Source organism: Selenobaculum gibii, assembly GCF_030273445.1.
Taxonomy (GTDB): Bacteria; Bacillota; Negativicutes; order ICN-92133; family ICN-92133; genus Selenobaculum; species Selenobaculum gibii.
Window position 1 is genome coordinate 2,442,986 of sequence record NZ_CP120678.1, and the last position, 115,343, is coordinate 2,558,328.

A 115,343-nucleotide genomic window follows, 5' to 3' on the forward strand; every position below is an offset into this window, starting at 1 on the left:
CAGCAAAAGATGCCCCAATCCCCGCCAACGGATGTTTACCAGAGGCATAAAACATATAGGCAGCAATTGGAATGATAATCATATAGCCAGAATCCGGCGCCAAATGACTAAGCATACCTACCAAAATAACAATTGGCGTAATTAGTATTTTCGGTGTAACTGATAAGATTTTTTTCAATGCTGTATTAATATAACCAGAGCCATCTGCAATCCCAATCCCTAAAGTCGCTACAATTACCATAGCAAGCGGAGGGAATCCAGAGTAATTCGTAACCATTTTCGTCATTAACGTCACTAGCTCTTCTGCACTAAGCATATTTGTCACAGTAATTGCTTCACCTGTCGCTGGATGCACATACCCAAAAGTCATTTGCGATAAAAATGCTGAAATAATACAGGTAATAAAAAATGCTGTAATAAATAGCATGGTGATATCAGGAATTTTGTTCCCAACCTTCTCAACCCATCCTAAAAACCCGCCTACTCCATGACTTGAAGTAGAAATACTTTGTGTTGTTTCCTTCTCTTTTCCCATTTGAGGTCTCCTTTGGAATAAATGTTAATTATTATTTTATTATTTAAATTAATGTAAAATGGTAATAAAAAATAGACCTTTGCAAATAGAAGTTTTTTATCCGATGACCAATGGTGTATTTTACCTAATTAAAGTTATTCATACGAGAGTCCTTATTCTGCATAATAGCTTCCACTAGATAACACCGTCAGCCATCGGATAAGTCGTCTATTACAAGTGAATCATTTAGATAATTGTTGTTAAGTTCATTTTAATTTCATCTAAACGCGCCGCTGGCACTCCACCATCTAGCGCGGAAATTAAGCTTAGATAGAAATCATCTACCTGCGCATACATTTGCGCAATAAGCTTTTCAAATGCACTGTTCATTACATTATCATAAAATAACTGTATACGCGCTTGTTCTTTTTGCAAATAGTCGTCCGCTACAATATTTAGCACACGGTATATTTCATCACCCATTAATTTACTTTCATTATTTTCAAAAAACGCTTTTGGATTTTTAAAGTATCCCATTGCTTTCGCAAACAAGTCTTTTGAAAGCTCTTGGAAAGCTACATCAAAATCAATTTCTGCTTTGTATTCAAATTCAAAGACTGAAAAAGATACATCTTGGTTTACCTCAGCAGTCGTTTCCATTAGCACGATTTGATAATCAGCCATGATCTTTTCAGCAAAGCGATCTAGTCTTACCGTCGTTGCCCGCATTTCCTGTGCAAAGTCAAAGCCGATTTGCTCTAGCAATTCACTAAGCGAGTTTTGTAAAACCTTTTTTAAATTGCGTCCATCGTCACGTAAGACCGTCGGATTAAACGACTCTTTGAAGAAATCGTTAAAACGTAAAAACACTCTTTGCTTTGTATAATAAATCAATTCTTCTACTTCTTGATGAAGACGATGTCTTAAATTTTCTGCTGTTTGCTGGGCAAAAATATCATGAATCGCTAATTTCTCCGCTTTCATATTTTCGCGTTTCTGCTGCTTTACTCCAGCATCCTCTTTGGTGCTATCTATCAGCTTTTCCACTAAATGATACACGCGTTTCAATTCATTTTCAGATGCTTTCACTGCCATATTGGCTAAATCATTCGTAATAAAGCGATAAAACGCTTCTTCAAAATGCTGCATTCCTGAAACAGGCAGGTTGCTTTGCGTTTGTTTTTCCTTCAGCGCAATCAAACTCGACAATGCATACAAATGAGGCTTCCTAACCCCATATTTCATCAACTGTTCATATACATAACAAGTAACCGCATCTTTTTCTTCATCATTTTCTGCCAAGTCAATCGCATTAATCATAAAGAACATTTTATCAAGCTGGAAAGAATCTTTTACACGACCAAGCTGAATCAAAAACTCGCGGTCTGCTTTTGAAAATGCATGATTATAATACGTCACAAATAAGATTGCATCAGAATTTTTGATAAAATCAAAGGCTACGCCGGTATGACGGGCATTAATAGAATCCGCCCCCGGGGTATCAACCAACGTGATATTTTTTCGCGTCAATGGACAATCATAGTAAAGGTCAATCCATTCCACAAAACAGGATTTTTCTTCTTTCGCAACATAATCGCCAAAATCCGCAATGACCGTTTCAATTACCTTCCCCAATTGTCCACAAAACGTATGATAGCCATGTTTAAACGCTTGTAAAAAAATATAATTTGTCTTTTCAACCGCCCCTTGTGCCGTTAAATCACCACTAAGTTTTTCAACCAGTTCTACTGCATCCGCAAGCGTTTGTGCATGACAATCGAATAAGTGCAGTGCATGATTTACATCTTCTAACATAACACTTTCTGCTTTTACTTGAATGACGACTGTCCCATGCGAATGCTCTTTACTTACCGGTTTAATTTTATTAATCGCCGCCGTCATCGGATTTGGCGAAACAGGCAATACACTTTCGCCGATAAGCGCATTGGCAAACGAAGATTTCCCGGCACTAAATGCACCAAATAATGCAACAGTAAAGCCTTTGTTTTCTAGCCTTGCCGCTTTTTCACCAAGCTGGTCGGCAAGTTTTTTAAACCCAGGTAAATCCTGCACCAATTCTACTGTTTTCTTTAGCTTTTGTGCCATCTCTTTCATTCGATCAGCAGATGGATTTGCCAAAACTACTGGCTTTTCTTCAAGCATCTGCTTTGTTGGTAAACTCACTTTTTCTTGTATTTCTTCCAGCTTACCAGTTTGCCCATCAATGACTTCAACATCTTCTAGCAATATCTGAAATAAACTGCAATTTGTATCATGCATCGCTTCGGCTTGATCTATTAATCTTTCAAGCATTTCGCCTTTGTTCTTACTCATCTGCTTAGCATTCTCTACCGCTTCAAAGGCAGTAATATATCGCTGAAAACCTTCTAACTTCTTAGCGATTCTCGCTTCTAACTCGGTATTTCTTTCTTGAATCGCCGTAAGAATCTCTGCTTTTTGTACTGCTAAACAGCTTTTCGCCAATCGTTTAATTTGATTGGCTACGTCAGCAGTATAATTGATAACCATCGTATCAGATAAACGTGCACCTGGTTTTACTGCCGCCGTTAATAGCTCTGGCTGAAAATTCACCGTAAAGCTCTGACTTTGTGAAAGCAATTCTTTATTTTCAACTTTGTTTTCCTTTAAGAAAGTTACTAAAAAATTCCGCAGATGCCATTCTAATTGCGATTTTGCTTTTTCAGTAATTGCTTCATAAAAAATATCTAGTCTTTTTTGTCTTTCGGCTAAAGTTTTTTGTTTGGTAAATAAAAATCCGACTTTAAATTCACTTTGACACGATTCAAGATAAGTTTCTGCCAAAGCTCTCGTTTCAAATGGCATTAAATAAGCATTATCAAGAATTCTTTTCACTTCTGCTTCAAATGCTTTATCGGCTTTTTCTACCCCACCGCACAAAGCACCCTTTTCTTCAGATAAATCGTGATAACTCTCTGATAACTTTTCATATTCTTCAGTTGATAATTCACTTAAAACATCCTTATATGGTTGAAGATCTTGGTCATCTTTTTTCTCTGTGAAATCAACGTGATCTTTGAGAATTTTCTGTAAGGAATAAAGGATGGATTGCAGAAGCAACGTATCTTTTTTCCCTAAGCGATCTGCTAGAAAGCTTTGCAATGCGGGGAATTCATTATGTGCATGTTCGTCTTCCTTTAAAGACGTATAGAAAATACGTGCTGGTTTTACACCCCAAGAAGCAAAGGATTCCACAACACTTGATTGAAAGTTCGCAAAGGAAAGTTCGTTTTCCGAATGTTTATCTATTTGGTTAATCACAAGATAAACTTCTTTTCCAGCTTCCGCTAGCTCTTTGGTGAACATAAAATTCAATTCTGATTGCACATGGTTATAATCCATGACATAAAAGATTAAATCAGCAAGATGAATTGCCGATTCCGTCGCTATGCGATGTGCATCATCCGCTGAATCAATCCCCGGCGTATCCATTATCACCGTCTTTAAAGGCAAATCAATATCTGCATGACTGATTTCAATCTCTTGAATTTGATCGCCATCTTTGCAGTAGTTTTTCACCATTTTATAATCATAAGGCGCACGGTATAGCCGAGGTTTTTCATTTTTAAAAAATACCTTTGCATATTCTTCACCCGCTTTTACTTTTACGAGATTGGCACTCGTGGGAATCGGACTTGATGGCAGTAAGTTCTCGCCCACCAACCGATTAATCATTCGCGATTTTCCCGCTGAAAAATGTCCACAAAACGCAATCGCAAATTCTTCATTGACTAATTTTTTTGCTAATTGTTTCACTTTTTCGGCACTTTCGAGGTCTCCATGGTTCAATAAATATTCATAAGCAGCAAACAGCTTGCCTTTTAATCGTTGAATTGTCTTTTGACGATCCGTCGTTTGAAGCATAAACTAAATTCCCCTTACAACAAACTTATTTATCCGATGGCTAACAGGGTCTAATACCCCCGCCTCTTCAGGCGGAAGTAAAGACACTGTAAGCCCCTGGATTACTTGTCTATTTTCAGCAGGAGTTAAAACTCCTACTGAAACAGCCGCGTTTTATATAAAAATACAACCCTGTATTTACATTCTAGTTCTCTTTAGTATCACCTAAAAAATGAAATCTTTCGACACGATCAGTCATTAGGCAATATGTTTATTGTATACTAAACAGTTATAATGGGCAATATTTGAGAACAGTAAGATAATCCCTAAAAATACAAAAGCGAAAGTCTTCATCCTGACTTTCGCTATCCGTCTATATCGGTTTCACCCAAACAGATACAACATTTTCCTCCTCTCTAATCCCAGATTTTCGTTTTACAGGCCAATGATAAATAATCTCATTTTTTAATCGTTTGAAACCAGTTCCTTCTCTTAGCCCATTTTTATAATGATATCCCTCGGGTCTATCAGGATCATCTAAACTTCGCTCAACTGTAATGACCAAGGCATATTTATAATCTTTCTTTATTGTATCAACTAACATCTTTTCTAACTGCTTCCCTATTCCTCGGTTTCTGTATTTCTCAATTAATATTACTTCACCAATATAATATATCTCATCCATCGCAATTCCCATTGTTGCAAGCTCAGCTTCAACTTCAGCAGATTTTCCTTGATTCCATTGATAAGGATAGCCTGAAATTACCCCTATATCCTCTCCAGCCACACTACAAGTAATCAGAATGGCTCCTGGAACTTGATATTCCTTCGCATATTCTTTTTCCTCTGCCATTGAACCTTGATAAAGATACGGAAATTTTACAAACTCTTCTAGCCGTATTTGCGCTAGAAATTGAAACTTTTCAATCGTATTTTCATCTCTATACACTTTATATTCCATAACATACAACTTCCCCTCTATCTTGCTTAAACTTTGCAATAATTACTCCATCATAATCCTAATAATTTTGTGAATTTCCCTAAGATAAATTTTAACTGTTCAAAGGAAAACCTTCAAGAACAAGTGCCCCCTCGGCAACAGTCAAATTAAAAGGCTCTATACCAATTCATAAAGACCACCTGAACGTTTTAATAAAAAATCAAATAAATTGCATAATCTATATGTTTTACTTATAAAATAAATTTATTGTATTTCTTCCATTCATAAACCAATCGTTATATTATTTGTATAAAACAATTTTTAAAATAACAAGTCATACTCCACCAGAATTAGATATAGCATTAGAAAAATCTAGGTATACTTTAGTGAAAACAGTCAATCTTATGACATGCAAAATCAACGATACAGGATTTCAGATTTCAAAGGATATAAAATTGTCCTATACAATGGATGATGAGTGGCTAAATAGTTCTTTGCAGCTAAGTGGCATTAGTGACAAGAAACTGCAAGAAATTCAATATAATATATTTAAAAATATTTCTTTGCAAACCGTATATATTAAAGCGAAAAGAAGCGATAAAGTAGTCGGCTGTGGATTAGGCGTTATTGATGATGGATTTGTCGGTCTCTATGATATTCACGTAGATGAAAATTTTAGATGCCAAGGAATAGGTTCAGAAATCTGTCAAGCGATTCTACAAACCGGTCTAAATAAAGATGTAACACATGCATATTTACAAGTACATAGCTTAAATGAAAAAGCAATACGCTTATATAAAAAACCAGGGTTTTCCAGCTTGTATACCTATTGGTTCAGAGAAAAAACTGCCCCAAATTGTAGATCTATTATAGATTAGAAAGTAAAAAAACACCTAATGCAATCACTTCATTTCATTAGGTGTTTTTTTGCGTATATTATTTTTCTGTAACCGCTAACCAAACTTCACAATATGTACTGCCTGATTCATCCATATAATAAACCTCTTGTTGGTAATCCCCATGTTCGTATTTTGATGTAGGTAACCACTCTGTATAAATCTGTTTATTAATTTTTTGAATTGCACCAGCAATCTCTTCCATTGAAACAGATTCAGAGGTAAATACCGCCCAAAGTCCTGCTTTTACTTCTAGCTGATTGTATTGTTCCAAAGCTTTATTCCCCTGCAGAGACGAAACTCCAATAATATAACGAAATTTTGTTCCATCACCTGTCATCATGCTACATGCCCTGACCGGATAAGCATTTCCCTTATGACATTCCACATCTGCTAGACTAATCATTTTTTCAAATTCGCCACTATTACACAAATGTGACCAAAGTTTTGGTATCTCTTGATAACATTCTTCTTCGTGTGCTAAATCAAATTCACGATCTACCCCTTGAATAACAAAAGCATTACCTTTTTCAATACGATAATTCATCTCTACGTCCCCTTTAATTGAAATTTGAAAAGAGATACGCGGATATGCTTTCAATTTTGTTCCCGAAATCCGTGCCATTGTAGGTGTAACACTATGCATAGACTGAAACGTTCTTGAAAAAGCTTCTGGTGATTCATATCCATATTTCAAGGCGATATCAATCACTTTCATTTCACTGTTTTGTAAATCAAACGCTGCTAAAGTCATGCGTCTACGCCTGATGTATTCAGACATTGGCATATCGACAACAAAAGAAAATATTCTCTGAAATTGATACAGACTTGAACAAGCTTTCTTTGCAATTACGCTATAATCAATTTCTCCGCTGAGATTTTCTTCAATGTAGTTAACTGCTGCATTCATTTTATCTAACCAGTTCATCCGCAATCCCCCCTCATTGTTAATCTTATCTTAATTCCAAAAAAAGCACCTTGCATTTATTGCCCGATTCTGCAAGCATAGAGGATTCAACGATCTTTCCAGTTCCACCATTTCAATAAATCTTTATTACACTCTTCAGTGGATGCATAATAAACTGCACATCTAAATACATAGAGCATACACAGATCAACTCTACACTCTTGATACTTACATAGGTCTTCATATAATCTTTCGGGCTTCCTCCCTTTTAAATCTGAAATTTTCCGAATTTCTAAATTCCACAAATCGTTAGCAATCGTTTTCCCCACCCTAGGAATCTGTTGTAATTCTTTTAATGCCAACAGCTTCTCACTTTGCATTTATATCACCTATTTTAAATTATCCATAATACATATATTACTTCTAAATCTATCATCTACTTTTCTATGATTAGCATAAAAATCCTGCACTTTTATAGCGCAGGATTTTCTCATATTATTATATATTTTTACATCCAAGATGCTTTTGTTTCTACGATTATTCCATCTTTCAGCGTTGCTTGTTCAAGGCTATTTGCCTGTGCTTGAATACAGATAAAGTAAAGATCTTGTTCACCAGCCTTTAAAGCACGCTGCCCATTTGGTGAAACTCGAATTAAGCTCCCTTCTTGTACAGGAAATTCTTCACCGTCAATAAAGAAAGTTCCACTTCCGCTTGTAATCATATAGAGTTCTTCATTTTTCTTATGCGCATGAACGAAAGGGACGCTTTGCTCTGCAGGTAAACAATTGATAGAAACTTCACATCCAGTAAGACCAATATCTTGCCCAATAAAATATTTTCCCTTACCCACATTAAAATCTTTTTCAAGTAAATCTTTAAAATCTCCCATATTTACAGCTTGAAAATTTTTCTTTTCCATTCATAAATCCCCCAGAGTTTATTTTCAGACTTGTCTTCCGCTGTCTGTATCTTTATAATAAGTTTATAAGTTTCCTATGTAAAGTAAGCACTTTAGAGTGCTATAGTTACCCAAAAGATACTATTGTGATATATGGAGGAATCATGACAATTAAGAATCTACCCCCTTGCCCCGTAGAAGTGACGCTAAGTTTAATCGGCAACCGCTGGAAGTGTCTAATTTTGCGAGATTTATTATCAGGAACAAAAAGATTTGGCGAATTAAAAAAATCGGTGGAAGGCATTACGCAAAAAGTTCTGACAAGCAACCTGCGCGAAATGGAAGCCAATAATCTTTTAGTACGCAGAGTCTATGCCGAGGTTCCGCCCCGTGTTGAGTATACCTTAACGAAAACCGGTATGAGTCTTAGGCCAATTCTGGAAGCAATGTTCGTCTGGGGAAGTGAATACAAAGAAAAAAATCAAGCATAGATAAAGACTTAAACTATCTTTAGATTTAATCTAATTAAATATCTTTTCGCTCTATTTTTAATAGGTGATAGCTCCACTTATCTTTGTACAAATCATCTTTTGTAAACTTTGACAGAATCTATCTCTTCAATTTTTACAAAAGATGATTTTTTAAGGGGATTTTTTCTCATTATCGGGTAAAAATCCCCTTAAACACAGATAAATAAAAAACTCTTTACTGCGATAAATACTAGTTATTATTGTGATTTCTAAGTTGGCATGATTTTTGCATTGTTAAATAAGTAATACAATTTAAATCTTTGCAAACAGATTAGACCGCGATAAAAAATCGACTTACTCTAGTAAAAGGGGAATTGGATTAACTGGTTATTTCGTCCACTAGAGACGAATGCATTCATCAAATATTTTTTAGCATGTATATGTTCATTAACCGTTTGTTATTTTGCTTGCAAATATATTGTATTGAAAATTCCACCATTTAAAGTAGCACGAAAACAATAAATAAAAAAGGCTGCGTATATTCAGATGAAGCCCATCCAGTATTCGCATCCTTTTTTTATCCCACTTTCAACTTTCCCTTCTAAAACAGGAGTTAAAAGCTATTAACTTTATCAATAGTATTTCTCTAAAAACATACCTTAGCCATCAAAAAACCTACACTGCCACCAATTAATGGTCCAACAATTGGAACCCATGCATAACTCCAATCAGATGTTCCCTTTCCCTTGATAGGAAGCAAAGCATGTGCTAACCTTGGGCCAAAATCACGTGCTGGATTTAAAGCATAGCAGGTAGTGCCACCTAAGCTTAATCCAATAGCCCAAATTAAAAATCCGACAATACACGGAAGTAAGTACGCTGGAATCGACCATATTTTCCCTGATGTTAATGCAAAAAACGGAAAAACTAGCATCGCCGTACCAATAATCTCCGAAATTAAGTTTGTCCAAACGTTACGAATCGCCGGCCCAGTTGTAAATACAGCTAAAATTAACTCACTCTCTTCAGTTTCCTTCCAATGCGGATAAAAATGTATCCATACAATGCACGCGCCAACAAAAGCACCTAAAATTTGACTAACAATAACCCCAATCATTTCAAGTAGTGTATATCCGCCCATAAAACCTCTGATAATCGTTAAGACTGGATTAATATCTGCATACCAAGCTCCCGCTGCTATAGCGCAATAAACACCAAATACAACAGCCAATGCCCAACCTACTGTAATTACCAGCCAGCCTGCCCCTTCAGCTTTGCTACGCCACAAAATAACATTGGCAAGAACGCCATTTCCTAAAATAATCAATATCATTGTTCCAATAAATTCACCTATATAAAGACTCATACTCTAGCCTCCCGTTCAAAATTAATGCCATATTTCTGCGCTTTTGCTGCTACTGTTTTATGCGTAATACCAAGGGCTTTACCAGCAGCCGTATAACTGCCAAATCTATCTAACGCCGCTGTTATAATCTGCTTTTCATACTCTTCTAACGTTAATAACTCCCCTTGTACAATGCTTTGATAGATAGGATTTGGTTTACTTTTTTCAATCCGATTATAAGAATCAAATTCCAAATCAGATGCTTCTATACGGGAATGATCTGTCAAGACAACTGCACGCTCTACAATATTTTGCAACTCCCTTACATTTCCCGGCCAATTGTATTGCAATAAAAGGCGCATTGCTTCCTCACTAAATCCACTAAAGCTTTTATTAAAAACTTTTGCATATTTATGTAAAAAATGTTCAGCAAGCAAAAGAATATCTGTTTTGCGCTGCACTAAACTAGGTAAATAAATGGGAATTACATTGAGTCTATAATACAAATCAGCTCTAAACTCACCTTTGGCAATAAGACTGACCATATCCTGATTCGTAGCCGCAATAATTCGGACATCAACACAGATACTGTTTTCTCCTCCAACCCTATCAAAGGTCTTGTTCTGCAAAACCCTCAATAATTTACACTGCATACGAATATCCATTTCCCCAATTTCATCAAGAAAAATTGTCCCTTTATCCGCCAGCTCAAATTTACCTAATTTATTTTTTATGGCTCCGGTAAATGCACCTTTTTCATGCCCAAATAATTCGCTTTCTAATAAAGTTTCTGGAATTGCTGAGCAATTCACTTTGATCATAGGACCTAATGCGCGTTCACCCGCCAAGTGAATTCCTTCAGCAATCACCTCTTTCCCAGTTCCACTTTCCCCACAAATCAACACTGTTGACTGTACTTGCGCCGCTTTTTCTGCTAGATTTAACACTCTTAAAATTTCAGGACTTTTGCCAATAAAACCTGTAAAAGCTGCATTGCTATATTCCTCACGCAAACGCCTGGTTTCCGATGATTCAATTTTCAGTTGAGATGCACTCCAACTATTCCCATAACCATTTCTTAGCATATTAACCCCTACTCACCTTTGAATTTATAAACAAGGCCTCTTCAATAAGAGCTTTAACTTCACTGAAAGCAGACACATTAAACCCCGAATAAAACCCATAAAATTTTACCGATATTTTGGATAATTACACATAACTTTCTTTTCATCCATATTCGTCATAAAAATATCAAATCCTGTATGAAGCTATGCAAAATAAATAAGAGGACAACCCTGTATCGATTATCCCCTTGAGCAGATATACGCTTAAAAATAGATTTATTTTTCTTTTAAAACTCAACTTCATCTGGATTTAAGCCTGAACCACCACAATACTTCATATCATTTATAATTTCCATATCTTCTGCAGAAAGGACAAAGTCAAACACCTCTGTATTTTCTTTTATTCTAGATGGCGTCACAGATTTAGGAAGCGGAAGGACCTCATTTTGTAGGCACCAACGAATGCAAAGCTGCGCTACAGATTTTTGATATTTTTCTGCGATTGCCATTAATGTAGAATTATTTAGCATTCGCCCTGTCCCTAATGGACTCCACGCTTCAACTAAAATCTGATTTCGTTTGCAAAACTCTACAGTATCTAATTGCATTTGCCCCGGATGAAATTCAATCTGATTTATCATCGGTTCAATCTTCGCTGCCGCCAATAACGGCTCTAAATGATGCACAAGAAAATTGCTTACACCGATAGATTTAATTTTCCCCTCTAGATAAAGTGTTTCCATTGCTCGCCAAGTATCTTTGTTAATTTCTTGCCAATTTTCGAACTGCTTTTCATTTGCCGGCCAATGTATTAAATATAAATTTAAATACTCTAGCCCTAAATCAGCCAAAGTTTTATCAAATGCAGCTAAGGTCTTTTCATATCCACGCTCTGTATTCCATACTTTGCTTGTAACAAACAAATCTTCCCGGCAAACACCGCTTTTTCGAATACCTTCCCCGACACTTTTCTCATTCCCATAAATCGCTGCAGTATCAATATGGCGATATCCACATTGCAATGCAGCTTTTACAGCCTGCGTTGCGGTTTCTCCATTGGGAGTCTGCCAAGTACCAAACCCAACTTGAGGGATTTCATAACCATTTGATAATTTAAAACACTTTGCAAGTTCTTTCATTTCACGACCTCCGGCAGATTAAAATTTTTCATAATGTACTTTCATCTCATTATATCGATCAATAAAATAGTTTGACTTTTCATCTAATGGATATCCTATACTAATTAAACAATAAGGTTGAATATGCTCTGACAACTCAAATAGCCTCCATCCCAAATCCCCCTTAGATATTATTTTACTATCTATACTTTTATATTAATCCTTCCAGTTAACTCTAGGTCAAGATTTTTTTATTTACTATTGACTTTACGTTAGCTCAAAGTTATAAAATAAGGTAAAAAGAAATCCAAGGATGTGAAAAAATGACATATACAATTACCCAAGTCGCCGCAAAAATGGGTCTTACAACATACACGGTTCGATATTATGATAAAGAAGGACTGTTGCCATTCGTTGATCGCACAAAGTCAGGAACCCGTATTTTTAAAGAAAGTGATTTTGAATGGCTAAGCTTAATCATTTGTTTAAAACATAGCGGAATGGCAATAAAAGACATCAAAATATTTATCAACTGGTGTTTAGAAGGAGATTCTACATTAGAAAAACGTCTTAATATGTTCAATGAGCATAAAAAAAATGTTGCAGAAAAAATGGTTGAACTAAAAAAACATATGAATAAACTCGATGATAAAATTCAATATTATCAAATAGCAGTTGAAGCGGGAACTGAATCCATTCATGGCAAATGCGCCTGTATTCAATCGAAAATTCAACAAAAATTTTTCCAAGGATAACTTTTTTTATTCCTGCAAACACTATATGCAGGCTTCCTAAAATTATCATTGGAGGTGGCTTTTTATGGGCAAAGTAATGTCTGAGCAAATGAAAAAACAATTGGCACATGATCTTGGCTTCGGAGCAAAAGTTGAAGATGGTGATTGGAGCGATGTAACCACAGGTGAAATCGGCTCTATGATACGCGAAGCGATTAAACGTGGTGAGCAAGCAATGGCGGAAGAAGCAAGCTTAAATGGAAGCATTCATCAAAACGCCGAATAATAGTAAAAGCGATTACAAGAAATTTCTTGTAATCGCTTTTTATATATTTATCCAATAGCTCATCCGCTTAAACTTCAGATATAGTAAAAACTCTGTCTAAATCACGTTTTTATTTTATCCGATGACTAACGGGTTCTGCTTTCAGTGGGAGTTAAAACGCCTACTGAAACAGCGTACTTATCGATAAGATTCTGTAAGAATATCTATACAATCTTCCTCAGTTAGATTTACTGGGTCAAGATCAAATAATCCGCCCATCGTTCTACGTGCATTAACTGCATATTTACGTAAATTATCTTTTTCTATACTATAATCACTCATTTTTAAATTGGCAACATGACAATCCTCTTGAAGTTTTGCAAGCGCTGCTACAAAGTCCATTGGAGCTGTTGCCTCACTTTTACCAAGCGCTTTTGCCATAGCAATAAACCGATCTGGACATGCACCTTTGTCAATCAATTTTTTGTAATATGCCAAGCTAATCATAATGAGCCCTGCACCATGTGGTAATTGATGATGATACGCACTTAATGCATGTTCAAGTGAATGTTCAGAAATACAACACGACGTAGATTCTACCATACCTGATAAAGTATTCGCTAAAGCCACATCCGCTCTAGCATTTTCATTTCTCCCATCCGCTACGGCTTTCACTAAACTTTTCCCAATAAGCTCAATCGCTTTTAAAGAATAAAGTTCACTTATTGGATTTGCAACTTTTGCGATATAACCTTCAGTGCTATGAAATAATGCATCAAATCCTTGATATGCAGTTAAAGTCGGCGGAACTGTCAACATTAAATCCGGATCTACAACAGCAATCACAGGAAATAGTGCATCATAACCAAATCCTATTTTTTCACTATTTTCTTCATGTGTAGTTACCGTCCATGGGTCAATTTCCGTTCCTGTCCCTGCGGTTGTCGTAACCGCTATAATTGGCAATGGTTGATTGGGAACTGTCTTTCCTTTAGCAGTACCGCCACTCACATAATCCCAGTAATCACCTTCATTTGTTGCCATAACAGCAATTGCTTTTGCAGCATCAATACTACTTCCACCACCAAGTCCAATAACAAAATCACATTGGTTATCCCGAGCAAAAGAAGCCCCTTCCATTACATGTTTTTTTATCGGATTCGGTAAAATTTTATCAAATACACAATGTTTAATCCCAGCTAAATCAAGTTGTTCTTCTACTCGTGCTAAATACCCATTTTCTCTAGTCGATTTACCAGATGAAATTACAATTAAAGCTTTTTCCCCTGGCAATGATTGTTGATGTAATTCATTCAACTTACCTTTGCCAAATAACAGTCTTGTTGGAATATAGTAATTAAAATTCATTTTTAAAACCCCTTTATCTCAATTCTTCCTTGCTATAGATTTACCTTAGCACTTTGAGTGAACTCTATGTCAAGTTTTATTTTTCTTTTCATCCTAATATTATTGAAAAGCATTACACTAATATCAGTATATTCCCATCAAGTCTGATTGCTATTATTTCACAAAAACAAAGGAGTTTACCTAAAGGTAAACTCCTATTTTATACTTAAGGTCTAATGACATCGGTTCCCATATATGGACGCAACGCTTCTGGAATTACTACAGAACCATCTTCCTGTTGACAATTTTCTAAAATTGCAGCAACAGTACGACCAATTGCAAGACCAGACCCATTTAATGTATGCACAAATTCAGGTTTTGATTTTGCATCACGGCGGAATTTAATATCTGCACGTCTCGCTTGATAATCTTCAAAGTTTGAACAAGAAGATATTTCACGATACATATTAAAGCTTGGCAACCAAACTTCAATATCATAAGTTTTTGCCGAACTAAAGCCCATATCGCCCGTGCAAAGCAAAATCACTCGGTATGGTAATCCTAGTAATTGCAATACACGCTCTGCATCACTCGTTAGTTTTTCTAATTCATTATAAGAATCTTCTGGTTTTACAAATTTGACCAATTCAACTTTGTTGAATTGATGTTGACGAATCAATCCACGAGTATCACGACCTGCTGAACCAGCCTCTGCTCTAAAACATGCACTATACGCACTATAATATTTCGGCAAATCCTTTCCGTCAAGGATTTCCCCTCTATGATAATTTGTCACAGGAACTTCTGCGGTTGGAATTAAATAATAATCTAACCCTTCTAATTTGAACATATCTTCGGAGAATTTCGGCAATTGACCTGTACCAGTCATACTATCTTTATTCGCAACAAAAGGAGGTAACATTTCTGTATAGCCATGCTTTTCTGTATGTAAATTTAACATAAAGTTAATTACAGCACGTTCTAGTCTTGCGCCGAGGCCCTTATAGAAAGTGAATCTTGCGCCTGTTACTTTTGCCGCACGTTCTGCATCAAGGATTCCAAGCCCTTCCCCAATTTCCCAATGAGGCTTTGGCGTAAAATCAAAATTTCTCACTTCACCCCAACGACGAATTTCCGGATTATCATTTTCATCTTTTCCTACGGGAACAGCTTCGTTCGGCACATTGGGAATACTAAGCATAATATCTTTTAATTCAGCTTCAACTTCTTTTAAACGTGCATCCAGTTTAGCAATATCTTCGCCGACCTTGCGCATTTCAAGCACCAAATCATCCGCATTTTCCTTATTTTTTTTCATTATGCTGATTTGTTGTGAAACTTTATTTCTTTCGCTTTTTAAAGCTTCTACTTTTCCTAAAATATCACGACGTTCTTTTTCTAATGCGATAAAACCGTCTAACGTCATAGAATTACCACGATTTTTTAACGCTTCTTGTACTTTTTCCGGATTATCTCTGACAAATTTAATATCAAGCATTTCTTTTCTCAAACCTCCAAATATTCGAAACCTAACCGATATTCTATCGCTTACGATACATCTACAAATTATTTATCTAATTAATTATATATACTATATAAAAACCTGTCAAACATGCCTTTTGTAGCATATTTTTGTTCTTCAATCATAAAAATATGCATAGATTTTAAAAGATTCAGCTTTCCCCTTATACTTCATTATCATCATGTATCGGAGGTATTTATGCCTAAACCAATATCCACTATTTTTAAAACTGCATTTTTATTTGCGGGGACTATGCTTGGTGCAGGATTTGCCTCCGGTCAGGAGCTATTATACTTTTTTATTGCATATGGTAGTATGGGGATTTATGGCATCGTTACCGCTGGCATCTTTTTTTCCTTATTAGGCTATCGCCTGCTAAAAATCAGCAATCAATTTGAAACTACAGATTATACGCTTTTTATCAATAAACTTTGTGGCAAGAGATTTGGATTCATTCTTAATTTACTACTCGGATTTTTCCTTTTTACTATTTTACAATTGATGTTAATTGCTGCGGGAACAATTTGCCGTAATTATTTCTATTTACCCTTTGCTCTTGGGTATACCTCGTTAAGTCTTCTCATCTTAGTCCTTGCACTTTTCGGAGTTCAAGGGATTATGAAAGTAAATCTAATTGCCACACCATTTCTTGCCCTTATCATCTTAATCATCTGTTTTTCTTCGCTGCATTATCATGAGTTTTCTTTCTCACTCTTTGAGCATACGGTCTCACTTTCCAATCAGCCTGCACCACATTGGCTTTTATCGTGTTTATTATATGCCTCCTATAATCTTTCAATCAGCTTACCCTTACTTGTCCCTTTAGGAGCAAAAATCAAATGTAATCAAACGCGACTTCTAGGAAGCATTCTTGGTGCAACATTACTTATGAGTCTGGCTATTTGTATCACTTTTACGATTCTTCTTCATTGTCCTTATATTTTAAATGCTCAAATACCGATGTTAGATATTTCCTGTTCGCAAAGTTTATTACATTCTTTTCTATATCTTATTATTTTTCTTTTGGCTATCTTTACAACCTCTTTATCCTGTTTATATGGCTGTGCATCACAACTAAAAAAGCACACAAATTTACCTTATCCCCTTTGCCTCATTTTTTTATTATGCATTAGTTTTTTCTTTATTAACCTTGAATTTAGCGAAATTATTCAAAGACTTTTCCCTTGGTTTGGTTATCTGGCCTTATTTATCATGATTAAATTGCTTTTGGCTAAAGATGGAGGGCGAAATGAAAAAAACAATTCTCCATATTGACTATAAAGTACCTGCGTTTGTTTTATTTTTCAGCGGCATTTGTTTTGGTGAACTCATCGGCATTATCATTGCAATTTTAGACCGCGACTTTCTTGGTATTGTCACCGGTGCCTGCCTGGGGATTGGCCTAGGATTCGCCGGCGCAGCTTTTACGCTTCTTACACTCTGGATTTTTAATGTGTTTGCAGATAATTTGGGTGGCTGGCAAATAAAAATTAAGGATGAATACGCTAAAGAAACGAAAGAGTAAAAGGTTCATTTCCTCACCTGAGGAAATGAACCTTTTACTTTAGCAATATACTCTTGGTACACGTTTACTTATCATGCAGACAACTTCATAATTGATTGTCCCCAACCAGTTGGCAATTTCGTCCACTGAAAGCTTTCCATCACCAAATAAAATTACAGTGTCCCCTTGCTTCACCCCTGCAATATCCGTAACATCTACCATACATTGATCCATACAAATTTTCCCCACGATTGGAGCAAGTTGATGATGAATCAAAACTTTTGCTTTGCCAGTTAATAAGCGTGACCATCCATCTGCATAACCGATTGGCAGGGTTGCAATTAGACTTTTGCGTTTCGTTCTGAAAATCTGACCATAACTAATTCCATTACCCGTTTCTAATTCCTTTACATAAGCAACTTTTGCAATCAATTTCATTACCGGACGAAGATCCGTAGAATGCTTCACTTCATCTGACGGCCATAATCCATAAAGAATTACCCCTGCGCGGACCATATCAAAATGGGCCTGCGGCATTTCAAGAATTGCTGCACTATTGGCAATATGTTTTAAAGGAATGTTAATTCCCCTTTGTTCAATATCTGCAATTGCTTGATTAAATTTCTCTAATTGTTCACAAGCAAAAGTTTTATCTTCATAATCAGATTTTGCAAAATGAGAAAATACTCCGACGATTTCTACACCTGGAAGTGCAGCTATCGCTTCAGCAAATGCACCCACCTGATTCGGCTGAATTCCAATTCGATGCATTCCCGTATCCACTTTAATATGAACTCTTGCTCTTTTCCCCTGGCGCACTGCCTCTTTAGATAAAGCCTCTGCCGCTTGAAGCGTAAAAACAGCCTGCTCAATATCATATTCAACGAGTTGCTGCGTTTGTCTATCCGGTGTAAACCCTAAAATCAAAATTGGTTCTTTGAATCCTGCGTTTCTAAGTTCTAATGCCTCATCTAGTATTGCAACCGCCAAATAATCCGCACCAGCAGCAACGGCTTCTTTCGCAACCGCAACTGCTCCGTGTCCATAAGCATCTGCTTTCACAACCGCGCACATTTTCGCATTATTTTTTATGCAGCTTTTTATCAGCTTCACATTATGTCTTATTGCTGATAAATCAATTTGTGCATATACATCTCTATTTGGCATTTACTCCATCTCCTAATTAATATATAAGCATATCGTATCATTTTTCTAATGAAATTTTACACCGTGTCTGTTGTACAATCAGATCATCAAGTTCTTCGCTCAAGCCTAAGACAGTATCATCAGTCATAATCCCGCCTTTTTCTGACACAAGCTTATTAAGACTTGCTCTTGTCGACTCAATTTTTTGATTGAGCTGCTCTAATTTTTTTTTCATTGATATCCCCTCATTCTACCCATAATCTAGGTGATCATGATTAGACTTCAGCCACTAATATATTTAATGTTTCGCCATTCTTTTACAGTTCCCTTCTCGTCTAAATAAATATAGGACAAAATGACTCCTTTTATTTTCCAAAGAAAATCTTATTTTTTATGCCACTATTTACATCTTCCTGTTTCGCATAATGCATTTAAAAAATGTAGATAATAGGATTACAACGCGATGAGGAGGTGAGAATATGTCGAGAACAAACAAACCTGTAAACCCTGCAGCTCAAAATTCGCTTGATAAAATGAAATATGAAATTGCAAACGAATTAGGCATTGCTGACGCAGTTCGCCAAAACGGTTGGTCTACAATGACTTCCGCTGATTGCGGCCGTGTAGGTGGTCATATGGTTCGTAAAATGATCGAACAATATGAATCTTCTATGAATAAATCGCAATCCTAAGATACGATTAAAAGGGCGGCCTTTTAGCCGCCCTTTTATTATTTTTAAATTCCTGTAAAATATACAGTTATTTCAGCTCCATTATCGACAAGCGTATTGACTGGAATACTTTGCCTTTGAGCAATTCCACTGCCTTCAGGAAGGACGATAAGACTTAGAGAATCTGCCAATTCTGCAACTTGTCGCATCGTTTTCCCTGTAAAATCAGGCACTAAAACTTTGCCTGGAGGTACTTGAATTGGTTTGGCAGGCTGTTGTAATTGAGCCAATGGCCTTTTCACCGGCGCGCCTTCTAAATCATTATTTAACGGCTTAATATTCAAATAGCGTAAAACCTGTTCAAATATTTCCCCGGCAATCGGTGCAGCAATTTGCCCGCCGTAATAAATACCGTTTGGATCATCAATAATAACAAGCACTGTAATTTGGGGATCTTCAACTGGAGCAAAACCTGCAAATGAAGCGATATAATGACCACTTAAGTATCCGCTTCCATCATCTTTTAATTTTTCAGCAGTTCCTGTCTTTCCAGCTATTCTATAGCCTTTCACCGCCGCTTTCGTCCCCCCACCAGAAGCAACAACTTGCTCTAACATACTAATTAATTTCGTCGCTGTATCTTCTTCAATAACTTGTCTTACTTGTGTAACTTCACTACTCTTACTTATGCTTCCATCGGAGTTTCTAAATTCTTTGATAATTGTAGGTTTTAATAACATTCCTTTATTAGCAATTGCTGAAATAGCAGTTGCTAACTGCACTGGCGTTACCGCAATACTTTGTCCAATCGACATCGTCGCAATATCTGAATCTCGCATATGCTTAGGATCAAATAAAATTCCATACTCCTCACCAGGCAATTCAATTCCCGTCAAAGCTCCAAAGCCAAAAGCATGGGCATAATCATTAAGTTTTTGCGCTCCTACCTGCATACCGACCTGAACGAAACCTGTATTTATAGAGTTTTTAATAATATCCGTAAAGCTTACATTGCCATAACTTTCACCATTCCAGTTTTGAATTCTTCGTCCAGATACCATTACATATCCCGGATCAACAAACCGTTTTTCCGGCGTAACGATACCTTCTTGTAATGCCGATGCCGCAACTATAGCCTTAAATGTAGAACCGGGCTCATATACAAAGGAAACTGCACGATTTCTCCACTCTTCTGGTGAATATTTATAAAACTCATTGGGATTATACGTTGGGCGATTTGCCATCGCCAATATTTCGCCATTCTTCGGATTCATGACGACTGCCGTAACCGCCCGTGGCTTCGTATCTACCATCGCTTTTTCAAGCGTCTGCTCAACGATAAACTGAATATTGCTATCAATCGTTAAATAAAGATCTTTTCCACCTTCATAAGTGTTTTTTGAAAAAACAGAATTGAAAATTGGTCTTCCATAAGTATCTGTCGACAAAAATTGTTCCGATGACTTCGCCTTTAAAACTTCATCTTCTGCCAATTCCATCCCATCAAGTCCAACGTCATCCATTCCTACAAAGCCAAGTACCTGTGAAGCTAACGCGTCATTTGGATAATAGCGTTTACTTTCTTCTACAAAATTCAAACAATTTAGATTATACTTTTCAATCACTGCTTTTACTCGCGCCACCACATCTGGCTCTAACATACGCTTTAACCAAACAAACCTCCCGCCATCGGCAATTCTACCTCTAATGTCTTGCTCTGACATTTTTAAAATAGGTGCCAATTCTGCCGCCAATGTTTCAGGATCTTTTACAACTTCCGGATCTACATAAAGCGATTTTACCAGAATGCTAACCGCGAGCTCACGACCATTTCTATCGTAAATCGTGCCTCGGGGCGACTGTAGCGTGCGGCTCTCTTCTACTTGCCGCTTTGCCTTCATTGCTAATAGGTCGCCCTGTACAACTTGTATCCAAGCTACACGGCCAGCCAATATAAAAATTAAGCCAACCAATGCAAAAATAAATACTGCTATTCTTTTTTGCACTGGATTTCGTTTAACTGCCAATTCAGCCACCTGCCAAAATCAAAATGTAAAAATTTTTTTATTTATTTTAGAATTCGTCCAACTTAGATACATTCCTTTTTATTCAGGCAAAAAAGAAAATCTATTTTTACTTTTTTTGAAATTATTTTTTAAAATATGTTACATCCTCTATTTATCCTGTTATAATATATTAGATAACATCAAAGCATTGCTATAAAGATTGGTGGTTAAATTATGGACGTCATTGATAAAAAAATACTTAAAAATCTACAAAAAAATGCCCGTATGACCATTTCTGACTTAAGTGCCGAAATATCACTTTCAATGCCCGCAATAAGTGAACGTTTGAAAAAATTAGAAGCATCAGGCGTAATTAAACAATATACAGTTATTCTTGATCCTGCAATGCTAAACAAACATTTAATGGCTCTCATGTATGTCCAATTAGAAAATCCAACCCATGGGGATTCTTTTGCCAGTTTCGTCAAAGATGAACTCGAAATTAAAGAATGCTTCTATATAACTGGAGAATTCGACTACTCATTAAAAATTGTCACTGAAAGTACAAAAACATTAGAATTATTGTTAAACCGTATTAAAAATCAACCTGGAATTCTAAAAACGCAAACCATTGTAGTCCTATCCTCAATTACAGATAACCCTTCAATCATTCCTGAATAAAAAACCGCAGCTTTCGCTGCGGTTTTTATTATTTATTTTGTTGTGATTTTAATCCCTTGCACTAACTCTCGGCGTGATTTTTCATCAGCAACTGCAGCAGTCTGTTCAATACCAACAATAATTGCTTGCATTGAAGACTCTATATTTCCTAAAATAGAATTGATTTTTTTAGTCGCTTCAACACTATCTTCAGCTAATTTACGCACCTCATTTGCAACAACGGCAAATCCACGACCTTGCTCTCCAGCCCGTGCCGCCTCAATTGCTGCATTTAGCCCAAGCAAATTCGTTTGCTGCGATACTTTATTGATAAAACCAATAACTTCATGTGTATTATTAATATGCCCTTTTGCTTCATTCACCGCTCCTGATAAAGTATCTACCTTTGTTTTTAATTCTTCATTAATCAACGCTTGAGACTTAATCAAATGATAAATTATATTTGTTAAATAAGTCTCTACTACTTTCACATTTTCTGGTACATATGTATTGATAATCTTGTTGACTTCCACATTACCTGTAACATTTAATATAACATCTAGTCCTGGCATTTTTACCGCTTCAGAAATGTCTTGAAACGTTCTAAGCCCCATTTTTTGCGCTAAGCGAATCGCAACCGCATCTGCCTTTACATCCGCTACAGCAACTATTTTTACATCAGGAATCTTTGTCGATAATTCTAATATACCGGCTCCACCTCTACCGCCGCCAACCAATAATATATTTAACATTTTTACCCCTCCAATTTAATAAACTGGTTCCCCTATAAATTTTCTTAAATCATACTCACCACAATAAAACTTCGTGTCGAACAGTTTTATAATTACGTCAATTAAGTTCTATTTTTCCCTACATAAATCCTGCACATTTTTAGAAATATTATCAGATAAAAATTCAGTAAAATTAAGGGTTTAAAGCTATTTTATTACTATTAATTCCATGTTATTACCTGACTATTTTAAACCATTCTAAAAAAAACTATCAATATTTCATCTTTTTACTTTAAATTATATAGTATTTCATCTGCAAACTTTGACAAACTGGCATAGATTTCCTTAGGAAGCTATTGCAACCACTATATCGACACTACTAGATAATCCTACTTATTTTACTCCGTCATTGATCTTAAACTGCATTTTTTAATTACTACCCCAACATTTCTTTCAATGCGTCTTTTTCTATCACCTTAAATAATACACAAAATTCAACGCTGCAAAATCCGACACTGAAACTTTTTTAAAATATCTTTTTTCGTTTTCTCAATACTCCTTACATTATCAAAATGAATATTTTTTGATAAAATTTATTATTTTAATTATATACTGAATATATTTTAGTTAAAAGAACTTTTTCGATAAAAACATCTACTTTTACCAGCAAGCAAACAATTTTATCTATGAATCAACATGCAATCATGCTAAAATGATAATGTTTTGTCATACACAAATTAATACCTAGGAGCATACTATGCAAAATTATTTTAAAAAACATCTATTTGCAATTTTTTCAATTATTACTTTTATTATCGTCACAATTCCACTTTATTTCGTAAACGAATGCCCCACCCCAGCTGGAGTTTCTGAATATACAGATGATGAAACTTTAAGTAAAGGGCAAAAAGAATCTGTTAAAACGCCCTTTATTATTAATGGTGATTTATCTGATTTTAAAACCCAAGACCCATTCCGACCTGTATATGACAATTTTACAATCTCCCAGCGACAAAACCAAGGATTATCTACAGCGCTTCCAAAAATCGAACCTTATTATCATGAAAAAACTGTATATCTAACTTTTGATGACGGACCTAATGACGATATTGAAATCGCTATTTTAGATATACTAAAACAAGAGCAAGTAAAGGCAACTTTCTTTTTATTAGGCAATAAACTACATGATTATCCAGATGTAGTAAAGCGAATCTATAATGAAAATCATGCAATTGGGAATCACAGTTATACACACATTTATGAAAAATTATACGATTCTCCAGGCAGTTACATCAAAGAATTACAACAAGCAGATGATATTTTTAAAGAAATCTTGGGCGTTCGTCCGCTTATTACAAGAGCCCCTGGAGGCATCGTTGGAAACTTTACCGATGAATATTGGTTAGAGCTAGAACGGCTCGGATATATCGAAGTGGGCTGGAATATTAGTTCCGGAGATGCTTCAGATGGAACGGCAGAAGACTTAATTGACAATATTATTCATCAACTCGATAACTTTCCAATTTTACAAGATCATGCAATTATATTGATGCACTCCTCACCTGGTCACGAAGAAACTATTAAAGCATTGCCACAAATTATTAAAATCCTAAAAGAACGTGGTTTTGCTTTTGGCGTAATTACACCTTCTACACCGCCCGCTTGGGAAAATAAAAAATCCTGATTCATTTTGAATCAGGATTTTTTATTCTACTCAATCCGAAGCATTCGATACCCTATTCCAATATGTGTCTGGATATATTCTACACCACTTTCACTCTTACAGAGTTTTTTTCTAAGCGACGTCATATAAACACGCAACGAGCCTAAATCACTTTCAATTGCATTTTTCCATACTTGATCTAATATGTAGTGATGTGTAAGTACCTTGCCTACATTTTTCGCCAATAAGCAAAGTAATTTATACTCAATTGGCATTAACTTTACCTCAGTATCGTTTACTTTTACTACCGCCGCGGTAAAATCTATGACAAGCGCCCCATTATGAAAAACTTCCTCCACCTTACCATTTAGCGTTGACAAGTAGTTTAATCTTCGCCATACAACTCTTAGTCTTGCCAAAAGCTCCTCGACACTAAACGGCTTTGTTAAATAATCATCGGCACCGCTATCAAGCGCCTCTATTTTATCTCGTTCATCACTTCTGGCACTAATCACGATAATCGGAATATCCGACCAAGAACGAATTTTTCGAATCACTTCGATTCCATCTATATCCGGCAACCCTAAATCAAGTAGAATAACATCAGGCTTTACTGATGCCGTTGTCAGTAATGCCTGTGTACCGTTTTCCGCTGTGTAATATTTGTAATCTTGGGTTTCTAGTGTCGTCGTAATCAAATTTCTAACGGGAATATCATCTTCTATAACTAGAATCGTCTGATGGATCATAATCTCACTTCTTCCACTTTTAAATTAAATTGAAATATCGTCCCCTGCGGTTTATTATCAGCAACTGTCAACTCACCACCATGCGCATTGATAATCGACTTACATAAAGCCAGCCCTAATCCCATGCCACGTTTCCCATCAGCAGCGTTGGTTTTAGCAGAATAAAACATATCAAACAATTTACTTTTAGCTTCATCCGTAATTCCTAAGCCATCATCGGTAATCTGTACAATTACTTCATCATTTACTTGCCTCGTGGTAATGGCAACTTGCGTTCCTTGCGGCGTATATTTTAAGGCATTATCTACGATGTTGGTAATGACCTGAATAATCATCCTGCCATCAGCTTTTACCATTAATAAATCATTCTCGTGCTCCACGTGAATTGGCTGATGACTTAGCTTACGCTTTATGTGTTTTAATGCTTCATCCACAATATCACTTAAACTTTCAATATTCAGTTGCAATTTCATTGTACCATTTTCTATCCTTGTTACCGATAACAAGTTTTCTACTAAATTAATTAACCAAATGGATTCATCATAAATATCCTCACAAAGTTTTTGTGCTTTTTCCCGCTTCATTTGATTTAAATTGTGAAGCAATACTTCTGCATTGCCAGAAATACAAGTTAAAGGTGTCCTTAAATCATGAGAAATGGAACGCAATAAATTTGCCCTCAGCTGTTCCTGTTTAAGTTGCAGACTCGCATTTTCTTGATCTTTTAACAGCTCATCCTTTTCTAGCGCAAATGCACATTCATTTAGAATTGCTACCATAATGCCTTCTTCGTACGCAGGAATTCGCTGATTTTCCATATCAATCGCCACTACGCCAAATACCTTTTCTCCATTACGAATCGCTAAATACAAACACTTTTCCCCCGGTAAAGTCGTCGTAGAAAATCCAGCATGACGATTATTTTTAAATGTCCATTCTGCTACGGCCACCCAACGTTGATTATCAAAATTGTTTTGCAGCGCTTCATTACAAATATACGTAAATGGTAACGGATTTAAACGTGGATTCCCTAAATAAAAGTAGATATTCTTTTCTAGTAATGTGCCCAATTGTGCCACCGTCTGTTCGACAATTTCATATTTATCCGCGGCTTTCTGTAGCTTACGACTTGTCGCCAAAAGAATTTCCAATCGATATGCTTTCTGTGCGGATAACTTTGCATACTCTTTCACCTTATGCGTTAACCCTGCACAAATCATAGCAATAATAAACATAACGACAAATAAAATTATATGGCGAATATCCACGATTTCAAATGTATACACAGGTCTAGTAAAACAAAAATTAAACAAAAGAACACTCAAAAAGCTAGCAATAATTCCATAAATTTTTCCTTTAGTAATAAATGTAGTAAAAAATACACCGATAATATAACTGGCTACGATAGAGACATCACCAAAGTTCCAATGTGATAACATATAGCCAAAAATCGTAGACACAGATAAAACACCAAACATCCACATACTGTCGCTATAATCTTGTGTATAGCGTTGCAAGCCAATAGGCTTTACATACTTCTTATCATAATTATCTGGAATAAGAAAGATTTCCAATTGAGGTGATAAATCAGTCAAACGCTCGGAGAAACTCTCCTGCACAGAGAACAGCTTACGCTTCGTATACGATCTCCCCAAAACAATTTTAGAAACTCGCGCAACCTTTGCGTATTCCGCAATCTGCTCTACAATATCACTGCCGTAGGAAGTTACTGTATTAGCACCCAGTTCTCGTGCCAATCGCGTATTATTTTGCAGCCGTTCCTTATCTTTTTGCAACATATTATTAAAGTCAGGTGTTTCTACATAGATGGCTGTAAATTTTGCATGAAATGCCGCTGCCATCCGTGCCGCTTGACGAATTACTTTCGGATTCGAAGGCGATGACGATAAACAAATCAAAATATGCTCTGCTGTAACTACAGATGTTAACGATTTTTCCCGATCTGCTTGCAGCTGCAAAGAATTAATATGATCAGCCATCCGCCTCAATGCGATTTCACGTAGAGAAATAAGGTTTTCCTCCGTAAAAAAGTTTCCCAATGCTTTATTAGCCTGCTTTTCCCGATAGATTTTCCCCTGCTTCAGCCGCTCTAATAAATCATCAGGATCAATATCTACAAGCTCGACTTGCGAATTATCATCAAAAACACTGTCGGGTATTCTTTCACGAACAATAATACCAGTAATTTGCGCAACGACATCATTTAGACTTTCTAAATGTTGTACATTTACCGTTGTATAAACATCAATACCCGCATTTAATAACTCCTGCACATCCTGATACCGTTTTGCATGCCGACAAGTATTTGCATTCGTATGGGCAAATTCATCCACTAAGATAAGCTTTGGCTTGCGCTCTAACGCTTTATCTAAATCAAACTCTTTTAATGTTACCCCATGATAAGCTACCTCAAGTGGCGGTAACACCTCAAGCCCCGTCAAAAGCGCCATTGTATCAGGCCTTGCATGCGGCTCAATATAGCCAACAACTACATCAATTCCTTCTTTTTGAGCATCATGTGCATCCGATAACATCGCATAGGTTTTTCCCGTTCCAGCAGCATAACCGAAAAATATTTTGAGTTTCCCCTTCTTTTTTTTCTTCTCTTCCTGCATAGCTGCCTCAAGAAACTTATGCGGATCGCGTTCATCTTCATCCATGTTATTCACCTTCTTTGCGTATTTAAATCTGCTTTAACCGACAAAAATCTATACTGTATCGCAAGATACAGTATAGACCCTATCTAACTATCTTTATTTTAACAAACCATCTAAAGCTAAATTTACTTGGAGAACATTCACCACCGGCTCGCCGAAAACGCCAAGAAATTTATCTGTCGTATAATCATCAATAATCTTCTGAATTTCAGTTTCCGACATTTGACGTTCTTTTGCTAAACGTGGAATTTGATACTCTGCCGCTGCTAAACTGATATGCGGGTCAAGCCCGCTGCCAGAATTCGTAACCAAGTCAACGGGAATACTGTCAATTCTTGCATCCGGGTTAGATTCTTTTATTTTTTGTACGCGCTGTGCCACTAAAGAATCATAATCGTTGCTGGCTGGACTTATATTATCAGGTGCTGCATAAAAATAACTATTTCCATTTTTATCGGTAAAAGATTCTGTATCTAATCTCATAATCCTTCCCCACATATATTGTTTACCGGTAAATTGTTGTGCTAAAAATTTTGTTCCATAAACTTTATTATCTATTTTAATAATACTGCCATTTGCTTCATCCGGAAAAGCCGCTTGCGAAATTGCTGTTACTGCAAGTGGATAAATCCCTCCACATAGAAAAGTCATTACGCATAACATCCCAAACGCACGGTAGATTAAACTTTTCATCTCATCAAATCCTTTCTTGCTCTATACAAATAATGCAATAAAGAAATCTAGAACTTTTATTGCAATAAACGGTACAATGATCCCGCCCAATCCATAAACGAGCAAATTATGTTTTAATAAATCCTCTGCCGGAACTTCTTTATAGGCTACACCACGTAAAGCTAATGGAATCAATGCAACAATAATAACCGCATTGTAGATAATCGCTGATAAGATTGCACTTTCACTGCTATGCAAGCCCATAATATTTAGCATCCCTAATTGGGGGTATAGTGACATAAATAATGCAGGAATAATCGCAAAATACTTAGCCAGGTCATTGGCGATACTAAATGTCGTCAAACTACCACGCGTCATTAACAGCTGTTTGCCGATGCGCACAATTTCAATTAATTTTGTTGGTGAAGAATCTAAATCAACCATATTCCCAGCATCCTTTGCCGCTTGCGTTCCGGTATTCATTGCAACAGCAACATCCGCTTGCGCGAGTGCCGGTGCATCATTTGTCCCGTCACCTGTCATTGCTACCATATGACCCTTACTTTGCAGCTCGCGAATCATCGCGAGTTTTCCTTCTGGTGTCGCCTCCGCAAGAAAATCATCTACTCCGGCCTCTGCTGCAATTGCCGCGGCAGTCAACGGATTATCTCCCGTAATCATTACTGTCTTGATTCCCATTTTCCGAAGATCAGCAAATTTTTCTTTTACTCCGGATTTAATAATATCTTTTAGATAAATGACACCCAAAATACTATCATCTTTTGCCACAACGAGTGGCGTTCCACCTACATTCGCGATTTTTCTTACCGCTTCGTCGCACTCATCACTATAAGTGCCACCACGATTTTCTACATAAGCTTTGATTGAGTCAGCTGCCCCTTTTCTTATTTCAGTTCCATTCATATTTACACCACTAAGTCGCGTCCGCGCAGAAAACGGAATAAATTCAATATTTAAGACATTAAGCGTTCTTTCACGAATATCAAATTTTTCTTTCGCTAAAATGACAATACTTCTGCCTTCTGGTGTTTCATCAGGTAATGATGCAATCTGTGCAGCGTCGGCAAGTTCTCTTTCCGTATGATCATCTACTGGAACAAATGAACTGGCTTGGCGATTTCCAAGCGTAATTGTCCCTGTTTTATCTAATAACAACGTATCTACATCGCCAGCAGCTTCAATTGCGCGTCCGCTTTTTGCCAATACGTTTGCTTCATTTAAACGACTCATGCCTGAAATTCCGATTGCTGATAACAATGCTCCAATCGTTGTTGGCGCTAAACATACCAATAATGCAATTAGCGCTGTCATCGAAGTTGGATTTTCTACGAAAAGCTGTTTTGCTGAAAAATCAGCGTAAGCATACAAAGTTATCGTAACTAGAATAAAGATAAGTGTTAAAGCGATCAATAAAATTTGCAATGCAATTTCATTTGGTGTCTTGCGCCGCGATGCTCCCTCAACCATAGCAATCATTTTATCCAAAAAGCTTTCTCCAGCCTCATTGACGACTTCAATCACCAACCAGTCGGAAACTACCGTCGTTCCTCCTGTTACGGCACTACGATCCCCGCCGGCTTCACGAATTACCGGCGCTGACTCTCCCGTGATCGCACTTTCATCTACCGATGCAACACCTTCAATGACTTCTCCATCCGCTGGAATTGGTTCCCCAGCACTCACAATAACAATATCACCTTTACGAAGGTTAATCGATGAAATATCGGTATATATTTTTTTATCATTACGATTTTTTAATTTATGCGCAGTTACTGTCCTTTTTGCATTTCTTAACGCATCTGCCTGTGCTTTGCCACGCCCCTCAGCCAAAGCTTCAGCAAAATTGGCAAATAAAATCGTAAACCAAAGAATAATTGAAATACAAGCAGTAAATCCAATTGACGCATCTTTAATTCCGAAAATTGATAGACCACACAATCCTGTAGTAACAATTGCTGAAAGATATACAACAAACATTACCGGATTTTGTAATTGTACGGTGAAGGATAATTTAGTAAAAGAATCCTTTAAGGCACGTTTTATTATTTTTTCATCCATTTATCTGCACCTCCTAATGAATCATCTGACAATATTCGGCAATTGGTCCCAAAGATAAAGCCGGGAAAAAGCTCAAAGCACCGACTAACAAAACAATTAAAATCAACATAAATATAAACATTGTATTACAGGTCGAAAGTGTTCCTGGTGTTACCGCAAGGCGTTTTTTCTCTACTAAACTACCTGCCATTGCAACAATTGCGATAATTGGTACAAACCGTGCAAATAACATACAGATACCCAAACTAACATTTAAAAACACTGTATTAGCGCTAAAACCAGCAAATGCTGAACCATTGTTTCCACCTACGGAAGAATATGCATAAACAATTTCCGATAAGCCATGTGTCCCCGTATTGTTTAAACTATCCAACACACTTGGAACAACTACAGCAATCCCACTGCCAATTAAAATGGCAACCGGCGTTGCCAAACAGACAATGACGGAAAGTTTCATTTCTCGCGGCTCTATTTTTTTTCCTAAATACTCCGGTGTTCTGCCTACCATAAGTCCTGCGATAAAGACTGTGAGAATGACAAAGCTGATCATCCCATATAAGCCACACCCGACACCACCAAAGACAACTTCACCTAATTGCATAAGCACCATGGTAATCATTCCGCCGAGTGGCGTATAAGAATCATGCATTGAATTGACTGAACCATTCGATGCTGCCGTTGTAAAGGCAGCCCAAGTCGAAGACCCTACAATGCCAAAACGCGCTTCTTTTCCCTCCATGTTACCGCCTGCTTGATTTTCCATTCCAATATTTACAGCACCATTCTGTGCTAACTGTGGCGTAGCGATTTGTTCATTTATAGCAATACCAACAAGAGCAAGAATTAATAAAATAAACATCGCTGAGAAAATTGCTTTTCCTTGTCTTTTATCGCCAATATTTTTTCCAAAAGTAAAACAAAGAGCTGCTGGAATTAACAATATAGATAAAACTTCAATTAAATTAGATAATGCAGTGGGATTTTCCAATGGATAAGCGGAGTTCGTACCGAAATAGCCACCGCCGTTTGTGCCTAACTGTTTGATCGCAATTTGACTTGCACCAGGTCCCATCGGAACAATCTGCTCAGTCACTTGGCTACCATTTTCTAAGGCAACCGGCTCAACAAGATTTACAATTTCATATGGGGCAAAATTTTGTACTACGCCTTGTGAAACAAGCGCAATTGAAACGATCATCGATAAAGGAATTAACACATATAAAACAATCCGCGTAATATCCACCCAAAAATTGCCTAATCCTCTTTCTTTTACTTTAATAAAGGCACGAATTAAAACAAATAAAACGGCAATTCCAGTCGCTGCTGACACAAAGTTTTGTACGGTTAAACCAAACATTTGTGTAAAATAAGATAATGTAGATTCACCGCTATAAGCTTGCCAATTTGTATTTGTAACAAAACTAATTGCATTATTAAAAGCTAGATGCCAACTTGTTCCATCCATATTTTGCGGATTTAACGGCAACAAATTTTGGCACATATGCATAAAAAATAATACCAAAAAGCCAAACCCATTAAAAAATAATACACTCCACAAATACGACTTCCAATTCATTTCCTCCGTTTTATCAATACAAAGAATTTTATAAATCAGATTTTCTACAGGTTCTACCACCCTTGTCAGAAAAACTTTTTCTCCATTCATTACTTTACCAATATACGCACCTAACGGAACAGCAAATATAATCAGTATTACTAAATACAGGCTGTACTGTAAGATCAAATTCATCATTATTCTAACCTCCATTACTTGTTGATATTGTTATTATAAAATCCCTCATCTTAAATCGGTGTTAAAAGATAAGTCCCTATATTAAAATTGCATTAAAATTGCTTTTAACATACAAAAAGGACTTTCCATCGTATTAGACAGAAAGTCCTTCGTTCTATGAAAACAATATTACGCTTGTTTCAAAAATGCGACATAGCCCTTTTTCGCTTCGTATAAGTCAGCCTTACTCGTAATTTCCCATGGTGCGTGCATATTTAATACCGCTACACCACAATCAATAACTTCCATCCCATAAAGTGACATAATATAGGCGATTGTTCCCCCACCTCCAATATCAACCTTACCCAATTCAGCAGTTTGATAGGCGATTTTATTATCGTCCATAATTTTGCGAATTTGTCCAAAATACTCTGCATTTGCATCATTCGATCCTGATTTACCACGTGAACCGGTGAATTTATTAAATACAATGCCTTTTCCTAAATAAGCCACATTTTTCTTGTCAAATACAGATTCATATAACGGATCAAAGCCTGCACTTACATCAGAGGATAACATTTTAGAATTTGCTAAACATCTTCTTAATTTTAAATCAGAATATTCACCTTGCAAAGCCAAGAGCTCCGCAGTCATATTTTCAAAAAATTTCGATTGCATTCCAGTTGCACCGACACTGCCAATTTCTTCTTTATCAACGAGTAAGCAACAAGTCGTTTTATCCACTTTATCAACTTCAAGCATTGCAACAAGGGATGTATAGGCACATACGCGGTCATCTTGTCCATATGCCATAATCATACTGCGATCGAGCCCAGCATCTCTTGCTTTACCCGCTGGTACGACTTCTAATTCAGCTGATAGCAAATCTTCTTCAGTAAAATCATATGTGGATTGCAATATTGCCATGATTTTTTTGCTCACTGCTTCTTTTTCTTTATCATCTAACGGAATACTTCCAATTAAAACGTCAAGGTCTTCACCATCAATAACTTTATTCGCTTTTAACTCCTGTTGTTTCTGTGCTAAATGTACGAGTAAATCAGTCACGCAAAATACTGGGTCGCCATCCTTTTCACCAATTGTCAAATTGATTAAACTTCCATCTTTTTTTGCAATCACACCATGAATCGCAAGTGGCAATGTAACCCATTGATATTTTTTAATACCGCCATAGTAATGGGTATCGAAATAAGCCAAGCCACCCTTTTCATATAAAGGATTTTGCTTGATATCTAAACGCGGTGAATCAATATGTGCACCTAGAATATTCATGCCTTCATCCAACGGCTCTTGCCCAATATTAAATAACACTATCGCTTTGTCCATATTGACAGCATAAACTTTATCGCCTGCTTTTAGTTGCGTTTTATCTTTTATGCATTGCGCTAAATCACGATAACCGGCCTGTTTTGCAAATGCAACGCTCTGTTTTATGCATTCACGTTCCGTTTTCCCATTATCCAAAAATTCTCGATAATTTTTACTTAAAATCTCTAATTGCAACTTATCTTCTTCCATATAATCTAACCAAGCAATTTTTCTTTCCATAACTATTACCTCACCATCTACTTTATTAGTTATATTTTCCTAATCTATTGTAACACTATACATAACTTAGAACAAAATTATTGTAGCTAAAAATCAATGAAGTTATACAAATAATAAAGCGGCTACGATCCAGGAGAGGTTTTTACTCCACCTGAATCCTAGCCGGCCTTATCCAGGGGCTAATCTGCTCTAAGACTCCCAGTTTCTATAAGTGGGAGTCTTAGAGCAGATTAGCCATCGGATAAAAAGCCACCTTAATGATGACTTTTTATTGCCTATTTACTGTTCTTTTGTTTCTTCTTGCTGTTCTACACCGGTCCAGACACGTTTGCATTTTGCCATCCATTCTTCTACGTCGTTTAATGCCTCACCAAATCTCTGAAGATGTACAACTTCACGTTGCCAAAGGAAACGAAGCATATCTTTTACCAAAGGATCACACGTCTGGGAAATCAAATGCTCATAAGTCACCCGCGCCCTTTGCTCCGCAGCCATATTCGAAGTTAAATCAGCAATTGGCTCACCAACACAGGAAACATTATTTGCAATCCAAGGTACACCGTTTGCATCCATCCAAAACATGCCCGGACCATTTTGCGCCCATTTAGCACTCCAACCTGCTTTTTCAAACTCTTTTGGCCCCGCACCACAAGTTAGTTTATACACGAGAGAAGCAATCATTTCCTGATGTGCGAGTTCCTCCGTGCCGATATCAGTCAATACGGCTTTCGCCATATTTGTTGGCATCGAATAACGTTGGTTAAGATATTGAAGTGATGCTGAAAGTTCTCCATTGGGGCCACCATATTGTGTAATAACCAATTTTGCGAAAGCTACATCTGGACAACTCACACAAATTGGATGTTGTAATTTCTTTTCATAAATCCACATGCCAAAACCTCCTACAATTCCCATGGCCACGGACTATTTATCCATCGCCACTCATCTTCCGTCTCTATACTTATCCCAAAGTTATATAGCGGTCCATATTTTTCTTCATACTTTTGAACCAATTTACAAGCAGCTTCCACCGCACAATTAAAATCGTTGATTGCATCTTGATCACATGGATGTGTATCAAGATATAAATTTAACTCAAGCGCAACGAATTCCAACTCTTGAATTTTTACTAGCATCGCAGCTTGATGTTCACATCCCATAGCTTAGCACCTCCAATTTATTTAGGGATTCGATAAACACCCCATAATTCAGGGAATAATGTTCCTTTTGATAAAGCTTCACATGGCGAAAACGCCTTTTCATACCGCTGCCAAGGCACATAAGCATGCGCTAACATATAGCACTGGTTTTTCATCATTTTACTTTCGTGATCATGCGCTCGATTCGTTTCTTCTTCCATGTAAACCCCCTCCTTCTACTCTATATACTATAGTTTATGTGAACTGCATAAAAAGGTTACAATATAAAAAAGGAGTAGGAATAACGATACATAATATCATTATTCCTACTCCTTTTATGCGCCACGTTTTACCGCATCAGTCGCGATATACCTCTGACTTTTTGGCAATGGCATTTTGCCTTTTGGCGGACGTGTTGGTACCTTACTACAATGTTTTTTCCCAACACTCGCTAAAATCCCCATACTCAACATATTCACAATCAGTGAAGTGCCTCCATAACTGATAAATGGTAATGGTACCCCAATAACGGGTAAGATTCCAATAACCATAGCAATATTTGCAACGCCTTGTCCAACAACAAGAATGGCTATGCCGATGACTAGCATTTTCCCAAATCCATCCGTCGTTTCTTTTGCAATTCGTCCACAATACCACGCCATAGCAGCTAATAAAATCAGCACAAGAAATGCACCAATAAACCCCATCTCTTGACACAAAATAGAAAAAGCAAAATCGGTATGTGCCTCTGGTAAATATGCAAATTTACTTGTTCCCATACCCAAACCTAAACCAGAAAATCCACCCGAACCAATTGCAATCAAAGACTGCACCGTTTGATATCCAGATGTCGATTCATAAGACCAGGGATCAAACCATGCCTTCACACGATCAATCCGATAATCTGCTGAAAAGGTTAATATTCCTGCGCCTCCCAGTGCAATTGCACCTAATACAACAACTTCTCCTAGCGGTAATCCCGCCATGATATACAACAAAAAGGCAATCCCAACAATAATTGCGGCCGTACCTAAATCCGGTTGCTTATATACCAACCCACCCATGAGCAAAATTGGCAGCCACACCTTATTTCCAATGCTAATCCGTAAGTTTTTATCTATCTTAGGTCCGAGGTAGCTTGCTATCAACAAAAGTGACGCTAGCTTTGCTACTTCAGATGGCTGAAAAGTCATTCCTATTTGAATCCACCGTTTTGACCCATTTACTTCTATTCCAATGAAAAAAACGGCAATCAGGCAAAGTACTGCAAAAACTGTAATAAGAAAAGAAAGCTTCCGCCAAACGCGGTAATCTAAGCGCATTGCAAAAACTAGGGCAAAGATTCCAATCAGCAAAGAAATTAAATGCTTATTAACAAAATAATAGCCATTATCAAATTCATTACCGGCCATTACAAAGCTAGAACTAAATACATTTATCGTTCCAATAATAATCAAAATAGCCATAATAAATAGCACGGCTTCTACGTTATTTATCCATAATCTTTTTTTTGGCATATATACGCCTCCATATGAAATCTATTGTTAATTATACCAAAAAAAAATGTATTATTACAGTAAACCATGTACAAGTTTTATGAATATAATATATTGTTACTAAAATAAAGGAGGGATCTATATGGAGTTAACAAATGCAAAATTATTGGCAATCGACCTTGGCACTTCAGAGGTGCTTAGTATTGATTTAACAAGCCAAGCGATATTATCTAGAATCCCTTATTTAAATACATATACCCCAACTGGACTTTTTATAAATGCAGCGAGAACAAAAGCTTGCCTTGCAGCGACAACAAGTCATGAAGGGGCATTGTTTATTATTGATATTGCAACAAATTCATTATATAAACTCCCAATTCCCCTGCCCCATTTGTCACAAATCACATTAACTGACGATTTTAAAACCGCATATTTTGTTGACCAGACTGCCACTTTGCATCATTTAGATACAACGACAATGAAAACTACCCCACTTGTTAATCCCGACATTACAACTTGTCGATGTAATGGCATATGCATCTTGAATAATACGATTTATACCATTTGGGAAAATGACGATCAAGGAATTATCGCAGGTTTTTCTCCGCAAGGTCAAGTTGTTTTTGAACGATTCATCGGTGGAATTCCAACGAATCTTTTTGCCCTCCCCAATAAAGTCATGACGACTTTTACAAGAAATAAGCTTCACGGAGAAGGGTTGGCTATATTTCCACTTGACGAAATGGAAGCGCCAAACTACCTGGTAATTAATCCCGCAGATAATTGTGCAATTAGTGCGTACCCCTGCCATATTACCTTGAATGATGAACAAACAATAGCTTATGTTACGAACGAAGACAGCGGTTCTATTAGCGTTATCGACCTTGAAACAATGCAAATCACAACTTCTATTCAAATTGGTCGGTCTATTACTACTTTCTCCCTTTTGTCAGATAGTCGATTTGCTATTGCAGGAAGCAATATGTTTGCTGATTTATCTTTAATTGATACTGTGAACCGTCGTTTAATGGCAGTCAGTGAAACTAGCGGTGAGCTAAGCAGCTGGTTTTGCCTATACAGCTAAAAAGGTGTGAGTAATGATTCCATTACTCACACCTTTTTAATTTTTCCTTTCTTTGCCTAAAGCCCGTGGCATTCTCGCAGCTGGCGCTTTCATCGCCCTACTAATCCCTTGGATATTCGCAGCTGGTCCATCTGCCATTAATTGAATCGGCACTGATTTATTTTCTGCAGCCTTTTGCAAAAAATCCGCCTTTACGTCACGCGCAAAAGCTTTTGCCGGCGTAGAAACTGGCAATATATCTTCAACTTTTTTACTTTGCTGAGCCTTCTTTTCTTCTTTTACAGACTCTTTTTTCGGCTCTTCTTTAACTACTACTTCTATTTCTTTAACCTCTTTTATTTTGCTGCGTTTCATCGCTGGCTCTATCTTCACCACTTCTATTGGCTCAGGTATTTCTTCAACCTCATGGACAGTTACCGGTTTTACCGGCTCTCGCATTTCTTCCGCTTTCTCTTCTACTGTTATTGCCGCCTCGGGTTTAGTATATTCATGATAGACATCCTCACCATCTAATTCATCATAGGGATCATAAGCAGTATTTCCGGAATAATACAAGATATCTTCCGGCTCTTGATGCACACATTTAGATTCTTCTTCATCAATTCTCCCTGGCAGATTCCAAGCAAATTCATCAATATCATCATCGAATACGGGCGCACAATGTTTTGCCAAACCTTTTTCCAGCATCGCAACCACAGCAAAACAATGTTTTGCCTCTCGTCTCAAATGATCTGCCAATTGTGGTGTTATAATCGTCAATAATTTACATTCATCAATTAATTCTTTTGCCATTTTATTAAAATCGCAAAATCTTTGTACATCACTCCTCACATCTTGTAAAAATCGTGAAAAAGCCTTCATTTCACCTTTATGACAATATAGCATCGCAGCAAAATCGCGCCCTTCTAAGCACAAATCATCAAAAAGTTCTGCAAAACCTCTAGCCTCTTTTTGCATCTGCCGTTCAGCAGGATCGATATACTGAGCAATCAAGCGCGTATGATCTGCCATAAATCTAAGCCAAGTAACAACTTCTTGCGTCTGCGAACACGTATGTAGCATATTTTCTTTATTCGGCAAATTTAATAATTGCAAAAAATAATTTGCTTCACGCGCCAGATGTTCTAAAAACGACGGAAAATGAGAACCACCTAGCTTACCTGTAATACGTAATGAGAGTAAATTTCGTTTATATTGATAAAAAGCTTCCATAACTTGGCACGTTTCTTGATGAAAGGTCTCACATTGTTTTTGATTTTTTAATTTATCTAATTTTGATTGCAAGCTGGAAAATGCCTTTGCAAATTCTTTAGCCTCATCGCGAAATTCAACGCATTCAGCCGGCAATCCAGCTTTAATAAATACCGTGTGATCCTTCATAATCATAAGCCAATATTTCATTTCTTCTTTGTTTACAGCCTCATAATAAGGCAAAGAAACCCTTGCTTGACGCATTTCTAGCACACTCCTTTAAGAATTAGCTATTAACATCATATGCAAGGGTTTCAAAAAATTCACCTATTCAAAAGAAACTTCACAACGATTAATTTTTTCGCCAAGGCCACTGAATTTCTTCTCATACTCCGTCATAATATTGTCTTCCATTCCACTATTATGCAAATCATAGGTTAAATTGTTTACCTTCAAACCAGCTTCCTCAAATTGTTCTAACGAAAAATCAAACAATGGTCTGTTATCAGTTTTAAAGAACAATTGCCCCTTAGGCGCTAATAAGTGACGATATTTTTCTAAAAAGCTAACATGTGTTAAACGCCGCTTTGCATGACGCGCTTTTGGCCACGGATCGCAAAAATTAATAAAAAACCGATCTACTTCATGTTCAGCAAACAATTCACTGATATTATTAATATCAAAACGAAGTAGTTTTAAGTTTTTCAGTCCCAATTCTTTCGCTTTTAAACCAGCATAATAAATTACATCTTTCTGCACTTCAATACCGATAAAATTAACTTCCGGATAACGCGCTGCCATCTGTGTAATAAATCGCCCTTTTCCCGTACCAAGTTCTACATATAACGGAGCTTGTCTCCCAAATTCTTTTGTCCATTCACCTTTTTTGATCTGTTCGATTTGTGCAGTCTCTGTATATAGAAAATCACTAAATTCTAAAATTGCTTCTTCTATCCAAGGTTTCTTTCTTAAACGCATCTGCTTCCTCCGCTATTATGATTTTTCTAAACCGTATTTTTTCAAGTATCTATATAAAGTTACTCGGCTAACGCTGAGTAAGTTCGCTAATCTGCTTACATTTCCGCCCGCAGCCTGCCAAGCCTTCACAAAGACGTCCTTATCTTCTTTCCAACTGTTATCTGGTTTAATATCTCCCATAAGATTGATATCTTCCGGTCTGATTTCATTGCTCTTCGTATTAAAGAAAGCATATTCAATCACACCCTGCAATTGTTTAATGTTGCCTGGCCAATCGTAATCTTTTAATACTTCTGCAGTTTCAGGTAAAATAACTTTTTCTTCAATTTGATGCTGCGCAGCTAACTCACAAACGATATGTTTAGCCAACTGTGGAATATCTTCACGACGGCTTCTTAATGAAGGTACGCGAATCACACTTTTTGAAATAATTTCATAAAGGTGATGATCAAATGCCCCACGCTCTGTTAATCGTTTTAAATCACTATCACATGCACTGATAATTCTAACGTCAATTGGACGCTCTACAGTTTCACCAATACGGTGCATTTTCTGCGTAGTCAGTGCCTTCGCCAAGGAAGCAGTCAATGTCATTGGCAATTTTTCTATTTCATCCATAAACAACGTACCGCCGTTTGCAAGTTCCAATTTACCCGGATGACTAATTTCAGCACTCGTTGATACACCAAATAATTCTTGCTCTAAGAGTTCAGGTGCTAAATCACCGCACCGAACAGAAATCAATGGTCCTGCAGCCCTAGAGCTTGCCTGATGAATCCCATGCGCCATGCGCTGTTTCCCCGTTCCAGATTCCCCTTGCAATAGGATATGGTTATGATTTCTCGCAATGCGCGCCGCTTTGTCTTTAGTTGTAGCAAAAGTTGATCCTTCACCGACCATAGAAGCAAGATTATACCGCGCTGTATAGCCAGCTGCATGTGCGACAAGCGTGCGCAAATCTTCAATTGGCATAGACACAGCAACAACACTGTTTACCGTTTGATCACTATCGCGTTCTAACGGAACAACAGTTGTAATATCTTCATATGTTTTCGCCTGTGTAATCCAAGTAACTTCTTTATTGTATGATGGTACGCCATTAAATCCTTTGTATATCGGTGTATGACGATAATTTAATACTACATCATTCAAATTAATCGGATGTTCGTTCACATGTTTACCACCAATGCCTTCTAAACGGCTAAGCCCAAGCTTATTTGCATACGCAATTTCTCCCCCCGGCATCACATGATATACAGCAAACGGTGTCGCATCTAAGATTGCTTCTTCCGCCTTAATTCTAAGTGATGCGCTTAAATGTTTTTCCATTGCGTATTTCATCGTCAACATCAAAGATACAACAGCATTATGCGGTAACATTTCTTGGTCTACAGAAACCAATGTCAATATGTACTGCAACTCTCCATTTACAATTACGGGTGCCGAACACGCATCACCTTGCTGACATTCCTCAATCCACATTTCCGGCCCGAATAATAAAAATGGTGTCTTATGTTCATGCACTATACTGATACTTGATGTCCCGATATCCGCTACTCCGACGCGAACACCCTCAATTTCCCCCGGTGTTTTTTGATAAAACGGTAAAGAATAACTTTTTAATACATAGCAATCTGAATCACTTAAAAGCAAGCTCAGATTATACATTTGGAAGAACTCATGAATTTCCTTCGTTAATTCTTCTAAATAAGAAATTGCATTTTTATGATGTTCTTGATGCTCTTTCAAGGCCTCACTTGACAAGCTTACGCCGAGCGGCATCGTTTTCGTATCTACATTATGCATTTTACTTTTTTGCCAAGACTCTGCAACCCAAGGGTGTACATTAGGATCAATAATCCCTTCCTCTATATACTTATGATAGTAATTCTCTAATTTGTTTCTGCTCCGTTGCTCTCTAATCATTTTTTACTTCTGCCTCCTATAGTCATTCTATTTCGTTGTGCTTTGTTAACATTTAATTAATACTTCTAATATGTTGTTTACCAATCCAGTAAAATACTATATACTTGAACTTGTAACTGGGAAATTTTTAAAAGATAGGACAGGTGTTTATTATGAAAACAATAGCTTTAATTGCTCACGATCGCAAAAAAGAAGAAATGCTTGAATTTGTCAATGCACATAAGGAAATGCTGTCTAATTATAAATTAATTGCAACAGCAACAACAGGACGATTAATAGGAGAAAAATGTGGTTTAGAAATAACTTCACTTATGTCTGGCCCCCTCGGCGGAGACCAACAAATCGGTGCATTAGTTGCAACTGAGCAAGTCGACTTAGTAATCTTCCTTCGCGATCCGCTCACAGCACAACCACACGAACCCGATATCAATGCCCTCCTTAGAATTTGCGATGTACATAGAATTCCACTTGCTACCAATGCAAATTCTGCACATATTCTTCTTCAATATTTCAACGAATAATTCATATTTTACATTCTACCTTAGTTTGTACACTTTTTCCACAGAAAATGTAACTTTGTTTTTATAAATATAAAAAGGAACTGTTCTTAGTGTAAAAAACTAGGCTACGGTTCCTTTTTTATTTGAATTTAAATTTTATGTTAACTAAATTTAATATTCTACTTGAATTATTAATATGAGATTAACGTTTAGAGTTGATAGCTCATATCCACCAACAAAAGTATCATTCATATCTTTTGATTCACCCACTCTAACAGGAATGGGTACAACCACTAAAACTTTTGGCGCTATTGGAATTACGAATCAACGTGATGCTACAATCTTCTGGAACAAAACCACGGGAATTCTTTTCGGCAATGCAATCGGTTGGCAAGATCGCCGTAACTTAAATATCATAGAACGTTTTTTTGAAAAATTTGGTATAGAAATTGCCAATTCCGTTGAAAATACCTGCTTAGGTACAGCTTATTTAGCCGGTCTAGCAATTGGCTATGGGATTCATTAGAACAGCTTTCAAGCCAATGGCAACTAGACCGTTGTTTTGAACCAAAAATACCATCAGATCATCGCCAAACATTATGTGATCAATGGAAAAAATCAATTCGTCTTTCTTCAAAGTGGCTAAAATAAATAGAGATGACTAAGTCACCTCTATTTATTATTTCTAAATCCATATCCTTCGGAAATTGTCCTACCAAGAGCCAATACCTTTTCACAAATTACCGCTCTGCTCTTTTGCGGTGTATCATCTATTCCACTTTTACCTGGATAGAGCTGATATTTTTTTCTATATGATAAAGATGTAACATTTGGCATGATGACGTTTGCACCACCTTGTAATGCACGAAATCTTGCCGTCTTATCCAGTGTTTCCATTGCTGTTGTTGCTGGAATATTAATGTCTGGCATTAACAAACGAATGAGTGCAATCACTTTTAGACTCAATTCCAAATTGCCACTTCCACAATCTGCCAGCGGCGTTGCAGGATTTGGTATGAACGGCCCTAGTCCAACCATATCTAAAGGAAATTCTTTAAAAAACAAAATATCCTCCGCGATGGATTCTAGCGTTTGTCCCGGCAATCCAATTAAACAACCTGAACCAACTTCATACCCAAGCCTTTGCAAATCTTCCAAACAACGCACACGATTTTCAAAGCGCATTCCTGGATTCAATTTATGATATAACGATTGATCTGTCGTCTCAATGCGAAGTAAATAACGATCAGCACCAGCCTCTTTATAAGCTTTATATTCTTCATAAGTTTTCTCGCCAATGCTAAGGGTTATCGCTACATCCATTGATTTTATCTGCTTTAATATCGCTGTCATTTTATCTACCGAATAGCTATCATCTTCGCCAGATTGCATTACAATTGTTCTGTATCCTAACGCTTTTGCCAGTTTTGCTTCCGCAACAATTTCTTCTGGAGATAATCGATACCGATCTACCTCTCTATTTTCACATCTTAATCCACAATAACAGCAATTCTGCTTACAGTGGTTAGAGAACTCAATAAGACCACGTAAATGCACTTCATCGCCAACGTACCTTTTCCGTACAGAATCTGCGGCATTTGCAAGTTCGCTATAATCACCTAAAAGGACTTCTACTATTTCCGCTTTATTTAGCTGCTGGCTTTGCATCACTTTTTCGATTAAATTCATGTTTTCATCTCCATGACTGCATCATTGGCCAATTTAAATATAATTAGCCAATTCCATTATTATAGAAAAGTTTCGTTAAGTCAAATGGTGTTTCTTGATATACATAATAATTTAACCAGTTTCCAAACAATAGATTAGCTACGCTGCGCCATTTTACTAATGGCACTTGCGTCGGATCATTATTCGGATAATAATTGCATGGAATATGCATATCCATTCCGGCTTTAATATCGCGATCATATTCCGCTTTTAGCGTCATTGGATCATATTCAGCATGGCCTGTAATGAAAAATTGTCGTTTCTCCAGATTTGCCACTGCATAAATTCCTGCTTCGCCCTCTGCCTCAGAAAGGATTGTAAGTTCTGGAATTTTCTCAATGTCTTCTTTGCGAACTTCAGTATGCCTGGAATGAGGCACATAAAACTCATCATCAAAGCCTCTAAATAATGGCTCGTAATCTACATTTCTCGTATGTTTATATACACCAAACACCTTGGGGCTTACTGGATACTTTTTAATTCCATAATGATAGTATAAGCCCGCCTGTGAACCCCAACAAATATGAAATGTCGAATATGCATGCGTTTTACTCCATTCCATAATCTCACAGACTTCTTCCCAATAGTCAACTTCCTCAAACTCCATTTGTTCCACCGGAGCGCCAGTAATAATAAAGCCATCATAATTTTTATGCTTTACATCAGCAAAAGTCCCATAAAATTGTGTCAAATGCTCTTGAGATGTATTTTGTGGTGTATAGCTTGCAGTATAAATAAAATCAACTTCTACTTGAAGCGGAGAATTTCCTAAGAGCCGTAATAATTGTGTTTCAGTTACAGATTTTATCGGCATTAAGTTTAAAATTAAAATTTTTAATGGACGAATATCCTGACTGTACGCTCTATCATCATACATCACAAAAATATTTTCCTTTTCTAAAATGCTTGTCGCCGGTAAATTATTGGGAATCTTAATTGGCATAACTAAAACACTCCTTTATTCTCGTATAAAAAATCAAGTCCCTTTCTCAGAGAAAGGGACTTTTATTGCCACACAATCTCATCTTTCAGGAATTCTCCTGCTGGAATTAGCACCACTGCACCACGTGCCGGTTGCTGGGTTTCATCGGGCCAGTCCCTCAACCTCTCTTGATAAGAAATTTATTTAATTTTTGATGAATATACTACCACAATCTAAACCGCTCGTCAATGATATTATCCTGTAATTGATAAAGGTAAAACATAGCCAATAACAGCGATAAAATGCATCGCACTTCCAGCCAGAACAAACATATGCCAAATCGCATGATTATAAGGAACTCGTTTTGCCAAATAAAAGCCTGCACCTGCAGTGTAAGCAAGTCCACCAGCAATTAACCAATAAATCGTCTCAATCGGTACACTTTCCATTAATGGGCGAATAATGATTAAAGCAAACCACCCCATTAAAAGGTAACAAACCGTCGAAAAGATTTTAAAGCGTTTCACAAAGAAGGCTTTGAAAATAATTCCCGTCACAGCTAGTCCCCACATAAGTCCAAAAACAATCCAACCTAAAGTGCCATGAAGTGGAATTAATGCAAAGGGGGTATAATTTCCCGCAATTAGCACATAGATTGCAGAGTGATCAAGGAATTTAAAGAAAGCTTTCTTTTTCTCATTAGTAAAACTATGATACAAAGTAGATGCTAAATATAATAAAATTAAAGATACTCCATAAATCGTACCACTTACTAAGTGCCACAAACCACCATAGTTACCCGCAACAACAATCATTGCAATCAAAGCAGCTACAGATAATACAGCTCCAACACCATGCGTAATGGCATTAATTAGCTCCTCACATTTTGCTCTTAACATGCTACCTCCAAATAATTTATTTATGATATATATTATACCTCCCTTATAAAAAAATTGAAACAGTATTCGGCTTGAAATACAAGCCGAATACTGTTTCTTTTTGAGCTAGCCCTCTATTCTTTAGCAGCCCCAGCCGCCGCCACAACAGCAGCATAACAATATTATAACGATAATAATAAACCAAACCCAATAGCAATTTCCACCGCCATAAAAGCCCATAATAAAACGCCTCCTTGAAAGATAATGCAGCTCTTAGCTACTGTATACTATGAACCCAGACGCTTTTTTGCTACTATTACAATCATTACCTTCATAAAATTAAAGGAAACTAAAAAACAATAGCGAAAAAATAGTTGTTAAGCTATATCTATTGGAGGTAATCACTTATGAATCAGTCGCATTATGAATGGCTAAAATCACAAATTCCCATATTAATAGATAAAAAAATAATTTCATCAGATACAGCGCAAAATATCCTTAAACATTATGATATCGAACAAGAGGAAAATGACGATAAATTCAATCGTATTGTAACTTTCATTGGCGTTATCTTTATCGGGCTTGGGTTGCTCCTTGTTTTAGCCTATAATTGGGATAACCTAACTCGAGCATCTAGACTTTCAATCGCAGTAGGACTGTTATTCATTTCTCAAATCGCAATGTTTCTCGGAATCGTTTACAATAAATTAACAAATACCTATAAGGAATCATTAGCCGCCTTCCAATCTTTAATGATTGGCGCTTCAATCTCTCTCGTTGGGCAAAATTATGAAATTGCACTACACCTGGATACAGTTCTACTCATCTGGATGTTTTTAATTTTACCACTTGCATATCTGACTAGAACTGTTTCACCAGCTATTTTATATAGCATTCTCAACATGATTTGGCTCATTGATAATTTCAGTACACCTCAAGCGATCAGCGTTTGGTTATTTATCATCCTGCTTATTCCAATTTATCGTCATTTTGATAAAAATATGATCATTTCCTCAACCCCTTTAGCTTGGTTAATCGTAATTAATTCATTAGCTGCATTTATTCTTACCTTTGAAAAATATTTCAGCGATTTAATGATGCAATGTTTAACTTTGTTTTTCTGCTTTCTTTTTGTTATCGGTAGTCATCTCGAAGTAAAGACAGCCGTATCTCGCCGCCCATTAACAACCATTGGTGTTTTTGGGCTCATCACTTCCTGTTATTCACTTATTTTTTCAATCTGTTGGCAAAACGTTCCTCAAAATTTCACAAATCCAGTATGGTCTATTATTCTAATCCTCAGCATATTATCTTTAGGATTTAGTTATAAACTCTTCCAAGTCAGCAGCAATTTATTAACAAAACTTCTTTTAGCCTCACCTATTATAATTATCACTGCCTGTCTTCTCGCAGTATTTACAATGCAAGAAATTTATTCGGTTTCTTTAGCTAGTATTTATTTGTTGGCAATTGGACTTTTATTAATGGAAAAAGGATTTCGTCAAGCAAATTCTGCTCTATTAAATATGGGTATGCTTTTAGTTAGTTTTCTAGTAACAGCAAAATTCTTTGATTCTACAATTAGTTTCTGGAATCGAGGCATCGCATTTATTATCATTGGGTTCATATTTATTTTAATAAATTTCCAGATGATAAGACAAAAGAAAAATATTGAAGGTAAAACATCTTTTTCCTCGAAAACAAAATAATTCAATGGGAATTAACCATATAAATCCATGTTTTTATGTTTTTTACCACTAAATCCATTGCTTTTTGTGTTTTTCCCTAGTATAATAGTCCTACGAGTATAAACACAGAATGAAGAGGGTTTAATATAATTAAATAAACGGGCAAACTTTTCGAAAGATTAGGACGCAAAGCTACGGGTCTAATATACATGTTATTGTATGACGACGGCTAAGTTGCATTTATTTAGGAACATGTTTTAATGTTTCTCGCTAGCATTTGCAGGCATTATCTTTTGATAATGCCTTTTATTTTTTATTATTAAAACCAATAAAAGAGGTTGGGCTATGGAAAATGTTGCGATATTTAAATATTTATCCACATTCATCTTAGTAGCTTTGATTTTTCTCCTATATAGGAAGAGCAAAGAAATAGAGAGATTAGAATCCGCGAAAGATGAATTATCAAATATCCAAAAAGATATGGGGCTATACTGTCAAAGAATTAGTGATGATTTATCTTTAACTTTACAACCCTCGGATGGACTTCTGTCTTTGACTGTTTATACCCCCGAAGATATTCTTCTTAAATTCAACAACCAATTTGCTGAATTAATCCACACCAATGATAGACCTAAAGTCCTATCAGCATTTATTGAAGCAAAATCAACCAATCAAAATATCGAGATCAACTTTCGGTTGCGTCATAGAAAACTTAATATTATATGGATAAAAAGCATCATTTCTTACTCATTGCAAGAAAAAAATTTTTGTTGTTTGATGGAAGATATTACAAAATACGTAGAATCAAATCAACGCTTAAAACAAGCTGAAGCGGATATCGAGACTATCACAAATAATATTAGTGGAGGCGTTGCAACTTTTAAATTTGATGATGATTTGACAATCCTGTATGCAAATGATCGCTACTATAAAACGATTGGGTATTCCCAAGATGAAGTTTCGGCTATTTACAAGAATAAATCTATTTATTTTATTGCTCCAGATACCATTGAACAACAACGTTACGTCATTAAAGAACAAATTAAAGAGAATAAACAACTTACTTTTGAAATGAAAATCTGTAAAAAAGACGGCTCATATCTTTGGCTTAGAGCTACTGGGCATCTAAAATACAATGCTAACAATGAAGCAATTTTCCCTTGCGTATTAATGGATATTACAAACCTAAAAAAAGCTGAAAATCAATGGCAATTAGAAAATGAACGCTATCGCGTTGCAACAGAACTAACCAATGATACAGTCTTTGATTACAACATCATTACAGACACTCTAGTGCATACAAAACAAGATAACAATGCTTATCCCTGCACCCCAATTATTCCGAACTTTTCTGATAATATTTTCAATCTTCCGTTTATCCATCCAGATGACAAGTCAATTTTAAAAAGTTTTTGTTCCGATTTACAATCTGGAAAATCGACTCTGCTTGCCGAACTTAGGCTTTTAGGCGAAAATAATCATTACATCTGGTGTAATATTAAAGGAAAAACGATTTATTCTGATGACAATATCCCAATTCGAGTGATTGGGAAAATTATTAATATTGATTCACAAAAAAAACAATTAGAGTATTTACGGCAAAAATCACAAAGTGACTCTTTAACAAACTTGTATAATAAAGCTACAACTCAGGAATTAATTGACCGTTACATCGCCACACATTCACAGAAACAAAATCATGCATTAATGATTATTGACATTGATGATTTTAAAGCAATTAATGATACTTGTGGACATTTATTTGGTGATGAAGTTCTAATGCAAGTAACAACACAATTGAAAGCCTTATTTGGTAAGGAAGATATTGTAGGTCGCATTGGTGGAGATGAGTTTGTTGTCTTTATGGGGAATATCCAATCAATGAGAGATATTCAAGCTAAAGCATCTACCATTAGCCGCATCTTTAGAGATACTTGCTATAGAGAAATGCAGCCACTCTCAATCTCTTGCAGCATTGGCATTTCCCTTTATCCAAATGATGGAATGACCTATGTTGAACTTCTTAATAACGCAGATAAAGCACTTTATAGCACTAAACACAGCGGGAAAAACAGTTTTTCCGTATTTGATTCACAGGACAATATTGATTATTTTCTTGCCAGAGATAAAATGAGCTTCTAACTTTTCTCTCCCAAATCATTTAAAGCATAATAGGAGTTGCTTGCCTTGAAAAAATATTTATCCGATCCCCTAAATCTTCTATATACAATGATTATCGTTCTACTTCTCGTTTTCACTTTTAATGAGTATGTATATAATGGATTTATTGATATAAATTTTATCTATTGGTTTAAGTGATCTCCCATTATAGTTGACATTTTATGAGAACAGGAATAAAATATATATTGTAATTGCTGATATAGCTCAGTTGGTAGAGCAGCTCATTCGTAATGAGCAGGTCGTAGGTTCGAATCCTATTATCAGCTCCATAGATAATTCAAGGCTTCCTAGCGTTTAGGAAGCCTTTTTATTTTGCTTAAAAGTGGTCTATTGTCCCTTATTTGTCCCTTATTGTGAAAAATCCCATCAAAAAACACCCTTTTCATTAACTTTTATTCACTGCTTCATCTAAAATATTATCCATTGTATCCGCTAATTTTTTATGGGAGAAACACCGTCGTAGGGCTTTCTCTTCTCGATTACTTAGACAAAAGGCTGTAAACTCCATTTATATTGACCGTTGAAGGCTCAGCGTATGTCTTTGCTATTTTCCAATTAATAAGATATGGTAAATTATTTGTCGATTATTCCATTCTGATAATATTCAAATAGATATGATGAAATATCTTTATGATATTTATAATTATTTTCTGTCTTCTCTGGATTAAAAGCTATTAAAGGGATTTCTCTTTCATACAGTGAGCCATGAGTCCTAGATTCCTGCGTATAAATAAATTCTTTTTCAATTTCACCAAAAGCAATGTCTTTTCCGGCAAGCAGTACATAATCTCCGATTTGTTCTATTGGAAGATGATATGTTTTCGCAGCTTCCTCTTTGGTAAGAATCTGCTCAATAAATGAATTTTCCTTTGCAAAATTATAAAAAGCATCCTCCTGTATCCGGTCTTTCAGGAACACATAAAGCATTCCTCCTTCCTGGTAAATGTGATTTTCAATGTATCTGTCCTTCAGCGGTGGCAGACAGTAAACATCAAAACCAGCATTGTTAGCGATTATTGAGAAGTTTACAATTGTTGTCTTTTGATTCATGCCATGGTCTGCCGTTATATAGATTTGCCGTTCCGGATCAAGTGAGGCGATTTTCTCAATATACTCATCTATGACTGCAATTTGTTCTCTTGCTTCTTTCTCCCCCGGAGCAAAATGGTGGAATACATAATCATTGGTTGTACAATAAACAAAATCGGGATTGTCCGTTTTGATGCAATGATATGCTGTTTCTATAATCCAGCGAGTAGCCTCTACGCTGTCAATCGCAGGAGGCATTTTTAAATTATATCGTTCCAACCATTTTCCGTTAGGAGATTGAGCACTGATTCCAATATCAACCCCATCCCCATATACACCGAGCACTTTTCCCTTTACAGTTAAAAGTGCTGTTGTTCCACCTAATTCCTGATAACGCTGTAAAATTGTTTTGGCTTTCATATAACCGCGTTCCTCAATAAATCCTTCCTGCTTGGTAGTTGGATTATAAAAATAGTTTCCTATGACTTTAGTTTCTTCTGGCCATTTTCCAGACAAAATGCAAGCATGATTTACATTCGTAACAGATGGCATAGCGCATTGTACGTTTTTAGCAAACCCCCTCTTTCTGGAAAGTTGAAATATATTTGGAGCAGTTTCCTTTGTTAAATAGTCAGGCCTACAACCATCAATGACAAGTACCATTACTTTTTTCATCATATATCCCTTTCTAAATGTAAGTTTATTTTTTATATCTTGATAATAAAAAACTAATCCGCCTGTAACTCTTTTAGCTGGGTTCGAATGGTTAAAGTCACGTTCCTATCCCCGCACTCTTGCCTTTTTCCATTATATCACCTATTCATAAGGTTGGAGAATCTTGTTTTTTAACTTTACATCCCTTAAGCAAAAAAATTCACACATTTTTTGTCGATTATGCATGAATTTATCTATTTTTTTGTTATAATTATTCCATGATGAAATTCGCCCGATTTTTATCGGCAAATATCATTATAATCAGACTGAATACTTTGGAGGTATCCTATGAAAAAGACGATAAAAATTGGCATCGTTGGTTACGGCAATTTAGGCAAAGGTGTCGAATTAGCCGCAACACAATGCGATGATATTGAATTAGTCGCTGTATTTTCCCGTAGGGAATTAACTGAAACGCAAAGCGGTGTTCCCGCTGTCAGCTTAGATAAAATTGCCGAATATCAAGGTAAAATTGATGTTATGTTATTATGCGGCGGATCTGCAACCGACCTTGAAGTACAGGGCCCGCTTGTTGCGCAGTATTTTAATACAATCGATAGTTTTGATACGCATGCAAAAATCCCTACATATTTTGCATGCATGGATGAAACTGCGAAAAAAGCAAATACCGTATCCATTATTTCTGTAGGCTGGGATCCTGGTCTATTCTCTTTAAATCGCCTATTGGCTACTTCCGTTTTACCAAATGGGCAAGATTACACGTTCTGGGGTAAAGGGGTAAGTCAAGGTCATTCCGACGCAATTCGCCGTATCGCCGGAGTAAAAAATGCGAAACAATATACGATCCCAAAAGAAGAAGTAGTCAATGCTATTCGAAGTGGTGAATGTCCTGCGATCAAAGGCAATGAAGTGCATTTGCGTGATTGCTATGTCGTTGCTGAAGATGATGCTGATTTAACTGCGATTGAAGCAGCGATTAAAACAATGCCAAATTACTTCGTTGGCTATGAAACTATAGTTCATTTCATTTCTGAAACTGAATTTAATGAAAAGCACACAGGTATTCCTCATGGGGGATTCGTATTTAGAAATGGTCAAACTAGTCCAGGCACAAATCATGTGATTGAATTTGCCTTAAAACTCGACAGCAATCCTGAATTTACCTCAAGTGTATTAGTTGCTTACGCACGTGCAGCTTATCGACTAAAACAACATGGTGGTAGTGGAGCAAGTACTGTATTTGATATCCCATTTGCATGGTTATCCCCAAAATCAGGAGAAGAGCTAAGAAAAGAATTATTATAATTTACTTTTACTTAATACAAAAAGACGGAGTGAAAGCGTACATAATGTACGCTCACTCCGTCTTTTGCATTTTATTATTTTCGAAAGAATGAAATGATATAACCTAATACCGCCCCAACAATAGATGGCACTACCCAACCAAAATTAAATGTATATAACGGTAAATACTCTGTGCAAAGATGATGGATAAAATCAAAGTGAATGTTTGCAGCCTGCATTCCATCGAATATACTAAAGATAAAAGTCAAGCCTAAACTTCCCCAGTAAACTTCCCTTCTCTTTCCGAATAATTTTTCGGACATAGACAACAAGACTAGAACGATAACCATTGGATAGATGCCGACTAAAAATGGTACCGATAAATTAATTAGACTTGTTAATCCAATATTAGAAGCAGCCATGCTGAATAATACAAACGCAGTTAAGCATTGTTTATACGTAATTTTCTTATAAAATAAACCACTAAAGAAAGTGGCACAAGAAGCAGATAAACCGCAACTTGTCGTTAAGCAAGCAAAGCTAATAATAATTGCTAAAATAATATTTCCCATATGTCCAAAATAAAGGTTTGCAACACTCGCTAAAATAATACCGCCATTTTCCGACTGCCCTAATACTTCTACGCTAGTTGCGCCTAGATACGCCAGCGAAACATACACCAGCCCCATCAAAGTCGCGGAAATTAGACCCGCAATTGTACAGTATTTCGTAATATCAGCGGGTTTATGAATGCCTTTATCGCGCATTGAATTTACTACAATAGAACCAATTGCTATAAAGGCCAACAAATCCATTGTCAAATATCCTGATTGGACACCTTGCAAAAACGGCACATGGTAATATGCCTCCGTAGGTGATTCCAATGGGCCTAATGGTGCAACAATTCCCTGTAATACAAGCAATGCGATAAAAAACAATAAGATCGGCGTTAATAATTTTCCTACCCAATCGACTAACTTTGATGGATTTAATGCAAGAAAATACGTAAGCCCAAAGAAAATAAACGTATAAACAAACTGACCTATCGCATCATATTCCGGGCTAAGGAATGGTCTAAATCCAACTTCAAACGATACCGCACCCGTACGCGGAATCGCAAATAAAGGCCCAATCGTCAAATTTAGAATAACTAACATAGCAAGCATAAAATATCTATGCACTCTATTTTCTATCATCTGTGTATAATTACCACCTGCTAATCCAATTGCCAAAACCCCAAGCAAGGGCAATCCTACACCAGTAATTAAGAATCCAGACATTGCCGAAAACATATTAGATCCCGCAGCTTGTCCTAAAGCTGGAGGAAATATTAAATTGCCTGCACCGAAGAAAATTGAAAATAACATCAATCCGAACGATATTATCTCAATCTTCGATACTTTTTTATACATTTAGCATCAACTCCATAATTAAATTTTCCTTCAAAAGCAGTCCCTTCCATACGCACAAAAAGACGCGTTAAGGCATTTCTGCCAAAACGCGTGTCGGCATTCAATAAAATCACTTCAATTCCATGACAATTATTATAACATATCTTGCGTAAACTCGTAAACCTTTATTTTGGGCACTATCTTACCAAATCTTTTACTACTTCCCCAGCAATAATCAATCCTGCAACAGAAGGAACAAACGCTACACTCCCTGGAATCTGTCTTCTATATAGATCAAATTCCTCGGTTTCAAATGGCGTAATTGCAGGCTCCTGTGAGTAAACGACTTTTAATGACGGAATTTCCCGCTTACGCAATTCTTTGCGCATGACCTTTGCTAATGGACAAATATTTGTTTTATAAATATCTGTTACCTCAAATTTCGTTGGATCAAGCTTATTTCCCGCTCCCATACTGCTAATAATCGGAATGTTTCTTGACTTGCATTGCACAACTAAATCAATTTTCCCTGCTACTGTATCAATTGCATCAACCACATAATCATAATTTTCTTGAAAAAAATCTTCTGCCACTTCAGGCAAATAAAACTTTTCTATCGCCGTGACCTCAACGTTTTCATTAATCGCTAAAATACGTTCTTTCATCACTTCAACTTTTGCTCTACCAATTGTCTCCGTTGTTGCATGCAATTGTCGGTTAAGATTTGATTTTGCAATCGTATCTTTATCAACCAATACAAGTTTACCTACGCCACTCCGCACCAATCCTTCAACGACATAGCTCCCAACACCGCCAATTCCAAATACAGCCACCTTACTATCATTTAACTTTTTCAACGATTCTTTGCCGAGTAATCGCTCCGTACGCGAAAATCTATCCATACTATCACCTTTACTTTTATCAGTTTGCATTTATCCAAAGCCATTTCAATCGATCCAATTGTTCATGCAGTTTCTGGATCAATCGCAATGCGAATTCCGGCTTCGCTTTCATAAAATCACGAATTGCTTCCGCCTTAAATTCTAATATTAACACATCTTGATTCATTGCCTCAAGCGTAGTCTGTGAAATCGTTACTCCATCCGCTAAGCTCGCACTACCAAAAAAATCTCCATTTTTATAGATTCCTATAGAATTTTCCCAACCAATCACATTCCTCTTACTACTATCAACAAAGCCATCCCAAATAATGATAAATTTATCGTTAAAATCACCTTCCCAGGCAATGACCTCTGCCGGTGCATATAATACCTGCTTTCCTTTCTTCGCCAGACTAAATAATTCTGCCGAGTTGAAATCTTGTACGACTGGCAGCTTACTTAAAAATTGGATTCTCTTTGTTAAGGCGACTTCAACTAAAGCATCAAACACATCTAGATCAACTTCATGCCATTTAAAATTCAATTGTTCCAAATATTTCATCGTCTTTTCAGAGTCAATACGATATTGCGTCACTTCCTTCTCCGAAATCCAATCCGATCTTGCAATGATGTTTTCAATATACTCTTTAAACCCTAGCCTACCAAAGTTTTTATATAATAAATTTACAAATTCAATATTACTCACTTCTTGTAGTTCCATATGAATTGGTGCAGAATTCAATACATGCCCTAAGTTGATCACCTGCTCACTATGAACATGAAAAGTATACTCTTTCTTGCCTTTTCTATTCTGTATTGCTACGATTGCTCGTGCAACATCATCTACACGACTAACCTTAGGATTTACAAAATCTCTAGGAACAATCCCTATATTTACATAGGCAGAAAACAAATTAAAAAAAGATATCTCCGCTAAATTTTGCGGCAATTTTCCTTTCGGCGCAGGTAATAACAAATCACCAATTCGATAGATCGTCACAGAAAGTCCTTCCGCTCTTGCCTTTTCAAGTTCTTTTTCCGCCTGCAATTTTGTTTTAGCATAGTAAAATCTCATCTTTTGTCCAATATCACTGTCAAACTCATTAAAATGCACCAACAGTTTATCCTTAACATCGCCAGATGCGATAGACAAAGTGGACAGATAAACAACATCAACTAGATTTTCTATTTTTTTTGCAAACTCAATGAGATTTAATACTGCCTGGACATTTTCTACGTACAAATCCTTGTCGTTATCTAGTGGTATCGCCTGCACAGAATTTAAAACCATATCAATATTCTGCGCGAGAAGCTGTGCATCTGCCCGCGATACCCCAAGGTTAGTTTTACATATATCACCCACGATTATGTGAACTCGAGGCGATTCCAAACAAAGTGTTGCCAAACTTTCACCTAAATAGTAATCTAGAATTCCCTTTATCTTCGCCTTAGCCATCTCTTCTTTTTCTGCTCCCACAAGAAGATATAACTCACATTTACTCTGATAAAACAGTTCATAAAATATATGTACGCCAACATATTCATCAGCACCAATAAGTAGTACTGCCTTATAGTCATTTTCTTCATTTTTTGAAAGTTCTTTTGGTACGGAACAATCATTTTTTTTTGCTTGCGCTGTCTTTTTACTACTATCTAGTTTTGGACTTTTCGTTAATCTTAATTTTATCTTTTGTAAGTGCGCTCTTTCCTTAACCATTGTCAGCCAAGTCGCAGCATCTTTACTATATGAGTTCTCATTTAAGTCTACTTGTCCTTTATCTACTTTATTTTCAAATTCTACCTTGCTCCCCAGATCTGCTAGCGCTTGACTTGGCTCATCAATAATTACAGAAATATAGCGTTCAAATGCTTTTAGCCAATTTTTTATCGTACTTTGCTTAAATAGCTTATTGTAATAAATAAATCCAATCGTTAAATGACTGCCCAAATCCTGTACCGTAAAAGATAAATCGAACCAACTCGTCCTCACTGGGATTAAAAAGGGTATCGTCTCCAAAGCCCCATGCATTTTTGCACCACTATCTGGCAGAAATTCAAAGCTTACATCACAAAGCGGATTTCGATCAGCTCGTTGTTGAACCTTGAGCTCCTCTAATAACGTGGTAATAGGATACGACTGATTTAATTTCGCTTCTTCTAAAAGCAAGTAGTTTTTTTCCAAAAAATCAATAAATGTTATTTTCTTATCAGGATTCGTACGAATTCCATGCATATTTGCAAACATTCCAGGAATATTTATCACATCTTTATACATTCTACCTGCAAAAGGAATTCCAATAATAATATCCTCCTGCTGACTTAGTTGCGATAAAAGTCCAGAATATGCGCTAAAAAACAATGCACAAAGCGAAGTTTTCGTTTCACATACAAAACCTCTAATTTTTTCACTCAATTCCATACTTAAATCAAGACTCGCCTCTGAGCCACTACGATCCATGATTGCAGGACGCATATAATCCGTTGGCATATTCAATAATGGTAAATCCCCATTCAGCATTTCATGCCAAAACCGTCTGCACTTTTCATAATCTCTTTCATAAAACCGACGTTCCTGCCATACTGCAAAATCATGATAGGTTATCACTGGTTTATCCAGTGATTTACCACAATATAGCTTCATCAGCTCATCAAAAAGTATCATTAGCGAACGGTTATCTAAAATGCTGTAATGCCCTGCTAAAAATACATAATTTTCAGTTTTCGATACCTCAATTAAACCAAAGGAAAACAATCCCGGTTTATCCGTTTGAAATGGCTTTAACCAATCATAAATAACATAGGGAATATCCACTTTATTCGCAATAGTTTTAAAAAGTTTTTTATAATGCACTTTCCGCGCAACTTTTTGGTAGCCCCGCCCATCAACAGCGATAAAATATGTTCGCAAAATCGCATGACGTTCAACCAATTGGTCAAATGCAGCTGCTAACTTCGCTTTATCAAACTCCCCCTTAATGAAAAATACTTTTGATACATTATAACGTACTTCATGGTCCACCATTTTTTGCAAAATGTATAGCTGCTGTTGCTCAGGCGTAACGGGATATTTATTATAAGTAGATGCAACAGGAATTAGAGTGTCCTCACCATAATAAAATTGACTTGCTACATAACCGCTTTTATCATTACAACACCCATTTGATTTTTCCGTCATACGCAATCGCTCCCTTCCGTATTCTCTTTAATATAGAAGAAGTATTTCATTAAGTTTTCTCATTTATATGGTAGAAACGGGAATTTTATCACCGTACTCTCTATTGATTATATTCGCACTTTAACTTACAAATCCCCTTTAATAAAACAAAAAAACTCCTCCGCCGCCAGCGAAGGAGTTTTTTTGTTTTATTCTTATTCGTCGTCTCTAAGTCCATCTACAATTGTTGCGCAAGCTGCATCACCAGTGATGTTAACTGCCGTTCTAAGCATATCAAAAATTCTATCTACACCAAATAGAATTGGCAACGCCACAATTGGAATGTTTGCCGCCATCAATACTGCAACAACAAGAAGCGTAGGTCCAGGAACACCCGCTTGCCCTACAGCACCTAATGTTGAAGTAACAATAATTGCAATATATTGCGCTGTTGTAAGCTCCATCCCAAACATCTGGGCAAAGAAACACGCGGCTAATGCATAATATGCTGCATTCCCATTCATATTAATCGTAGCACCTAACGGAAGCGCAAAAGAAGTGGTTTCTTTCGACACTTTTAATTCATTTTGTACAGTTGCCATATTTAACGGTAAAGTGGCCATAGAAGATGCCGTCGAAAACGCAAATAATTGTACCTTATACATGCTTTTGAAAAATTGTGCAAATGTAACCTTTTTCGCAAACAACGCTACAGATCCACCAATCATAACAAAGTTCACAAGTCCAAGCACCAAAATATAAATACCAACTAAATATGTAATCTTTACTAAAACGTCATAACCAAACGTACCTACAGCATCTGCCATTAAAGCAAATACACCAATTGGCGCAACATACATAATTACTGTCATGATGTTAATTAATACCTCAGTCATATAGTTGAAAACATTAAGTAAAAATTCTCTCTTTTCTCCAGAAAATTTCGCAATTGAAAAACCAATAAATAATGCAAATACTATAATTTGTAGAATATTTCCTTCAGCAAGTGCGGCAAATGGGTTAGATGGAACAAATCCAATCACTGTATCCCAAAAACCAGGTAATGCTCCTTTATCGGCAAATTCATTTGATGCGATTGCATTAAATGTTTCTAAGCTCATGCCTGCACCAGGTTTGAAAAGTTCGCCGAACAAAAGACCAATTACGACTGAAGCTATTGTTGTCACTGCATAATAAATAAATGTAACAATACCAATTTTCCCTGCCGATTTGGAATTTCCTAGAGAAGCGCCACCGCCAACTAACGAGAAAAAAACCATTGGCACTACAACCATTTTTATCAATTGCATAAATAAATCACCTATAGGGGCAAACATTTTTGCCGATTCCCCCATTAGCAAACCAACTACAGCACCAAGGACCGTCGCCGCGATAATCCATGTGCCTAACTTGCTCAATGCGTCATCTGACTTTGACAATACAATCCCTCCTATAAAATATTATAGATAAACAGCTTATCTTGACTACACTATAACCTTTTTCCACAATTTTGTCCATTCAACAAATAAAAACCATCAATATATTATGTGAAATCTATAAAATTTTATCCGATGATTTAGCCGCCCCCCTCTGGAGTAACAATCATCTTATTTATGTAAACTCTAAATAAACGCTCGCGCATCTTGATAATGCTCAAATAAAAGATCTATAATCTGCTTATCCAATCTGCGATACTTTGCCATTTTCCCCATGATATCCTTTACTTTTTCTTCAGATAGACTTTCTCTATAGGGACGATCTTCTGTCAGCGCCGTAAAAACATCTGCTACAGCTAATATTTTTGATCCTAAAGATAGAGAATCTTCTGATATACGAAATGGATATCCTGTGCCATCCAACGTTTCATGATGGTAAGCTGCCCATTGAGCAATTTTTTCAAAATTATCAATTCCTTGCAAAATACGATAAGTATAATAAGTATGCTGTTTAATCAGTAAATACTCTTCCTCCGTCAACTTCTCTGGCTTTTCTAAAATCTCATTTGGTATCGCTAGTTTTCCCAAGTCATGCAAAAGGCCTGCAATTCTCATCTCTTTTACCTCAGATGGACTAAAACCTGCTTGTTTTGCTAAATACGCTGCTACTTCGGCAACTCCACGAGAATGTTTTGCTGTATATCGACTCGTTTTATCAATAATAATCGAAAAAATATCTGCAATTTCTGTTACATCTTCTAATGTATAAGAGATTGAACCATAGACATCAAGACTGCTAAAAAATACTTCTTTATAATTTGGATTTATTAGATCTAGCCAAAAGGCTTCTGATTTCGCACATTGATTAAAAGCATCTACCAAATTTGGATCAAATGCAGTACCCGATTTCTCATCTACATAATCTAAAATTTTGTTTTTCTGATCGAAAATATATGTACCCGGATAAATAGAAACTTCTATTCTATCCGCTAAATGGATAATTCGCGAAGCTAATGGAATTTTATCTCCTGCTAATCCAGATGGATTGCCCCCGCACCAATTATCATGATGATATCTAATGGGCTTCGCTAATTTCTCAAACCGTTTTGATAACAAAAGCAATTCATATCCTTCTTCAGCATGCAAATAAATCCGCTTAGAATTATCATCCATCGTTCTTAGTAATTTTCGTTCTTCCCAATTGGATACTGCACCAATATCATGAATCAAAGCAGCATAGACAACCTCCTGCCACTTTAACTCCTCCAGCTTCAATTCTTTTGCAATACAATCTGCAATAAGCGCCGTCCGCCAATGATGCGTTGACATTCCATTTACCGTTAGCTCAAGTGCCATGGATAAAGACTTCATTAAATTCATAGGGTGAATATCAAAAAAGTGCACCTTTTCAACCCCTTTCAAGTATCCGATTGAGGTCTTTCAGGAAGCTGCCAGTCAATCGGTGTTCTGCCATTTTTAATAAGATATGCATTTGCCTGTGAAAATGGTTTACTACCGAAAAATCCGCGATGGGCCGAAAGAGGACTTGGATGCGGTGATTTTAAAATTAAATGTTTTGAATTTGTAATCATAGCTGCTTTTCGCTGGGCAGGACTACCCCACAAAATAAAAACCAGCGGCTCTGAATTTTCATTTAAGAGTTCAATTATACGATCGGTGAAAAACTCCCAGCCAACACCTTGGTGTGAATTTGCCTGCCGTTCACGAACAGTTAATACCGTGTTTAATAATAATACACCCTGCTTGGCCCACGAAGTCAAACAACCGTGACTTGGAATTTTGCAATTCAAATCGCTCTTAAGCTCTTTAAATATATTAATTAAGGATGGTGGTGGTTTAACTCCTGGACGCACAGAAAAACTCAAACCATGTGCCTGTCCCGCGCCGTGATAAGGATCTTGCCCTAAGATGACAACTTTCGTCTCTTTATATGGAGTATAGTGAAGTGCATTAAAAATATCATACATACTCGGGAAAATTCGCTGCTGACGATATTCATCAATTAGAAAAGACCGTAAACTTTTATAATACGGTTTTTCCAATTCTGTATTTAAAAGCTTTGCCCAATCATTTTTAAATATTTCTGTCATTGTATCATTTCCTTAAAAAAAATCTTCTTATTTGTCTATTGTAACACAAATAAGAAGATTTTTAATTTATTTAATCAATTGCATGATAACCAATCATTAATGCTTCCATATTTTTTTCAATCGTTGCTGGCGGCACACGCCTAGCCACCACTTCTTTTATGGTTTCCAGTTGAACTAAATTCGATAGTTTTACTAATAATCCAAGTGCAACAACGTTGGCAAATAACGATTTTCCTAGCCCTTCGACAGCAAGTCTAGTAATCGGTACTTTTATTACATTTGGATGATTCGGCACATGCGGAACAAGTTCTTCGTCAACGACAAGCAATCCCTCTGCAGACAAATCATGATAGTATTTATCGGCAGCTTTTTGCGTCATTGCCAATACAATGTCCGGATGTGTTACTTTCGGATGATAAATAAAGCTGTTAGAAATAATAACCTCTGCTTTCGATGCACCACCGCGGGCCTCCGGCCCATAAGACTGCGATTGCACAGCTTGCTTACCTTCCACAACTGCACCTTCAGCAAAAATAATCGCCGCTGTTATAACACCTTGCCCACCTGAGCCTGATAATCTAATCTGTTTCATTATTTTCCACCTCCAGCTAAGTCAATGACTTTTTGATAAGCTGTTGTGTATTCTGTTGTCGAAGCTTTATGCAAAATTCCGATAGGGAATTTATCTTCACGTTTTTCTTCAGGCAATTTATCAAAAGCAGCTTGCATTACAGCGTGTTCACTCATCCATTTTAACATTGCTGGGGCATCACCTAATTTATTTTTTCTACCATAGGAAATAGGACATTGCGTAATTGCTTCAATAAAGGAGAAGCCGTCATTATCCATTCCTTGTGCAATCATATCAGCTAGATGCTTTACATGGAATGCCGTACTGCGCGCAATATACGTAGCCCCTGCTGCTCTCGCTAAGTCACATGGATCAAACGGACGATCAATTGAACCATATGGCGCTGTAGTTGCTTTCTTCGTAAGTGGAGTAAGCGGAGATGCCTGCCCACCGGTCATCCCATAAATATTATTATTGAACAAAATCACCGTTAAATCCACGTTTCTACGACAGCCATGAATAAAATGATTTCCTCCAATTGCCGTACAATCTCCGTCACCTGTGATGACAATAACATTTAATTCGGGATTCGCTAATTTAATTCCCGTTGCAAATGGAATTGCTCTTCCATGTGCTGTATGCAAAGTATCGAAGTTCATATACCCTGACGCTCTTGAAGAACATCCAATCCCCGATACAATAATCGTTTTATCTTGATCTAAATTTTTCTTTTCTATCGCTTGCACAATCGCCTTCATTACAATCCCATTACCACAGCCAGGGCACCATAAATGAGGCAATCTGTTTTGGCGAAAATATTTATCGTAACTTCTCATTTCAGCACCTCCTGATCTAATTTTTCAATTGCTGAAGTAACTTCATCTGGCGTAAAGATTTCCGTATTATATTTTGCTAATAGCTTGACTTTAGCCATCCCATTTGCTGCCCGTTCTACTTCATGAACTAATTGCCCATAGTTAAGTTCAGGTACCAAAATCGCTTTTACTTTTGTAGCAACTTCTTTAATTACTTTATCGGCGAATGGCCAAATCGTCATTAACCGAACCATACCTACTTTAATTCCCTTTTTGCGCGCAGTTTCAACCGCGGCATAGGCTGTACGGGCTGTACCGCCATAAGCAACGACAGCATACTCAGCATCTTCCATAAAAAATTCATCATAATGCGTAATTTCATCTTGTACACGCATAATCTTTTCATGCAAACGATGAATAGACTCTTCTGTTACTTTCGGACTTCCAGAAGGGAACCCCGTTTCATCATGAATAAGTCCCGTCACATGAATACGATACCCTTGCCCAAAATCTGCAACATTTGGAACCAAGTCCTCTGTCGGGCGATATGGTTGATACCCTTCTGCACGTGTGCATGTTGGTTTACGCCGTGGATAAACCTCAATATCTTTTATTGCTGGAAGTTCTACACATTCTCTTAAGTGTCCAACAATTTCATCTAATAAGATAATAACTGGTGTTCTAAAACGTTCCGCATAATTTACTGCTTTTATCGTAACATCAAAAGTTTCTTTCACAGTCCATGGTGAAAGCGCAATCATTGGATGATCACCATGCGTACCCCAACGAGCTTGCATAACATCCCCCTGGGATGGTGATGTTGGCTGCCCTGTCGAAGGACCTACACGTTGTACATTGGCAATAACCATCGGAATTTCAGCAATTGCGGCAAATCCTATCAATTCCTGTTTTAATGAGAACCCCGGACCCGACGTAGCTGTCATTACCTTTTTTCCTGCCAATGAAGCTCCTAGTATTACAGCTGCTCCACCAATTTCATCCTCCATTTGAATAAACTTACCACCGTATTTGGGTAACAAATCTGCCATTGTTTCAGCAATCTCCGTAGAAGGTGTAATTGGATATCCACCGAAAAAGCGAACTCCTGCAGCTAATGCGCCTTCTGCACAAGCCTCATTCCCCTGCATTAATCTAGCTTTACTCATTTGCATTCACCTTCTTATCTATATAAATCGCATAATCTGGACAACGTAATTCACACAAACCACAAGCAATGCATGCCTCAGCATTTACCACTTGCACTTTGCCTAATGTATCTAAAGCTAATACAGCTTTAGGGCAAAAAGTTACACAAATCTTGCAACCTTTACATCTTGCTTCTTTAATCGTTATAGATACGCTCATAAAGCTTCCTCCTATATCCTATCAAAACATTCATCTTTAATTAAATGCCAAACCCCTAAAATACTTTCTTATAAGTGCACTATACAATAATAACAAAAAAATTATAAAAAAGCTATTATATTGTAAATGTATTCAAAAAACATCCAATAATAACGTACATTTATATAACAATTGATCGGAATGCTAAATTATTTAAAGCAAATAAACTTCTTCTTCTCTAAAATAAAGCTATTATCGAGATTTTTCAAAATAAAACTTTAGATTCTCTGTATAATTTTGTTTCTTTAAGTATTATTTTTCTATTTTATGGAGGATATCATCTATAGAGAACGAATATTTTATTCATTGATTTTTATCTGTGGAGGTGCACTCCTTGCCCACACTTTTATCCGATTTTTCAACAACTTTATTTGCAGGATTTCCTTCACTTATTGCAATATTTATTTTTGCGTATCTTTACTTATGTTATCGTAAAAAGTATCTTTTTCTTTGGTTATTCTCTTGTTTTGCTCATACATTTCGCATAAAATTTCTCACCATGGTTCCCCTTAATTTACCGTCTGATTTTTGGCAGATTTATCAGTTTACATGCATTATTTCTATCATTTTAGATTTATATACAACAAATACTTTGCTAAAAATTAAAAATAGAAAATCTTGGCTATACTTTTTTTTCACATATATTACGTTTCTCATCCTTACGTCTATCTTCAACTTTCCATTTTATACCGTATTGACAATTTCGTATATTGCGCTTTCTTTTAGCTCTACTAGAAATGGTTATATGTTTTTAAAACATTTACCCAAAAGTATTCATGCGAAAAATATCGCAGCATTTTCATTCATTGCTTCAGGTCTACTGTTTTTTATTTCAGCAATTTTATGCATAATAGAAATCAACCAAAAACTTTTTTTGTTAGTCGAAGTTTTTCTAAGAATCCTTATAATCATTGGATTACTTTCTGTGTTTTTAGAAAAGAACAATTACGATTTAACCAGTGAAAAAATTCGCTATCAACGATTAACTGAAAATTTACCTGATACAATTTGTCGATTTCATATTCACCCAAACCTTCGTATCGATTATATAAGCCTTGCTATCTTAAAATTAACGGGTTATCCCCCTAAAGAATTTTACGATAATCCTCACTTAATTTACAGCATTATATATCACGAAGATCATCATATTTTTAAAGTTTTAAAAAAACAACCTTCTACTTTTTGCTCTAATCATAATCCCCCAAAACAATACCGCATCATCCATAAAAGTGGTAAATTTATTTGGGTGGAACAGACCTTTTCTCCTTTTTTCGATAATAATAACAATATTATAGGATTTGAATCGCTTATTCGCGATATCAGTCTAAAGCGCTCTCTAGATAAAGAAATGCTTCACTTAAACAATATGAAAATCATCGGTCAAATGGCAACAGAGGTAGCCGATCGTGTCCGAAATCCTTTAACTACAATTTCCGGCTATTTGCAGCTCTTTTATATAAAACCCGAATTTGAAAAGCAACGCAGTAAATTACGTCTTGCATTAAACGAAATAGAAAGCTGCAATAAATTTATTCAACAATATTTATTACTAAGTAAGCAAAAAAATCTTGAGCTGACAAAAAGCAACCTAAATGACATTATTATAGATATTCAATCTATTTTAAATACAAAAGCTTGCAACCTTGATGGATCCCGCAGAATAAACATTCATTTAAATTTAAACCCACTACCCGATCAAATGCTTGATATAAGCCAGATTAAACAGCTTCTCATTAATTTAGCTACAAACGCCTTTGATGCCATGCCCTACACTGGTACATTAACAATCATCACCCTTGCAACACCAAATTCAGTCATTCTAACTATTCAAGATGAAGGTTTTGGAATTCCAGAAGAATTTCTTAAAAATATTGGTCAACCATTTTTTACAACCAAAGAGATGAATTCAGGGTTAGGTCTATGTATTTGTTACAATATCGCAAACTTACATCAAGCTGAAATTAATGTCGTTTCAACTCCCACAGGCACAACTTTTGAAATTACTTTTCCTTTATAAATAAAAAGCGTTTACAAGCACTGTGCTGCAAACGCTTTTTATTTATTTTGGGAATAAGTTCGGCTAAGATTTAGATAAAATCAAAACTCCACTAAATCCCAACCTTATTTTATAGATTATTCTTCAGATACTCTTTTACTTCTTCGGCAGTCTCTAATTGTAGAACTGCTTCTAGGATAACTTTTGCTTCTTCAAAACTAATTTTACGGATTTTTTCTTTTACTTTAGGAATAGATGGTGCACTCATGCTAAGCTCATGAATTCCCATGCCTAAAAGCAATACTGCGGCAGCTGGATCACTCGCCATTTCACCGCACATACCAGCCCAAATATTATGATCTCTAGCTGCTTTAATCGTCGTATAAATTAAACGCAAAACAGCTGGATGGAAATGGCTATATAAATAAGCAACATTATGATTTACTCTATCTACCGCAAGTGTATATTGAACCAAATCATTCGTCCCAATGCTAAAGAAATCTACATGTTTTGCCAGAACGGGTGCCATAACTGCTGCAGCTGGAGTCTCTACCATGATACCTAAAGATACATCCTCAGAATATTCTTTTCCTTCTGCAATCAATTCATTTTTTGCTTTTTCAAGCAGAGTTTTCACCTGATTGATTTCTGTAACACTGATAACCATCGGCAACATAATTGCTGCTTTTCCATAAACACCTGCACGTAAAATTGCTTTTAATTGCGGAATAAATAAATCTTCTCTAGTTAAACTGATCCGTAGTGCCCGCCAACCCAAAAACGGGTTATCTTCCGGTGGTACATCAAGATATGCGAGTGGTTTATCTCCACCAATATCCATCGTTCTAATTACACAGATATTACCTGCACATTTTTCTACAGCTTTTTTATAAGCGAGATATTGATCTTCTTCCGTCGGAATATTTTCTTTTCCCATAAATACAAATTCTGTTCTAAATAATCCAACACCTTCACAACCATAAGTAAGTGCTGATTTCACATCGTCGGCGCTTCCAATATTTGCAGCAAGCTGCACTTTCACACCATCTGTTGTAATCGCTGGCAATGGTGCTAGCTGTGCATAATGTTCTTGCTGACGCTTTTGCTCTTCCAATCGTTTTTGATAACTGGTAATCGTCCGTTCATCAGGATTAATTAATACTTCTCCTTCGTCACCATCAATTAATACCATTGTGCCATCTTTAATCGCTTCAACTTTTTTGCCTAAACCTACAACTGTTGTAATCGCCCGCGCTTTGGCAATAATAACAGCATGACAAGTCGTACTCCCCTGTCCTAAAATAACACCGCCAATTTTGTTAGATGGGATATTTGCTATAACGGAAGGCTCTATCTCATGCCCACAAAGGATTACTGCCTCATCACCAAGCTCAGGCTCAGGCACACCGAGTAACCGTTTCGCGATTCGCCTTCCAACATCGCGGATATCTACCGCCCGTTCCTTCAAATACGCATCATCCATTGCTTCAAACATCGCCGCATATTCTTCACTTGCATCTAAAATCGCCCTTGGCGCTGACCCCGTACTCGTAACCTTATCAATAATTGCGCTTTCAAGTGATGAATCCTGTGCCATCATAAGATGAGCTTCCATAATCGCCGCTCTATCTATAGATTCTTTTGCTTTAAGCATTTCAACACTAGCTTCCAAATCAGCAACAACGTTACGAATTGCTTCGTGGACTTTTTGAATTTCAGACTCACTATCACCAGCATCATACGCAGCAAGATATCCGTCTATATTTTGACTTACGAGCATGACTTTGCCGATAGCAATTCCAGAAATAACACCCTTGCCTTGTAATACATCTGGCATAACTATAACCTACCTTTCCAACAGTCTCTATTCTATTCTCCGAATTTAGATTCAACTAATTCAACTAAAGCTTTTACCGCATCTTCTGCATCCGCGCCTTCTGCTTTAATCGTAAGTTCAGTCCCTTTCGTAAGTCCCATTCCCATAATCATTAAGATACTTTTTGCATCCACCGTTTTCCCTTTTGCAGTTACCGTAATTTTACTTTTAAATTTTGCAGCTGCCTGAACAAACATCGACGCCGGTCTAGCATGAATTCCTGTTTCATTCACAATAATAACTTTTTGTTCCATGATTGTATTCTCCTATTCTCTTCTTGCCTTTTTATTTGTAAAATCTAAAATTATAATTTTTGCAACTTTCTGGCGCCTTCAGCCGTAGCAACAACAGTATCAAGCGGACTTCCTAATGAAGCCTCTACGGCTGCGCTAATTGCCCCTTCTAAAATTGGAGTATCTGCTACTTTTACTCTTTCTTTTAATTCTTCATCTACGAGTTCCAATGCAACATCAGTACTTAAAACTGCACTTCCTAAATCCACTAAGACAAGTACACCACTACCATCATCCGCAGCCTCAATTGCAGCTTGAATTTTCATTGCATCAGTACCGATTCCTCCGTCCTCCATACCACCAGCTGCAATGATTTTTTGTTCTGGGCGCGACATTTGCATCGCCATTTCTTTAATTCCTTCTGCTACTTTTGCACTATGTGATACGATTACAATACCAACCATACTTACCACCCCACTTTTTACTTTTTGTAATAATCATACAAAGCTTTAATCATTACAGTAAGTGAAGTTGCTCCTGCATCTTGATGACCAATACTGCGTTCGCCAACATAACTCGCTCTGCCTTTAGTTGCAATAATTGTCTTTGTGTATTCTACCCCATCTTCTGCTGCCTTAACCGAAGCTTCTAAACATTCTAATAATGATTTGCCTTTTTCTTTTCCTTCAATAAAACATTCATGGACTGGAATAAATACATCCAGCATTGTTTTTTCACCTTTTACAGCTTTGCCGCGATCTTGAATCCCCTTTACAGCTGCAGCAATCATTTGTTCCGCGGTGTCTACATCTAATGCAAATTTTCCCGTTGCTGGGACTGCCGCACGCATAAAAGCTGTACCATATAGAGGGCCTGCCGCTCCACCAACACTTGAGATAAGTGTCATACCTACAGTTTTTAAAACCGCACCGATATCTTCGCCTTCACCAAGCACTTCAAGCTTCTTCTCTACCGCTTCAAAGCCACGCGCCATATTAATTCCATGATCCCCATCACCAATCGCTTGATCAAGTGCAGTCAAAAATTCTTTTTGTGCAATAACCGCTTTTCCTACAACTCCAATTACTTCATTTATCTCAGCCATAAATTTCTCTTCCTTTTCCGTTGCAAATAATATGTTGTATTATTTGCAGTTTTTTATTTTATATCCACACAAACAATAAACTAAGCAACTTCACTAAAGAATATGCTTTATCACAAAAATTAGCCTGTGTTATAAAAAGGGGCTTGTTCCAACATCACATTAGCACAAGCCCTAATCATGTTAATTAAAATAATTAAAATTGAACTAACGCCGGAGTATCCGCTGGTGCTAACAACAATTTTTTCATTTCCGCATCTAGTTTTAGAACACTAATAGAGAAACCTGCCATTTCGAGAGAAGTCATATAATTACCAACAAAAGTTTTTACTGTCTCAATTCCTTTTTCAGCTAATATTTCTGCTACTTTACGATTTGCTACATAAAGTTCCATAAGTGGAGTTGCTCCAAGACCATTTACCAGTACTGCAACTTCATCGCCACTATGAACGATATCCTCTGCCAAAATTTTATCAAGTAAGTGCGTAACGATTTCATCCGCAGTTTTGATTTCTTCACGATGTGTACCTGGTTCCCCATGAATACCCATACCAATTTCTACTTCTTTTTCACCTAGTTCAAAACTTGGTTTTCCTGCTGCTGGAACTGTACAAGGCGATAAAGCCATACCCATTGACCGAACATTTGCAATTACTTTTTCTGCAACTTCTTTCACTTCTGCAAGCGAGCCTCCAGCTTCAGCTTTTGCTCCAGCAATCTTATGCACAAACACTGTACCCGCAATACCACGACGGCCAACTGTCCATGTACTGTTCTCTACTGCAACGTCATCAGCTACAACAACTTTTTCTACTTCAATCCCATCAGCGGCTGCCATTTCTGCTGCCATTTCAAAGTTCATTACGTCACCAGTGTAATTTTTAATTACAAGCAAAACACCTTTTCCACTATCAACAGCTTTTACTGCTTCATATACTTGATCTGGTGTTGGCGATGTAAACACAGCACCAGCAACAGCGCCATCTAACATACCTTTACCTACAAACCCACCATGTGAAGGTTCGTGACCACTACCACCACCACTTACTAAAGCTACTTTTTCACCTTTTTTCACTCTAACTACAACATCTGCACCTTCAACTCTTTTCAAATATTGAGGATGTGCTGCGACCATACCTTGAAGCATTTCTTCAACAACATTTTCAGGAACATTAATAATTTTTTTCATCTCTCCATCTCTCCCTATAAAAAAATTTTGTTCACTATAGTACCGTGACTTTCACTTAATATATATTGCAAGCAGCGTGCCAAACGCAGTCGAATTCGACAATAAAGTTTGAAAAATTTGAAAAAACTCCTTTTCCCTCTTGATTTATCTCGCCCCGAACACCATCTATAAATAAGATATTTCTTTGTTTTTCCCAGAAAAATAATTCATTTATCCTATAAAACCCAAAACACCTAGTAAAAAGTATCAATATTTCTTCTAATATTGATACTTTTTACTAGGCGTTGATATTTTTTATCAAGCTACTCTTTCGTTAACCCGTATTTTTTTGCTTTTGTTGCAACTGTCTTATGTGTTAATTTCAACATTTTTCCTGCAGCATTAAAACTTCCACATTTTTTTAATGCATTGCTGATAATTTGTTTTTCATACTCTTCCCAAGGCAACACTATATTATCATCAAATGCACCTCGTCTAGTCGCCTCAATTCTTTTGACCTCTCTAACTACTGTTTCACCTCGAATATAGGAAGGCAGATGCTCTAGTGAAATATATTCTACATCCATCAAAGTAATCACTCGTTCCATGATATTTTCCAACTCCCGGACATTCCCCGGCCAACGATAATCAACTAAAACATCTAGAGCCTCCGTCGTGATTCCTTTTATTGGTTTATGCATCTCATTGCTGATTTTTCCAATAAAATGTTCAATTAATAAAGGGATATCCTGTGCTCGTTCTCTAAGTGGTGGTAAAAAAAGTGGAATTACATTCAAACGATAATATAAATCATCGCGAAATGTTTCCTTCTCCAACATTTCTTCTAAATTTCGATTCGTAGCGGCAATAATTCGCACATTCACTTTAACCGACGTTTCGCCACCAACACGATAAAACTCGCGTTGCTGCAAAGCCCTTAACAGCTTTACTTGCATATTCCTGTCCATATCGCCAATTTCATCAAGAAAAATTGTACCGTTGTTCGCTAATTCAAACTTTCCAAGTTTCCGTTTCGTTGCACCGGTAAACGCACCTTTTTCGTGACCAAACAATTCGCTTTCAAGTAACGCAGATGGAATTGCTCCACAATTTACACGAATAAATGGACCTTGCGCTCTACTGCTTGCATAATGAATCCCCTCGGCAATCAATTCTTTCCCCGTACCACTTTCGCCTCGAATCAATACCGTAGCACTACTTTTTGCAGCTTTTACCGCCATTGCCAATACATCAACAACTTTACCACTCGAACCGATATAATGAGCAAACGCTTTGTTATTTTTTTTCGTACGCAAAAGTTCCTGTTCCAAATACTCCGCTTTCGCAGAAACTTTCATTAGTTTCTCCATTAACTCTTGCACTTCCGTAATTTTTTTCACAACAGATACGACGCCAGCAATCTCGCCATCGACCATAATCGGATTTGTATTCGCTACGACAGTAACACCATTTTTCTTTTTTACAATACTGCCCATTTGCTGTTTTCCTGTCTTTAGAACTGTATTTCTTACACCATTTGGCGATATTTCCCGAATATTTTTCCCAATTAATTCAGCACTTTTTCGATCCACAATTTTCAAATACGCGGGATTCGCATAAATAATCTCGCCAACTTTATTTAATACGCAGATACCATCTTGCACAGTTTCCAAAATAAGTTGTAATCTTTCTTGCATTTCTTTAACTTCATAAAATTCCCACGTAACTTTTTCAAGCGCCGATACGTCTTCAAAAATTGCCGTTGTTCCGCGGACCTCTCCATCAATAATTATCGGCGTACGATTCGTTAACGTCATTGCACCATTAATCGCTTGTCTAGATGCGATTTCACCTAACCCAGTCTGATTGACAATATGCATTCTCGTATTTGGTACGACATCATAAACTCTCTTTCCGATTGCTTTAGTCGCGGGGATACCAATAAGACGCTCTGCTGCTGGGTTGCAAACAGTTATAATATCTTCTTGATTAGTTACAATTAAACCATTCGCCATACTAGAGAAAATCTGTTCTGCCGTAAATGCATTTTCGTGTAAAAGTTGGTCAACCTCTTTTAACGCCGAAGAATTTCCTAAATTAAAATCTCCTTCAAGAAAAGTAACCATCTCTTCAACTGCTGAGAATTGTTTATCGTCATCTGTAGAAACCCAAATAGAATCTCCACAGCCAATCTTTAATGCAACCAAAGACATTAAGGTTCGAATCTCAATTCGCTCACTATCCTTACTGCGAATATATAACTTGCATTGACGTGATTGATATATTTCATGTGATTTTTGCACAATCATTGCAGCAACCCTTGTATGCAGCCCACTCTCGTGATAAACTACCGCTTGTTTTTCAAACAAAACTCCCGCCTCACTTCCTGCACAGATTATAACGCCATTGTTCAAGATCTTCCGTAAGAAAATCTTATTTTGAGTTATATTCTCATTATACTTTATCTCATCATTTTCGACCATCCCCACCTAAAAATTAGAAATTGATACAGGTTTTTCGTTAAAATTGTCGAATTATTTTCTTTATATAAAGTAGGCTTGATCCAGGTGGAGTTTTACTCCACCTGGGTTCTAGTCACCCTTATCCAGAGACTTAACTGCTTTTTTAACTCCCATAATTAGAAATCTTAGCGCAGGTTAGTCATCGGATAAAGTATCGAACAAAAATTTATTCATATAAAAAGTAGGAGGATTTTACATGAAAAAAAGTATAAATATTCTAGGTTTACCTATCATAAGTATTATAGAATGTAGTGAACTTGGCACAAGTAAAGGTCTAATGATTGATGCGAATAAAGGAATTGTTGCAGGTATTCTCATTGAAGACGACGAGTGGTTTCGCGGAGCTAAAATCTTACCATTTGATGCAATTACAGCAATCGGCAACGATGCAATTACCATTATGAATGATACGGACATTATTCCATTAACGGAAGGTGCAGATTATGAACCACTATTAGTAGAAAATATAAAAATAATCGGTACAAAGGTCATTACAAAAACAGGCCGCCTTTACGGAAAAGTAACGGAAATTATGATTGATGACGCCGGTAAAATTGCAGAATGCGAAATTATGAATAGTCACAACGTAGTTGTCACCTTAGCTGCTGATAAAATTTCTACGTATGGCAAACATGTTACAATTATTGAAAACGTAGAAATTGAGCCAATTGCGCCAGAACCGATTAAGCCCACACCGCTTGCACAGCAAAGCAAAATTTTAAAATCGAATCAAATTGATCCAGCCCCAATCCATCCACCATTAATGAAAGCAACTTCCTTTATTAAACCAAATCATATGTCAGATGACGAATACAAAAAGACTTTGCTTGGACACCGCGCAAAGTTTCGCTTAACAACGGATAGTGGTGTTGTCATTATTGAAGCTGGCGGCGAAGTTACGCAAGAAGTTCTACAAAAAGCTACTTTATCAAAAAAAATTCCTGAACTCGCGTTATGCCTTCAATAACCCCACCTTAATGCAGGGGGATTTTAACTCCATTTGCATTTTAAGATGACTAGCATCCCTTACTTCAGAAAAGAGGAAATCTCATTAAAAAGTTAATTTTTAACCAAAAGGCCTTAGTAGCTCTACTTTTTCTCTGTATGGCTATTCTCTTTACTTTAACGATTTTATTTACTACCGGACTTGCATTGTTAAATTCCAATCGCATATTTTTTGGAGTTTCCACTCCTCTCGTACATGTTAGCAGCTTGACAACCACTGAAGCAGAGGCAAATTTACAAACCTACTTTCAAGAAAAAATCGTTCCTGCACCAGTGATAAAAATAGATTGCAACAATAAAAGCTGGTCAATCACTGCTGACCAAATTGATTTAGAACTGGATAGTGCAGCTACGGCTCAAAAAGCTTTTTCCATCGGGCGAAATCCCAACATTTTTAAGCGAATTTATGAGCAAATTCAATGTTTTTCTTCTGGAATTATTATAGAACCGGAATTTCGCTGTAATAAAACAAAACTCACAGCAGTCCTAAAAAAAGTACATGCGCAATCTGGACAAGATACGGAAGATGCATATTGTCAATTAGACGGCGAAAAAGTCACGATTATCCCTGAAAAAATTGGACAAAAACCTAATTTTGATAAATTGATGAACGATTGTAGCCTCGATGCATTAAAAAAACAATTACCCCTAATCGTTCATCTCGATGTAGAAATCTCTTCCCCTCAGGTCACCGCTGATGCATTAAAGCAAATTGATACTTTACTTACAGAGTACTCTTCACAATTTAATGCAGAAAATGAAAATCGTTCTGAAAATATTCGTATTGCAGCTAAAAGCATTGATAAGCATTGCATTGTGTCCGGCGAAATCTTTTCTTTTAATGAACATGTCGGGTTACGTGTTGCAGAGGCTGGATTTAAAGAAGCGCCTGTCCTTATTAACGGCAAAAGCGTTCCCGATATCGGTGGCGGCGTTTGTCAAGTAAGCAGCACACTTTATAATGCGATATTGCTTGCCGACTTAAAACCTATGAATCGGACTCCGCACTTTCACCCTCTAGGCTATGTACCTTTTGGACTAGATGCCACCGTTGCCGATAATTTGATTGATTTCACCTTTCAAAATACATTACCAAATAGTATTTATCTTCTAACAAAAGTTGCGAACAATACCTTAACAATTTATATACTCGGTAATCATCAAAGCCTTTCAAAAGAAACGATTAGCCTTGCTTCTTCTATTGATAAAGTCATCCCTCCAGCAGTCGTTGAACAAACAGACCCTTCCTTATCGAAAGGAGCAAGATTTATTGCAGATCCCGGGCAAGAAGGCTATGTTGTATCCTCTTACCGCATAAAAAGCTATCAAGGACAAGAAGTGAGCCGTGAACTCCTCTATGTCGATACCTACTCCGCAGAAGATAAAATTATCCGAATCGGCACTGGAAAATAAATTTAACGTATTAAAGCAAAAAATTTGTAAAATTTCTGTTACGAAACAGAAATTAACAATTTACACTTGACGAAAAATTATATATAATATCATTATAAGTAAGATTATAGGATATGATTATCCGAGATTTGTTGATAATCACGCAGTAACGCCATTTATTAATGGGTCAGTCTGCGTTTTTTTATTGTTAAAGAAAAGGAGTCTTCGGCGTGAAAAGAGCTGTTATTGATGAAATTGCGAATCCAGAATTACGTTTTGTTTGCAAGTATATCGAAGAGGAAATTTTCGAACGTGGTTTTACGAACAACATCATCGAAATAGACTTTGAGAATATTTGCGAATGCGACAAAATAAAAAAAGCTTGTGAAATCCTTGGCTATAAACAAAAAATTGGCGCTAGCTATATGAAGCGATTACTGTCTACACATCGCTATCATCTAAAATGCTAAGTAAATCTTATACATAGAGTTCTTTTATATGAAAAAAGTTCACTTCATTTCGGAAGTGAACTTTTTTATTTTATTCATTTTCTTCTTTTACTTTAAACCACGCCGCATACATCGTTGGCAATACCAAGAGGGTAAGTACAGTTGCACAGAATAACCCCCCTGCAATCGCAACTGCCATCGGGCCCCAGAAATTACTGCGCATCAATGGAATCATGCCTAAAATTGCCGCTGCTGCGGTCAGCATAATCGGTCTAAACCGCAAAATTGCCGAATCAATAATTGCATGCCATGGATCTTCACCATCAGCAATATGCTTTTCAATTTGATCAATTAGAATAACGGAATTTCGAATAATCATTCCACTTAACGCTAACACCCCAAGTTCTGCAACAAAGCCCATAGACTGATTGGTAATGAGCATACTTGTCGCAACTCCAATAATCCCAAGCGGTGCCGTCATTAACGTAATAAACATCAGCGACATCCGTTTCAACTGGAACATCAATAGAGTAATAATTACAATAATCATTGCCGGAATTGGCACCATCATAAATTCAATAGATTTATCGCTACTTTCTAACGCACCTGCTGACTCAATTGTATACCCCGGTGGCAGATTATCTTGAAGCCCTTTTATTTTTTGTAAAATTTCATTCGCAACGTCATTTCCTGTTACGCCATCGATAATATTTGCTCCAAGTGTAATTGCCGGTTTCAAATCACGCCTTGCAATTTTTCCATCTTCTGCTGAATAGCTGACTTTTGCAATTTGTTCTAATGGAACATAACGGTTTCCAATATAAATCGGCATATCTTTAATTTTTGATAAATCTCCACGTGCATCGCTACTCATTCTAAAAACGATATCCACTGTTTTGTCGCCTTCGTAATATTCAGCTATCGCTGCACCTGACAATTGCGTTTGCAAGCTAAGTGAAAAAGTTTTTGCATCAATACCCAAATTTCTTAATTTATCTTGATCTAAATCAAGATGCATAACTTTGCTCTTTTCTTTCCAATTAAACTTTACTTCTTTTACTTTATCATTTGTAACCATAATATTAGAAACTTCATCGGCTATTTCACGAACTTTTTCGTGTTCATATCCACTAACTCTAAACATTACTGGATACTCCGCTGGTGGTCCAGTTTGAATCAACCGAATATTCCCAATGACATTTGAAAACTCCTCTGAAAATGATTGTTGGAACTTTGCAATAAGCTTTTCTCTTGCTTCATTGTCTTTCGCAACAACGATAAATTGTGCAAAATTCGTCGCCGGCAATTCCGGTGTCATTGTTAGAACAAATCGTGGAGATCCCTCACCTGCATAATAACTATAATTTTCAATGCCATCCAATCCGTCAAGCATCGCAGCAAAACGATTTGCTGTCATATCCGTAGCTTTCATTGACGCCCCCTCTGGCAAAGTCAAAGAAACGATAATCTCCGGACGCGTTGAAGGCGGGAAAAATTCTTGTTTTACAAGTTTTAATAAGCCAATCGACCCAATAAAGCAAATAATCGTACACCCTATGACTAGTACGCGATGACGCAAACACCAAGTCAATAGATTGCGAAAGAATTTATAAAATTTACTTTGATAAGGGTCTTTATCTTCTTGATGCACTTTTACTCGAATTAAGTAATAGCCAAATAATGGCGCTACCATAACAGAAACAATCCATGAAATAATGAGCGCAATAGAGATTACGGGGAATAGCGAAGAAGTAAATTCTGCTGACATTCCTTTAGAAAAGCCTACGGGAATAAACCCTGCACAAGTAATCAACGTTCCTGTAAGCATTGGAACAGCAGTTACCGTATAGGCATAGCAAGCTGCTTCAAATCGTTCATACCCTTGTTCTAATTTCACTGCCATCATTTCCACGGCAATAATCGCATCATCAACTAAAAGTCCCAATGCAATAATAAGCGCCCCCAACGAAACTTTATGTAACGAAATATTAAGCATATACATTGCTAAAAATACACCAGCAATAACTAAAGGGATACAGCCAGCTACAACAAGACCAGTACGTACTCCTAAGCTTAGAAAGCTTACAAGTAAAACGATTGCAATCGCTTCCAAAAGAGTTCTGACAAATTCGCCAATCGAATTTTTTACTACTTTCGGTTGATTCGAAACTTGATTCAACTCTAATCCAAGCGGCAAATCTTTACTAATTTGATCTACTGTTTTAGAAAGATCATCGCCCAGCTTTAGAATATTACCACCTTCTGACATCGAAAGCGCAATCCCAATTGCTGGGTGTCCGTTAAAATACATTTTGGGTTCTGCCGGCTCTACATATTTTCTTTCTACGGTTGCAATATCCCCAAGACGAAACGTCTTGCCATTGGCACGAATCGCTAGGTTTTGAATTGCTTCAACGCTATCAAACTGACCAGTCACACGCATATAAACATCATCGGTCTGAGTTTCCACCATCCCGGCCGGATTCATGGCATTTTGATTTTTTAAAACGGAAGCGATTAAGTCAGGTGAAATTCCAAGCTGCGCTAATTTACTCGTTTCAACTTCTACATATATTTTCTCCGGTTGTTCGCCAATGAGTTCAACTTTCTTTACATTATTCAAATTCAATAAAGTACGTCGAATTCGCTCTGCCTCTACCCGCATTTCCTCATACGAATATCCGTCTCCCGTCAAAGCATAGATTGACCCAAATACATCATCAAAACTATCATTAAAAAATGGACCGACAACACCTTCTGGCAGGTCAACTTTGATATCATTTACTAAATTTCTCGCATTGAACCAAGAAGATTTTATTGATTCTTTCGGAAAATCCTCAACAAGTGTTACATAAATAACCGCCTTGCCCGGATAAGATTTACTCTCTAGATAATCAAGTCCAGGAATATCCTGCAATTTCTTCTCCAATTTATCGGTAACTTGTTCTTCAACTTCCCTGGCACTTGCGCCAGGCCAAGCAACAGATACTACCATTTGCCGAATGACAAAGTCAGGGTCCTCCATTCGCCCTAATTTTTCATACGAAAAAATCCCCATAATAAAAGTTACGATAATGAAATAATAAACGAGCGATTTATTTTTTAAAGCGATTTCTGTTAAGTTAAATCCCTTCATTTGGTCTCACCTGCCAACCGAACTTCCTGGCCTTCATGCAATTTATGCACACCTGCGGTTACAATAACATCTCCAGCATGTAGACCTCCTGTAACTTTCACTGCGTTATCAGCAAAATTTTCAATGACTACCGCCTGTAATTTCACTTGATTATCTTTAATAATCCAAACTTTCGGACTATCATCCGTTTGATAAATCGCAGATAAAGGAACAACATAATAATTTACATCCGTGTCTACATTATTTAATCTTGCACTGGCTGTCATACCTAAACTTATAGTATCCGGCAAATTTAATAGCGTAATTCGAACTTTATAAGTTCGCGCAACAGGATCCGCAATTGGAGAAATCTCTCGAATCGTACCGCTGACAACCACATTGTTTAACGCCCAAAAGGAGATTGTTGCTGATTCACCCACCTTAACATCCTTTATTCGACCTTCCGGGATATTAATTTCAACTTCCAATTCTCCATCCTTCACCAGAGTAACCATGCTCTGGCCTGCAGCTACCACTTGTCCTACTTCCCCTTGGATCGCTGCGATTACACCATCTGCATCGGCTAAAAGCTGACTATATTCTAGTGCATTACTGCCTTGCGCTGCTTGTGCCTGTGCTTGCTTTAATGTAGCTAGCGCTGACTCATAAGTTGTTTTATATTGCTCATATTGTGCAAGGCTAATTGCTGCTTGTTCATAAAGTTGACGATAGCGCGCTAAATTTGCCTCCGCTAAAGCTAATTGTGCACGGGCCGATTCCACTTGTGCAGCCCCAATATTTGCTGTCTGTACAACGTCCTTGGCATCAATCGCCATTAGCAAATCCCCTTTGCTGACGCGTGTCCCTAAATCAATATTACGAGTAATGATTTTCCCTCCAACTTGAAAAGCAAGCTGACTTTCATAACGTCCTTTAACTTCTCCAGCATAAACAGACGAATCATTTTTATCGGTCATCCCTACAACCATCGTTTTCACAACGGGAGCATTTTCCTTAAGTTGCGAATTTTTATCACAACCTGTGATGAATAGAGAAATAAAGATACATCCAATAAATAAAATAAATAACTTACTGTGCCGCATTTTTCAAACCTCCAAATCCGTCCATAATAATTAACCCGATTATACCATGTCTTTTAGACCGGATAAAGTAACCCTCTTATAAAATATTCCCTTAATCCTAGATCTGTGCATTAGTCAACGATCGATGCGCCAGCCCTACACACAGCTCATTTAGATTCAATATACCGACGCCCATATAAATCGCTACACACAAATGTTCATCGTAACGCGCAATTCCAATTTTTCCGCCTACATTAAATCCAATCGCTTTTGTTTTAACTTGTTCTAATGCCGCAGCTGCCGCACCTGCGACAGCCCCCGCACCAACATGATTATTTGGAACTAAACCTTGCCTTTGCGCAGCTACAACTGCCCGCTCAACAATTTTCCCAATGGAATGTACAAATTCACCACCAAAATCTACAGCAGTCGCTTGAATCCCCTGCGTATTCAATATCCGTTTTACTTCATTTTCTTCTATGCGACTTGCTGTGACGGCAATTTTTAATGCTGCTCTGCCAATATCAATGCTCGTATATCCAGAATCGTCCATTTTTTTGCACTCACTTTCCTATTTAAAGTATTCATAAAATCTCCCGAATATGGCTATTTTATCACTAAGAAGGTTTATCGCCAATAAAAAATACCAAATATTACTCTTGATTAGCCTAGCAAAAATAAAATATAATAATTATCTGTGTGCAAATTGACAAAGCCTGTTGAAAGCTATAGTATCTTTTTAGACAATATTTACACTTATAAAAAAAGAATTCACGCAAAGGATGAATCACTATGAAAGATATTTTAGATATGCATACTCATACAATTGCCAGTGGGCATGCTTATAATACAATTCGTGAAATGGCACTTGCTGCAAAAGCCAAAGGATTAGAAATCTTAGGAATTGCTGAACATGCACCAAACATGCCCGGCACGTGCCATCCATTTTATTTTTATAACCTTGAAGTTATCGACCGCAGTGCTTATGGCATTGAACTATTCCTCGGGGCAGAATTGAATATTCTCGATGAACAAGGCAGCATTGACTTGCCAGAAGAGCTATTATCGCGGATTGACTATGCAATTGCCAGCTTTCATGAAATGTGCTGTCCGCCTACAAATAAAGAACAAAACACCAAAGCAATGATTAATGCAATGAAAAATCCATATGTGAACATCATCGGTCATCCCGATAATGGGAATTATGAATTAGACTATGAAGCCATCGTTCTCGCAGCAAAAAAATATAACGTTTTACTTGAAATCAATAATAGTTCTATGCGTCCAACGAGCAATCGTCCAGGCGCTTTAGAAAATAATCGAAGAATACTTACATTATGTCAAAAACACAATGCATCGGTTATTTTAGACAGCGACGCACATTCCGAAATGGGTGTAGGCAATCATCAATATGCTTGGCAATTAATTGAAGAGCTAAACTTTCCTCAGGAGCTAATTGTCAATGATTCACGCGAAAAACTGATGCGTTTTCTAAAAAAACGCGGTTAAATCGATATCCATAGGGAGGAACTTTTTTGATCACTTTACAACTCTGTGTAATACTTGCCTGTCTAGTCGTCGGTACTAGGTTTGGCGGTATCGGACTCGGACTGATTAGTGGGTTCGGAATCTTTACCCTTACCTTTGGGTTTGACATGCAGCCTGGCAAACCACCTGTTGATGTAATCTTAACAATTTTAGCCGTAATCAGTGCTGCTTCCATCTTGCAAACTGCCGGTGGACTAAACGTACTGCTTCAATACGCTGAACATTTGCTAAGACGCCATCCTTCGTATATAACAATCTTAGCTCCATTAACTACATGGCTATTAACAATACTTTGTGGTACAGGGCATGTTGTTTACACAATGTTTCCAATTATTTATGACATCGCAATCAAACAAGGAATTCGCCCCGAACGACCAATGGCTGTAGCTTCTATAGCCTCTCAAATTGGGATTGCGGCATCCCCTGTATCCGTTGCAGTCGTTTCAATGATCTCTATTTTTGCTGCAAATGGAATTGAAGGAATTGGCATCTTACAATTATTATCCATCTCTGTTCCGGCTACATTCATCGGTATTTTTGTGGCAGGCTTGTGGAGCATGAGGCGCGGTAAAGATTTATCTATCGACCCCGATTTTCAGGCAAGAATCGCAGACCCAGAAGAAAGAAAATTCATTTTTGGCGATACAACAAGTCTATTGGGGAAAAAGTTGCCAAAAGAATCTTATCTTTCAATAGGAATCTTCTTTCTGGCAATTTTAGTCGTTGTTATCTTTGGTGCTATGCCAGAACTTCGCCCGATTTTTAGCGATTCTGGAAAACCACTATCAATGAATCTAGTCATTCAAATGCTTATGCTAATGGCAGGAGCTTTAATTTTAATGACTTGTAAAGTAAAGCCTACAGATATTTCTCACAGCAATATCTTTCAAGCAGGCATGATTGCTATTGTATCCATCTACGGGATTGCTTGGATGGCTGATACATTTTTTTCGGCACATTTTACTTTACTCAAAACGAATTTAGCCGATTTCATTGTCGGGCATCATTGGGCATATGCACTCGTATTATTCATCGTCTCGCAATTGGTCAACAGCCAAGCTGCAGCGTTAACAGCAATTGCTCCAATGGCGTTGCATCTCGGCGTGGAACCCAAGATTATGGTTGCATTTTTCTCCGCTTGTTACGGGTACTTTATCTTACCTACTTATGCAAGTGATCTTGCCTGCATTGGATTTGACCGTTCTGGCACAACGAGAATCGGTAAATTCGTAATCAATCATAGCTTTATCATGCCCGGCATTATTTCTGTTGGAACAAGCTGTATTATCGGATATATTTTAGCAATGTTATTTTTGTAAAAAGCACAAAATGCACCTCAAAGTGAGGTGCATTTTTTATTTATCTATGTAAAAACTCTAAACTTTATATTGCTCAATTCCTTTAATAAAATGCTGCGTCATCTTTTTAAATTCCGTGATTTTTTCCATCATGTCATGCAATTTTTCATTATAAACATGTACAGATGCGCTAACTTCCTCTGTAGCCGCAGAATTCTCTTCTGAAATAGCTGCAATTGACTCAATTTTGCTATAAACAGCATGAATTCCCTGCATCTCTTGCTCAAGCTTATCAATCATATCCACAATGTTATCCGAAACTCCACGAACATTTTTTAAGCACCGCATATTATCGTCAACCACGCCCATTAGCTGACTACTTTCCTGCGCTAGGACTTCATACTCTGTATCGACATGGCGCACAACGTCTTCAATTGTATGCGTAATCACCTGAACATCCGCAGAAATAATTTTTGACTGTTCTTGTGACTGCTCTGCTAGCATTCTAACCTCTTCGGCAACAACGGCAAAGCCCTTGCCTTGTTCGCCCGCCCGCGCTGCTTCAATAGCCGCATTTAGCGCTAAAAGATTCGTTTGTCCCGCAATAGATGCAACGGTGTTTGTGATCATTGTGATTTTTTTCGCTTGCGTACGCAATCCCTCTACAGATTGTTTTACCAATGCAAAATTGTCCATGCTTTCATTAAGTTTATTACTGGAATTTCTTACATTTGAAAATCCATGATCAATTTCTAGAACAGCCTCTTTTAGCTGTTTATTATTTTCAATTTGTTCTTTAACTACATCTTTAAAGGTTTCAATATTCCCATTTAAAATTCCAACTGCTTCGGTTGTATTTTCAGCCTCATGCATTGCTGAAGCCGCTACGTCATTTACCACCTTTGTGATTTCATCAGAAGTCCCACTCATCTTCTCCGCTAAAGCATTAAATGCATCGCCATATCTATCTAGTTCATCCCCCGTCCCTTTAAATCCAGTAAACTCACGACGTATTGTTTGCTTATATGTATTGATTTTATTTCCTATCCGCTCAAAAGCATCACCCGTTTTTATCTGCATTAAGGAAGAATACTGATGCTGTAAGAGTTGATCCACCTCATTTTCAATATCCTGTAACGGACGTGCAACCAACCAACATCCTATAAATGCCGCTAAACCTGCTGGCAAAGCTGCCCATAAAGGAATAGAATTCGTCAAAAACTGTAACGGTAATAGTGCAATAAATGCAATTGCCACTGTCAATAATCCACATTTCGAAGCTAGCCCGGGTAAAAATTTTAAAGCATAATTCATTTCATATGCTTTTATACGATGAATCTCATAGGGAAAGCGAAGTTTCAATTCTAACTCTTCACGTTCCTTTTTCAACACCGTAATCCCAATCTTTTCATTATAATGCTGTGCTGCGCCTTCTAAAAGCCCCCGAAAATAATCGAACATCGCTCGCTTTGATTTATAACTAAAAATCGCTTCATTTCCTGAAACAACATGCATTCTCAGATCAGGCGGCTTTGCCCCAGGAATAATCCGCATAACTTCAATATGTACATCATACATAGATTCTAAAAAGGCATACAAATTATTTCGTTGAAAAAAAGCCGGATATGCTTCAAAAAAAGTTTTTATATTATCTTTCCCTATTGCATGCCATACATCACTTATTGGCAAGCTCATCTTTTGTGAAATTAAATGTATCATTTTTTGAGGTATGTGATCCTCTATATCCTCCGTCGGTAAAAAGACATGATCTGATCCATAGCCAATTTGTCGCAAAACTTCACTAACTAGACTTTCTCCCCATAACTTTCTTGCTGTACGTACCCATGTTGCTACAATTGTCCCCTTCATTCTTTCACTCCATTCTGACTAAGCATCCATTTCCTAAATTATACACTTTTCTTTCTCATTCGTAAATAAGAATTATTATTTATAAAACGTTATTTTATTATATTTTTTAAATTAACAACTTTGTTCTTCCAGCTTTAAATGCAAAATAGGAAAAGCCCTCCCCTGTTCATCTAGTTCAGACCTACTTTCTACCTTAAATCCAACACTAAGATAAAACTCATATGCTTGCGGATTCTGCTCATTGACATCTACGCTCGTTACCTTGCATTTACGAATCGCATAGTTGACTAGCCCTGTACCAATTCCGCGTCTGAAAAAATCGGGATGAAGAAACAGCATCTCGATTTTTTCTTTTTCTATTCCCATAAAGCCAACCACCTTAGTATCTTGACTTTGTACTATAATTAACGTTTCAATTCCCATGATCCCCATCTTTACATAAGGGATTAACTCATAAACATCTTTTTCTGTTAAAAACAAATGCGTTGCTTCCACGGATTTCTGCCATACTTGAAGCAACTCACAAACTAACTTTTCATCTCGTTTTTTTACTTCTTTTAAATGGTATTCGTTCATATTTCTCCTCAAATCCTCACGGTATTTTTCCAATTACCCTTTTGCAAATCAGCCTTAGCAAAAGAAAAAGGGAGCAATTCATCTAAGTAGACAACTTTTTCATCTCCGTTTAAATTCGCCATGACAATCTTTTGAATCCCAAATTCTGCAATTACCTGCCTGCATGCACCGCAAGGTGAAATAGGACCTTTCGTATCGCCAATTACCGCTAAAGCTTTAAATTTAGTTTGACCTTCAGAAACTGCTTTAAAAATTGCTGTTCGTTCCGCACAATTTGCCATTCCATAAGAGGCATTCTCTATATTACATCCACTATAAATCTTGCCATCCTCCGTTAATACCGCCGCCCCAACTTTAAAATTCGAATAAGGTACATATGCATTTTCCCTAGCCCGTCTTGCAGCCTCTATCAATTCTTTCATGAAATCAACACCTCAAGAATGAAATTTTTCTACTTTACCTTTCTCAACGCGAGCAAAAATCAAAGGTTCCTTCGCTGGCTTATGCGTGCCAATCGTTAAAGCTTCCTTATATAAAGATTCTGCATCCGCAAGTACCCCCTTTTTCGAAGTATAAAACACAGCCAACACATCACCAACTTTGACATAATTGCCAACTTTTTTTCGCATGATGATTCCAGCTGAAAAATCAATCACACTTTCTTTCGTTTCTCTGCCCGCACCTAGAATCACTGAAACAATACCACACTTTTCAGTATCCATTTTTTCGATATATCCCTCTTGCTGAGCAATCACTTCATGTAAATAAGGCGCCTTAACAAATTTCTCTGTGTTAAGAATTACCCCTGTATCTCCACCTTGAGCATCTACCATTGCAACAAGTTTATCAAAGGCCGAACCGTCTCGGAGTGATTTTTCCGCCATTTTCTTGCATTCTTCCAGACTTCCTTTTCCCGATAAATACAGCATATTTTGAGCCAACGTCAAACAGACTTCCGTCAAATCCTCCGGCCCTTTTCCTTTCAATGTATCGACAACTTCAATAATTTCTAAAGAATTTCCAATCGCATTTCCAAGCGGAATATCCATATCCGTAATCAAAGCAACTGTGCGTTTTCCGGCCGCCGCTCCAATTGACACCATTTTTTCTGATAATTCAATCGCATCATCAATCGTCTTCATAAATGCGCCACTGCCTTTTTTGACGTCGAGCAGAATACAATCGCTTCCTGCAGCTAGCTTTTTACTCATAATGGATGCCGCGATTAGAGGAATGCTACTTACCGTTGCCGTTACATCCCGCAATGCATACAATTTTTTATCAGCAGGTGCAAGATTTCCCGTCTGCCCGATTACACTAAGCCCATGTTTATTCACAATATCAAAGAATTCTTGCTCTTTAAGTGCGGTCCGCATATGTGGAATCGCTTCCATTTTATCAACCGTCCCACCCGTATGCCCAAGTCCACGCCCTGACATCTTCGCAACTTTACCTCCACAGGCCGCAACAATCGGCGCAATCACAAGCGTTGTCTTGTCTCCTACACCACCAGTACTATGCTTGTCCACTTTGACTCCTTCGATTCCAGATAAATCAATGCAATCTCCGGAGCGCGACATGTAATCAGTAAGTATAGCTAACTCTTTATCACTCATCCCATTGAGATAGATTGCCATAAGCATTGCTGCCATTTGATAATCTGCAATACTTCCTGCGACATATCCGTCAATCATAAATGCAATCTCTTTATCATTTAAAGCAAAATTATCACGTTTTTTTGCAATTAAATCATACATTCTCACTAGGCATCCCCCTAAAATAATTAATTTCTACTGTCCACACACCACTAATACTTACTATTGCTACTTTTCATCCCAAGCTTCTTGACTGCGAAACAGTTGAACCGCAGAACTCGTCCCAATCCTGTCGCAACCTTCACCGATAAAAGCCTCTAAATCCTCGATTGACCTTATACCACCAGCTGCTTTAATCCTTACATTCTTGCCAATATTCTGCTTAAATAAGCGAATATCATTAAGTGTAGCTCCACCTATGCCAAAACCAGTCGAGGTTTTAATAAAATCCGCTTCCGCCTCAGTGACTGCTTTGCACATTGCAATCTTTTCCTGCTCTGTTAAAGAGCACGTTTCAATAATCACCTTGAGAACTTTAGTTCCAACAGCTTTTTTTAACGTTCTAATTTCTTCTGTAACCTTATCATAATCACCATTTTTTACATCTGTGAGGTTAATTACCATATCAAATTCATTCGCTCCATCAGCTAAAGCCTGTTCAACTTCCGTCAACTTAGCCTTAGTAGTGCTATAGCCAAGCGGAAATCCAATAACCGTACAAATATTAATTTTATCCCCATATTTATTATGAATTCTTTTTACATAGGATGGAGGTACGCAAACAGAAGCAGTCTTATATGTAATCGCCTCTTCACATAATTTCTCGATATCTTCCCAAGTTGCAACTGCTTTTAATAATGTATGATCTATCCGTCTCAAAATTTCCGATTCTGTCATTTTATCATCTTCCTTCTCGCTTTATTAAGCTCATACTAACATAAAAAAAATTGTATCTCAATAAGATAAAATAAGACTTGATTTCGGTGAAGTTTTCACTCCGGCTGAATCTTAGACGCTCTTATTTAGGAAATTAACCAATCTTAGCTTAATATACCCTCAAAATAGCAAATTCATCATTTAATTGCGCTAACAAAGATTTTATTTCCTTTGAAGTAGTAAATATTTTTAGAGCCACAAAAAAATATATAAATTCACAAAAAAATATATTTTCTCCAATTTTTTGACATGTTTTTTCTTATTTTCTATAAATCGGGCAGGAAATGTTTATTTTATCAAGAAGTTTATAACACTGGTACAACTTCATAAAATTTTACAAATACACTTAGGAGTTTATATGGAGACTATAAATATTCCCGTGATAACCTCATTAGCAGGTACAGCCATGATTGTCGTTATATATATCTATCTTTACTTTCTCTATGAGGAACGCTGCATTGGTATTTGGGCAATTGCCTGGACTACTCTCTTTTCTCGTTACGTTTTTTTTGATTCCGGATTATTAACCTGGCAAGACTCCTTCTTCAATTTTTTTGTATTTCAATCTCTTATTATCGCTAGTTGTCTCTTGCTGGTTCGTGGTATATACGACTTTATGGGGAAGCCTTTTGACAAACAAAAACTATTTGGTGGTATTATCCTGCTAACAGTTTTAAATACATTTACCGATGTGATTGCTCCTTCACCACAAATCAAACTTTTATTTCCGCTAATTGTCGGCAGCTCTATCGGCCTATGGATGGGCGTAATTTTTATTCGATTAAAGAATCTTCAAGGAATCGGACACCTTTTTACTGGATTTGCCTATATCGCATGGAACCTCTTTAATTTATCATATCCATTTAATATTTTTTCACCCCTTATCGCCAATTACAGCTATATTATTGGGGGAACGCTTCGCCTCTGCATTGGAATTGGAACTTTACTCGTTTATTTCGAAAAAGTTCGCAATGATTTAATAAAAAAGGAGCATGAAGCACGCCTATTTGCAGAAAATGCATCGGATATTATTTATTATGTTGAAATGTATCCAACCTTTAAAATTAATTATATTAGTCCTGCTGTTCTTCAAGTAACCGGCTACACAGTTCAGGACTTTATGAAAAACCCAACCTTTTATTTAAAAGTCATCCACCCTGAAGATAGAAAATTAATAGAAAGATTTATTCGTTCAGCCCCAGACAATATTCAGGATACATTACTGTTACGAATTTTTGATAAAAACAAAAAAATTATTTGGCTAGAACAAAAAGTTGTCCCTGTTTATCATAGAAATAATCAATTTATCGGAATCCAAGGGATTATTCGCGATATTTCTGAGCGAAAAAACCTAGAAAGACTTTCATCAGTTCTTGATAAAATGAGTGCTGTCCGCAATATGGCTGCAACAGTAGCCCATGAAATTCGCAATCCGATGACAACAGTTAAGGGATATCTTCAGCTTATGTCGCGAAAAAATAAATATCAAAGCGACCATGATAAATTCAAACTTATGATTGATGAATTAAATCGAGCAAACCTTATCATCTCCGAATATTTATCCGCATCACGAGAAAAAGTAATTCTTCTTAAACCGTGTGTACTAAATGATATTATTCTTACTATATTACCGCTACTTGAAGCTACAGCAAAAGATAATTTTGTAACAATAAAAACAAAATTATCCGAATTACCAAAAATTCCGTTAGATGAAAATGAAATTCGCCAACTTATTTTAAACATTGTTCGCAATGGAGTTGAAGCTATGCAAAATGGTGGTTTTTTACACATAGAAACCGTTTACAACAAAAATCAAGTAGTTTTATCCATTCACGATCACGGAACCGGAATCCCAGAGGAAATATTAAACAATATTGGCACTCCTTTTTTTACTACAAAAGACACTGGTACCGGTTTAGGACTATCCGTATGTTATCAAATTGCTGCTCGGCATAATGCCAATATAAAAATTGATACTAGCAACCTCGGTACTACATTTCATATCTGCTTTGACCTTTAGACTCACAAAAATTAATAAAAAGCTCATGTTTTCGCTTGAACAAAAGCGAAAGCATGAGCTTTTTATTTTTTATCCGATAATTAACCTACGCTAGCCTCTCATCTGCTATAAGTGAAAGTAAAAAAGGATATCCCTTTAAATAAAATGCGACTAGGATTCAGGTGATATTTTTATTCCATCTGAATCCTAGTCGCATTTTACACCCCTTTTTTTGTTAATACAAGGATTATTTTTCCATACCCATAATCAAACAATTGGAGGTGGTGAAAATGTAACTTTAACTTTTATACAACTATCAAAAAAATTTTATTAACAAAGGGGTATTCATATGCAAAAAAATCAGAATTTATTAACAAATGATGAATCAACAATTTTATTAAAGGTAGCACAAACTAACGCTGAAAAAGAGGCCGTTTACAATTTTCGCTATAACGTTTACGTTGAAGAAATGGATAAACATCGTATTGACGCAGATCTAAATCACAAAATGATTTCGGATCTTTTTGACGATTGGGCTATCAATATCTACGCTGAGAAATCTGGCAAAATCGTTGGCGTCAACCGCCTAAATATTGCCCCAGCGAATAAATTTCCTAAAGATATCATTCAAACTCTCGATTTAAAAAGATTTATTCAATTAGGGGGATTAGAAGAAAATGAAAATATAACCCTAATGACAAAATTAATGGTAGACAAAGCTTTTCGCAACTCACCTCTTCTCTATTTATTAATGAAAAAATCATATGAACTCTTCGCTGAATATGATATTCAATTCGGGTTTGGTGGCTGCAACCTGCATTTATTACGTCTCTATGAACAAATGGGACTGCACCGCTATGCAGAAAACTTTATTGATGGTGGCTATGGACTATTATTTCCTATTGTTATGCTGGCTGACGATGTTGACCACTTCCGTCGTGTTCGTTCGCCTTTATACCGTCTAGCACGCAAAAGAACAAATAAAAATTTAGATAAAGTTACTTGGTTTCACGAAACTTTTCAAAATAATTCAAATATTATGAATAGCCAAATAATTAGTGCCGACGCACTCTGGGATTTTCTTTGCCGAACGTTAAAAGCCTCACCAACAAATATTTTACCAATCCTTGATGGCTTATCGGTTGAGGAGGCAAAAATATTTGTTCATAGCTGCGGAATTATCATTCAATGCCAACCAAATAATTTGCTCACACTCCAAGGCGAAGTCAGTTATTCTCATACAATTTTATTGAGCGGGAAACTACAATCTAAAACAATAATAAAGCCCCAAAAACATTACCTACCTGGAGATTACTTCGGCGCAAACGGATTAACAGAGCAAAACAAACATATTGAAGATATTGTTGCCATCGCTCCTTCTCAAATTTTAGTCTTAACCGGGCTTGGATTTCAGCGTTTTAGTAACAGTAACTTTGAAATTGCTCATAAAATAGTGAAAAACTGTCGTCAAATAAGTTATCATTCTCCCTATAAATTAACCGTTAACGAATAGAAAAAGTAAATCTTAGCCTTTTGCCAGTCCCCTCCTATAGGTATAAATGTAAAACCACGAAACAAAATCTTTGATTTTGTGTGAGGAATTTATTTCTCTAGATGAGATAATTGTTATCAGAGAAAATTAGAAGCCCATTTCTCGCTAAGCGGGAGATGGGCTTCTATTAATTAAAGTTTAGCTTTAAAATTCTAATACTGTAATATTAACATCAGCAAAATTTACTCTTTCATTCGTACAATTGACTAACGCTAATTTCTTCTGATGATTCCCCGTTTGCACAATTGCTGTACCCGCTAAAGTTACATAATCTTTACAACATCCCATCGTCTCTGTACTCATACCTGGATATATCCTATCATCTACTAAAAATTTTACTGCAATATCCTTAGAACATCCATGGCTGCAAATCGTAGCAGTAATATTACAATTAATTAAATATGATTTATGGGCCGCCAAATGAATAATCGGTTGCCCTTCCGTATGCTGAATAGATGTACCTCTTTTTACCACATTGTTTTCTAATGGTACTAACTCACGGGCTTCTACAGAAATGCACTCTAAGCTATTGGCAAATAAATAATCATGCTCACAATCTTTACCTGTAGGCCCTGTGGATCCGGTAGCTCCGGTGGCTCCGGTAGCTCCTGTGGCTCCTGTTGCTCCTTTTGCTCCGGTTGCACCTGTTGCTCCTGTAGCACCTGTTGCTCCTGTTGCTCCTTTTGCTCCGGTTGCCCCTGTTGCACCTGTTGCTCCTGTAGCACCTGTTGCTCCTGTAGCACCTGTTGCTCCTGTAGCACCTGTTGCTCCTGTTGCTCCGGTTGCTCCTGAGGCTCCTGTAGCTCCTGTAGCACCTGTTGCTCCTGTAGCTCCTGTGGCACCAGTGGCTCCTGTAGCTCCTGAGGCTCCTGTTGCACCGGTGGCTCCTGTTGCTCCTGTAGCTCCTGAGGCTCCTGTAGCACCTGTAGCTCCTGAGGCACCTGTTGCTCCTGTAGCTCCTGAGGCACCTGTTGCTCCTGTTGCTCCTGTTGCACCGGTGGCTCCTGTAGTATAAGCGCGCAAATAGTTCCGGAAAATTTCTCATTTGGTTTTAAAAAAAATTTTTAAACTTTTATATTTTAGAAAACCCATTTTAAAAGGTCTTAGAAACCTCTTTAAAATGGGTTTTAATATTATTTTTTCTCTTGCGAATCTTCTGTTGTTTCTGCTTTGTAGTCAATGCATTTCTCATTCTTGCAAACATTGTCTACGAGTTTGTGTGCGCAAAAACTACACCGTTTCGGTACTTGCAACATTCTCAATCTCCTCCTTTTCAGTTTGATAGGATGCTTGTAACTCTGCAAAATCATTTCGTATATCGGCGATAAGTGCTATATCATTGCGTAGTTGTGCGATGTTCAATGATTTTTGCAATTCGGCTACTGCTGTTTGGTAGTCGGATTCTAACTTTGCTAGTTGTTGCTGCTTTTGGTGTTCTGCCTGCTGTGCTTTGTACTCGGCTGATTGAATGAGTGCGTTATAATCGGATTGCAGGTATAATTTTCCGTCGTACATGATTGGTTCTGTCTTGGTCTGACCTGTCCATTCATATTTTTTCGCTAGCTTTGCATTGTTGGTGTATCTGCCGATTGTGCCGTCAGACAACCTTTCACAATAAAACATTTTATATTTCCCCTTCCGCGTAAATAAATTTAATAGTTAATCCTGTATAAACGGGGTCATGACTAATTGTGACAACATCGTTTTTTAAAACAGGTATATATGTGCTAGCATCAGAAGATGTGTGGTAGTAATTAGACATACTTCCTAATTTGCTACTACTAATAGAAACAAACCTATTTTGAGTAGTTGCACCCGTATTCGTTGCAATTTTTGCGCACACATACCCATTTGCAGGAGCCGTATAGGTAGTTGTTGCGCCTGCATCTACAATAGTTTCAAACGTTGATGACGGCATACTCATACTAGCTATGATTTTTTTGCCTGCTGACGTAATATTTGATAAGTCAGTAGCTGCTTTCGTAACTAAATCCGCTGCTAGCTGTGCCATATCAAGATTGCCCACGTTTGAATTTGTACCGAATGCTTGGACTACCCAAAGGCGACATATTGACTGCGGTTGTACGGTTGTTGATTTTCCGTAGATGGCGTTTGATAGTGATGCATCAAAGTTGATTTTTTGTGCATAATTGTAGCTCCCTGTACCCACATTACCACGGGTACCAGTTGTAACTACATCGGAGAATGCCCCTTCTGTTGCATTCGTCATGAAATTGGATGCCGTGCCAGTAATATTCGGCAAACCAGCTTCAAGCACAGTACCTACTTCATCAACACTACTTGCACCACGCACCCACGTAGTCATGAGTGGCACCCTAAAATAAGTATCATCCACATCTGCATAGAACGGTACTTCACGACCGCCGCTTGCAGTAGATATTGCTTGCCATTCTGTTTCGGTTTTTATCAGCGACGGATGGGTTTGTACCCATTTCCATAAGTCTTCAAATGTTGATTTGGGATATTTGCCACCTAAAAGAGGTAATTGACCTGGCTGTAGTTCGGTATATGGAATTGTATATTCAAATCCGACTGGAAGTCCTGCTTTTTTCGTTGCTTCTGTAATTGCCGTTCGAATATCTTCGTGTGAATCTGAATCTGTGTTGTGTTTATTAAATGCATTTTGATGTGCATATTCATCCTGATTATGATTTTCAACAGTATCCATTTTTGAAATTTCTTCTGCCAACTTTTCTATTTTCAACTTCAAAAATTTAGTTCTATTAGCTAATTCTTTATGCGGTCTATTATCAACACCATCCGCGCCACCCATGACTGGATCATCTTCTTCAAGCTGATAAATTCCTTCAATCCACTCATTTACTTCAGCTAAATTTGCCATTTAAAAACCTCCTTTATGTACCTTGTACTTTTAAATTTACTTTACCATTTGCAATATCATAATAAGGTTGCAATGAAATACGTTTCGGATCATGTTGAATCTCTCCACTATATCGCTTTAACCCATTATGCTTAAACTCAAAAGATTTATATTCAAGAATCAAATTTCTTGGTTTTGCATGACCAGCTTTAGATTTCATAATAACATCAATTAATATCATAAAATCTACTGGCGCAAACTGTCTTCCTGCTTCAAGCGATATCGTAATGTCAAATTCAGCCCAATGTGTATTTGTACCAGCATGACGACATACTCCGTTATATCTTTTTCTTCCATCATGAAAAGCTCTTTCAACAATAACTTCATAAATAACTGTATCTGGATAACCGATTTTGCTAAGTGTATTCTTTACACCCGGATTCGTGCCACCTTCTAAATAAGTTATATATGCACTTTGTACCCTTCGCCGATAATACTTATTTTGTTCTTCTGGATACCGTGAAATACCACGATCATTCCCATGTAAATCAATTGCCTTATCGTTGCAGGTTGCAACAATCCTATTTCGTCTAATTTGAAATATTGCTATTTTAATACCATCTAATATAGAACCTAACATATTAGTCCACAACTCTACATCAGAAACTTGTCCGCTTTGATTAATTTTAAAAGGGCGATTAATCAGTTTATATAAATATTCACTAAAATTACTCATGTTAAATTCACTCTTTTTACAGTAATATTTATCTCATTTCTGCTGATTAAATCACCACTTTCTACTAATACATCATCTACGGGCGAAGCAATAACAACATTAAAAACCGAATCAATCCCCATTAAATATTTATTTAATCTAGCATTATAAAAGCCTCTGCCTATCTTTTGAATTGAAATATCTTTTTTATCTTCATCTGGTACAAACATTGCCTGAGTAACTTTTACCCCCTCTGCAATTGTTTCTTCGGTATCCCCCTCATCAATTGGTAGCCAGAGTTCTACAGTTATATTAATTGGAATCAAATTTGGCTCTTTTACTAATACATCTGAACATTGTGGTCGTTTTGTTTCTATGTAATCTAACACCGCTTTTTTTAATGCTTCCGTTGGCACACCATCCGAAGAGGTAATAATTACATCAACCGTTCCCTGCCCTCTTGGATGCATATCATTAACAGCAACATCTAAAACGCCAGTGACACTTCTTGCCCAGGACTTATAAGCTAATGCAGTTGAACCAGTCGAAAGCTCATTCCATCTAAGAAAATAACGTTCCCTTAAGGATTCATCATCCTCCTCATTCGTCCCCTCATTAACTACCCAATCAGCATCATTTGAAACGGATATACCATTAATATGTGTTACCAATATACTAATTGTTCCCTGCCCTACGTTATATTCTGCTCCTTCAAATTCAGCTTGGCATTTTACTGCAATCTCATTACAAGATTCTTCAAGTATTACCTCTTCAATAACGAAATAACGTAATTCTTCTCCTTTTGCTGTCATAGGTGTTTTTACAATTGAGCCACTTTCTATCTTTATCGCACCAGTAACAGCTTCATTTCTTATAAATTTAACATTACCTATTGTCTTTGTTGCCAAATGTCGTTGTACATCAACATCTTCAGCTATAAAATCCAGCCATTTTCCTTTCGCTGTTTTCGCATAAGAGTTAGGTAAAATTGTTTCATAAATCAATTTATATAAATCAGCTAATCCTTGCATACATAGTGCTGCTAAATTTTTAAAAACCCCACCCGTATTCCAGTTAGTTATACTACTTTCAGACATCTTTTCTCTTGCTTGTGTCATTAATTCCTCAAAACTTTTTGCTCCTATTAGCGATTTAAAATCTACATTCATTAACTCACCTCCCCCTCAAAAGCATTCGGACTATAACCCAAAACCATATTTAAGCGGTTGCTTCCATCAATAGGCTGACAAGATGCTTTTACCTTTACACTATGTAAATCCCATTCAACAACTTTTGCAATCGCACTATTCGCCACAACTCGTGGATCAGCTTCAATCGTTAAGACAATTTCAAGTTCAAGCGACAGGCGATTTACTTCATTTATTTCATTTTTTAGATATTTATAAATATCTACTCCATACGTTGGCTCATACCATAAATCACCTTTGGGAGTAGTTAAAGCATGACGTAAATCTTGTGCTAAACAATTTCTACCGCTTACTATCGCGGTATCGCCAGTAGCTAAAGTTTGAAATTGGGTTGAAAATGCCATATCTTTTCCCAAATAACCAGTATCCATAACGCTTCCTCCTATCCAGTGAATACTTGTTTAGAATCATGCCCATCCATCTGTTGGCTTGGTACACCGCTTTCGCCGTGTGGTGTTGGATGGGTATGACTATCAAATATACTTTTCACAATATCTGCAAAAGCTACAGGATGACTGCCTGATACTAAAAATATCTTTTCCATTGTCTTTATGTGGATATTTGAATTTTTATCAACCTCAATCCTAACACCGTCTTTTTGCTGAATAATTAAAGAACCTAAAGCATGCTTCGGTACTTGAAAGCCTTCTCCTAAAATAGCATCTACATATGGATGCGAGGGATCATTATAATAGTAAGCAATTCTGACTGTTGCCCCAACCTCTGGCAAACAGAAAATTCCTCTCTGATTGCCAGCCCAGCAAACAGGTATTTCGACATCAGGTATAGTTGGATTTTCGTCATCAATACTCCCATCTGCTTTTAATGGTTGCACATCAACACTATAAACTTTATGAAATGCGTCAATATTTCCACCCGCCTCATTTACTTTTACCACTTTAGCTTTTAACGGAAAGTTGTATCCATTTAATTCTGGAAAAAGTTCTTTTATAATCGTCTTTAATGTAGTTGCTAACTCCTGAGTATTCGCCATTGTGCTTCAACTCCTGTCCTACCTTCACCATGTTCATAAGTTATACGTTCAATTTTAGCTAGAACCTCATTATCCCAAAAACGACTATCTCTTAAAATTACAATTTGAGAATGCCGAATAAAAGGTAATAAAAAGGTTTTTAAAGTTCCTGTTTCTTTATCTGAAGGCTTCAATTCTAATAAACTAATGCCATATTCTAATGTAGCAATTGGACTGCCTCCATTATAGCGATTTGATTTCTCCCATAAACCCCAGTAAAAATTACCTTCTGGCTCAAAATAATACTTCCAGTCAAGTCCCCATGATTGATTTATATACTTGATTAATTGAATTACATTGAGATTTTTAACAACAAAATGATGTTTTAGTGGAAGCTGCGTGTTATCCAATATAAAATTGCTAATGCCAGCTTTCATTAATGCATATTTAACAATTTCTTGCGGGCTAGCATCTACAAATGATTTTGTAATTGTAGTTTTTTTTAGAAATTCCATCATATCTTTAGCATAAATAACTACATTACGCCCCCATGATATATCAAATACTTTTCCCGCAAATACTGGCCATGTTCCTTTTTCTCTATACCCCATAAAAGTAATGACATTCATGTCTTTTACTATTGAAGAAACTTCAACCCCTTCAGCTGGTATTGATATTTCTGCGGTATCTACAGGATTTATACTAGAAGAAATTACTTTGACCTTACCGGTCTTGTTCGTCGTCCATGGGCCAACTGTTACATTGACAAAAGGAGCAATATATTCATACATATAATCACCACCATACTAATCATCATCAATAGCTGGGCTATCTATATATTCACTCTTTTTTAAATCACCCATTGAAGAATATGTATTATAGTCAGCTTTCTTAAAATCTGCCATTGTTACTTGTGAAACTTCGGTTGTTTTATCAGGAATAACTACATTTGAATTTGTCGGTGGAATATATGCTTTAGCTTCTGCTTCGACTAATGCAGGCTTATATTCTACAAAAGAAAGCGCAGCTTCAATTGTGTTATCTTGATTGGTTTCTGATGTTCTCAGTTCTGAAAACAACACCTCTCGAATATTCCATTTTGTTACGTGTCGATTTACAATTCGATATACATAAGGTTTTGCACTATTGTCTATATTATGAAAAAGGCTTGTTAACACATCTAATTTTTCATAACAATCTGAATTATCATCAGTTAAAAGTCTTATGCTAAGCGTAATCTCTGCATCTTCATATCCTAAGGGCTGCTTTCTTTTTCCCGATGAACCTGGAACATCTTTTTCATCAAAACGTAATTTCCCGCCAACTTCCATTCGTATAAATGTGCCCGGTAAAAGCGTATCATTTAATTTAATATCTCCTGCCTCATTCGTAATAACTTCCATCATCCACCAACCTCATCCGCAAATTGCTTCAATGCTCCAAAAAAATCATCTGGTTTATTCATGTTCTCAACTTCTATTGTAATTGGGCCTTGGAAAACGATACTTTTGCCACTTCCTCCTTGCCCACCTTTAGGTGGTTTTGGGAATAAATCATCAATATCTAAACCATCTCCAACAGCATCATGCAATTTAGGTGCTTCAATAGTTACCCCTTCAGCAATTGTAGACATTAATTTTTTCCCGTTGTGGGTAAGCTGGGAAAGCGGGCCTTCTTTTGCATCTGAAAAAGGAAGCATATTTCTAATCCATTGCAACCCTTCTTTTACTGCTTCAGCCGGGCCGGAAAGTGCTGACCGAATACCGCCAGTAAACGCTTCCCAAAGTGCTGCTCCACTATTAAAAAAGGTTGTCATCATATTATCTATCCATGCCAAAGCTCCGTTAATGCCTTCTTTTATACAAGATAAACCGCTTTGAAATACTTCGACAATTACATTCCAAGCATTTTGTGCTGCAAGCGAGATAATATCCCAGTTTTTCGCACAATAATATATAGCTAAAGCCAAGGCTGCAATACCAAGTACAATCCATGTAATTGGATTTGCTAGTAATGCTATAGTAAACGACCAAACGGCAGCAATCATTGCCGGGATTGCCGTAACCGCTGTCATAATTGCCTGCCGTGCCATCATTGCTAGTCCTATCGTCATTTGCTTTAAACCTTGCGCTCCTGCCATAGCTGCCGCTGCCGAAGCACGCCACATTGAAAGAATAAAAGTTTGCATTGAAGCAGCACATCTAACTACCGCTGCTCGTCCTGACATAAATGCACTAATTAACTTTATCTTTAAATTTAATAAATACGTAATGACCGCTTCACTACGTAAGAGATTAAAAAACCACTTTGTTCCTTGTCCAATTTTTACAATTGCTCCAAGTCCACTACCCGCTAAAGTTAACACCCCACCTATAATGGCTATTACTGGAGCAATCGCACCTAAAGCAACTGCACCTAATACCGTAAAAAGAACTATATTCTGTGTCATCTGTGGATGAAGCTCCATAAATGAAGTTGCTAGATTACCAATCCATTCAACATTATTCATAATTCCTGGTAAAATTTCTTCCATCAATGTTTTGTTTCCTAGAATTTTTTCACCAAATTGTATTTTCATAGCTTCTAATTTATTCATAGCAACTTGCATCCTTGCACTACCAGTATCCTCTAATATTGCTAATGCCTTTGCAGTTTCACCTGTTGCCCCCGTCACCTCTTGTAATGCAGATTTCATCCCATCCGTTTGATCCATTAGTAATCCAATAGCTCTTAATCCTTCATCACCAAAAGCCGATTGGAAAGCCATTTGTTGTTCTTGAGTCATACTAGAGAAATCACCATATTTATTTTTAATGTTTACTATAGTTTCAGTAAGATTAATTCCCCCATCGGCAGTACGGGCAATTGAAAATCCTAAATCTTGAGAAGCTTTATTCATCTGCCGTAAAGTCGCTGAAAAAGCTGTTCCCGCTGCACTTCCCGTAATACCTAAATTATTCAATTGCCCAATAACCATATTTAATTCTTCAACAGAAACCTTATAGTTTTTTGCTGATGACATCGCAGCAGCCAGCCCTTCACCTAATGCCCCTAAATTTTTCACTTGGTAAAGTTGCATAGTCTTTGTCATAACATCGCTAAGATGAGTCATTTCTTGATTTGCATCACGTGTTTTATCACCCATATTATTATAAATTTGTGATAAAAGTTCTGCTGCGCTTCCCGCTTCCCCCATATTTGCTTTTGCAAGAGCTAAAGCTGACGATGTACCTGCAATTGCCTGTATATCATTTAACCCTGCCGAAGCCATCTTTGTAGTTGCTTGTAAGTAGCTTTCAGCTGAATCAGTATGCGACTTCGACCAATTAATAGCTGCCTGTTGTGTAGCCTTTAAAGATTTTTGCATACTTCCCATTGTAGAAGTCGTAACCGTTTGAAGTTGCGCTGTTGCATCTTCTATTTTTGAATAAGGTTCTGCTATACTTAAAATTCCAGACTTCATCTTATCAGCAGCTACACCAATTGCAGCTGCACCAACGCCCATTTTCATTCCATAGTTTTGCATACCATTTGCTTTGTTTAGCATTTTTTCAAAGTTTATCACCGAACCAGACATTTTTTTAACCGGTCCAGTTAATTTATCTACAACAGAATAAATTGCTGCTAGCTTAAATATTGCCTCCATTGACAAATCCGCTCCTTTCTGTTAATTTAGAAATAAATAGAAACGAATAAAAAGAGGTGTTAAGCATGACTTCTGCTTTGGCTTTTTTCGGTCTAGGTTCAGTAATTGGAATTACATTTGTACTTCTATTAGTTGTGCCGCTTTTTCTTTATATTCTTTATCAAATCGGATACACTCTTTATATCTGGAGTTACGTTCTATTTCGCGGAATTGACCCACGTACTGGAAAACCTCCAAAAGTAATTGAAAAAACCTCATAAAATATAACTTTTTAAAATTAGGACGGCAAATCTGCCGTCCTTTTTATTTTTCAAATACCTTTTCTAACGCCAATAATATACCAGTTTTAATATTTTCAGCGACTTTCTTTTCTAAGAAATACGCTTTAGCAGCTATATCATAAAACTGTTCATCAGGCAAAGCATCAATTTCTGTCTGCGATAACCCAAAGTGCTTTGCAACAAAAATTTCAGCCTGCTCTATACCATTTTTCTCAATATCCTCAAGACGGCTTACAATTTCTTTGCTAAAAAACTGTTATTTGTACCTACGATTTCTTGTAATTGCGTTCCAATCGGTACAATTAATCCTGGCTTTTCTGTCAAAAGTGGCGCAATTGCTGCCATATCAGGATAAATTAAAGTATCTTGTACAAGATTATGCATTGCCTTTAAAGAGTCGCCCATGACAGACTTAGTAAATCTGCTTAAATGTTGTCTTAATGGCTTTCTAAAATATAAAGTTAATTCCAAATCATCGTTATCTGAACTAATTTTATAAACCTCTCCATACTGTGCTTTCCATTGATTAATCTGCTCTGTAATCGGTTCTGGAATCTCTGCTGCTAATTCTTTATTTACAGCTTTAGCATTTACGACTGTAGCAGCTTCTACAATTTCAACTTCTGTATTTTTAGTCATATGTATCTACCCCTTTAAATTTAATAATCACAAGCTTTTAATCCGTCATACTCAATCGGATCAAGTATAATCCCAGAGAATTCCGTTGCTATTCCCTTGTCACCCTGTTTTGCCGAATTTTTTCTTTCCGTTATTTTTACACTTGGAAGAACATCTGTTAATGTACGTTCATCTTCATTTGCATAACTGACTACTATTGGGAAAGGTTTATGCCGATAAAATGCCGGATAAAGTTTCATTGCATCGTTAAATTTCTTTGCTTCTTCAAGAAGTAATGTAAACTTAACTTCCGCAGAATAATTTCCTTCTGAATATCCTATAGGCACTGATCCTTTTCCATATTCGGCATTTGTTTCTTTTTTATCCGAATACTCAATATCTTGAATGCCAATTAAAACCCCATGCGGTAAAGTAATCGTAATATCTTCCCAAGAGTACGCTTTTCCATTAATTGACATTACTCTGTCCCTCCTGTTAAAAACGGATTTACTAATCCAATTTCAATGTCAATATTACGCATGATTCCAATCGGTTGTACGCCAATTTTCACCCTAATTCTCGAAGTTGCTAAAATATCTTGTCCCGCTGGAATAGTAACAGACCCATCCGTTATTTCCTTTGCACCTTTCATAATTGATAACGGTTGATTTAAATGCGCTTGCAGGGCTTTTATCCCCTCATCACTTGCCTCATAATTTTTAAACTTTAACCCGGCAGTGCGGACAAGTTTACAGGCTTTATCCATTACACGGCGATATTCACCATATTGATAATCACTAACAGCTTCCGCCATTAACCGAAACTCCGTAATATAAAAACCATTGAGCCCTTCGTACCGTCTCGCTGTTATATATCTTGCTGTATCTAGTGCTTCAATATGACCGTCATTGATACCTGACGGAAGCAAGCTAACTACACCAGGCAAACTTCCGAGTATAACTTTACCCGCAGATTCTTGTACTTTTAAAGTGCTAATGCGCCCTGCAATAACCCCCGCCATATTTCTTTCAACAATATTTCCTGTCAAAGAATCCGTCAGTTTCGCAAATGCACTGCAAACTCCAACCCGATCACTTGCAAAAGTTGATGATTCATTCACTCGTTTAGTCATCCACTCATTAATATCTTTTTCACTGGAGCTTTTAGCTTCAGCTAAAAAGTAAATATATCTAAATTTTGTTTCTGCTTCTAAAGCTCTCGTAGCTAAAGCAACCCATAAAGATTTTTCTGATTCACCACAAATATGTATACCTTCATAAGTCAAATTAGTATCTAGCAAGATGTCTATTGCCTCATTGATAGATGCAATACTTGCTGTTGGTGCTTCTGTTGTAAAACTATACTTGTCATTGGCGATAAATGAATTTTCTACGTCTTCATTTCCGGCACTAAAAGCCAAAACTAACCCTGTCCCACTTAATTCATAGATTCCTGTAACCGGAACGGTAATCCGTCTTGAATATGAATTACCATTATCTGTTGAATATTGAAATGCTGCACTATTTAAAGTGCCTGTATCAGTAACTAAGATAATTACCTGATACGCATCTAACGGTTTTCCGCTTACTGTGATATTTCCAGTTCCTGATTTCACTGATTTAATTGCAGAGAAAGTGCCATCAATTGTTGCTGCTGCTCTTACCGCATAGATTGTTTCTGCGCCTCCCATTAAGCTATCCGCAATTGCATTAGAAAGCGGGCCAGTCCCAATTGTACCTTTTATTTGGTCTTTATCCGTAAAAGACATAATCTGATTTTCTTTTCCCAGACTACTTACTCCAACTTTGCAAATAATGCCTGTACCAGTACCAGGCTGAATACCTAGCCCACCATTGATTATATTGATATTTACATTTGAAAGAGCCATATTATCCCTTCTTTCCTGACATAGAACCCTTCAACCAATCTTCTACTGCCTTTTTAAACTCTGATTCTGCTAATACTTTTCCTTCTGCCCAGTTATTTGCAGTTTTTACTCCTGCAAAAACCCACGCTTTTAATCCATTTTTCTTTGCTAACTCTTCAATTGTTTTTAGTTCTGCTTCTTGCGTTTCCTTTGCCACATTATCCATCCCCTTTTTTCAGAATAGAAGTTTCCGTATCTATACCAGTTAACAATCTTACCTGTCTAGTAACAAAAACTCCGCCACTAAACCTAATATCAACTTCATACCCCATCCCACTAGTTAAAAGTGATTTATCTTGAATATAACGTAAATCAACAGCCTCAACAGCAATACGATAATTTTCTTCATTTGTAAAACTTGAGGAAAGTAGAGCTAAGAACCTATCTTTAAGCCCAACAACTCTCACATCATCTTTTCCTATCAATCGAACTGTTAAAGTCAGCGCAGTTTTATATCGCCGAATGTGATAAGTCCTAATTCCATTTACAAAATCATCACTATAAGCAACTTTATTCCCATCATAATCAACAGTTTCTTTTTCCGCTGTTAAAATCAAGGCATACTCAGAGCCTTTAAATGCAGTGACATCAGATTCTTTATCGTATATTTTTTTAAGTCCAATATCTCTTAAAATACCTTTTAGGAATTCTATACAATCAAGAATCATTTCAAAGCCTCCTTAATATGCTGAGTGACAATTGCCTTTATTTCGGTTTGATCATCACTGGATATCCCGATAAAAGGACGTGCAGGGATTTTCACCTGCTTTACTTGTGCAAATCCCTTCCCCACGGCAAATTTTAAGAATTTGCCTTTTGCCTTAATCGTCATACCATCTTGATGCACACTTGCATATTTAACATTTGTTCCTACTGCAACGCCCTCTGGTTTTGCTTTATAAGTGATGGATGTTTTTAACCTAGAGCTATCAGTTAGCGTTTGACCGCTTTCCTCTTTGGCACGAATAGATTTTTCCCACGACTTCCCATCAGGGGATTTTTCATCTTCAAATCGCTTCTGCGTAGAAGATACCAAAGCTTCGCCAATCTCCTCATGTATTGAAGTAAAGTTTAAATTTATCATTTTATTTAAATGCTGTTCAAACTTTGACCAATCACCCTCAATTTTCACACCACTCATTTTTAATAGCCTCGCATTTTCGTTCTAGTAAATATACGTGCTTCGTTTTTAATCGTAGCAGCTGTTAATTGACTCATATTAGTTGTAGCTGACTCTCCAACTTCTGCTGCTCCAATCTGCACAATCCCTTTTGCTAGATTTTCCAAGAATTTAATTGCTGCCTTATACCTTAAAATAATAACTTCATCTTGTGTATCTTCTGAAAAGCCACGCCTGGAAAAAAGATTATAAAGTGCAATATCTACAGCAAATTTACGAATTACCGCAGGAACATTTTTAAATGGAACTTTATATTGTTTTGCTGCATAACCATCAATTTCAGCCCCTGCATCTAAAATTGCTTTATCGGTAACCTCTGTATCAATTTCATCATCCTCTGTAGATGTTAGGCTTAAAATCGTTTCTACCGGTAATTGCTTTGTTAAGTCCTCCAGTGTGCAATACATTAAAGCACCTCTTTTCTATGCACTTGCACCAGTAGAGCCAAAGGCAAGCTGCCAAAGTCCATATCCACCATTACCTCGTGCATCAACGCCATACATATATTCCTTACGCATAAATACATTTTCACTATGAGGGTCATTAATCGTAATAAATTCTGGTTTTTTACGTTCCTGATACACGAGTGGCTTAATTGCTCTTGACGTATCAAGTAAAAACCATGCTGTAGGCGATGATGCAAGTTCAGGCACAACTAAAAGCTCTGCACTATCTTTATAGATGTTTTCTACCAATACATCATTTTCGCCAACTTTATCCACAAAATTACTTGCTTTTAAAATTTTTCTGCCCTTTTCTTCAAGTTGTGGTGGAATAACTAAAAGATTCGGTACAATACCAAGTGGTTTCTTCGCACCATCCGTCAAAGACATCATTTTCATTCTTGCAGCAGCATAACTTTCAAATGACAATTTTTGTGTTCCTAAGTTGGATTGTTTCAATCTGCCATCATCTGAATGATTACTATCGAAATAAGGTTTACCATCATAGCACTTTTCCATAAAACCTTTTTGAAGTAACGTAAAAATAATATCATCCGGTAAAATCGCTGCACTTCTGCCCATTTCTTCAATCATAGGAGCATAAATACCATAAGTATCATCTTCGATATCGTTTCTGGAGATTGATACCGTTGCTTCAAAATCTTTATTTTTCACTGTATAGCCATGTGCCAATAACTTATTAATCGTTCTGTCTCCAACCCACTCCCGCATTCGCGGAAAACTGCCAAGCCATGCATAAGTTTCTTCCTTTGCCGAAGATGGTACACTCATTGCAATCTGTTGCCATTTAGGTTGTGACCCTTGAAAAGCCTTATTAAAAAGCACCCGAAAACTTGTATAAATTCCTGCTAACGCATTTGAACTAACTAACATAAATAAAATCGCCTCCTTAAATTGCTACCCAAACTCCGTCATCATCCACATCAAATATTTTACCTGCTAAACTTCGTTTCTTAGCAGTGTCTACTGTTGTACTTCCATCGGTTAATGCTACTGTATCATCATCGACGATATAGCAAAAATCACCGATATTTTTTCGTGAGATTTCATCGTCTCCAGAAGAGTTATTAAAAGCAAAAATCCCAAGTTTAACTTTTACATCAATAGCTCCAGCAACCTCACTGATATTAATTGCTCTTTCATCGGCACACCCAATCGCCGTTAACCCTAAAGCCGTTTTCCCTGCAACTGCATATCCATCTGCATTAATCGTGACAATTGCCCCACCATAAATTTTTTCACTTCCGGCAACAGGCAATACCAACAAATTTCCTTCACGCTCTTTTCTATTTACATCCATGCTTAAAGCCATGTTATAGCCCCCTTAAACACTATACTTTTTAAATTCTTCCGCACTAATTCCAATTGCCTTATTGATTGACAATTGCATTTCATCTGATATATCTAACCCCTTTGGATCTGCACCACCTGCAATTTCTTTAAACGCAATAACAACAGGAGCATCTTTTAAAAATGCATTAAACCCTACAGGGTCTTTTAAAGCGTATTCTTCAGCCCAAGATTTTTGGGCTGGTGCTACTTTCCCCGATTTTAAAGCCATTTCGACTAATCCATCACGCTCTTTTAATTCAAGCTTTTCTTTAAGTGCTTTAAATTCTTCGGCTTTTACATAGCCACTTGGATTTTTAAGTCCAATAATATTCCCCTTCACTTCATCTAGTTTTGCATCTTCTTTTAAGCCCAAAAGCTCTAAAACTTCCTTATTAGCAACAATTTCTTTCGATTGCTTACTGCAAGCATTTGTAATTGCCTCTGTGATTTCATCTTCCGTAGCTGTTTCCGCTAGTCCTAACATCTTAGCAAGTTTTTTTAAAAATTCTTCCATTTCTTTCTCCTCCTCATCTAGACCAAGTTTACACACAATCGGCTCCATTCCATCAATTGCAGGAGTGTTAGTAAGTGCCGCAGAGTGTAAACCTATGGCTCTTTTTTCTTTATTTAACAAAATCACCGGTGATAAATACTGGTATTCTTTATTTCGAATAAACGTGGCTGCTTTGTCCGTCCATTCAACCTTTCCCCAAAGCCCTGCTTCCCCTTTATCAACTAATTCTTTTATCCAACCAGCAGCTGGGGCGATCACATCTTTTAGGGTTTGATGTTCATAATCAATAACCAAATCATTTTTTTCTTTACTAAAAGCATCTAATATACTTTTTATTGATAAAGCATCTACTTCAAAGCAGCCTTTTTTACTTTTAACTTTACCAAAGGGTAAAAGCTGAATTTCTTTATTTGAAATTCCATCTAAACTACAGGCGATAATTATGTATTGATTTTTCTTTTTCAATTTACATTCACCACACTATTTAATACCTTTTAAAAATCTTCAAAATCCCTTTAAAAACATTTTAAAAACTGTCCTAATATATTTGCCTATGTCGCCATCTTAAAGCGCTTATAAACGATTTTTCTTTTCTTGATATGCAGCTTGCAATTTATCATCATATTTACTCATATCAAGCTTCCATCCTTTTGCTGGATTTGTATCAAATCCGATATCTGGAGTTATACTTACCACTTGTCCATCCGTAGTAGAACGGACATCAGGCGCATCGCCTGTTTCAACTTTTATTCCATCCCGCTCCACTTCGCGCATGGAAGCTGTACGAACACTACACCTGCATCGATACCCATTAGGCGGATACCAGGTTTCCCAAAAAGGATCGTCAAATCTTCTTGCTACACCATGCAACGCCCTATGTGCCGGACGTGTTCGACTGTCATTGACCGCACTATATATCCAGATTGGTCGATTCTTCGTAATCAATGGCTTCATCTGTTGCTTATATCTGCCTGCATTATAAGCAGTTTGAATATTTGTTCTAAAAATGTTATCTGTTCTATATGCCGACAATCCTGTATATCCTTTATCTTCAATATACGTATTGATGTTATTTTGAAACTCTTTTAACGTGCCACCGTTTTCAATTGTTTCTAAAAGTTCATCATAGATATTTTGAATAATGTCTAAGGTTGCAACATTAGTAACGGTGAACGCTCGCGTTTTCATTTCATCCTTTAACCACGCCCAAGCTTTTGGCTCCATTACAATCTTTTTCTTGAAAAATTCAATAGCTTCTTCAAAACTCAATGGCTCTAAATCAACTTGCTTATCCATCAGCAGACCACCGACCATACAAATCAGCAACAAACATTGCTTTTGCAGTTAAATCTTCTAACCTTTGAGTATCAATCTCTGGATAAACATTGAGAAGTTTTTCTTTCAATGCTTCTAAGTTTTCAGCTTCAGCAACTACTTTTAAAATTGGCGCAATCATCGTCTCAATGATTGGTATACCCTCTTTAAATGCACAATCCGCTAAATGCTCAATACTTTGTTGACTAGGTGTAAATCTATTTGACTGAGCTTTTAGTGCTAACGTGTTAGATGAAACTGCTGGCTGAGCCTGTACCTGTGGTTTTAAGATTTCATCACCATCTTCTGGTTTTGGGATCCCAAATCGTTCATAAACATGCTGTGTAGCAATCGGCAACCCCATATTAGAAAGTGCTTGATAGACTTTTGATGATTTTTCCTGGTCTTCTGGTTTCTCACAAGCAAATTTAAACACCGGCAATCTTTTTAAATACGCTTGACCATAATTGTAAAGAACCATTGGGCGAATTAATTGACTTTGAATTCTTTTAGAAAGTGCTTTACAATCTGCTTCTAAAATATCTTGTCGAACAGTTTCATGCACTTTACTTGATGCCAAGCTTCCTGATGCAGCAACCTCACTCGTTTGGGTTTGTCCTAAAATCGCCTTACTAATTTCAGCATTGCAAAACTTTGCTAGTGATTCATAAATATCACCGTCTGTTTTCATTGCTTGTACAAATTCAATTTTTGTACTTTCAGGAATAATAGCAGCCGCATCACTGCCAATTTGAAGAATTGCATTAATCAACGTTTCTTTTTCATCTTCAGATGCACTCGGTTCATATTTACCAATTCTAATTGGCATTCCATACACTTCGGAAAAAGCAACCCAGTCCTTGATAGTATAGTTCTTGAACAGATACATCCACACACAAGTTCTAAAAACTCCAGCCCTTGAATTATAGCCACTACGCGCTTTATAGCGATGAACAATAAATTTATTTTCTGGCAGTTCTAGTCCTGGATACATATTTATATCAGTAATAAGCCTCAAATTATCTAAATCGTCATAACGAAACTTCTTTTGATGTCTCCATTTAAGCTCATTTGGAACTACTTGCCCATTTTCAATCCCCCACATAATTTCAGTGACTGCGAATCCTTTGCCAATTGCATCTAATAATGTCATTAATGCATCATCAAAATCTTCAAGATTGTATAATGCATCACCAATAAACTTTGCAATCTCCTGATCAAGCGCATCATCGGAATAAGAAATCACTTCATAATCACAACCAAGCACCGCATTTTTACGCGTCCCCATGACGCTCATGAGGTGCAGGTCTTTTTCCTCAATCTCCTCAAAAAGCTCCATCTGACGATAAATATCTCCGCTATCAGCTTCCTTAAGAATACGTGCCAATTTTTCAGGAGTAAGCCCATTACTTGGATATGTACTATATTTATCCCTTATGCTCGCAACTGCAATTTCATCTTTTATCGGACGCATACCACTTGTTTTAATTGGTTTGCCAAAACTATCTAAAATCAATTAATATGCCCCCTTTCGCTTAAATCGTTTTTTAGCAACACTTTTATACTCAACCGGTACAAATTCTGCCTGTCCTGCATGAAGTCCTAAAGCTGCTGCCCAAAACCTATCCGCATGACCGTTTTCGTTGCGATCAGCATCATAACGAATATTACCCGCTGCCGTAACAAGTTTCTTTACACTATGCAAATCGTTTCGGATTGCTTTTACAACTGGAATTCTTGCTTGCTTATCCTCAAAAATCTGCTTCATATTAACGGCCATTTGTGCCTTTGATGCTGAGGTAAATGTTACCTGCTCTACTCTTGATTTTCCAAAATCAAGCTGTGCATCTTCTGCCAAGTTTGCTCCAATCCCCGTACAATCAATACATGCACGACGAAGTTTGAGCAAACGTAGATATTCATACAAAATCTTTTTCTGTGACCGAAATTTCATTTTTACTAACTCATGAACAGCTCTTGTATAAAACACATCACCAAGCTTCTCCCAAAGCCAGATTACTGATAAATCTTTTTTTCTCCCAATATCTAATCCTAAGAAAAGGTCTCCAAAAGGATTAAAAAACTCCGGTAAAATGATGGATGTTTCTTTTTCGCATTCACACCCTGCAATAAGTTCATAGGTAAGATAAGCACTTGCTTCATCAAGAAATTCGCAACAATACTCTTGTAGCCAGTCATCTTCACTATCGCAACCTTCTCTAAGTTCCTCAATGTCGATTGGTAGCCCATCTGCAACTGCTTTATAAATATCTACTTCGTGCTTGCTCCAGCGGTTATCACCGCTCCATAGCTCGTAAAACTTTCCGCTTTTACCATTTGGCGTAGAGATTACACGAATTTTATACCCTCTTGTAATTGTCGGATAAAGTGCTGTCCAAATCTTACGGCTGTCTCTGTGAAAGGCAAATTCATCTAATACGACATTTCCTGAAAATCCTCTTGCTGTATCAGGATTTGCAGGAAGTCCAATGATTTTTGAACCATTTGGCAAATTAAGTTCCAGCATTTTATATGCACGATTATCATCAATCTGAAATTCATCTTCGATAACCTCACATACATGTCCAATCGCCTTTGCGTGCATCTGTACCTTTTCCATGAGCTCCTTAGATTGCCGTTCACCACGGCTTAAAAGCACCCATAAGGTTTTATGCTCAACTGCATCGAGTACAACCTCTAAAGCTACACCAAAAGAAAATCCCGTCTGCCTGCCCTTGTTTGCAATTTTGAAACGACTCTTATCGCTGATCCACTCTTTTTGATACTGATAAAGCGGAACAAGACCACTAAGTTGTGATGCCATAAATCTGTTCCTTGATATATGATAATGTTTCCGGATCTAAATTTTTCTTTCCAGCCGTTTTAGATTCAATATTTCTCATTGCTTCATCCGCTTTACGTTTTGCTTCAAGTTTGAGCTTTTCACGCTGTACTGCCGATCGTTCCAAAAGTGCTAACGCCTTTAAAATTTCACCGGTCTTTGTATCATCAAGATTTTCAGTCAAAACTAATTTTTCCATGATTAGTTGTAAGGCAAGCTGCGTTGCTGCTTCGGTCATTTCCAAACTTGGACCATCTTTAGATTCCGTAACAATCGTTTTAGCCTGTTCACGCACGATTTTTAGTCGTTCCAGTTTTGTTAAAAATGTTTTACCATAACGCCCAACACTAGATTTACTAATCTCATGCCCTTCACCGCGAACATAGACTGCAATCTGCTCGTATGTTTCACCATTAACCAATCTTTGATTAATTGCTTCAACAAGTTCCGCTGGTAAAATACTTGTGATTTTACTATGAGTCCGCCTAGCCATCTAAATCCACTCCTGGATCAGCGTCAATGCTTCCTTCTAGCAAATCTTTTCCTTTCGCAGTTAATTTAACTAAGCACCTTGTAATTCCAACCTCTGGTGAATTAACATCCTTCATTTCCACATAACCCTTTTCTGCTAAATAGGCTAAATACGTTTTCACTTGTGGCGGTGAACAACAATACTGCACATCAGTCAAAATTTCAGATATCAAATGATCACCTGTAAGATTTGGATAGTTGATATCTAAAATTTTCATAATGCGACCACGAATTTCTCTTGCTACATGACCCCTCAACCTCTTTCACCACCCGATAACAATTTTGCTACATTTTCATTAATATGAGATACATCCGTTGTTAAACGATCAACTTTAGTATCTAAATTAGATATGGCACGCAGGAAATCATCACGAAAAACATAAGTATGCGGAAGCTGATTTTTCATCTTTTCCAAATTTTCTTGTGTCTTTTTTATTTCTTCGTGATTTTCTTTCATTTTTTCTTTTATGCTACTTTGTAAATCCCGAAGAAAATAACCAATACATCCTATTGCACCAACCAAAACAGACATAATCAAATCTTGCACACTCATTAGAATTTCACCTCAACCCCTGCGCCATAGAATTCTTTGATTTTAGGGACTTTGCCAATGAGTTTGTATTCAATATTTCCATGATTGCGAATAACGCCAGCACTTGCCACAAACCCTTGATTGGTTAGATATCCACCAATTAAAATATTTTTCTCATTTTCAGCTAACCGATAATTTACTTCGTGATTGACTAAATCCGTAACATCAATAGTTGCATTCGTAGAAACGCTGCCAACTAATTTTCCATCTTCAAATTTAGTCGTTTCGCCTTTAAGTCCATCAAGCTTGTAATCATTACCGTTATATTTCATTGAAATACTTGGTGGCGAAACGGCAAGGTCAATGTCCGTTTGTTCCTTTGCCGTGACTTCATTCCCAGCCGAATCCCGATAAATAATCGTTTCTTTCGGCACATACTGAATTTTTGTTTCTGTCACCGTATCAGTGAGGATAGTTGGTGACTTATTTTTTTCCTGATTAAATTTATCCTGTAATGCTAAATAATTTGCATTTAAACCTTGTAACTTTTCAACATATTGATGCGAAAGGTACAAATAGCAACCAATCGCACCAGCAATACCAATAAGAAAAAGTAAGACTACTTTTCTTTTATCCACTGCCCAGCCCTCCCAACTACTCTTTAAAGTAATTTTGTTACGCCAAATCCAACTAACACGCCAACCCCAAAGCAAACAATAGCTGTCTTTTTTACTTGACGATTTGCGTATTTTTCAACCTCATTACGCGTTTTCTGATTAAATTGATTTAAACTTTTTTCTGCACTAAGCAAAAATGTAATTGCTTTGTTAAACATATAAATCCCTCACTTTTAATTATTTTGATACCAGATTGCCTTGCCACGGATTGTTTGCAATAACGCATACAAGTTGTCTCCTGGACATGCTGTACAATTCGTATCACGATGTCCAACTACAAATTTCTCTGTAATATCTAGCCCATATTCCATACAAAGTTTAGCCAACAGCAAGGCTGTACTTTCAATCTGTTCTGGTGTTGGATTTCCCACATCGAAATCACCGCTTACATGAATACCAATACTTCGGCTATTCGTTTGATCATCATGCGCACCAACGCACCAATGTGGTCTTCCCACTTCAATAGTGCCATCTTTTGAAATTACATAATGATAGCCACATCCACTCCACCCCTGATTAAGATGCATTTTATGAATGTCAGTAGCATGGTAATCTCTATCTACGCCATCTCCCGTGTGATGAATCACAATTAAATTTGTTTTTGTACGATCTGTTAGACTTTTAAAATTCAACCCAAAATCTTTGATTTTTACATCACGCATAGATTAAATTCCTCTCCTTTCCGATTGTTCCGATTGTATTTTGTTCCCGTTTAAATACTTGTCCCCAACCTTTCCCACTGTCGCACAAGTAATCGTGAAAGATGCGAAAATGGAATACCCTCCCCAATCAATGTTTAAACAAGCTAAATACATACTGACAATTGCAAATGTAATAAATGAACAAAATGAAATTGTGTTCACTAGACTTGCCTTGCCATCATAGCCATACAAACAATCCTTAAAAAATTCTTTCATTCCCTCACCACCTCCCAGATAAAATAAAAAATCCTAGTACGAACTTTTCAGTTCATACTAGGATTTTACTTGTTTATTTATAAAGCATCATTATATAGCACTTTAGAAATTTACTTTACAGATTTACTTTATCTTGAAAAAGGGATATTTGATTTTTTTCTAGCTGTTCTTTTGTGATAATATTTCTAATCCACATTTCCGACAAATTATATTGTAGAGCCAGCTCCTTATAATTATTTCCGTTAAATTGTTTTACGATTATCCTGTCACGCGCTCTGGCAATGACATTATCAAACTTGGGAACGTAAAACGATGTTCCACCTAATTCATCACTTAACCTGACAAATGCCTCTATTCCCATTATGTTAGCAGCATCAAGACAATATGGTGGCAAATCGCTCATTGTCATTTCTTTAATTAACGCTTTGCGACCTTCGCTATTCATTTTTACCTCCCAATTCTACAACGATTTTTTCTTTCTTGCAAGCATTGCTTTCAATCCTTCTATCACTTTGCTCGTCTCATCACGCGTTTGTGGCCACGGCTTTTTAATCACTCGTCTGCAAAAACCTTGCTGACGTTCAGGTTCTAACATTTCCATATCTATAAACAATTGATTGACCTTATTAAGTTGCGCTGGATAAGGAAGACCATTTGGATCAGCGTATAAAGGTTTATTTTTTTGATATACTCTTTTCGCTTTATTTTTAAAACCAATCTTTTCAAGGTAAGCCATGACACTTTTAAATCCATCCGCTGTAAGATTTTTAGCAGACTCTACGCCTCCATATAAATCTAGTACACTCCTGTAATCCATATCATCTAACCCAAGCTGACTTTTAGCAATATGTAGTAAAGCTAACTGCTTTGACGTGATTTTTTCTTTTGAATTTTTTAATGCCCCCATAACTTATCCCGCCTTATTAGAGTTAAGCGTAAGACTAAGCGATTCTTCTAGCCAAATTGCTTTTTTAATTTCTTCAACATTCAACTTTTCTAAATCAAAAAATCTAGCAATTAAATCATAGTTTTTAGCTTCTTTTATTGCATCCAGTTCTTCTTCTAATTCGCCAGGGCAGCCAAAACTTTCAAGCAAATTCTTATCCGACGCATAATCACCCTTCAATTTTTTCTTAGCTACTTTGGCTGCTTTATCGTCTAACCCTAAGCTAATTAAAATATTGTGAATATTATGCTGTTTGTAATCACCCTTGCAAATTGCAATTAAAGCCTGTTTAAACCGCGTTTCAACATCATATTTTACCTCTAATTTTCTCATAATTTTATCTT

The 115,343-nt window shown here is 36.9% G+C and carries 113 protein-coding genes, 1 tRNA gene and 2 riboswitches (2 of these 116 running past the window's edge); of the genes, 24 read left to right on the top strand and 90 right to left on the bottom strand.

Annotated features, from left to right (window positions below; genetic code table 11):
* The 3 genes from P3F81_RS11625 to P3F81_RS11635 form a co-directional block, all read right to left on the bottom strand.
* Positions 1-535, bottom strand: partial view of an AbgT family transporter gene (locus P3F81_RS11625; protein ID WP_147669615.1) — the 5' end (the start) only. It extends 1,043 nt beyond the left edge of the window; 535 of the gene's 1,578 nt are visible here — the first part of the coding sequence; the start codon lies at positions 533-535; the stop codon falls past the left edge of the window.
* 225 nt (positions 536-760) lie between these two features.
* Positions 761-4,417, bottom strand: a complete 3,657-nt coding sequence (locus P3F81_RS11630; RefSeq protein WP_147669614.1) for a dynamin family protein — start codon at positions 4,415-4,417, stop codon at positions 761-763.
* A 352-nt stretch (positions 4,418-4,769) separates the two neighbouring features.
* Positions 4,770-5,357, bottom strand: a complete 588-nt coding sequence (locus tag P3F81_RS11635; RefSeq protein ID WP_147669613.1) for a GNAT family N-acetyltransferase — start codon at positions 5,355-5,357, stop codon at positions 4,770-4,772.
* Between the two features lie 284 nt (positions 5,358-5,641).
* On the opposite strand from P3F81_RS11635, the gene P3F81_RS11640 reads away from it, so the two are divergent.
* Positions 5,642-6,214, top strand: a complete 573-nt coding sequence (locus tag P3F81_RS11640; RefSeq protein WP_309320423.1) for a GNAT family N-acetyltransferase — start codon at positions 5,642-5,644, stop codon at positions 6,212-6,214.
* Between the two features lie 58 nt (positions 6,215-6,272).
* Here the strand turns inward: P3F81_RS11640 and P3F81_RS11645 are convergent, their stop codons facing one another.
* The 3 genes from P3F81_RS11645 to P3F81_RS11655 all read right to left on the bottom strand — a co-directional run bounded on the left by P3F81_RS11645 (position 6,273) and on the right by P3F81_RS11655 (position 8,061).
* On the bottom strand, positions 6,273-7,160 hold the full coding sequence (locus P3F81_RS11645) for an AraC family transcriptional regulator (RefSeq protein ID WP_147669611.1): 888 nt from the start codon (positions 7,158-7,160) through the stop codon (positions 6,273-6,275).
* 86 nt (positions 7,161-7,246) lie between these two features.
* Positions 7,247-7,519, bottom strand: coding sequence for a helix-hairpin-helix domain-containing protein (locus P3F81_RS11650; protein WP_147669610.1), 273 nt, complete (start codon positions 7,517-7,519; stop codon positions 7,247-7,249).
* A 128-nt stretch (positions 7,520-7,647) separates the two neighbouring features.
* Positions 7,648-8,061, bottom strand: a complete 414-nt coding sequence (locus P3F81_RS11655; RefSeq protein ID WP_147669609.1) for a cupin domain-containing protein — start codon at positions 8,059-8,061, stop codon at positions 7,648-7,650.
* Positions 8,062-8,204: 143 nt separating this feature from the next.
* On the opposite strand from P3F81_RS11655, the gene P3F81_RS11660 reads away from it, so the two are divergent.
* Complete coding sequence (locus P3F81_RS11660) at positions 8,205-8,531, top strand: winged helix-turn-helix transcriptional regulator (RefSeq protein WP_147669608.1); 327 nt, start codon at positions 8,205-8,207, stop codon at positions 8,529-8,531.
* A 625-nt stretch (positions 8,532-9,156) separates the two neighbouring features.
* Here the strand turns inward: P3F81_RS11660 and P3F81_RS11665 are convergent.
* From P3F81_RS11665 to P3F81_RS11675, 3 genes are all read right to left on the bottom strand, one after another.
* On the bottom strand, positions 9,157-9,876 hold the full coding sequence (locus P3F81_RS11665) for an MIP/aquaporin family protein (RefSeq protein ID WP_147669607.1): 720 nt from the start codon (positions 9,874-9,876) through the stop codon (positions 9,157-9,159).
* The gene (locus tag P3F81_RS11670; RefSeq protein ID WP_147669606.1) at positions 9,873-10,940 is read right to left on the bottom strand and encodes a sigma-54 interaction domain-containing protein; all 1,068 of its coding nucleotides are present in this window, start codon (positions 10,938-10,940) and stop codon (positions 9,873-9,875) included. Before P3F81_RS11670 ends, P3F81_RS11665 begins: the two co-directional genes overlap by 4 nt.
* A gap of 266 nt (positions 10,941-11,206) precedes the next feature.
* Positions 11,207-12,058: an aldo/keto reductase gene (locus P3F81_RS11675; RefSeq protein WP_147669605.1), complete on the bottom strand. Its 852-nt coding sequence runs from the start codon at positions 12,056-12,058 to the stop codon at positions 11,207-11,209.
* A gap of 302 nt (positions 12,059-12,360) precedes the next feature.
* On the opposite strand from P3F81_RS11675, the gene P3F81_RS11680 reads away from it, so the two are divergent.
* Together P3F81_RS11680 and P3F81_RS11685 are read left to right on the top strand one after the other, a co-directional pair.
* The gene (locus P3F81_RS11680; RefSeq protein ID WP_147669604.1) at positions 12,361-12,792 is read left to right on the top strand and encodes a MerR family transcriptional regulator; all 432 of its coding nucleotides are present in this window, start codon (positions 12,361-12,363) and stop codon (positions 12,790-12,792) included.
* Positions 12,793-12,856: 64 nt separating this feature from the next.
* The gene (locus P3F81_RS11685; RefSeq protein ID WP_147669603.1) at positions 12,857-13,057 is read left to right on the top strand and encodes a small, acid-soluble spore protein, alpha/beta type; all 201 of its coding nucleotides are present in this window, start codon (positions 12,857-12,859) and stop codon (positions 13,055-13,057) included.
* 177 nt (positions 13,058-13,234) lie between these two features.
* Here the strand turns inward: P3F81_RS11685 and P3F81_RS11690 are convergent, their stop codons facing one another.
* Complete coding sequence (locus tag P3F81_RS11690) at positions 13,235-14,404, bottom strand: iron-containing alcohol dehydrogenase (protein WP_147669602.1); 1,170 nt, start codon at positions 14,402-14,404, stop codon at positions 13,235-13,237.
* Between the two features lie 205 nt (positions 14,405-14,609).
* A complete protein-coding gene (gene serS / locus P3F81_RS11695; protein WP_147669601.1) occupies positions 14,610-15,881 on the bottom strand; it encodes a serine--tRNA ligase in 1,272 nt (423 codons plus the stop codon).
* 222 nt (positions 15,882-16,103) lie between these two features.
* On the opposite strand from serS, the gene P3F81_RS11700 reads away from it, so the two are divergent.
* Both P3F81_RS11700 and P3F81_RS11705 read left to right on the top strand, forming a co-directional pair.
* A complete protein-coding gene (locus tag P3F81_RS11700; protein WP_147669600.1) occupies positions 16,104-17,180 on the top strand; it encodes a YkvI family membrane protein in 1,077 nt (358 codons plus the stop codon).
* Entirely contained in the window at positions 17,155-17,430 is a 276-nt protein-coding gene (locus P3F81_RS11705; RefSeq protein ID WP_147669599.1) for a hypothetical protein, read from the top strand. Before P3F81_RS11700 ends, P3F81_RS11705 begins: the two co-directional genes overlap by 26 nt.
* A gap of 39 nt (positions 17,431-17,469) precedes the next feature.
* Here the strand turns inward: P3F81_RS11705 and alr are convergent, their stop codons facing one another.
* Entirely contained in the window at positions 17,470-18,576 is a 1,107-nt protein-coding gene (alr, locus tag P3F81_RS11710; RefSeq protein ID WP_147669598.1) for an alanine racemase, read from the bottom strand.
* Positions 18,577-18,613: 37 nt separating this feature from the next.
* Positions 18,614-18,790, bottom strand: a complete 177-nt coding sequence (locus P3F81_RS11715; RefSeq protein ID WP_147669597.1) for an aspartyl-phosphate phosphatase Spo0E family protein — start codon at positions 18,788-18,790, stop codon at positions 18,614-18,616.
* A gap of 244 nt (positions 18,791-19,034) precedes the next feature.
* Between P3F81_RS11715 and P3F81_RS11720 the strand changes: the two genes are divergently transcribed.
* Positions 19,035-19,247, top strand: coding sequence for an alpha/beta-type small acid-soluble spore protein (locus P3F81_RS11720; RefSeq protein WP_147669596.1), 213 nt, complete (start codon positions 19,035-19,037; stop codon positions 19,245-19,247).
* Positions 19,248-19,291: 44 nt separating this feature from the next.
* Here P3F81_RS11720 and P3F81_RS11725 read toward each other — a convergent pair whose 3' ends face one another.
* Positions 19,292-21,253: a penicillin-binding protein gene (locus P3F81_RS11725; RefSeq protein ID WP_147669595.1), complete on the bottom strand. Its 1,962-nt coding sequence runs from the start codon at positions 21,251-21,253 to the stop codon at positions 19,292-19,294.
* A 213-nt stretch (positions 21,254-21,466) separates the two neighbouring features.
* On the opposite strand from P3F81_RS11725, the gene P3F81_RS11730 reads away from it, so the two are divergent.
* A complete protein-coding gene (locus P3F81_RS11730; RefSeq protein WP_147669594.1) occupies positions 21,467-21,913 on the top strand; it encodes an Lrp/AsnC family transcriptional regulator in 447 nt (148 codons plus the stop codon).
* Between the two features lie 32 nt (positions 21,914-21,945).
* Here P3F81_RS11730 and P3F81_RS11735 read toward each other — a convergent pair whose 3' ends face one another.
* On the bottom strand, positions 21,946-22,644 hold the full coding sequence (locus P3F81_RS11735) for a methyl-accepting chemotaxis protein (RefSeq protein ID WP_147669593.1): 699 nt from the start codon (positions 22,642-22,644) through the stop codon (positions 21,946-21,948).
* Positions 22,645-23,380: 736 nt separating this feature from the next.
* On the opposite strand from P3F81_RS11735, the gene P3F81_RS11740 reads away from it, so the two are divergent.
* Positions 23,381-24,307 (top strand): polysaccharide deacetylase family protein, encoded by a 927-nt coding sequence (locus P3F81_RS11740; RefSeq protein ID WP_147669592.1) that lies wholly within the window; start codon positions 23,381-23,383, stop codon positions 24,305-24,307.
* A gap of 26 nt (positions 24,308-24,333) precedes the next feature.
* On the opposite strand, the gene P3F81_RS11745 is transcribed toward P3F81_RS11740, so the two are convergent.
* The 10 genes from P3F81_RS11745 to P3F81_RS11790 all read right to left on the bottom strand — a co-directional run bounded on the left by P3F81_RS11745 (position 24,334) and on the right by P3F81_RS11790 (position 36,421).
* A complete protein-coding gene (locus P3F81_RS11745) occupies positions 24,334-25,035 on the bottom strand; it encodes a response regulator (protein WP_147669591.1) in 702 nt (233 codons plus the stop codon).
* Positions 25,032-27,716 carry a sensor histidine kinase gene (locus tag P3F81_RS11750; protein ID WP_147669590.1) on the bottom strand — a complete coding sequence of 895 codons (2,685 nt, stop codon included), beginning with the start codon at positions 27,714-27,716 and terminating at the stop codon, positions 25,032-25,034. The genes P3F81_RS11745 and P3F81_RS11750 overlap by 4 nt, the downstream gene beginning before the upstream one ends.
* 93 nt (positions 27,717-27,809) lie before the next feature.
* Positions 27,810-28,406, bottom strand: a complete 597-nt coding sequence (gene kdpC, locus P3F81_RS11755) for a potassium-transporting ATPase subunit KdpC (protein WP_147669589.1) — start codon at positions 28,404-28,406, stop codon at positions 27,810-27,812.
* A gap of 21 nt (positions 28,407-28,427) precedes the next feature.
* Positions 28,428-30,464 carry a potassium-transporting ATPase subunit KdpB gene (gene kdpB / locus P3F81_RS11760; protein WP_147669588.1) on the bottom strand — a complete coding sequence of 679 codons (2,037 nt, stop codon included), beginning with the start codon at positions 30,462-30,464 and terminating at the stop codon, positions 28,428-28,430.
* A 13-nt stretch (positions 30,465-30,477) separates the two neighbouring features.
* Entirely contained in the window at positions 30,478-32,217 is a 1,740-nt protein-coding gene (kdpA, locus tag P3F81_RS11765; RefSeq protein ID WP_147669587.1) for a potassium-transporting ATPase subunit KdpA, read from the bottom strand.
* 168 nt (positions 32,218-32,385) lie between these two features.
* Entirely contained in the window at positions 32,386-33,765 is a 1,380-nt protein-coding gene (locus P3F81_RS11770; protein ID WP_147669586.1) for an aminopeptidase, read from the bottom strand.
* Positions 33,766-34,044: 279 nt separating this feature from the next.
* On the bottom strand, positions 34,045-34,656 hold the full coding sequence (locus P3F81_RS11775; protein ID WP_147669585.1) for a manganese catalase family protein: 612 nt from the start codon (positions 34,654-34,656) through the stop codon (positions 34,045-34,047).
* Positions 34,657-34,667: 11 nt separating this feature from the next.
* Entirely contained in the window at positions 34,668-34,925 is a 258-nt protein-coding gene (locus P3F81_RS11780; protein ID WP_147669584.1) for a spore coat protein CotJB, read from the bottom strand.
* Between the two features lie 17 nt (positions 34,926-34,942).
* Positions 34,943-35,125 (bottom strand): spore coat associated protein CotJA, encoded by a 183-nt coding sequence (locus tag P3F81_RS11785; protein ID WP_147669583.1) that lies wholly within the window; start codon positions 35,123-35,125, stop codon positions 34,943-34,945.
* A gap of 114 nt (positions 35,126-35,239) precedes the next feature.
* A complete protein-coding gene (locus tag P3F81_RS11790; RefSeq protein WP_147669582.1) occupies positions 35,240-36,421 on the bottom strand; it encodes an FtsW/RodA/SpoVE family cell cycle protein in 1,182 nt (393 codons plus the stop codon).
* Between the two features lie 121 nt (positions 36,422-36,542).
* On the opposite strand from P3F81_RS11790, the gene P3F81_RS11795 reads away from it, so the two are divergent.
* Entirely contained in the window at positions 36,543-37,484 is a 942-nt protein-coding gene (locus P3F81_RS11795; protein ID WP_147669581.1) for a YncE family protein, read from the top strand.
* Between the two features lie 36 nt (positions 37,485-37,520).
* On the opposite strand, the gene P3F81_RS11800 is transcribed toward P3F81_RS11795, so the two are convergent.
* The 3 genes from P3F81_RS11800 to P3F81_RS11810 form a co-directional block, all read right to left on the bottom strand.
* Positions 37,521-38,939 (bottom strand): DUF2935 domain-containing protein, encoded by a 1,419-nt coding sequence (locus P3F81_RS11800; protein ID WP_147669580.1) that lies wholly within the window; start codon positions 38,937-38,939, stop codon positions 37,521-37,523.
* A 63-nt stretch (positions 38,940-39,002) separates the two neighbouring features.
* Positions 39,003-39,653, bottom strand: a complete 651-nt coding sequence (gene trmB, locus P3F81_RS11805; protein ID WP_147669579.1) for a tRNA (guanosine(46)-N7)-methyltransferase TrmB — start codon at positions 39,651-39,653, stop codon at positions 39,003-39,005.
* Between the two features lie 15 nt (positions 39,654-39,668).
* Positions 39,669-41,579: a sigma 54-interacting transcriptional regulator gene (locus P3F81_RS11810; protein WP_147669578.1), complete on the bottom strand. Its 1,911-nt coding sequence runs from the start codon at positions 41,577-41,579 to the stop codon at positions 39,669-39,671.
* 152 nt (positions 41,580-41,731) lie between these two features.
* On the opposite strand from P3F81_RS11810, the gene mgsA reads away from it, so the two are divergent.
* Both mgsA and P3F81_RS11820 read left to right on the top strand, forming a co-directional pair.
* Positions 41,732-42,100, top strand: coding sequence for a methylglyoxal synthase (gene mgsA, locus P3F81_RS11815; protein WP_147669577.1), 369 nt, complete (start codon positions 41,732-41,734; stop codon positions 42,098-42,100).
* Between the two features lie 259 nt (positions 42,101-42,359).
* Entirely contained in the window at positions 42,360-42,605 is a 246-nt protein-coding gene (locus P3F81_RS11820) for an FGGY family carbohydrate kinase (RefSeq protein WP_309320424.1), read from the top strand.
* Between the two features lie 146 nt (positions 42,606-42,751).
* Here P3F81_RS11820 and hydE read toward each other — a convergent pair whose 3' ends face one another.
* From hydE to trhA, 3 genes are all read right to left on the bottom strand, one after another.
* Positions 42,752-43,768 carry a [FeFe] hydrogenase H-cluster radical SAM maturase HydE gene (gene hydE / locus P3F81_RS11825; RefSeq protein ID WP_147669575.1) on the bottom strand — a complete coding sequence of 339 codons (1,017 nt, stop codon included), beginning with the start codon at positions 43,766-43,768 and terminating at the stop codon, positions 42,752-42,754.
* 43 nt (positions 43,769-43,811) lie between these two features.
* A complete protein-coding gene (metA, locus tag P3F81_RS11830; RefSeq protein ID WP_147669574.1) occupies positions 43,812-44,750 on the bottom strand; it encodes a homoserine O-acetyltransferase MetA in 939 nt (312 codons plus the stop codon).
* Between the two features lie 75 nt (positions 44,751-44,825).
* Positions 44,826-44,927, bottom strand: a riboswitch (SAM riboswitch).
* Positions 44,928-44,983: 56 nt separating this feature from the next.
* Positions 44,984-45,628 carry a PAQR family membrane homeostasis protein TrhA gene (trhA, locus tag P3F81_RS11835; protein ID WP_147669573.1) on the bottom strand — a complete coding sequence of 215 codons (645 nt, stop codon included), beginning with the start codon at positions 45,626-45,628 and terminating at the stop codon, positions 44,984-44,986.
* Between the two features lie 386 nt (positions 45,629-46,014).
* Between trhA and P3F81_RS11840 the strand changes: the two genes are divergently transcribed.
* The 3 genes from P3F81_RS11840 to P3F81_RS11850 all read left to right on the top strand — a co-directional run bounded on the left by P3F81_RS11840 (position 46,015) and on the right by P3F81_RS11850 (position 49,745).
* Entirely contained in the window at positions 46,015-47,316 is a 1,302-nt protein-coding gene (locus tag P3F81_RS11840) for a DUF2157 domain-containing protein (protein ID WP_147669572.1), read from the top strand.
* 130 nt (positions 47,317-47,446) lie between these two features.
* Positions 47,447-47,537: riboswitch (cyclic di-GMP riboswitch) on the top strand.
* A 103-nt stretch (positions 47,538-47,640) separates the two neighbouring features.
* Positions 47,641-49,437, top strand: coding sequence for a sensor domain-containing diguanylate cyclase (locus tag P3F81_RS11845; protein ID WP_147669571.1), 1,797 nt, complete (start codon positions 47,641-47,643; stop codon positions 49,435-49,437).
* 232 nt (positions 49,438-49,669) lie between these two features.
* Positions 49,670-49,745 (top strand) — tRNA-Thr (locus tag P3F81_RS11850).
* A gap of 304 nt (positions 49,746-50,049) precedes the next feature.
* Here the strand turns inward: P3F81_RS11850 and P3F81_RS11855 are convergent.
* Positions 50,050-51,180, bottom strand: coding sequence for an alkaline phosphatase family protein (locus P3F81_RS11855; protein ID WP_147669570.1), 1,131 nt, complete (start codon positions 51,178-51,180; stop codon positions 50,050-50,052).
* Positions 51,181-51,507: 327 nt separating this feature from the next.
* On the opposite strand from P3F81_RS11855, the gene P3F81_RS11860 reads away from it, so the two are divergent.
* Positions 51,508-52,485: a diaminopimelate dehydrogenase gene (locus tag P3F81_RS11860; RefSeq protein ID WP_147669569.1), complete on the top strand. Its 978-nt coding sequence runs from the start codon at positions 51,508-51,510 to the stop codon at positions 52,483-52,485.
* 74 nt (positions 52,486-52,559) lie between these two features.
* Here the strand turns inward: P3F81_RS11860 and brnQ are convergent, their stop codons facing one another.
* The 10 genes from brnQ to P3F81_RS11910 form a co-directional block, all read right to left on the bottom strand.
* Positions 52,560-53,876: a branched-chain amino acid transport system II carrier protein gene (gene brnQ / locus P3F81_RS11865; RefSeq protein WP_147669568.1), complete on the bottom strand. Its 1,317-nt coding sequence runs from the start codon at positions 53,874-53,876 to the stop codon at positions 52,560-52,562.
* Positions 53,877-54,052: 176 nt separating this feature from the next.
* Positions 54,053-54,787: a tRNA threonylcarbamoyladenosine dehydratase gene (locus P3F81_RS11870; RefSeq protein WP_309320425.1), complete on the bottom strand. Its 735-nt coding sequence runs from the start codon at positions 54,785-54,787 to the stop codon at positions 54,053-54,055.
* On the bottom strand, positions 54,777-57,911 hold the full coding sequence (locus P3F81_RS11875; RefSeq protein ID WP_147669566.1) for a condensation domain-containing protein: 3,135 nt from the start codon (positions 57,909-57,911) through the stop codon (positions 54,777-54,779). The genes P3F81_RS11870 and P3F81_RS11875 overlap by 11 nt, the downstream gene beginning before the upstream one ends.
* Positions 57,912-58,105: 194 nt before the next feature.
* Positions 58,106-59,329: a dicarboxylate/amino acid:cation symporter gene (locus tag P3F81_RS11880; protein ID WP_147669565.1), complete on the bottom strand. Its 1,224-nt coding sequence runs from the start codon at positions 59,327-59,329 to the stop codon at positions 58,106-58,108.
* A gap of 183 nt (positions 59,330-59,512) precedes the next feature.
* Complete coding sequence (locus tag P3F81_RS11885; RefSeq protein ID WP_309320426.1) at positions 59,513-60,730, bottom strand: HD-GYP domain-containing protein; 1,218 nt, start codon at positions 60,728-60,730, stop codon at positions 59,513-59,515.
* A gap of 14 nt (positions 60,731-60,744) precedes the next feature.
* Positions 60,745-61,437, bottom strand: a complete 693-nt coding sequence (locus P3F81_RS11890; RefSeq protein WP_147669564.1) for a uracil-DNA glycosylase — start codon at positions 61,435-61,437, stop codon at positions 60,745-60,747.
* Positions 61,438-61,507: 70 nt separating this feature from the next.
* The gene (locus tag P3F81_RS11895) at positions 61,508-62,032 is read right to left on the bottom strand and encodes a 2-oxoacid:acceptor oxidoreductase family protein (protein WP_147669563.1); all 525 of its coding nucleotides are present in this window, start codon (positions 62,030-62,032) and stop codon (positions 61,508-61,510) included.
* The gene (locus P3F81_RS11900; protein WP_147669562.1) at positions 62,029-62,844 is read right to left on the bottom strand and encodes a 2-oxoacid:ferredoxin oxidoreductase subunit beta; all 816 of its coding nucleotides are present in this window, start codon (positions 62,842-62,844) and stop codon (positions 62,029-62,031) included. The genes P3F81_RS11895 and P3F81_RS11900 overlap by 4 nt, the downstream gene beginning before the upstream one ends.
* Positions 62,841-63,989, bottom strand: coding sequence for a 2-oxoacid:acceptor oxidoreductase subunit alpha (locus P3F81_RS11905; protein ID WP_309320427.1), 1,149 nt, complete (start codon positions 63,987-63,989; stop codon positions 62,841-62,843). The genes P3F81_RS11900 and P3F81_RS11905 overlap by 4 nt, the downstream gene beginning before the upstream one ends.
* Positions 63,982-64,188 carry a 4Fe-4S binding protein gene (locus P3F81_RS11910; protein WP_147669560.1) on the bottom strand — a complete coding sequence of 69 codons (207 nt, stop codon included), beginning with the start codon at positions 64,186-64,188 and terminating at the stop codon, positions 63,982-63,984. Before P3F81_RS11910 ends, P3F81_RS11905 begins: the two co-directional genes overlap by 8 nt.
* 373 nt (positions 64,189-64,561) lie before the next feature.
* Here P3F81_RS11910 and P3F81_RS11915 point away from each other — a divergent pair, with 373 nt between their 5' ends.
* Positions 64,562-66,244: a PAS domain-containing sensor histidine kinase gene (locus P3F81_RS11915; RefSeq protein ID WP_147669559.1), complete on the top strand. Its 1,683-nt coding sequence runs from the start codon at positions 64,562-64,564 to the stop codon at positions 66,242-66,244.
* A gap of 109 nt (positions 66,245-66,353) precedes the next feature.
* Here P3F81_RS11915 and ptsP read toward each other — a convergent pair whose 3' ends face one another.
* From ptsP to P3F81_RS11945, 6 genes are all read right to left on the bottom strand, one after another.
* A complete protein-coding gene (ptsP, locus tag P3F81_RS11920) occupies positions 66,354-68,060 on the bottom strand; it encodes a phosphoenolpyruvate--protein phosphotransferase (RefSeq protein WP_147669558.1) in 1,707 nt (568 codons plus the stop codon).
* Positions 68,061-68,092: 32 nt separating this feature from the next.
* On the bottom strand, positions 68,093-68,353 hold the full coding sequence (locus P3F81_RS11925; RefSeq protein WP_147669557.1) for an HPr family phosphocarrier protein: 261 nt from the start codon (positions 68,351-68,353) through the stop codon (positions 68,093-68,095).
* Positions 68,354-68,403: 50 nt separating this feature from the next.
* Entirely contained in the window at positions 68,404-68,796 is a 393-nt protein-coding gene (gene dhaM / locus P3F81_RS11930) for a dihydroxyacetone kinase phosphoryl donor subunit DhaM (protein ID WP_147669556.1), read from the bottom strand.
* Between the two features lie 17 nt (positions 68,797-68,813).
* Positions 68,814-69,437 (bottom strand): dihydroxyacetone kinase subunit DhaL, encoded by a 624-nt coding sequence (gene dhaL / locus P3F81_RS11935; RefSeq protein WP_147669555.1) that lies wholly within the window; start codon positions 69,435-69,437, stop codon positions 68,814-68,816.
* Positions 69,438-69,630: 193 nt separating this feature from the next.
* Positions 69,631-70,623: a dihydroxyacetone kinase subunit DhaK gene (gene dhaK, locus P3F81_RS11940; RefSeq protein WP_147669554.1), complete on the bottom strand. Its 993-nt coding sequence runs from the start codon at positions 70,621-70,623 to the stop codon at positions 69,631-69,633.
* A 302-nt stretch (positions 70,624-70,925) separates the two neighbouring features.
* Positions 70,926-72,911 carry a sigma 54-interacting transcriptional regulator gene (locus P3F81_RS11945; RefSeq protein WP_309320799.1) on the bottom strand — a complete coding sequence of 662 codons (1,986 nt, stop codon included), beginning with the start codon at positions 72,909-72,911 and terminating at the stop codon, positions 70,926-70,928.
* Between the two features lie 409 nt (positions 72,912-73,320).
* On the opposite strand from P3F81_RS11945, the gene P3F81_RS11950 reads away from it, so the two are divergent.
* From P3F81_RS11950 to P3F81_RS11960, 3 genes are all read left to right on the top strand, one after another.
* A complete protein-coding gene (locus tag P3F81_RS11950) occupies positions 73,321-74,091 on the top strand; it encodes a PRC-barrel domain-containing protein (protein ID WP_147669552.1) in 771 nt (256 codons plus the stop codon).
* Between the two features lie 185 nt (positions 74,092-74,276).
* Positions 74,277-75,542 carry a VanW family protein gene (locus tag P3F81_RS11955; RefSeq protein WP_309320431.1) on the top strand — a complete coding sequence of 422 codons (1,266 nt, stop codon included), beginning with the start codon at positions 74,277-74,279 and terminating at the stop codon, positions 75,540-75,542.
* Between the two features lie 209 nt (positions 75,543-75,751).
* Positions 75,752-75,991: a hypothetical protein gene (locus P3F81_RS11960; RefSeq protein ID WP_147669550.1), complete on the top strand. Its 240-nt coding sequence runs from the start codon at positions 75,752-75,754 to the stop codon at positions 75,989-75,991.
* A 70-nt stretch (positions 75,992-76,061) separates the two neighbouring features.
* Here the strand turns inward: P3F81_RS11960 and P3F81_RS11965 are convergent, their stop codons facing one another.
* From P3F81_RS11965 to P3F81_RS11975, 3 genes are all read right to left on the bottom strand, one after another.
* Entirely contained in the window at positions 76,062-79,106 is a 3,045-nt protein-coding gene (locus tag P3F81_RS11965) for an efflux RND transporter permease subunit (RefSeq protein WP_147669549.1), read from the bottom strand.
* A complete protein-coding gene (locus P3F81_RS11970) occupies positions 79,103-80,188 on the bottom strand; it encodes an efflux RND transporter periplasmic adaptor subunit (protein ID WP_147669548.1) in 1,086 nt (361 codons plus the stop codon). The genes P3F81_RS11965 and P3F81_RS11970 overlap by 4 nt, the downstream gene beginning before the upstream one ends.
* 97 nt (positions 80,189-80,285) lie before the next feature.
* Positions 80,286-80,720 (bottom strand): HutP family protein, encoded by a 435-nt coding sequence (locus tag P3F81_RS11975; RefSeq protein ID WP_147669547.1) that lies wholly within the window; start codon positions 80,718-80,720, stop codon positions 80,286-80,288.
* A 239-nt stretch (positions 80,721-80,959) separates the two neighbouring features.
* Here P3F81_RS11975 and P3F81_RS11980 point away from each other — a divergent pair, with 239 nt between their 5' ends.
* Together P3F81_RS11980 and P3F81_RS11985 are read left to right on the top strand one after the other, a co-directional pair.
* Positions 80,960-81,676, top strand: a complete 717-nt coding sequence (locus tag P3F81_RS11980) for a phosphatase (protein WP_147669546.1) — start codon at positions 80,960-80,962, stop codon at positions 81,674-81,676.
* A gap of 26 nt (positions 81,677-81,702) precedes the next feature.
* Complete coding sequence (locus P3F81_RS11985) at positions 81,703-83,034, top strand: anaerobic C4-dicarboxylate transporter (RefSeq protein WP_147669545.1); 1,332 nt, start codon at positions 81,703-81,705, stop codon at positions 83,032-83,034.
* A gap of 57 nt (positions 83,035-83,091) precedes the next feature.
* Here the strand turns inward: P3F81_RS11985 and P3F81_RS11990 are convergent, their stop codons facing one another.
* The 5 genes from P3F81_RS11990 to deoC all read right to left on the bottom strand — a co-directional run bounded on the left by P3F81_RS11990 (position 83,092) and on the right by deoC (position 87,950).
* Positions 83,092-84,882 (bottom strand): heme NO-binding domain-containing protein, encoded by a 1,791-nt coding sequence (locus P3F81_RS11990; RefSeq protein WP_147669544.1) that lies wholly within the window; start codon positions 84,880-84,882, stop codon positions 83,092-83,094.
* 111 nt (positions 84,883-84,993) lie between these two features.
* Positions 84,994-85,458, bottom strand: coding sequence for a GNAT family N-acetyltransferase (locus tag P3F81_RS11995; RefSeq protein ID WP_147669543.1), 465 nt, complete (start codon positions 85,456-85,458; stop codon positions 84,994-84,996).
* An 8-nt stretch (positions 85,459-85,466) separates the two neighbouring features.
* Positions 85,467-85,880, bottom strand: a complete 414-nt coding sequence (locus P3F81_RS12000; RefSeq protein ID WP_147669542.1) for a cytidine deaminase — start codon at positions 85,878-85,880, stop codon at positions 85,467-85,469.
* Positions 85,881-85,892: 12 nt separating this feature from the next.
* A complete protein-coding gene (locus P3F81_RS12005; protein ID WP_147669541.1) occupies positions 85,893-87,221 on the bottom strand; it encodes a thymidine phosphorylase in 1,329 nt (442 codons plus the stop codon).
* Positions 87,222-87,281: 60 nt separating this feature from the next.
* Positions 87,282-87,950, bottom strand: a complete 669-nt coding sequence (deoC, locus tag P3F81_RS12010) for a deoxyribose-phosphate aldolase (RefSeq protein ID WP_147669540.1) — start codon at positions 87,948-87,950, stop codon at positions 87,282-87,284.
* Between the two features lie 397 nt (positions 87,951-88,347).
* On the opposite strand from deoC, the gene P3F81_RS12015 reads away from it, so the two are divergent.
* Both P3F81_RS12015 and P3F81_RS12020 read left to right on the top strand, forming a co-directional pair.
* Positions 88,348-90,009 (top strand): ATP-binding protein, encoded by a 1,662-nt coding sequence (locus tag P3F81_RS12015; protein ID WP_147669539.1) that lies wholly within the window; start codon positions 88,348-88,350, stop codon positions 90,007-90,009.
* A 328-nt stretch (positions 90,010-90,337) separates the two neighbouring features.
* Positions 90,338-91,501: a GNAT family N-acyltransferase gene (locus P3F81_RS12020; RefSeq protein ID WP_147669538.1), complete on the top strand. Its 1,164-nt coding sequence runs from the start codon at positions 90,338-90,340 to the stop codon at positions 91,499-91,501.
* Between the two features lie 183 nt (positions 91,502-91,684).
* Here the strand turns inward: P3F81_RS12020 and P3F81_RS12025 are convergent, their stop codons facing one another.
* From P3F81_RS12025 to P3F81_RS12190, 34 genes are all read right to left on the bottom strand, one after another.
* The gene (locus P3F81_RS12025; protein WP_309320433.1) at positions 91,685-92,563 is read right to left on the bottom strand and encodes a hypothetical protein; all 879 of its coding nucleotides are present in this window, start codon (positions 92,561-92,563) and stop codon (positions 91,685-91,687) included.
* 110 nt (positions 92,564-92,673) lie between these two features.
* A complete protein-coding gene (locus P3F81_RS12030) occupies positions 92,674-92,796 on the bottom strand; it encodes a hypothetical protein (RefSeq protein ID WP_309320434.1) in 123 nt (40 codons plus the stop codon).
* Positions 92,771-93,163 carry a hypothetical protein gene (locus P3F81_RS12035; RefSeq protein ID WP_309320435.1) on the bottom strand — a complete coding sequence of 131 codons (393 nt, stop codon included), beginning with the start codon at positions 93,161-93,163 and terminating at the stop codon, positions 92,771-92,773. The genes P3F81_RS12030 and P3F81_RS12035 overlap by 26 nt, the downstream gene beginning before the upstream one ends.
* Position 93,164: 1 nt before the next feature.
* Positions 93,165-94,403 carry a hypothetical protein gene (locus tag P3F81_RS12040; protein WP_309320436.1) on the bottom strand — a complete coding sequence of 413 codons (1,239 nt, stop codon included), beginning with the start codon at positions 94,401-94,403 and terminating at the stop codon, positions 93,165-93,167.
* A gap of 13 nt (positions 94,404-94,416) precedes the next feature.
* Positions 94,417-95,118, bottom strand: a complete 702-nt coding sequence (locus tag P3F81_RS12045; RefSeq protein ID WP_309320437.1) for a hypothetical protein — start codon at positions 95,116-95,118, stop codon at positions 94,417-94,419.
* Positions 95,115-96,266 (bottom strand): baseplate J/gp47 family protein, encoded by a 1,152-nt coding sequence (locus tag P3F81_RS12050; RefSeq protein WP_309320438.1) that lies wholly within the window; start codon positions 96,264-96,266, stop codon positions 95,115-95,117. The genes P3F81_RS12045 and P3F81_RS12050 overlap by 4 nt, the downstream gene beginning before the upstream one ends.
* Positions 96,266-96,676 (bottom strand): GPW/gp25 family protein, encoded by a 411-nt coding sequence (locus P3F81_RS12055; protein WP_309320439.1) that lies wholly within the window; start codon positions 96,674-96,676, stop codon positions 96,266-96,268. The genes P3F81_RS12050 and P3F81_RS12055 overlap by 1 nt, the downstream gene beginning before the upstream one ends.
* Before the next feature lie 11 nt (positions 96,677-96,687).
* Complete coding sequence (locus P3F81_RS12060) at positions 96,688-97,299, bottom strand: phage baseplate assembly protein V (protein WP_309320440.1); 612 nt, start codon at positions 97,297-97,299, stop codon at positions 96,688-96,690.
* Positions 97,278-98,069: a hypothetical protein gene (locus tag P3F81_RS12065; RefSeq protein WP_309320441.1), complete on the bottom strand. Its 792-nt coding sequence runs from the start codon at positions 98,067-98,069 to the stop codon at positions 97,278-97,280. Before P3F81_RS12065 ends, P3F81_RS12060 begins: the two co-directional genes overlap by 22 nt.
* 15 nt (positions 98,070-98,084) lie before the next feature.
* Positions 98,085-98,684, bottom strand: coding sequence for a hypothetical protein (locus tag P3F81_RS12070; RefSeq protein WP_309320442.1), 600 nt, complete (start codon positions 98,682-98,684; stop codon positions 98,085-98,087).
* On the bottom strand, positions 98,681-100,924 hold the full coding sequence (locus tag P3F81_RS12075; protein WP_309320443.1) for a phage tail tape measure protein: 2,244 nt from the start codon (positions 100,922-100,924) through the stop codon (positions 98,681-98,683). The genes P3F81_RS12070 and P3F81_RS12075 overlap by 4 nt, the downstream gene beginning before the upstream one ends.
* 512 nt (positions 100,925-101,436) lie before the next feature.
* Positions 101,437-101,844, bottom strand: coding sequence for a DUF6848 family protein (locus tag P3F81_RS12080; RefSeq protein WP_309320445.1), 408 nt, complete (start codon positions 101,842-101,844; stop codon positions 101,437-101,439).
* A 20-nt stretch (positions 101,845-101,864) separates the two neighbouring features.
* Positions 101,865-102,302, bottom strand: a complete 438-nt coding sequence (locus P3F81_RS12085) for a hypothetical protein (RefSeq protein WP_309320446.1) — start codon at positions 102,300-102,302, stop codon at positions 101,865-101,867.
* The gene (locus P3F81_RS12090; RefSeq protein WP_309320447.1) at positions 102,302-103,711 is read right to left on the bottom strand and encodes a DUF2586 domain-containing protein; all 1,410 of its coding nucleotides are present in this window, start codon (positions 103,709-103,711) and stop codon (positions 102,302-102,304) included. Before P3F81_RS12090 ends, P3F81_RS12085 begins: the two co-directional genes overlap by 1 nt.
* 1 nt (position 103,712) lies before the next feature.
* On the bottom strand, positions 103,713-103,907 hold the full coding sequence (locus P3F81_RS12095) for a hypothetical protein (protein WP_309320448.1): 195 nt from the start codon (positions 103,905-103,907) through the stop codon (positions 103,713-103,715).
* A 1-nt stretch (position 103,908) separates the two neighbouring features.
* Entirely contained in the window at positions 103,909-104,418 is a 510-nt protein-coding gene (locus tag P3F81_RS12100; protein ID WP_309320449.1) for a hypothetical protein, read from the bottom strand.
* Positions 104,415-104,891, bottom strand: a complete 477-nt coding sequence (locus P3F81_RS12105) for a phage virion morphogenesis protein (RefSeq protein WP_309320451.1) — start codon at positions 104,889-104,891, stop codon at positions 104,415-104,417. The genes P3F81_RS12100 and P3F81_RS12105 overlap by 4 nt, the downstream gene beginning before the upstream one ends.
* Before the next feature lie 2 nt (positions 104,892-104,893).
* Positions 104,894-105,337: a gp436 family protein gene (locus tag P3F81_RS12110; RefSeq protein WP_309320452.1), complete on the bottom strand. Its 444-nt coding sequence runs from the start codon at positions 105,335-105,337 to the stop codon at positions 104,894-104,896.
* 15 nt (positions 105,338-105,352) lie between these two features.
* The gene (locus P3F81_RS12115; RefSeq protein WP_309320454.1) at positions 105,353-106,267 is read right to left on the bottom strand and encodes a Mu-like prophage major head subunit gpT family protein; all 915 of its coding nucleotides are present in this window, start codon (positions 106,265-106,267) and stop codon (positions 105,353-105,355) included.
* Between the two features lie 16 nt (positions 106,268-106,283).
* Entirely contained in the window at positions 106,284-106,706 is a 423-nt protein-coding gene (locus P3F81_RS12120) for a hypothetical protein (protein WP_309320456.1), read from the bottom strand.
* Positions 106,707-106,718: 12 nt separating this feature from the next.
* Positions 106,719-107,705, bottom strand: coding sequence for a phage protease (locus tag P3F81_RS12125; RefSeq protein WP_309320458.1), 987 nt, complete (start codon positions 107,703-107,705; stop codon positions 106,719-106,721).
* 108 nt (positions 107,706-107,813) lie between these two features.
* On the bottom strand, positions 107,814-108,536 hold the full coding sequence (locus P3F81_RS12130; RefSeq protein WP_309320459.1) for a phage head morphogenesis protein: 723 nt from the start codon (positions 108,534-108,536) through the stop codon (positions 107,814-107,816).
* Positions 108,529-110,070, bottom strand: a complete 1,542-nt coding sequence (locus P3F81_RS12135; protein ID WP_309320460.1) for a DUF935 domain-containing protein — start codon at positions 110,068-110,070, stop codon at positions 108,529-108,531. Before P3F81_RS12135 ends, P3F81_RS12130 begins: the two co-directional genes overlap by 8 nt.
* Complete coding sequence (locus tag P3F81_RS12140; protein WP_309320461.1) at positions 110,071-111,378, bottom strand: terminase large subunit domain-containing protein; 1,308 nt, start codon at positions 111,376-111,378, stop codon at positions 110,071-110,073.
* Positions 111,362-111,889, bottom strand: a complete 528-nt coding sequence (locus P3F81_RS12145) for a phage protein Gp27 family protein (RefSeq protein ID WP_309320463.1) — start codon at positions 111,887-111,889, stop codon at positions 111,362-111,364. The genes P3F81_RS12140 and P3F81_RS12145 overlap by 17 nt, the downstream gene beginning before the upstream one ends.
* Positions 111,882-112,184: a hypothetical protein gene (locus P3F81_RS12150; protein ID WP_309320464.1), complete on the bottom strand. Its 303-nt coding sequence runs from the start codon at positions 112,182-112,184 to the stop codon at positions 111,882-111,884. Before P3F81_RS12150 ends, P3F81_RS12145 begins: the two co-directional genes overlap by 8 nt.
* Positions 112,181-112,480: a hypothetical protein gene (locus tag P3F81_RS12155; RefSeq protein WP_309320465.1), complete on the bottom strand. Its 300-nt coding sequence runs from the start codon at positions 112,478-112,480 to the stop codon at positions 112,181-112,183. The genes P3F81_RS12150 and P3F81_RS12155 overlap by 4 nt, the downstream gene beginning before the upstream one ends.
* Positions 112,480-113,097 carry a hypothetical protein gene (locus P3F81_RS12160; protein ID WP_309320466.1) on the bottom strand — a complete coding sequence of 206 codons (618 nt, stop codon included), beginning with the start codon at positions 113,095-113,097 and terminating at the stop codon, positions 112,480-112,482. The genes P3F81_RS12155 and P3F81_RS12160 overlap by 1 nt, the downstream gene beginning before the upstream one ends.
* Positions 113,098-113,120: 23 nt before the next feature.
* Complete coding sequence (locus tag P3F81_RS12165; protein ID WP_309320467.1) at positions 113,121-113,294, bottom strand: hypothetical protein; 174 nt, start codon at positions 113,292-113,294, stop codon at positions 113,121-113,123.
* 15 nt (positions 113,295-113,309) lie between these two features.
* On the bottom strand, positions 113,310-113,798 hold the full coding sequence (locus P3F81_RS12170) for an N-acetylmuramoyl-L-alanine amidase (protein ID WP_309320468.1): 489 nt from the start codon (positions 113,796-113,798) through the stop codon (positions 113,310-113,312).
* A gap of 3 nt (positions 113,799-113,801) precedes the next feature.
* A complete protein-coding gene (locus P3F81_RS12175; RefSeq protein WP_309320469.1) occupies positions 113,802-114,053 on the bottom strand; it encodes a hypothetical protein in 252 nt (83 codons plus the stop codon).
* A gap of 115 nt (positions 114,054-114,168) precedes the next feature.
* Positions 114,169-114,498, bottom strand: a complete 330-nt coding sequence (locus P3F81_RS12180) for a Mor transcription activator family protein (protein ID WP_309320470.1) — start codon at positions 114,496-114,498, stop codon at positions 114,169-114,171.
* 15 nt (positions 114,499-114,513) lie between these two features.
* A complete protein-coding gene (locus tag P3F81_RS12185; RefSeq protein WP_309320471.1) occupies positions 114,514-114,960 on the bottom strand; it encodes a regulatory protein GemA in 447 nt (148 codons plus the stop codon).
* Positions 114,961-114,963: 3 nt separating this feature from the next.
* A protein-coding gene (locus P3F81_RS12190) for a hypothetical protein (RefSeq protein WP_309320472.1) crosses the window boundary here: on the bottom strand, positions 114,964-115,343 show its 3' portion. The gene runs 304 nt beyond the window's last position; only the last 380 of its 684 coding nucleotides appear in the window; its start codon lies off the right edge, out of view — the gene reads right to left on this strand; its stop codon occupies positions 114,964-114,966.

Excerpts from the sequence above, each read along its gene's own strand:
- P3F81_RS11630 (WP_147669614.1), bottom strand. The coding sequence starts at position 4,417 with ATGCTTCAAACGACGGATCGTCAAAAGACAATTCAACGATTAAAAGGC.
- P3F81_RS11635 (WP_147669613.1), bottom strand. The coding sequence starts at position 5,357 with ATGGAATATAAAGTGTATAGAGATGAAAATACGATTGAAAAGTTTCAA.
- P3F81_RS11645 (WP_147669611.1), bottom strand. The coding sequence starts at position 7,160 with ATGAACTGGTTAGATAAAATGAATGCAGCAGTTAACTACATTGAAGAA.
- P3F81_RS11650 (WP_147669610.1), bottom strand. The coding sequence starts at position 7,519 with ATGCAAAGTGAGAAGCTGTTGGCATTAAAAGAATTACAACAGATTCCT.
- P3F81_RS11655 (WP_147669609.1), bottom strand. The coding sequence starts at position 8,061 with ATGGAAAAGAAAAATTTTCAAGCTGTAAATATGGGAGATTTTAAAGAT.
- P3F81_RS11660 (WP_147669608.1), top strand. The coding sequence starts at position 8,205 with ATGACAATTAAGAATCTACCCCCTTGCCCCGTAGAAGTGACGCTAAGT.
- P3F81_RS11665 (WP_147669607.1), bottom strand. The coding sequence starts at position 9,876 with ATGAGTCTTTATATAGGTGAATTTATTGGAACAATGATATTGATTATT.
- P3F81_RS11670 (WP_147669606.1), bottom strand. The coding sequence starts at position 10,940 with ATGCTAAGAAATGGTTATGGGAATAGTTGGAGTGCATCTCAACTGAAA.
- P3F81_RS11675 (WP_147669605.1), bottom strand. The coding sequence starts at position 12,058 with ATGAAAGAACTTGCAAAGTGTTTTAAATTATCAAATGGTTATGAAATC.
- P3F81_RS11680 (WP_147669604.1), top strand. The coding sequence starts at position 12,361 with ATGACATATACAATTACCCAAGTCGCCGCAAAAATGGGTCTTACAACA.
- P3F81_RS11685 (WP_147669603.1), top strand. The coding sequence starts at position 12,857 with ATGGGCAAAGTAATGTCTGAGCAAATGAAAAAACAATTGGCACATGAT.
- P3F81_RS11690 (WP_147669602.1), bottom strand. The coding sequence starts at position 14,404 with ATGAATTTTAATTACTATATTCCAACAAGACTGTTATTTGGCAAAGGT.
- serS (WP_147669601.1), bottom strand. The coding sequence starts at position 15,881 with ATGCTTGATATTAAATTTGTCAGAGATAATCCGGAAAAAGTACAAGAA.
- P3F81_RS11700 (WP_147669600.1), top strand. The coding sequence starts at position 16,104 with ATGCCTAAACCAATATCCACTATTTTTAAAACTGCATTTTTATTTGCG.
- P3F81_RS11705 (WP_147669599.1), top strand. The coding sequence starts at position 17,155 with ATGAAAAAAACAATTCTCCATATTGACTATAAAGTACCTGCGTTTGTT.
- alr (WP_147669598.1), bottom strand. The coding sequence starts at position 18,576 with ATGCCAAATAGAGATGTATATGCACAAATTGATTTATCAGCAATAAGA.
- P3F81_RS11715 (WP_147669597.1), bottom strand. The coding sequence starts at position 18,790 with ATGAAAAAAAAATTAGAGCAGCTCAATCAAAAAATTGAGTCGACAAGA.
- P3F81_RS11720 (WP_147669596.1), top strand. The coding sequence starts at position 19,035 with ATGTCGAGAACAAACAAACCTGTAAACCCTGCAGCTCAAAATTCGCTT.
- P3F81_RS11730 (WP_147669594.1), top strand. The coding sequence starts at position 21,467 with ATGGACGTCATTGATAAAAAAATACTTAAAAATCTACAAAAAAATGCC.
- P3F81_RS11735 (WP_147669593.1), bottom strand. The coding sequence starts at position 22,644 with ATGTTAAATATATTATTGGTTGGCGGCGGTAGAGGTGGAGCCGGTATA.
- P3F81_RS11740 (WP_147669592.1), top strand. The coding sequence starts at position 23,381 with ATGCAAAATTATTTTAAAAAACATCTATTTGCAATTTTTTCAATTATT.
- P3F81_RS11745 (WP_147669591.1), bottom strand. The coding sequence starts at position 25,035 with ATGATCCATCAGACGATTCTAGTTATAGAAGATGATATTCCCGTTAGA.
- P3F81_RS11750 (WP_147669590.1), bottom strand. The coding sequence starts at position 27,716 with ATGGATGAAGATGAACGCGATCCGCATAAGTTTCTTGAGGCAGCTATG.
- kdpC (WP_147669589.1), bottom strand. The coding sequence starts at position 28,406 with ATGAAAAGTTTAATCTACCGTGCGTTTGGGATGTTATGCGTAATGACT.
- kdpB (WP_147669588.1), bottom strand. The coding sequence starts at position 30,464 with ATGGATGAAAAAATAATAAAACGTGCCTTAAAGGATTCTTTTACTAAA.
- kdpA (WP_147669587.1), bottom strand. The coding sequence starts at position 32,217 with ATGATGAATTTGATCTTACAGTACAGCCTGTATTTAGTAATACTGATT.
- P3F81_RS11770 (WP_147669586.1), bottom strand. The coding sequence starts at position 33,765 with ATGGAAAGAAAAATTGCTTGGTTAGATTATATGGAAGAAGATAAGTTG.
- P3F81_RS11775 (WP_147669585.1), bottom strand. The coding sequence starts at position 34,656 with ATGTGGATTTATGAAAAGAAATTACAACATCCAATTTGTGTGAGTTGT.
- P3F81_RS11780 (WP_147669584.1), bottom strand. The coding sequence starts at position 34,925 with ATGGGATGTGAACATCAAGCTGCGATGCTAGTAAAAATTCAAGAGTTG.
- P3F81_RS11785 (WP_147669583.1), bottom strand. The coding sequence starts at position 35,125 with ATGGAAGAAGAAACGAATCGAGCGCATGATCACGAAAGTAAAATGATG.
- P3F81_RS11790 (WP_147669582.1), bottom strand. The coding sequence starts at position 36,421 with ATGCCAAAAAAAAGATTATGGATAAATAACGTAGAAGCCGTGCTATTT.
- P3F81_RS11795 (WP_147669581.1), top strand. The coding sequence starts at position 36,543 with ATGGAGTTAACAAATGCAAAATTATTGGCAATCGACCTTGGCACTTCA.
- P3F81_RS11800 (WP_147669580.1), bottom strand. The coding sequence starts at position 38,939 with ATGCGTCAAGCAAGGGTTTCTTTGCCTTATTATGAGGCTGTAAACAAA.
- trmB (WP_147669579.1), bottom strand. The coding sequence starts at position 39,653 with ATGCGTTTAAGAAAGAAACCTTGGATAGAAGAAGCAATTTTAGAATTT.
- P3F81_RS11810 (WP_147669578.1), bottom strand. The coding sequence starts at position 41,579 with ATGATTAGAGAGCAACGGAGCAGAAACAAATTAGAGAATTACTATCAT.
- mgsA (WP_147669577.1), top strand. The coding sequence starts at position 41,732 with ATGAAAACAATAGCTTTAATTGCTCACGATCGCAAAAAAGAAGAAATG.
- P3F81_RS11820 (WP_309320424.1), top strand. The coding sequence starts at position 42,360 with ATGGGTACAACCACTAAAACTTTTGGCGCTATTGGAATTACGAATCAA.
- hydE (WP_147669575.1), bottom strand. The coding sequence starts at position 43,768 with ATGAATTTAATCGAAAAAGTGATGCAAAGCCAGCAGCTAAATAAAGCG.
- metA (WP_147669574.1), bottom strand. The coding sequence starts at position 44,750 with ATGCCAATTAAGATTCCCAATAATTTACCGGCGACAAGCATTTTAGAA.
- trhA (WP_147669573.1), bottom strand. The coding sequence starts at position 45,628 with ATGTTAAGAGCAAAATGTGAGGAGCTAATTAATGCCATTACGCATGGT.
- P3F81_RS11840 (WP_147669572.1), top strand. The coding sequence starts at position 46,015 with ATGAATCAGTCGCATTATGAATGGCTAAAATCACAAATTCCCATATTA.
- P3F81_RS11845 (WP_147669571.1), top strand. The coding sequence starts at position 47,641 with ATGGAAAATGTTGCGATATTTAAATATTTATCCACATTCATCTTAGTA.
- P3F81_RS11855 (WP_147669570.1), bottom strand. The coding sequence starts at position 51,180 with ATGAAAAAAGTAATGGTACTTGTCATTGATGGTTGTAGGCCTGACTAT.
- P3F81_RS11860 (WP_147669569.1), top strand. The coding sequence starts at position 51,508 with ATGAAAAAGACGATAAAAATTGGCATCGTTGGTTACGGCAATTTAGGC.
- brnQ (WP_147669568.1), bottom strand. The coding sequence starts at position 53,876 with ATGTATAAAAAAGTATCGAAGATTGAGATAATATCGTTCGGATTGATG.
- P3F81_RS11870 (WP_309320425.1), bottom strand. The coding sequence starts at position 54,787 with ATGCAAACTGATAAAAGTAAAGGTGATAGTATGGATAGATTTTCGCGT.
- P3F81_RS11875 (WP_147669566.1), bottom strand. The coding sequence starts at position 57,911 with ATGACGGAAAAATCAAATGGGTGTTGTAATGATAAAAGCGGTTATGTA.
- P3F81_RS11890 (WP_147669564.1), bottom strand. The coding sequence starts at position 61,437 with ATGACAGAAATATTTAAAAATGATTGGGCAAAGCTTTTAAATACAGAA.
- P3F81_RS11900 (WP_147669562.1), bottom strand. The coding sequence starts at position 62,844 with ATGAGAAGTTACGATAAATATTTTCGCCAAAACAGATTGCCTCATTTA.
- P3F81_RS11905 (WP_309320427.1), bottom strand. The coding sequence starts at position 63,989 with ATGAGTAAAGCTAGATTAATGCAGGGGAATGAGGCTTGTGCAGAAGGC.
- P3F81_RS11910 (WP_147669560.1), bottom strand. The coding sequence starts at position 64,188 with ATGAGCGTATCTATAACGATTAAAGAAGCAAGATGTAAAGGTTGCAAG.
- ptsP (WP_147669558.1), bottom strand. The coding sequence starts at position 68,060 with ATGCCAGATGTATTACAAGGCAAGGGTGTTATTTCTGGAATTGCTATC.
- P3F81_RS11925 (WP_147669557.1), bottom strand. The coding sequence starts at position 68,353 with ATGGAACAAAAAGTTATTATTGTGAATGAAACAGGAATTCATGCTAGA.
- dhaM (WP_147669556.1), bottom strand. The coding sequence starts at position 68,796 with ATGGTTGGTATTGTAATCGTATCACATAGTGCAAAAGTAGCAGAAGGA.
- dhaL (WP_147669555.1), bottom strand. The coding sequence starts at position 69,437 with ATGGCTGAGATAAATGAAGTAATTGGAGTTGTAGGAAAAGCGGTTATT.
- dhaK (WP_147669554.1), bottom strand. The coding sequence starts at position 70,623 with ATGAAAAAAATTATTAATGTTCCTGAAAATGTTGTTGAAGAAATGCTT.
- P3F81_RS11945 (WP_309320799.1), bottom strand. The coding sequence starts at position 72,911 with ATGATTGTGCAAAAATCACATGAAATATATCAATCACGTCAATGCAAG.
- P3F81_RS11950 (WP_147669552.1), top strand. The coding sequence starts at position 73,321 with ATGAAAAAAAGTATAAATATTCTAGGTTTACCTATCATAAGTATTATA.
- P3F81_RS11965 (WP_147669549.1), bottom strand. The coding sequence starts at position 79,106 with ATGAAGGGATTTAACTTAACAGAAATCGCTTTAAAAAATAAATCGCTC.
- P3F81_RS11970 (WP_147669548.1), bottom strand. The coding sequence starts at position 80,188 with ATGCGGCACAGTAAGTTATTTATTTTATTTATTGGATGTATCTTTATT.
- P3F81_RS11975 (WP_147669547.1), bottom strand. The coding sequence starts at position 80,720 with ATGGACGATTCTGGATATACGAGCATTGATATTGGCAGAGCAGCATTA.
- P3F81_RS11980 (WP_147669546.1), top strand. The coding sequence starts at position 80,960 with ATGAAAGATATTTTAGATATGCATACTCATACAATTGCCAGTGGGCAT.
- P3F81_RS11990 (WP_147669544.1), bottom strand. The coding sequence starts at position 84,882 with ATGAAGGGGACAATTGTAGCAACATGGGTACGTACAGCAAGAAAGTTA.
- P3F81_RS11995 (WP_147669543.1), bottom strand. The coding sequence starts at position 85,458 with ATGAACGAATACCATTTAAAAGAAGTAAAAAAACGAGATGAAAAGTTA.
- P3F81_RS12000 (WP_147669542.1), bottom strand. The coding sequence starts at position 85,880 with ATGAAAGAATTGATAGAGGCTGCAAGACGGGCTAGGGAAAATGCATAT.
- deoC (WP_147669540.1), bottom strand. The coding sequence starts at position 87,950 with ATGACAGAATCGGAAATTTTGAGACGGATAGATCATACATTATTAAAA.
- P3F81_RS12015 (WP_147669539.1), top strand. The coding sequence starts at position 88,348 with ATGGAGACTATAAATATTCCCGTGATAACCTCATTAGCAGGTACAGCC.
- P3F81_RS12020 (WP_147669538.1), top strand. The coding sequence starts at position 90,338 with ATGCAAAAAAATCAGAATTTATTAACAAATGATGAATCAACAATTTTA.
- P3F81_RS12030 (WP_309320434.1), bottom strand. The coding sequence starts at position 92,796 with ATGTTGCAAGTACCGAAACGGTGTAGTTTTTGCGCACACAAACTCGTA.
- P3F81_RS12035 (WP_309320435.1), bottom strand. The coding sequence starts at position 93,163 with ATGTTTTATTGTGAAAGGTTGTCTGACGGCACAATCGGCAGATACACC.
- P3F81_RS12040 (WP_309320436.1), bottom strand. The coding sequence starts at position 94,403 with ATGGCAAATTTAGCTGAAGTAAATGAGTGGATTGAAGGAATTTATCAG.
- P3F81_RS12045 (WP_309320437.1), bottom strand. The coding sequence starts at position 95,118 with ATGAGTAATTTTAGTGAATATTTATATAAACTGATTAATCGCCCTTTT.
- P3F81_RS12050 (WP_309320438.1), bottom strand. The coding sequence starts at position 96,266 with ATGAATGTAGATTTTAAATCGCTAATAGGAGCAAAAAGTTTTGAGGAA.
- P3F81_RS12055 (WP_309320439.1), bottom strand. The coding sequence starts at position 96,676 with ATGGATACTGGTTATTTGGGAAAAGATATGGCATTTTCAACCCAATTT.
- P3F81_RS12060 (WP_309320440.1), bottom strand. The coding sequence starts at position 97,299 with ATGGCGAATACTCAGGAGTTAGCAACTACATTAAAGACGATTATAAAA.
- P3F81_RS12065 (WP_309320441.1), bottom strand. The coding sequence starts at position 98,069 with ATGTATGAATATATTGCTCCTTTTGTCAATGTAACAGTTGGCCCATGG.
- P3F81_RS12070 (WP_309320442.1), bottom strand. The coding sequence starts at position 98,684 with ATGATGGAAGTTATTACGAATGAGGCAGGAGATATTAAATTAAATGAT.
- P3F81_RS12075 (WP_309320443.1), bottom strand. The coding sequence starts at position 100,924 with ATGGAGGCAATATTTAAGCTAGCAGCAATTTATTCTGTTGTAGATAAA.
- P3F81_RS12080 (WP_309320445.1), bottom strand. The coding sequence starts at position 101,844 with ATGACTAAAAATACAGAAGTTGAAATTGTAGAAGCTGCTACAGTCGTA.
- P3F81_RS12085 (WP_309320446.1), bottom strand. The coding sequence starts at position 102,302 with ATGTCAATTAATGGAAAAGCGTACTCTTGGGAAGATATTACGATTACT.
- P3F81_RS12090 (WP_309320447.1), bottom strand. The coding sequence starts at position 103,711 with ATGGCTCTTTCAAATGTAAATATCAATATAATCAATGGTGGGCTAGGT.
- P3F81_RS12100 (WP_309320449.1), bottom strand. The coding sequence starts at position 104,418 with ATGATTCTTGATTGTATAGAATTCCTAAAAGGTATTTTAAGAGATATT.
- P3F81_RS12105 (WP_309320451.1), bottom strand. The coding sequence starts at position 104,891 with ATGAGTGGTGTGAAAATTGAGGGTGATTGGTCAAAGTTTGAACAGCAT.
- P3F81_RS12110 (WP_309320452.1), bottom strand. The coding sequence starts at position 105,337 with ATGTATTGCACACTGGAGGACTTAACAAAGCAATTACCGGTAGAAACG.
- P3F81_RS12115 (WP_309320454.1), bottom strand. The coding sequence starts at position 106,267 with ATGTTAGTTAGTTCAAATGCGTTAGCAGGAATTTATACAAGTTTTCGG.
- P3F81_RS12120 (WP_309320456.1), bottom strand. The coding sequence starts at position 106,706 with ATGGCTTTAAGCATGGATGTAAATAGAAAAGAGCGTGAAGGAAATTTG.
- P3F81_RS12130 (WP_309320459.1), bottom strand. The coding sequence starts at position 108,536 with ATGGATAAGCAAGTTGATTTAGAGCCATTGAGTTTTGAAGAAGCTATT.
- P3F81_RS12140 (WP_309320461.1), bottom strand. The coding sequence starts at position 111,378 with ATGGCATCACAACTTAGTGGTCTTGTTCCGCTTTATCAGTATCAAAAA.
- P3F81_RS12145 (WP_309320463.1), bottom strand. The coding sequence starts at position 111,889 with ATGGCTAGGCGGACTCATAGTAAAATCACAAGTATTTTACCAGCGGAA.
- P3F81_RS12155 (WP_309320465.1), bottom strand. The coding sequence starts at position 112,480 with ATGAGTGTGCAAGATTTGATTATGTCTGTTTTGGTTGGTGCAATAGGA.
- P3F81_RS12165 (WP_309320467.1), bottom strand. The coding sequence starts at position 113,294 with ATGTTTAACAAAGCAATTACATTTTTGCTTAGTGCAGAAAAAAGTTTA.
- P3F81_RS12170 (WP_309320468.1), bottom strand. The coding sequence starts at position 113,798 with ATGCGTGATGTAAAAATCAAAGATTTTGGGTTGAATTTTAAAAGTCTA.
- P3F81_RS12175 (WP_309320469.1), bottom strand. The coding sequence starts at position 114,053 with ATGAAAGAATTTTTTAAGGATTGTTTGTATGGCTATGATGGCAAGGCA.
- P3F81_RS12180 (WP_309320470.1), bottom strand. The coding sequence starts at position 114,498 with ATGAATAGCGAAGGTCGCAAAGCGTTAATTAAAGAAATGACAATGAGC.
- P3F81_RS12185 (WP_309320471.1), bottom strand. The coding sequence starts at position 114,960 with ATGGGGGCATTAAAAAATTCAAAAGAAAAAATCACGTCAAAGCAGTTA.